This window comes from Gluconacetobacter dulcium (assembly GCF_014174165.1).
Lineage (GTDB): Bacteria > Pseudomonadota > Alphaproteobacteria > Acetobacterales > Acetobacteraceae > Gluconacetobacter > Gluconacetobacter dulcium.
On sequence record NZ_JABEQN010000019.1, the window covers coordinates 1 to 96614 of the forward strand.

Here is a 96614-nt window from a genome sequence, read left to right on the forward strand (position 1 = left end):
CCCATGCCCCGGTCGTTTCGCGTCGTTCTTCAGCTCGGTCGTCATCGTAACACCTCCGCACGTGTCTCACGTGCTTATCGGGTGTCTCAAAAAAACGGGAGGCGGGAGAGTTTCAACTCCTAGAGTCATATCCGTTCACACTGGTTCACGGATATGGCTCTAGATTATTGATTTTTCGAGCATCTTTATCCAACCAGATGGGTCCATCTGGTCGGATGATGCTCTAGAGCATTTCCACCGAAAACCGGTTCGGTGGAAATGTTCTAGTTTATTGTTTTTACGAGCATCTTCACCTGTTTGAATGCACGCATTCAAACAGGATCTGCTCTAGAGGGGTCGTATCGCTTCGAAATGTTTCCGCATCGGGAAAGGACTGGACTATTCAGTTTGATCCTATTTTGAGTAATGGCGTAAGAAAAATGAAGTTTGATTTTAATGGAGCATTTCTGTGATAAATTACAAAACTAACTTCGACGATTTTATGCTTAGTATAAATACTGAAAATGGACTTGGTATATGGTGGGCATTGGGTCTTCGCAATGAAAAAACAATGACAACACGGGAGAAATTTTTAAAATTGAAAGAATTTTTTGAGTATGCGATTGTTCATAATCGGATTATCGAATATGATTTGGAAAAAAAGAGACCTATATTTTCCGGCGATGATCCAGATGTTGTTTTCGATCGGATTTTCGCAGATTTTCCGCTGGATCAATTGCCGGAATATGATGGTGATAACGATAATAGATTCTTTGCTTACATGGCGGTGAAATTTAATGGCTGGGCTGTTCTCAATGAGGGAACAACGCTTTGTCTTCCTGATTGACTTGCGGGTGTCGAGTATAAAGAACCGAGCATTGCACGAGCCTGCGAGACGATCAGGAATGACATGCCTGGTCAGCTTTGGGCAGTTGCGAATGGTTGTTGGACGACATTTTCGTCGGTCGGAAAAATTCTTGATAGGTTGATGTCCAGGACAAAGAATCAATGGCCCAGCCTTCCGGCGACGGTGGCTGTGATGGTGACGCCCACCGGGCGAAGCCATTGCCGCCGCTTCTCTATTTATAAGATAAAAACAGACTTGAGGGATTTTACTCTCAGAAACATAATCAAATCCGCATGAGACTGGACGATTGATTTGTCAAAAAATCATCAAACAGTATAAATAAATTATAGTTTTCATTTTATAGGGATAATTTATAGATATGTTAAAAGAATTTTCAGATGAATTGGAGTGTGTTGCTGGTTTGTCCGTGTATTCCATATGGAAAAACATAAACAAAAACGATAATGAGGATTTGATTACGGAAGAGGGCATAACGAACCTTATTGATTTTTTTGAATTTGCAATATCAAAGAACGTGATAGTCGAATATGATGAAAAAAAAGAATTGCCAATTTTCTCGGAAGATTCTCCAAGAGTGGTCGCTGAAAGAATATTTTGTGATATATGGAAAAAGAATCCTGGTATTCCACAGGTGAATCCAACAGATAGTGATGATTTTATTGCTTACCTTGTCTATAAAACGGGTTGGGCAACTTTGGTTCATGGAACAGCTATTGTTCCTCCCCAGATATAAAATACGTTCAGAGCTTGAATCAGAAAGCGGTTTGATTGATTTTCGGCAGAACTCTGCGGATATGAGCGATCATCAGCCGTGCGTGGGCCGAGGAAATTATTGCCTCGACATCTCTCGTGAGGCGGCAACAGCGTCCGAGCCATGCGAAGCTGTGCTCCACGATCCAGCGTTTTGGCAGGACGACAAAGCCTTCTGCCCGATCGCTGCGCTTGATGATCTCGATCGTCCACCTGGAGGGATCGAAGAACCGTTGATTGATGTGTCCGGCTTATGATTTCAGGTTTTTGTCGTTCTGATTGACGGTTTACGGGGTGACTTTCGATCTGTGTTTTGCGCAGATCGGGCGCTGTGCCATTGGGAATGGCTACGCGCTCGCGTTCAACCTCTCGAGGAAGCGGAAGCGGCGCATGGTGTTGACGATATTGGCCAGCCCGATCTTCATGGTGGCCCGGGTGATACCCACGGTCCGGACGAACAAACCCATCTGCGATAGTCGGGGAAAACGCTTCGAGCTGATCGCCCAGCCCGCTTGACCGGGCACGGCGCTCGTCAACATCAAAGAAACCCGCCTGCTTCATGAGCCATTCCCCCAATCATCACAAAAGGGATGGAATCACAGCCAACAGTTCAGAACCAGGGTTTTTCGAACCCTCCCGCTGAGCTGTCAGTTAATTTATTGCACGCTTGGCAATTCCATTTCTCCCTGGAAAGTCTGGCGCCAGATTGCGCGGAACCGCCAGTTTGAGCCACAGGCGTAATAGTTTGCGACGATGCTCCACATTTTTATCATCGATAAACCCCGTCCGGGAATGAAGGACAGCGTAGTTGTTTGCAAACTGCATGTCCCCCGGTTCCAAAATCATCTCGAGCCGCAGGTCAGGCTCATCCAGAATTGCATCGAAAATATCACAGGCTCGGCGTTCGACGCGTGAGAGGGGGAGGCCACGCAGGTCATGCCCCAGTTCAATATACTGGCGCATGTAACGGCAGCTCAGCTTGCCGTCATGAAAAGAAAAAATGGGGGACAGGCTGGGTTGCGCCTCGCCCAGATGAGCAAAATAAAGCGGGCGATAAAACAGGGCCAGGAACTCCGGATAGTCTTCCATGATCCGGTTATAGATCGTGGCAACGCTGATCAGACTGCTGGCCCCGCCTTCGTGTGCCTTGCGCAGGCTCAGGAGGCCGACCACATCAGACAGGTCGGAATGATAGGGCAGATGGGCATTAGTCTGGTAAACCCGGGTTTTGGGGTCGTTCAGGTCTCCTGTATTGATGACTTCCGCCAGTAATTCGCCCTTTTCGTTCTGGCTGACCGGTGTACCCATATGCAGGCCCAATCCGTAATACAGGAGCGCCATATCCTGTTCCGTATAACGTGTTACCGGCAGGCCACGTAGAACCAGAAAGCCTCTTCCATTCTGGAGTTCGGCAATAAAATCCTCAATTTCGGACTGCACCGTCTTCAAGGAAAAATTTTCCGTTGTCAGGTCCAGAATACCCAGACCCGCGGACTTGGCCGATGCAAGGGCTGTGTCCAGCGCTTCAAGCATGGCGGGAGAGAGGGGCCGCAACCATTGATTGCCAGCCTGCAAGGCAGCCCCTTTCCATGCTTCCGGTCCGGTAATCCTGTCTTTGAGAACGAAAGTCATCATTAGCCCCTATTCAAACAGCCTGCTCTATGGCGAAAAATGTGACATAATTCGAAAACCTATTTCCAATCGCCATTTTTATGATTCCATAATAAGGATATCTTATAATGAGCACCGATCTGAACCTCCTGCATGTGTTCGACATGCTCATGATCGAACGGCATGTAGGGCGAGCAGCGCGGCGCCTTAATCGCTCGCAGCCGGCTGTCAGCCAGGCTCTGGCCAGGTTGCGCGACTGTTTCGGGGACCCGCTGTTCGTGCGTGGCGCGGGAGTGCTTGTTCCAACCCCGCGGGCGCAACAGATCTGGGCCGATTGTCATGAGCCATTGCGATATTTGCAGGAGGTGTTCGCGCCACCGCCCTTCGAACCGTCCCGCACACGTCTGCGCATGACTTTCGGGGCGGCCGAGGACGTGGAACAACTCCTGCTGCCCGGTATTGTCGATGTTATAAGCTCTCAGGTCGCAGAGGCGCACTTCGAAATCCAGCCCACGGACTGGCAATCGGTGAACGACGATCTGCTGCGCGGAAAATTCGATATGGCCTTCACGATTTCTGGCGACAGCCCGCCAGAGATCCAGCGTGAAATCCTGATGAAAACAGGCTTTTCCTGTATGTATGATCCATCCATGATGACACCGCCATCAGTCATCTTGCCTTGGTATCTGGATATTGAGCATGTGATTGTTGCATTTTCAGATAATCGACCGTCTTTCATTAGCGATTATTTCAAAATGATCAATCGTGTGCGGCGCTGCCTTGTGTCAACCCGGTCTATTCTATCCACTGCCGATTATGTACGGGGGACAAGGGCCGTCGCGACATTGCCCTCACCTATTGCCAGTCTTCTTGCGCGCCGTCATGGGCTTGCAACATTCCCGCTGCCATTTGATGCGATCAGTATCGATTATTCCATGCTATGGTCTCGTAAACGCGGCCATGACCCTGTGATGTTCTGGCTTGCGGCACAAATTCGTGGCTGGGCAAAGGCCCAAACCGGGTCTGATATTTCACCCGTTTAAAAGCAGGTTGTTTTTATAGGGTGTTATTGGCCTGGCATGATAATCCGCTTCTTATGAGACCGACTGCGCTCGGTGCTTCAGAGCCAGCCAGGCAATCGGTAAGATCGGGGCGGTAGAGGGCCAGTCCATGAGCGGTGTCCCGTGCCTGTGCCCGTGTCGTCGGGGTTTGACCGTTATTGCTGATATGCGGTTTTCGATCCGGAACGATCCTGCTATGCAATTATTGCCTTTTGATCAATCTTTGGGGCTGTTTCCATTGTCTTTAAGCAACATAATCCGGTCTGAAAACGGCGACGAGTTCATCGGGCGGAAGACCAGTAAGTGTCTGTTCGCCGGTGCTGCCCTCGTGTTCAGTATGGCGGGCCATGCGTGGGCGGCCTCCGCAGGCGACCGCCAGGCGGTGGAGGCGTCGCTGGCTCTGGCGGAAAAGGCGATTGCGTTGCGCTCGGTCGTCGGGCCGGGGAACCAGACGCCGCAGGTGGCGCAATTGTTTCGGGATGCGCTGGTCGCGGGTGGGTTTTCCGCTTCCGATATTGCGATCACGCCTTACAGGGACACCGCTTATCTGATCGCGCGGTGGCCGGGGCGTGATCCGTCGCTGAAGCCGCTGGTGATTTCGGGGCATATGGATGTCGTCGAGGCCAAGGCCGAGGATTGGACGCATGATCCCTTTACGCCGAAAATGGAGAAGGGCTTTCTGCTGGGGCGCGGCGCCACGGACATGAAGCTGGATGATGCGATTGCGATCGAGACGCTGGTCGGGTTGAAGTGCGCGGGATACCGGCCCCGGCGCGACATCATCATCGCGTTTTCCGGCGACGAGGAAACCGCGATGGCGACGGGGGCCATCATCGCGGAGAAGCTGGCCGGCGCCGAACTGGTGCTGAATGTGGATGGGGCGAACGGCGTCATCGACGAGAAAACGGGCACGCCCGATTATTTCGCCTGGGAGGGCGGGGAGAAGACCTATGCCGATTATCGGCTGGTCGTGACCAATCCGGGTGGCCATTCTTCCGAACCGCGTCCTTTGAATGCGATTGCCGAGATGGCGGAAGATATCTTGCGCATTCAGCATTATCGCTTCCGGCCGGAAATCAATGATTTGAGCCGGGGGTATTTTCTGGGTGCGGCGCAATGGGAGGCCGCGCCGATCGCGGCGGCGATGCGGGCCTTCGCGGCCGAGCCGACGGACGAGGCCGCGATCGAAACCCTGTCGGCCGATCCGTCTTTCGTCGGGCGGATCGGCACCACCTGCGTGGTGACCGAAATCAATGGCGGCCACGCCCTCAACGCGCTGCCGCAGCGGGTGACGGCCAATGTGAATTGCCGGATCTTTCCCGGACATTCGCGCGCGGAGATTCTGGGCGAACTGAAGCAGGCGGCGGCCGATCCCGCCATGACCATCACGGATGTGACGGAAGGGTCGGTCGAGACGCCGGCTTCGCCCATGCGGGCCGATGTCGTGGGTGCCATCGAGCATGCCGTGCATGGTGTCTATCCGCGCGTGGCCGTTTTTCCTTCGTTGGGCTCTGGGGCCAGCGACAGCATGTGGTTCCGGTCCCATGGGGTACCGAGTTACGCCGTGAGCCCGCTGTTCATCCGCAATTCGGATTCGTTCATGCATGGGCTGAACGAGCGGACGCCGGTGGCGAGCGTGGGGCCGGCACTCGATATCCTGACGGCGATGGTGACGGAGCTTTCGCATTAGAGCGTCATCCGACCGGATGGACTCGTCTGGACGGATAAAGATGCGTTAAAAATCAATAGTCTAGAGCCGTATCCGTGAACCGGTGTGAACGGATATGGCTCCAGGTGCGGCCAGACGGGTGGGAGCGTGGCAGGATGAAAAGGCTTTTTCTGACTGCCGCCTGTCTTGTGCTGACGGCCGCGGCCCCGCCGCCGATGCAGGGGGAGCGTCTGGAGGCAGGTGCGACGTATTTTGTGCTGAAGATGGACGGTCAGGAAAACGGCCGTCTCTGGCGGGTTCTTCGGAAGACGGAACTGAACGGTCGGCGGGTCTGGGATATCGTATTGCATCTGAAACTGGTCGGCCGCGAGGTGCGCGAGCATTATGTGGTGGATCGCGCCAGTCTGCTGCCGATCATGATGGATGGTACGCGCGGACGCGACAGGAGCGACAGGAACTGGGAGAGTATCCGGCTGCGCTACGATGCCCGGCGGATATGGGGGACAAGGGAAAGTTCCTCCGGTAGCAAGAGGATTTCCGTCGCGCTGAACGGGCCGACCTGGGATGGGCATCTTTTGGGGGTGATGCTCGCGGCGTTGCCGCTGGCCGAAGGTGGCCGCTACACGTTGCCGACATGGCAGTACGATGGAGGAAAGAAACAAATCACCGCAGAGGTGGTCGGGGATATCGTGGCCTCGTACGATGGCAAGCCGGCCTGGCTGGTGGAGGCTGGCGATGATCCATCGGACAGGGTTCGTTATGAAATCGCCAGATCGCCGCGCGCTGAAAGAGGATACAAAGAGGATCTGCACGCGCCGGGATGTGTGACGATATGGGAAACGAGCGAGGCGGTTCTGCATGTCTCCCGGTTGGAGACGGGGCGCTGATGCGGGGAACGGGTCTGTGCAATCGTGGGCACATGCTGGGTTTCGGGGTGGCTGTACTGGGGTCCGTCCTGCTTGCGCATGCGTTCGATTTCTTTGCGCATGAATATGCGCATTCCTTTGTGGCGTGGGGATTGGGGTGGAAAGGCGATCCGTTGGCCTTGCATTACGGGACGGCCGCCATCGACAATATTCTCCTTCAGCAGCAGATCGACGAAAATGTCGATTATGCGCCGATCTTCGCGAGCGGGAGGGGCTGGCAGGCCGCGCTGATCGCTGCGGCGGGGCCTCTGCTGGCCAATGGCGGCACGGCCCTGATCTGTCATCGTCTGATTGGGCGTGTGGCGGCGCCGATCGTCTTGTGGGGGCTGGTGTGGGTCGATGCGTTTTCGACCTTCAATGTCTGGAGCTATGCCCCGCTTCGGGTTCTGACCAGTCATGGTGATATGGCGCTGCTGGCCAGGGGGTTGGGGATTTCGGTCTGGGGTCTGTTTCCGTTTGTCAGCGCGTTCGCGGTCTGGCTTGTCTGGCGCTTTGCCTGCCGCGCGTTGCCGGTGGCGCAGGCGCGGCTTTTTCCCGTGGATCGGCAGAAGATTTTCAGCATGACGGTTCTGGCCGTCAGCCTCGGGTTCTTTTCCATTCCCGGCTTTCTGGGCGGTTATGGGCCTTTCTGTGCCGTATTGGGTATGGTCAGCGTCTTTATGGTGTTGCCGGTGCTGCTGGCGGCCCAGCAGGAGCCTGCTGGCGGTTGAATGGGCGGTTTCCGCGATAAATTGTGATTGAAGGCGGGATTATTCGAAACCGACGGGGCGGCTGAGCAGGCGGTCGCGGGCTTCGGGCAGGTCGATGTCGCCGGCCAGGAGCAGCGAGACGGTTTCGATGACCGGGACCGTGATGCCGTGGGCCCGGGCCAGGGTGAGGATGGCCGGGGCGGTGGCGACGCCTTCGGCGACGGTGGTGCGGCTGCCCAGGATTTCGGCCAGTGATTCGCCGCGTCCGAGGGCCAGGCCGAGGCTGAAATTGCGTGATGACGGGCCGGTGCACGTCAGGATCAGGTCGCCGACGCCGGCCAGGCCCGACAGGGTGGCGGCGCGGCCGCCCAGCCCCAGTGCCAGACGGCCCAGTTCGGCGAGGCCGCGCGTCATCAGCGAAGCGCGGGCGTTTTCGCCCAGGCCCGCGCCGATGGTGGCGCCGGCGGCGATGGCGATGACGTTCTTGGCGGCGCCGCCGACCTGCACGCCGATGGCGTCGTCGCTGGCATAGAGGCGGAAGGTCGCGGTGGTCAGGTGATCGGCCAGGGTGCGGGCCAGCGACAGGTCGGCGCAGGCCAGCACGGCGGCGGTGGGCAGGCCCTGGGCCACTTCATGTGCGAAATTGGGGCCGGAAAGGACGGCGCGCGGTAGGTCTGGGTGACGGTCGGCGATGATCTGCAATGGCAGGGCCAGCGTGTCGCGCTCCACGCCCTTGCAACAGGCGATCATCGGGCCGGCGGCGGGCATCTGCGCCAGTACGGCGCGGAGATGCTGCATCGGGACGGCCAGCAGCACGGCGTCGGCCCGGGTGGGCATCGCGCGGGTGACGGTGATCGTCTCGGGCAGCGTGATCTGTGGCAGGCGGGGCAGGGTGCGGGCGTCGGTCAGGGTTTCGGGGTTCCGCGCCCACAGATGGACCCGTGCCCCAGCGCGCGCGGCCTGGGTGGCCAGGGCGATGCCCCAGGCGCCGGCGCCGATGACGGCGATGTGTGCGGCCATGCGCCTATTCCTCCACGATGCGCGTGACGGTGGCTTCTCCCGTGCCGTCGGGAGAGAGATGGGTCAGCGCGCGCAGGGCGGGAAGGGCGGCTTCGACGAAGCCGAAGGGGGGGTTGATCACTACCAGTCCGCAGCCGTTGAGGCGCGTGGGGTCGAGCGGCGGGCGCAGGGTGAGTTCCAGCGCCACGATGTCGCGCATTCCCGAATCGCGCAGCGAATCGAGGAAGGCGCGCACGGGGGCGCGGTGCTTGATCGGATACCAGCCGGCCAGGATGCCGGTGGCGAAGCGCCGGTGCGCCGCCTTCAGCCCTTCGGCCAGGCGGGTGAATTCGTCGGGCTGCTCGAAGGGCGGGTCGATCAGGATCAGGCCGCGCCTGGCCTCGCGCGGGGGGAGAAGGGCGGGCAGGGCGGCGTAGCCGTCGCGGGCGTGGACCGAGACCTGGCTGTTGCCGGCGAACAGGGCGCGCAGGGCTTGGCTGTCTTCGGGGTGCAGTTCGCAGCAGACCAGCCGGTCCTGCGGGCGCAGCATCATCGCCGCGATCAGGGGGGAGCCCGGATAGATGTCCGGCGCGCCGGCCCGGCGGACCAGATCGAGATAGGCGGGGGGCAGGTCGGCCGGCGGGGCGTGCAGCAGGCGGCCGATCCCGCCTTGCCATTCCAGGGTGCGGGTGGCCTGCGTGCCGCCCAGATCGTAGCGTCCGATGCCGGCGTGGGTGTCCAGCACCGAAAAGGCCGCCGGTTTGCGGGCCAATGCCTGGAGCAGCAGCACCAGCAATGCGTGCTTCATGCAGTCGGCGAAATTGCCGGCGTGGAAGGCGTGGCGGTAATTCATGCGGCGGTGGCGTCCAGGCGTGCCGCCATCTGATCCAGTGGCCAGCGGGGGCGGGGGAGGAGGTCCAGCTCGTCCAATGGCGGCAGGCCGAGGGCGTGGCGGGCGCGCAGGGTCTCGATGGCGGCCCAGCCGACCATGACGGCGTTGTCGGTGCACAGGCGCAGCGGCGGCGCGGCGAAGGGCAGGCCGCGTGTCTGGGCCAGCGTGTCGAGGCGGGCGCGCAGGGCGCCGTTGGCCGCGACGCCGCCGGCTGCGACCAGCAGCGTGGCGTCCGGCATCATGTCCAGTGCGTGGGCCACGCGGTCGCCCACGATATCGGCCACCGCGTTCTGGAAGCTGGCGGCGATGCCGGCGGCGACCGGGCGGGGCAGGGCGTCCATCGCGTAGGGCGCCAGTTTCTGCGCCACGGCGGTCTTCAGGCCGGAGAACGAGAAATCGCAGCCCGGCCGGCCGTGGAGGGGGCGGGGCAGCGGCCAGGGCGTGGGATCGCCCTCGCGCGCCAGGGCTTCGACCGCCGGGCCGCCGGGCCAGCCGAGGCCGAGCATCTTGGCGACCTTGTCGAAAGCCTCGCCGGCCGCGTCGTCGATCGTGCCGCCGAGTTTGCGGTAGCGGCCCACGCCCTCGACGGCGATGCACTGGCAATGGCCGCCGGAGACCAGCAGCAGCAGGTAGGGAAAGCGGGCGCCGCCGGGCACCAGGCCGGGCAGGCGCGCGGTAAGGGCGTGGGCCTCGATATGGTTGACCGCGATGAAGGGGCGGCCCAGCGCCACCGCGAGCCCCTTGCCGACGCCCGCGCCCACGATCAGCCCGCCGATCAGGCCGGGGCCGGTGCTGGCGGCGACGGCGCCCAGGGCCTCGGCCGGCAGGGCCGCCGCGTCGAGCGTCTGGCGCACCAGGCCGGGCAGGGCCGCCAGATGCGCGCGGGCCGCGATTTCCGGCACCACGCCGCCGAAGGGGATGTGACCGGACTGCGACAGCACGATTTCGGCCAGGATGGTGCCGTCGGGGGCCAGGATGGCGCAGGCGGTGTCGTCGCACGACGATTCGATCGCCAGAATAGGCGCTTGGACCGCAGATTCGGCCGGCGCCGGGGCGCCGAGGGAAGGTGAAGACATGATCATTGCATAAAAGACAGTTCCGTCGGGCGTTATGTCATCTTTTCTTTGGGGCGTCGCGGGAATAGAGACAGCAAATGGTTTTCGTTCCGCCCTCCGTCTCCGACCGGCCGACCGCCCAGGCATCGGCATTGCAAAAGATCGCGGCCGAGGCCGCCGCGCGCCAGAAGCAGGGTGTATTGCGCCCCGCCCTGCCGCATCGTCGGCAATTGCCGCTGCGTGTCGGCACGCGGGCGTCGCCGCTGGCGCTGGTGCAGACGCGGGCCTTTCTGACGATGCTGACGCGCTTCTGCCCCGTGCTGCGCGACATGGGGGCGTTTCAGGAGCATCAGATCAACACTACCGGCGATCAGGTCCAGAACCGCCGGCTGGCGGAGATTGGCGGCAAGGGGCTGTTCGCCAAGGAAATCCATGATGCGCTGTCGGACGGGCGGATCGATTTCGCGGTCCATAGCCTGAAGGACCTGGAAACCACGCTGCCGCCCGGCCTGGTGCTGGCCTGCACCCTGCGGCGCGAGGATGCGCGCGATGTGCTGATCCTGCGGCCGGGGGCCGTGCAGCCGGATCAGGTCGATCCGGCGGCGCCTTTCGACAGTCTGCCGCGGGGCGCGCTGGTCGGCTGCGCGTCGGTGCGGCGGCAGGCGCAGATGCTGCATGACCGGCCCGACCTGCGCTTCGGCCTGCTGCGCGGCAATGTGCAGACGCGGCTGGACAAGCTGGCGGCGGGGCAGTGCGAGGCCACCCTGCTGGCGCTGGCGGGGCTGCGGCGGCTGGGCATGGGGGATCGGGCGGATATCATTCTCGACCCCGAGATCATGGTGCCGGCGGCGGGCCAGGGGATCGTGGGCGTGACGGTGCGCGAGAGCGATATCGAATTGCGCGAACTGCTGTCGGCGATCGAGGATTACGAGGCGCGGGCCGTGTCCACCGCCGAGCGCGCGTTGCTGGCGGAACTGGATGGATCGTGCCGTACGCCGATCGGCGGGTATGCCCGGCTGATCGATGATGCGCAGGGCGGCGGGCCGATGTTGCGCCTGACCGGGCTGGTGGCGCGGGAGGATGGGTCGTTCCTGCTGCGGCGCGTCGTGACCGGTGCGCCGGCCGATGCCGAGCGGATGGGGCGCGAACTGGGCCACAGCCTGCGGGCCGACAGCCCCGCGGATATTTTTGCGCCCTGATCGGGTGGGCGCTTCGCCCTCGGGCGGGGCGCGACCGGCGGTGCTGGTGACCCGGCCGGAGCCGGGGTTGAGTGAGACCATGGCGGCCGTGACGGCGCTGGGCTGGCACGCGGTGGCCCTGCCGGCGCTGCGGGCCGAGCCGATTGTGCATGGGCCGTTGCCGGTGCGCGGCGTGCAGGCGATTCTCGTGACGAGTGGGCAGGCGGTGACCGCGCTGGCGGGGCAGGTGCCGGCGGACATGCCGATTCTGGCGGTGGGTGCGGCGACGGCGCGGCGTGCGCGGGCGGCTGGATTCGTGCGGGTGACGGCGGCGGATGGGACGGCCGATGCGCTGGCCGATCTGGTGCGGGCGGAGTGGCCGCCTGCCGGTGGCGTGCTGCTGCTGGCGACGGCGCCGGGATATGGGCTGGATCTGGCGGACGCCTTGCGGCGTGGCGGTTTCAGGGTCGCGCGGCGGTGCGTCTATCGCATTCGCTCCGGGATGCCGTCCCCGGAGGGGCTGCGGGCGCTGATCGGCGGCGGTGGGGTGGCGGCGGCGTTGTTCTTCTCGGCCGAGACGGCGCGCCAGTTCCTGCGGCATCTGCCGCGCGATGTGCGGGAGAAGTTGCGCGAGGCGCGGGCCATCGCGATTTCCGACAGGGCGGCCGAAGTGCTTGCCTCGGCGCCCTGGGGGGAGATCGTCCGGGCGGCGACGCCCGATCAGGCGGCGATGCTTGCCCTGCTGGGGGTGGCCGCCCGCTAGCGCATCATCCGACCGGATGGACTCGTCCGGTCGGATAAAGATGCGCGCAAAAACAATGCTCCAGGTGGGCCAGGCCGCCTGTCGGGCGGCCTGGCCTCGGCGTCAATGGAAGGCGGCGACGCCTGCGCTTAGATCCTCGCCCCGAGCGCGGGCCTGGCGCATGTAGGCGCGCGCGTGGTCCGGGATCGAGAGGGACAGCGTCAGCAGGCCGGCGAAGACATAGAGGCCGGAGAAGATCCAGATGATCCCCTCGATGCCGTGCCAGCCCTGGAACCAGGTGACGATGGCCGGCCCGACCCAGGTGCTGGCCCCGGCGCCAAGGCCCAGGGCCGACAGGGCGGCGGCCTTCTCTTTCGGGCAGATCTGCGGGACCAGGCCCGAGAGCGGGACGAACGCCGCGATGGTCGCGCCGTAGAAGATGCCGACCAGAGCCGCGATGAGGAAATTGCCGTGGAAGGCCAGCGGCACATAATAGAAGGCCGGGACCGAGACCGCCGCGCCGAGGCAGCCGGCGACAGACACCACCGTGCGATGGCCCAGCCTGTCGGCCAGCATGCCCGACATCAGGTTGAACAGGATGTTGCTCATGAACACGATCGAGAGCAGCACCAGCCACTGTGACAGGGAGAAGCCGACCACCTTGGTGAAGAAGGCGGGCATGATCACCAGGAACGCATATTCCGACGAGGTGTTGATGGTGCGGACGATCAGCGCCATGAACGTGCGGGGTTCGCGCCACAGGATGGAGATCGAACCGAAGAAGATGCCGCCCACCGAGACATTGGCGGGGGCCAGGCGGCTGGCGCCACGCGGTTCGCGCGTCATCAGCAGGGCGACGCAGCCGCCTGCGACCACCAGCACCAGTGACAGCCAGAAGGTCGTGATTTCGCCGACCAGCGGGATCGTGACGCTGGCGAACAGCGAGCCCAGCGTGGGCAGGCCGCCGGAGAAGGCGAACCAGAACCAGCCGGCGGCCGAGCCCAGTTGGCGCGGCGGGGTGGCGGCGGCGATCCAGACCAGGAAGCCATAGGCGAACAGCGGATAGCCCAGGCCGCGCAGCGTGTAGGCGGCGAGCATGACCGTGTAATTGCCGGTCATGATGCCGGCCATCAGGAAGACGACTTCGAAAGCGGCCCAGATGGCCAGGCCGATCCACATGACGCGCTTCGGCCCCCACAGATCCGACAGCGGACCCGACAGCCAGGACGAGATGGACACGGCGACGCCGTAGACGGTGAACAGGAAGGCCACGTCACGCGACGTGACGCCGTGATTTTCGAGATAGGGGGCCAGGTAGCCGGCCTCGACCCCATCGCCGACCATGAACAGAAGCAGCCCGATGAAGCCCCAGAGCAGGGAGCGCGGGATGCCCATTCGTTCGACGAGGGAAGGGCTGGGCAGCAGAGTATCTGTCTGCGTCAAGGGGAGGGTCTCCTCTTTAACAGGCAGCCAACATAACGGTGAGGGGCTTCGCCTCATTACGAAGCATCGATGCAAGCTGCGTTCGGAATCGCGATGCGGCGTGCGCAAAGGATCGATTCCGAAATCATCATGTAGGGATGCGCGTCCAGGACGCGGAAATCACCATTTCCATGGCGAAATCTCGGTGTGCGATAATATATCGCGTGGGACGGTTTTTATTATAAAAATATTCTGAATAGTTCAGAATAGAGTAAAACCGGTATTGATTCCATATTCGCGCATGGGGTGCGCAAATGATACTTTCTGTTCTCCTGTCATCAAGCGTGTGTGTGCATGGTATAAGAAATATACGCGGATTTGAAGGAGGAATATCGTAAAATATGGAGAAATTTTGGCAAATATATATCTGTGTTTCTTTGTGTTATTCGTCAAATAAATATGTTGTATGAGAAATTATTTTCAAAAAATTGAGATTTTTTATATAAATACTAGATACTTTTTTATTATACTGTTTGATATCTCTTTAGATAAAAAAAATATATGTTCTTGGATTGCTCGGGGTGGGGCGCCGTGCTCCCCAACAGAAAAAGGCCCGCACGGGGCGGGCCTTTCCATTCGATAACAGGGACTTGGAGTGGATCAGGCGTTGCCGGCCGTCTGGGGGAAGTTGGCGCGCTTGGCCTGCCACAGGGCGACGAAATCGATCGGCTGGAGGACGACCGGCGGGAAGCCGCCGTCGCGCGTGATGTCGCTGATGATGTTGCGCACATACGGGAAGATCAGGCGCGGCACTTCCACCAGCAGGATCGGCTCGACCAGGTCGTCGGGCGCGTTGCCCAGGGTCACCACCGCGGCGTAGGCCAGTTCGGCGACGAACACCGTGCGGCCGGGGGCGGCGCCTTCCTTTTCCGGGGCTTCCACGGCTTCGGTCTTGATCGACACCACGACCTCGAACACCGGCTGCTCGGGCGGCAGGCGGTTGGCCTGCACGTCGATGTTCACCGAAATCTGGGGATTCGAGCGCAGCGTGGCGAAAATCTCGGCGCCCGAGGGGACTTCGAACGACAGATCCTTGATATACTGGACGTTGATGGCCAACGGCAGCGCCGGCGGGGCATTCTGGCTTCCGTCGGCGGGGAGCTGGGTCGAATCTGACATGAACGAGGATTTCCTTGCGGGCAATGAAGGCGGATAACGGGTATCGCCGGTAGCATGCCCCGCGACGTTCGCCAACCTCGGGGAGCGGCGGGATGGAAATTCATCGTGCCCTGCATCGTCCTGCCGCATTGTGTCGGCAGGATGCGTTGCCTATGTGTTAGGGCAATGGAGAGAGATTGCGCTGCCGGCTGGTCCGGCGCGCCTTTCGGTTAGGCGTGGTGATGGATTTTTCGTTGAGTCATTTTCCGTTCGACCTGGTGCTGTTCGGGCTGATCGCGGCGTTCCTCGCGCTGCGTCTGCGCAGCATCCTGGGCACGCGGGTGGGGGTCGAGCCCGCATCGCCCGCCGCCCCGGTGCCACGGCCCGGCCCGGTGATCGAAGGCCGCGCCGAGCCGCCGGCCCCGTTGACCGACTATGACGTGCCGGCACCCGAGACCAGGGTGGGGCAAGTGCTGGCGGCCATTGCCGCACAGGAGCGCGATTTCGTGCCGGCGCAGTTTCTGCGCGGGGTCGAGGTCTCGTTTCGCCAGGTGGTCCAAGCCTTTGCCGCCGGCGACCGGGCCATGCTGCGCGAACGGCTGACCGCCGAGGCTTTCAACGCCTTCGATGCCGCGATCCAGTCGCGCGAGCAGGCGGGGGAGACCCAGAAGAGCGAGGTGCGCGCCATGACCAGCCTCGCGATCGTCGATGCCGCCATCGACCAGTTCGCCGGCGCGCCGCGCGCGCGGATCGACGTGCGCATCGTCTCGGACCAGATCAGTCTGACGCTGGACAAGGATGGGCACCCCGTGGCGGGTACCGATGCCGTGACCGAGTTTTCGGACCTGTGGACGTTCGAGCGTCTGCTGGGGGCGTCGATCGGTGGCGCGGCGTGGCGTCTGGCGGCCAGCCGTAGCGCCTGATCGCGCGGCTGAGCGGTCCTGTCCGGTGGCGGTTGTCCGCCCGTCTTTTGTATAGATAGAGCAAGTCTGGCTGTTTCCTTGAGCTATTTCCGTCTGCCTGCCGTCATGCGGGGCGTTTGCGCCGCCGCGATCCTTCTGCTGTCCGCCTGCGCCGAAACGGGGCAGGAAGGCGAGCGCCAGCCGGTCGCATTCACCGCCCTGTCGGGCTGGGGGCCGGACGAGGCGGCGCGTGCGTTGCCGGCTTTCCTGGCGGAATGCCGCTATCTGGGTCGCCTGCCGGCCGAGGCCACGCTGGGGCCTGACAGCGGGCCGGGCGCGCATGTCGGCGACTGGCTGCCGGCCTGTCAGGCGGCGACGGCGGTGCCTGCCGGAGACGGTGTGGCGGCGCAGCACTTTTATGAAACATGGTTCGCACCGGTGCTGGTGTCGTCCTCGGCGCTCTTTACCGGCTATTACGAGCCCGAGATTCGGGGCGCGCTGTCGCGGGGGGGCATTTACCAGACGCCGGTCTATCGGGTGCCGGAGGATCTGGCGCGGGCGCGGGCGACCGACGGGCGTATGGTGTCCGGCCGCTGGCAGGGGGGGCGGTTCGTACCTTACTGGTCGCGGGCGCAGATCGATGCGGGGGCGCTGGCCGGGCGGAACCTGGAATTGCTCTGGGTGGCCGATCCGGCGGACCTGTTCTTCCTTCAGATCCAGGGGTCGGGCCGTGTGCGCCTGCCCAGCGGGCAGATCGTGCGGCTGGGCTTCGGCGGCAAGAACGGACAGCCTTATGTGCCGCTGGGGCGCGTGCTGGTACAGAAGGGCGAGATGAGCGAGGATGTGGTGAGCATGCAGTCGATCCGCGCCTGGCTGACGGCTCATCCCGCCCAGGCCCGGGCGGTGATGGAGGAGAATCCGAACTACGTGTTCTTCAATGCCCTGGACGATGTGCCGGCAACCCAGGGCGCGCCGGGTGCGATGGGCGTGCCGCTGGAACCGGGGCGCTCGGCGGCCGTGGATCGGCGTGTGATTCCGCTGGGTACGCCCGTCTGGGTCGAGACGACGTTGCCTGCGCCGGCGAACCAGACCTGGCGTCGGCTGGTCTATGCGCAGGATATCGGGACCGACATCAAGGGTGCGGGACGGGCCGACCTGTTCCTGGGCTGGGGCGACGAGGCCGAGCAGACCGCCGGCGCGATGCGCCAGCACGGCCGGATGATCGCCCTGACGCCGCGCCCCGTCGTTACCCGACCCTGATGGCGCCGCGAAGCGGGCCGGGAGGCGGCACCCGTGCCCCCCGTGCCGTGCGCCAGGCGATGGGGCCGCATCTTCTGGTGCGGAACGACTGCCTGCGCGAACTGCGCCGGATGGAGGCGGATTCGGTCGATGTCGTCGTGACCTCGCCGCCCTATAATATCGGCCTGGGGTATCGGACCTATCGCGACCGCATGTCGGAAGACCAGTATCTGGACTGGATGATGGCGGTGGCGCGCGAACTGCATCGGGTGATGCGGCCTGACGGGTCGTTTTTCCTGAATATCGCGGGATCGTCGGCGCAGCCCTGGCTGCCGTTCGAACTGGCGGTGCGGCTGCGCGAGATCTTCCATTTGCAGAACCATATCAGTTGGATCAAGTCGATCTCGGTCCACGACGATACGTATGGTCATTTCAAGCCGGTCAACAGCGCGCGCTATCTGCACCGCAATCACGAGCATCTGTTCCATCTGACGCGCTCCGGCACCGTGGAACTGCGCCGGCTGGATATCGGGGTGCCGTACAAGGACAAATCGAACATCGCGCGGCGCGGGCATGAACAGGACAGGCGCTGCCGGGGGGATACCTGGTTCATCCCCTATGAGACGGTGCGCGACAAGGCGCAGAAATTCAATCATCCGGGGACCTTCCCGGTGCAGTTGCCGCGTCAGTGCATTCGTCTGCATGGCCGGCCGGATGCGGTGGTGCTGGACCCGTTCATGGGAACAGGGACCACGCTGGTGGCCGCCCAGATGGAAAGCGCGCGCGGTGTCGGGATCGAATTGGACGCTGCCTATGTAAAAGTGGCGCGGGAGCGGCTGAAACTGGCCATGGAGCAGGATGAAATCTCCGCCTGATCGACCGGATCAATCGTTTTTATTAAAAATATGACTTTGACAGATGTTTTCTATATCCGGCACACCCTCCCTTGAGACGAAAATGGAGGAGTGGACGTGTCGGTGCGTAAAGCAATAGTTTCGGTCGCGGTTCTGGGGATTGTCGCCTATGGCGGCGTTGTGGGGTATCTGACCCATTTCGACCATGAAACGGCACCGACGCTGGATACCCATTCGCCGACGCTGGCGGACCCGGTGACTTCGGCCGCGTTCGCGGCGATTCGTGAGGCACGATGCGATTATTGCCATGCGCGCAATGTCGAACTGCCTTTCTACTTCCATGTGCCGGTCGCCAACCAGTTGATGCAGCGCGATGTCGACCGGGGCTTGCGCCATTTCCGCATCGAGCCGGTGATCGAAGCGTTCCAGACCGGGGCTGTTCCGTCCGAGGAGCAACTGGCGCGGATCGAGGAAGTGATTCGCCAGAACCGGATGCCGCCGACGCTGTATCTGCTGATGCACTGGCATGCCCATCTGTCGCAGGCGCAGCGTGATGCGCTGCTGAACTGGGTCGCCGCCGAGCGCCGTGCGCATTATGCGACGCCGGGTGTTGCCGCGCGCTTTGCCGGGGAGCCGGTCCAGCCCGTGCCCGAGAGCGTGCCCGTGGATGCGGCCAAGGTGGCCCTGGGCCAGCGGCTGTTCTTCGACAAGCAATTGTCGGGTGACGGCACGCTGAATTGCGCCAGTTGCCACGCGCTGGATCATGGGGGTGTGGACGGGCGCGTCACGGCGCTGGGGATTGGTGGCCAGCATGGGCCGATCAACGTGCCGACCGTTTATGATTCGGTCTTCAACAAGAGCCAGTTCTGGAACGGACGCGCCGCGACGCTGGCCGAGCAGGCGGCCGGGCCGGTGATGAACCCGCTGGAAATGGGCTCGCACGACTGGGCGATCGTGGCGGACAAGGTGAAGCAAGACCCGACCTATGTCTCGGCCTTCCATGATGCGTTCGGGTCCGACGATATCGACAAGGGGCGGATCACCGATGCCATCGCGGAATATGAAAAGACGCTGATCACGCCCGACAGCCGTTTCGACCGCTATCTGAAGGGTGACGAGCAGGCGCTGAATGCCCAGGAAAAGAACGGGTATGCGCTGTTCAAGAGCATTGGCTGCTCGGGGTGCCATACCGGCGTTTCGCTGGGCGGGCAGGCTTTCGAGGTGATGGGGCTGGAGGGCGATTACTTCGCCGCGCGCGGCGGGGCCGTGACCGATGCCGACAAGGGGCGCTTTACCGTGACCCAGTCGCCTGACGACATGGAACGCTTCAAGGTGCCGAACCTGCGCAATATCGCGCTGACCGCGCCCTATTTCCACGATGGCAGCGTCAAGACCCTGGAAGAGGCGGTGCGGCTGATGGCGCGCTACCAGACGCCCGATCACACGCTGTCCGATCATGATATCGCTGATATCGTGGCCTTTCTGCGCACTTTGACCGGCACCTATCAGGGGCAGCCCCTGGCCGGCACGCAGGCGCCCTGACGCGCCTCACTCGATGCAGCGCGCGTCCGGGCTTCGATCCGGGCGCGAACTGCTTTAAGATCAGGCGGATCGGGGCGATGGGCGGCATGGGGTCGCCCGCCGGCGGGCGGGGAGAACAGGGGTGCGCCGTCGACGGGTCCTCGGGAAAGACGAACAGGCGCTGTGGTCGGCCTTCGTGCGCGATATCCAGCCGCTGGCCCGCAGGGCTGCCCGGCCGGCGCCTCTGGACGCCGCGCCGCCGGCCGCGCCCGCCGCCGGTCCGGGGGCGGAGCGACGGGAGCGTGTTGCCCCGTCCGTGCCCGCCGCGCCGCCATCCGAGGTGCCCCGCCTGGCGCGGCCGGGTTTTACGCTGGTGCGGTCGCGGGCGGAAATCGCCATCGGCCATCGCGGGCCGGGTCTGGACGATACGAGCTGGCGGACGCTGGTCAGCGGCAAGCTGCGTCCGTCGCGGACGCTCGACCTGCACGGCCAGAACGCCCATGCGGCCTTCCAGCGCCTGCATGGGTTTCTGATCCAGGCCCGGTCCGACAATCTGCGTTGTGTGGAAGTCATTACCGGCCTGGGGTCGGGCCGCGATGGCGGGGTTCTGCGCCGCGAACTGCCCTTCTGGCTGGGGCGCCCGGACCTGCGGCCGCTGATCCTGGCGGTGGTGCATCCCCATGCCGCCAATCAGGGATCGGTGCGCATCCTGCTGCGCCGGGCGCGCGTCTGACGCTGGTGTCGGGCGGGGTGCCTCTTATCCCAGGCGCCATTCCGCCGTGTGGACGGCCAGCCAGCGGCGGAGCATCAGCACGGCGGTGATTTCGCCCGTCATGTCGTGCAGGTAGCGGCCGCAATCGGGGCCGCTGACCAGGGTGCGGCCGGCATCGTTCCTGAGCGTGTCGAGCGCGCCCTGGCTGCTGGCGAGGCCGACCGCGTGGCGCCAGCCGGCGACCTGTTCCGGCGGGGTGAGCATCGGCAGCATCAGCCCGATATCGAGCGATGCGGCGGCGGCGACGATCTTCCAGGCGTCGTAGAGGAGGCCGGCGGGGGGGCGGCCGCGTTCCTGATTGAAACGCTCGGCGAAGCTGGGCACCGGCGTGCCATGGACGGTCACGCGGACATTGTCGGTCAGCGTGAAGAGTGGCGTGGCGCCGGTCTGTTCCAGCGGGGCCAGCAGGGCGTCCAGCGTCTGGGGGGGCATGGGGTCGGAGATCTGCACCACGTCCACCTTGCCGTCACGCAATGCGGTCAGGGCTTCCTGCGGCGTGGCGAAGCCTGTGACCGGGATTGGGCGGAAGCCGAAGATGGCCATGGCCATGACGGTGGCCAGTTCGATGCTGTGATCGCTGGACACCGCGACCCGGATCGGGCGGTCGCGCACCAGGTCGCGCAGGGTGCGGTGCAGGTCCGCCCGGCCGACCACGATGGGCGAGACCAGGCTGAACAGCAGCGGGACCCAGCGGCCGAAATCGTAATGGGCGCGAGGATCGCCGGCCAGCGAGGCCACCAGCGCCGCGCCGGGGACCAGCAGGGCGGTGGCGCCGTCCGGCACCGTCTGGGTATCGAACTGGTTGGCGCCGGTCACGCCGTCCAGCCCGCTGGTGAGGTGCGTGGCCAGCGGAGCGGGCGAGCCCAGCCCCTGTGCCAGGGCCGGGGCCAGCACGGTGCTCCAGCGGCCCGCGGCGCTCTCGGCGCTGCCGGCGACCAGCAGGGTGGGGTCGATGACGGTGCCGCCGGCAGGGGCGATGGCGGCGATGTGCGTCAGGCCACCCGCGCGGGCGGCGGCGGGAATACCGGCGAGTGCGGCGAAACCCGCCATGGCAAGAAACTGGCGGCGGTGCATGCGCATCTAGGCCCGACCGGGCCGTTGGTCAGAAGAGGGAACAGGTCGGGTCGCGGGCAAAGGCGGCATCTCCACGGCAGGGGACATTCCAGCGCCTGTTTCGCGCTGGAATGCGGCGAGTCTATGGCAGGTGCCGGGGCGGCCCTCGGCGGCGAAGGCGGGAGTTTACGGCCAGTGGACCTCGGGGGGAAGACTCATCAGGATCGCCTCGGTATTGCCGCCGGTCTTGAGGCCGAACAGGGTGCCGCGATCGTGGATCAGGTTGAATTCCACATAGCGGCCACGCCGGACCAGTTGCGCGCGGCGTTCGTCCTCGGTCCAGCGTTCGGTCATGCGGTGGCGGACGATGGCGGGGTAGGTTTCGAGGAAGGCCAGGCCGACATCGCGGGTGAAGGCGAAATCGGCCGCCAGGTCGCCGGTATTCAGCCGGTCGTAGAAGATGCCGCCCAGGCCGCGCGGCTCGTTGCGGTGGGGCAGGAAGAAATAGCGGTCGCACCATTCCTTGAAGCGCGGGTAGTAGGCCGGGTCGTGCGCGTCGCAGGCCGCGCGGAAGCCGGCGTGGAAGCGCACGGCGTCTTCCTGCGCCTCGGGGCTGTCGGGGAACATCGGCGTCAGGTCGCCGCCGCCGCCGAACCAGCCCTGGGTGGTGATGATCATCCGCGTGTTGAAATGGGCGGCGGGGACGCGGGGATTGCACATATGCGCCACCAGGCTGATGCCGGTGGCGAAGAAGCGCGGGTCTTCCTCCGCGCCGGGGATGGTGGCGCGGAATTCGGGGCTGAACGTGCCTTCGACCGTCGAGACGTTGACGCCGACCTTCTCGAACACCCGGCCGCGCATCAGGCTGATGACCCCGCCGCCGCCCGGCGTGCCGTCTTCGTTCACGCGGTCCCACGGGGTGCGGACGAATGTGCCGGCGGTGTCGCGGCCGGGCAGGGTCTGCACGTCGGCGGCGTCCTGCTCGATCTGCTCGAAGGCGGCGCAGATGCGGTCGCGCAGGGTTTCGAACCAGGCGCGGGCCTCCGGCCTCAGATGGTCATGGGGGATGGGCGCGCGGGTTTCTGTCATGGTCGGGTCATCTTCTGCGTCGGACGGGTCGGCGGAGCGGGGGGTTTGAAACGCTGCCCATAGAGTCCGATCATGGGGGCAATTGCAAGAAGGGGCGGGGGGCCGTTATGGAAGGCGGGCGCCGTTGGGGCGGAGGATTGAGGACCGAATGACGGACGCAGGTTCCCGCGATACGCAGGATCGACAGGAGAAGACGGGCATTCTGCCCTGGCTGGACGCGCGACTGCCGGTCGTCTCGGCCTTTCGCCGGGAATATGTCGATTATCGGACGCCCCGCAACCTGAACGGGTTGTGGAATTTCGGTGCGATCCTGACGGTCGTGCTGCTGGTGATGCTGGCGACGGGCATTTTCCTCGCGATCAATTACACGCCCACCGCCGCCGGGGCGTTTGCGTCGATCGAGGCGATCGAGCGCCAGGTGCCGAGCGGGTGGCTGCTGCGGTCGATCCATGTGACCGGCGCCAGCATGTTTCTGGCCGCGCTGTATATCCATCTGTTTCGCGGCCTGTATTACGGGTCTTACAAGGCGCCGCGCGAAATGCTGTGGCTGACCGGACTGGTGCTGCTGGCGATGGTGATGTTCACCGCCTTTGCCGGATACGTCCTGCCCTGGGGGCAGATGTCGTACTGGGGCGCGGATGTCGCGGGCAAGGCGGTCGATGCGGTGCCGGTCGTGGGGCCGTGGCTGGAGCATTTTCTCCAGGGGGGCGATGCGCCGGGGGATGTGTCGCTGCATCGCTTCTTCATCCTGCACATGGTGCTGGCCTTCGCGGTGCTGGGCGTGGTGGGGGTGCATGTCGCGGCGCTGCATGTGACGGGCTCGAACAACCCGCTGGGGATCGAGCCCACAGGGCCGCGCGATACGGTGCCGTTTCACCCTTATTATACCAGCAAGGACGCGCTGGGGCTGATCCTGTTCGCGCTGCTGTTCGCGGTGGTGGTGTTTTTTCTGCCCAACGTGGTGTTCGAGGCCGAGAATTTCCGCCCGGCCAACCCGCTGCATACGCCGGCCGATATCGAGCCCGAATGGTATTTCCTGCCGTTCTACGGGATTCTTCAGTCGGTGCCGTCGAAATTCGGCGGGTTGCTGGCCTCGGTGGGGGCGATCCTGGTGTTGTTCCTGGTGCCGTGGCTCGACCGCTCGCCGATCCGTTCGGCGCGGTTTCGGCCGCTTTATCGGGTCGGCATGGGGGTGCTGGTCGTCTGCTTCATCCTGCTGGGCTTCGTCGGTCGGCATCATGCGCAGGGGGGGTGGATGATCGCGGGGCGGATCGCGGTGGTTTATTATTTCGCGCATTTTCTGGTTCTGCTGCCACTCTCGGCGCGATGGGAGCGGGGGGTCGTGCTGCCGGAGAGCATTGCCGGGGGGCGCGGGGCATGAGGGGCGGGGTGATCCTGCGGTGGGTGTCGGTGCTGGCTTTTGCCGCGCCGCTGGCCGATCTGTCGCCGGCGCTTGCGCAGGCTGGGCCGCATGACCGGGCGCCGCATCGGGCCTGGAGCTTCGAGGGGCCGCTGGGGCGATTCGATCTTTCCGCCGTCCAGCGCGGGTATGCCGTCTATGCCCAGGTCTGTTCGGCCTGTCATGGCATGAAGGCCATGACCTATGGCGACCTGACGCGCATGGGGCTGACCATGGAGCAGGTCGGCCGGATCGCGGCCACGCAGCAGGTGCCGGGCGGGGTGGACGCGCAGGGCGACCCGGTGACGCGCGCGGCCACGCCGGCCGATCATTTCCGTGACCCGTTCGTCAATCCCGAGGCCGCCGCGGCGGCCAATCACGGTGTGGCGCCCCCCGACCAGTCGCGGCTGGCGCTGGTCTATCCCGGCGGGCCGGACCGGATCTATGCGTTGCTGACCGGATATCGGCCGCCGCCACCGGGGTACCGGCCCAGCCATGCCGGCGCCGTCTACAACCCCTATGCCAGCGACCGCGAAATCGCGATGCCGCCGCCGTTGCGCGACGGGCAGGTTGTCTATACCGACGGCACGCCCGCCACCACGGCGCAGGAGGCGCGGGATGTCACCACCTTTCTGGCGTGGGTGGCGCAGCCTCATCTGGAGGCGCGCCACCGGCTGGGCGCGCAGGTGGTGCTGTATCTGCTTTTCCTTGCCGTTCTGGCGTTCCTTCTGAAACGGAGAGTCTGGTCCGATGTCCACTGAAACCGCCCCCCTTGCGTCTGCTCAGGACGCCGTCGAACCCGTGATCGGCCTGATCGGCGGATCGGGCCTGTATGATATCGACGGGCTGGAAGACAAGGCGTGGCGCACGGTCGAAACCCCGTGGGGCCAGCCCTCCGACCAGTTGCTGTTCGGCCGGCTGGACGGCGTGCGCTGCGTGTTCCTGCCGCGCCACGGGCGGGGGCATCCGATCCCGCCGTCGCGCCTGAACTATCGGGCCAACATCGCGGCGCTGAAGATGTCGGGCGTGACCGACATCGTGTCGCTTTCGGCCGTGGGGTCGCTGAAGGAGGAGCTGCCGCCGGGGCATTTCGTCATCATCGACCAATTCATCGACCGGTCCTTCGCGCGGGAGAAGAGCTTCTTCGATACCGGCTGCGTGGCCCATGTGTCGGTGGCCGACCCGCTGTGCCCGCGCATCGGCGACGTGCTGGAAGAGGCGGCGCGGGAACTGAAGCTGGATGTGACGCGCGGCGGCACCTATCTGGTGATGGAAGGGCCGCAATTCTCGACCAAGGCGGAGAGCAATCTTTACCGGTCCTGGGGCTGCTCGGTGGTCGGCATGACCAACATGCCGGAGGCCAAGCTGGCCCGTGAGGCGGAGATTTGTTACGCGACCGTGGCCATGGTGACGGATTACGATTGCTGGCACCCCGACCATGACAGCGTGACGGTCGATGCCGTCGTGAAGGTCATGCTATCGAACGCCGACCGGGCCAGGGCGCTGGTGAAGTCGGTGATCCCGACCCTGGGCCGTCCGCGCGGGCTGTGCCCGGCCGGGTGTGACCGGGCGCTGGAACATGCGCTGATCACCGCGCCGGAGAAGCGCGACCCGGCCCTGCTGGCCAGGCTGGAGACCATCGCCGGGCGCGTGCTCTCGCGCGGCTGACGCGGGAGCAGGCGGCGTCGGCCTTGCCGGCGCCGCGCGTTCGGCGGACTTTGCGTGGCAGGCATGGATGGATCATGCGCGCCAGGCGGCGCGTTCTACGCGCGGAGGCGGCCCGGTATCGGCCGGGCGGTCGGCGCGGCGGGCGTCGTTTTTTTCCAGACGATCATGTCGTCCCGCATTTCCACGGGGGCATCATCATCGCCGGATATATCGTCGAGCATGACGGCGAAGGTGCCGGTTTTCGCCCAGTCCTGATAGCGTCTGTAAATCGAGTTCCAGTTGCCGAAGGTGGCTGGTAACGCGCGCCAGGGCCGGCCGGTCCTGACGATCCATAAGACCGCTTCCACGAAAAGACGGCAGTTTTCGCCTTTCCTGCCTGTGGTGGCGGATGGCTTCCAGCGCTCCAGCCGTGACCGCATCCGCTCCCATTGCGCATCGCCAAGAACGAACAGGCGATCGGGGGAGGTGTCCGCCGGATCGTCGATTCCGATCGATCCCCGGTTGATCGGGGTTTCGACCTCAACGGGCCGTTGAGGTTGTTGAGGTTCGGGCGTCCCTGGCGCGGCGGGAACCCTGCGTGATCGCGGTGCCGGCGCGCCCTGAAGCAGGTCCAGAGGGCTCGCATCCAGGGCCTTGGCGATCTCGTACAGGCTGATGATGCTGGGATTGCGCATCCCACGCTCAAGATCGCTCAGATATTGCTGGCTGAACCCGGAGCGTTCCTCGACCTGCTGCTGGGTCAATCCGCGTTCTCGCCGGAGCCGGGCAAAATTTCTGCCGACAAGCTGGCGCATATCCATACGCCCACAATCCAGCTTTACCCGTTTCCGCGTTATCAACTATAATATGTAAAACGCGTCATTCGGGTTGGGATGCAAATCGTCGCTGCTGACGATGCGGGGTACCTGGCGCCAGAAGGGGAAGATCAGTCCGTGCGTCCATTACCATCATCCGGGGCAACGGCGCGGGAGGGTCGGGTCTCGATCCTCTACATCAATCTTGAGCGCAGTTCTGACCGTCGGATGGCCATGAACGACCAGTTCAGAGCATTGAGCCTGTCGGCGGCGCGCATCGAAGCGATCGACGGACGTGAACTTTCCCCCGACCAGGTGGCGCGTTGCGATCAGGACGCGAGGCGGCGGCGACGCGATACCGCCCTGACATCCAACGAAATCGGCTGTTTCCTGAGCCATCGGCGCGCCTGGGAAACGATTGCGCGCTCCGGGAAATCCACTCTCGTTCTGGAAGACGACGTTGCCTTGTCGGACGATCTGCCCGATCTGTTGCGGCGCCTGTCGGCCGATCCGCCTGCGCCGCATTTCATCCGCATGGGCGGAAATCGACGACGGCGGTCGCTGTTCGCTGGAGAGCTGTCGGAACGTTACGAAATCCGCCTTCTTCTCAGCGGATGCAGCGGTAGCCATGCCTATTGGCTCACCCCTGCCGGCGCGCGCGCCCTGCTGGCGGCATCCGGCAGGTTTGTAGAGGCGGTGGACGTTTTTCTGGATCATTACTGGAATTCGCGCGGCATCATGTATGCCGTCCAGCCATGGCCGGTCGAATTGCGTGACGATGCCAGTTCCTCGACCATCGGCGACGAGCGGTTTCGCCTGGAATGCTCCTTGAGACGCAGCGAGACCATGGTTGCCGGCCTGATGCGTTGGTGCCTACGGCAGCGACGCTCGCTGATCAGGCGGTGGTGGAGTGCGAAAACCTGCGTCGCCTGGAGTGCGAAACATGGCGGACGATCTTTAAAGCCGATGGGCGGACTTTGGCTCCGGCCGCTTTCGACCCGTCGATGGACGCGTGTCGGGTAGCGGCCGGCATCCGAACGAATGTCACATGACGGACGATATCCTGCGATTTTCGTGCATTAAAGCGTCCGATCGAAGAAGGCCAGGCTGCGGGTGCGGGCGAGGTGGGCCGCCGGGGCGTTGAAGCTGGCGCGTTCCGGGCAGCCGAAGCCGTGCCCGGCATCCGGGTAGGTGTAGACCGGCAGGTCGGGGTGGGCGGCGCGGATGGCGGCGATGTCGGAGAGCGGGATCGCGGCGTCGGTCTCGCCGAAATGCAGTTCTACCGGGCAATGAGGCGCAAGGGTTCGCTCGGCGGCGATGCCGCCGCCATACCAGCCGACGGCCGCGCCGAAAGCGTCGGTGCGGCAGGCGGCCTGCCAGGCGATGGTGCCGCCCCAGCAATAGCCGATGATGCCGGTATGGGCCGGTGGCAGGCCCAGTGCGCGCGCGGCGGCGGCGATGTCGCGCAGCGTGTCTTCGGGCGGGATCGCGGCGCGCAGGTCCAGGCCCTTGCGCACGCCGTCCTGGTCGTAGGGCAGTTCCACGCCGCGCTCCGCGCGGTCGAACAGGGCGGGGGCGATGACGCGGTAGCCTTCGGCGGCGAAGGAGTCGGCGACGGTGCGAATGTGGTGGTTCACGCCGAAAATCTCCTGCACCACGACCAGCGCGCGGGCGGCATCGGCCGAGCCGGCCGTGTAAGCGGAGAGCGTGTGGCCGTCGGTGGCGGTCAGGGTGATGGTCTGGCCCATGCGGCAGGTCCTTTTCTGTCCCGATCAGGGCCGGTAGAGTGACGGTATGACCGAGATCGTCAACCTGCGACAGGCGCGCAAGCGCAAGGTCCGCGCGGAGCAGGCCGCCATTGCGGCGCGCAATCGCGCGCTGCACGGCAGGACGCCGGCCGAACGCGACCGCGAGCGGCAGGAGGCCGAGCGCGCCCGGCGGGTGCTGGACGGCGCGCAGCTTTCCGCCGAGCCCGAGGGAGATGGGCAGGGGTGATGAACGCCTGGGGGCCGTCAGGGGCGTGCGGTCACTGTCGTGCGGTTCAATGTAACGTGAGGCATGCCGTGGCGTGGCGCAGCGCCGGCGGGGAGATCGGCCCCTGCTGGGCGACCCTGACCGAGTGCAGTTGCCCTTCCAGCGAACGGGTCCAGAAATCGAGGAACCGGCGGAGTTGCGGATAGGACGGCGCCAGGTCGAGCTCCTGCCAGATATAGGTCTGGAGCAGGGTCGGGTGATCGGGCAGGCGATAGAGGATTTCGGCGGTCGTCAGGCGGTAGTCGTTGAGCTGGAGCCGCAGAGACATGGACACCTCGCTGGATCGACGGTTGGGCGTGCAAGGCCAGCCTGCTTGAGCCCGCAGGAGGATTTCAAGAAAAATTCTTTGTTCCCAGAAACTTGGCAGTCGTCGAAAGAAAGTGCTGCCAAGGCGTTGACAGGGAGGGGGTGGGCTCCTACCTGTTGCGTGGCACTCTCGCAAGGAGAGTGCTAAAGCGACGCGGCTCTGGCGCGCGTGCCAACCCGGTGGCGTTGCTTATTCAAGGGCGTTACCTTTTTTAGACGTGGAGCGATCCATAATGACGAATTTTCGGCCCCTGCATGACCGTGTGGTCGTCCGTCGCCTGACCGGCGAAGAGAAGACGGCTGGCGGCATCATCATCCCCGACACCGCCAAGGAAAAGCCGATGGAAGGCGAAGTCATCTCCGTCGGTCCCGGCGCGCGGAACGAGCAGGGACAGATCGTCGCCCTCGACGTGAAGGCGGGCGACAAGGTGCTGTTCGGCAAATGGTCGGGCACCGAGGTCAAGATCAATGGCGAGGAGCTGCTGATCATGAAGGAAAGCGACATCATGGGCGTGATCGCCTGAGGTCCTTCTACTTTCCTTTCTGATGAACGAGTTTCCTACAGGAGAATTCTGAAATGGCAGCCAAGGACGTAAAGTTCGGCGGTGAAGCACGCCAGCGCATGCTGCGGGGCGTGGACATTCTGGCCGACGCGGTGAAGGTGACCCTGGGTCCGAAGGGCCGGAACGTCGTGCTCGACAAGAGCTTCGGCGCGCCGCGCATCACGAAGGACGGTGTGTCGGTCGCCAAGGAAATCGAGCTGGCCGACAAGTTCGAGAACATGGGCGCCCAGATGGTGCGCGAAGTGGCCTCGAAGACCAACGACGTGGCCGGTGACGGCACGACGACGGCGACCGTGCTGGCGCAGGCCATCATCCGCGAGGGTGCCAAGGCCGTGGCCGCCGGCATGAACCCGATGGACCTGAAGCGCGGCATCGACAAGGCCGTCGTGGCCGTCGTCGAAGAGCTGAAGAAGAACACCAAGAAGATCACGACCCCGGCCGAGACGGCGCAGGTCGGCACGATCTCCGCCAACGGCGAGCATGAGATCGGCGAGATGATCTCGCAGGCCATGCAGAAGGTCGGCAGCGAGGGCGTCATCACGGTGGAAGAGGCCAAGGGCCTGCACACCGAGCTGGACGTCGTCGAGGGCATGCAGTTCGATCGCGGTTACATCTCCCCGTATTTCATCACGAATGCGGAAAAGATGATCGCCGATCTGGATAACCCCTACATCCTGATCCACGAGAAGAAGCTCTCGTCGCTTCAGCCGATGCTGCCGCTGCTCGAGAGCGTCGTGCAGTCCGGCCGTCCGCTGCTGATCCTGGCGGAAGACGTCGATGGCGAGGCGCTGGCGACCCTGGTCGTCAACAAGCTGCGTGGCGGCCTGAAGATCGCCGCCGTCAAGGCTCCGGGCTTCGGCGATCGTCGCAAGGCGATGCTGGAAGACATCGCGATCCTGACCGGTGGCCAGGTGATCAGCGAAGATCTGGGCATCAAGCTGGAAACCGTGACCCTGGCGATGCTGGGCCGCGCGAAGAAGGTCCGGATCGAGAAGGAAAACACCACGATCGTCGAGGGTGCCGGCGCATCCGACGACATCAAGGGTCGTTGCGCCCAGATCCGCGCGCAGATCGAGGAGACCTCCTCGGACTACGATCGCGAGAAGCTGCAGGAGCGTCTGGCGAAGCTGGCTGGTGGCGTTGCCGTCATCCGCGTCGGCGGCTCGACCGAGGTCGAGGTGAAGGAGCGCAAGGACCGCGTTGACGACGCGCTGCATGCGACCCGCGCCGCCGTCGAGGAAGGCATCGTTCCGGGTGGTGGCACCGCGCTGGCGCGTGCGTCGACCGCGCTGAGCCATCTGCACTTCCACAACGAGGACCAGCGCGTCGGTGCGGAGATCATCCGCAAGGCCCTGCAGGCTCCGCTGCGCCAGATCGCCCACAATGCGGGCGAAGACGGTGCGGTGATCGCCGGCAAGGTGCTGGAAGTCAGCGACTACAATTTCGGCTTCGACGCCCAGATCGGCGATTACAAGGATCTGGTCGCGGCCGGTATCATCGACCCGACCAAGGTTGTCCGTACCGCGCTGCAGGATGCGGCGTCGGTTGCCGGCCTGCTGATCACCACCGAAGCGATGGTGGCCGAGAAGCCGGAAAAGAAGGCCCCGCCGGCCCCCGGTGGCGGCATGGGTGGCATGGGCGACATGGATTTCTGATCCATCAGCCTGTCGGTCCGGGCCTTGTGCCCGGACCGGAAGCCGCTTTTTCCGGCAGGAAAAGAGCCGTCCGTTCGCGGGCGGCTTTTTTTTGTTCTATTGGCCGGGGGCGATGCCCGCGTGGGCGGTGATGAAGGCCAGCAGGGCTTCCGCCGCGCGGCTGCGATAGCGCTCCTTGTGGCGGAGCCCGAAGAAGGGCCTTGGGCCGAACGGGACGGGCACCGCATGCAGGACCCCCGCGCGGATGCCGGGGGCGACGACCAGGGAGGACAGGGCGGCAATGCCGGCGCCGGCCTCGACGGCGGTCCGCACGCTTTCGTTGGATGGCAGCACCAGGGCGATATCCAGCGTATCGGGGTCGATGCCGAGCCGGCGCAGATGCTGGTTGAGCGTCGAGCGCGTGCCCGAGCCTTCCTCACGCATGATCCAGCGCGCCTGCTGCATCCATGCGGCGGTGAGGGGGGTATCCGGGAAGGGCTCGGCCCGCACCAGCAAGAGCCTGTCCTCGCCGATCGGCCAGTGTGCCAGGGCCGGGTCGTCGATTGCGCCTTCGACGATCCCGATATCGGCTTCGCCGTCATGGACCTGTGCCGCTGCCTGTTCGGTGTTGCGGATTGCCAGGTCGACCGACAGGGCCGGATACTGGCGACGGAACGCCGCGAGCAGGGCGGGCAGCCAGTAGGCGGCGATGGTCTGGCTGGCGACAAGGCGCAGCGTGCCGCGCCGGAGCGCGCCCAGATCGTCCAGCACATGTTCGGCGGCGGTGGCGCGGGCCAGCACGGCGCGGGCCTCGGTGAGGAACAGCCGGCCGGCCTCGGTAAGGGTGATGCCTCGGCCGACCCGGTGGAACAGCCTGACCTCGTGGCGGTCCTCCAGCGCCGCGATCGCCGCCGATGCGGCCGATTGGGTGACGTTCAGCGCCCGTGCGCCGGCCGTCATGTGCTCGCGTTCGGCAACGGCGATGAAGAGGCGAAGCTGTTCCAGGGTCATGGCGCGGGGGTCATGGAGCCGGAGTCATGGAGATGATGCGTCCTGATTGATCGGTTTTTCTGATTGGAACCACAGAAACGATGCGTTGGATAGAATGATTGGTCCGGGAGTAGCACGGGTGGCGAAAGGAAGCTGCCATGACGATTCCAGTCCTTCACCCGATGGTGATATCCGCCGGCGCCACGCGGGAACGGCTTGCGCCGGGCATTCTGCTCAGTCTGCTGGTTACGGTTCTGGCCTATGGGCTGGCGGAGGCGGAGCGCGTGTTGACCGGCAGGGCTTGGCTGGAGGCGCTGGTGCTGGCGATCCTGTGCGGGACGGCTCTGCGCAGCCGGTGGGTGCCCGCCCGGAAATGGCGGGCCGGCATTGCCTTCTGCGCGAAATACCCGCTTGAAATCGCGATCGTGCTGCTGGGCGCGTCGGTCAGCGATACGGTGATCCGCGCGGCCGACCCGGCGTTGCTGGCCGGTATTGCCGGCGTGGTGGCTGTGGCGATCGTGCTGGGGTTCGGGATCGGCCGGCTGTGCGGTGTGCCGGCGCGCATGGCGTTGCTGGTTGCCTGCGGCAATGCGATCTGCGGCAATTCGGCCATCGCCGCGATCGCCCCGGTGATCGCGGCCGACGATGACGAGATCGCGGCGTCGATCGCCTTTACCGCGCTGTTCGGTGTGGCGGTCGTGCTGGGTCTTCCGCTGCTTGGCATCCTTCTGGGCATGAGCGGCGTGGCCTATGGTGCCCTGGCGGGATTGACCGTCTATGCCGTGCCGCAGGTCATTGCCGCCGCCGCGCCGCTGGGGGCGGTGGCGGTGCAGATGGGCATGCTGGTCAAACTGGCGCGGGTGTTGATGCTGGGGCCGGTCTGTCTGGTGCTGTCGCTGGTGACTCCCTCGGCCGGCGGAGAGGGGGCGGCAGGGGCGGTGACGGGGGCGCGGCGGCCGCGCCTTGTGCCGTGGTTTCTTGTCGGTTTCCTGCTGCTTGCGGCCTGCCGGCTGCTGGGGCTGGTGCCCGTTGGCGTGGCCGCGCCGCTTGGCGATGGCGCGGCGTTCCTGACCGTCATATCCATGGCGGCGCTGGGGCTGGGGGCCGACCTGCGCATGGTGGCCAGGGCGGGGGGACGGGTGATGGCGACGGTGGCGCTGTCGCTCCTTGGCCTGACGGGACTTGGGCTGGGCCTGATCCGGATGCTGCATCTGGCCTGATGTCCTGCCGCGGCAGGCGGCCCGGCGCGGCCAGGATGTCATGATTTTTAAAAAAACGGGCACCCGGATGGTTTGACAAACCGGCAGGGTTCGTGCGCCCATAACCGCATCTGGATCGATGCTGGTCGTCGGCGGTGGCCCGCCGGGTATCGCGTGTCGGGCAGACATCGGTCGAGCGGCATCATGCCGGCAACAAGGGACGAAGTGACTATGGCGACGGGTACCGTGAAGTGGTTCAACGCAACCAAGGGTTTTGGCTTCATCATGCCCGAGGACGGGGGCAAGGATGTGTTCGTGCACATCACGGCCGTTCAGGCGGCGGGTCTGCGGGGCCTGAACGAGAACCAGCGCGTCAGCTATGACGTCGTGACCGAGCGCGGCAAGGCGGCGGCATCGAACCTCAAGCCGCTCTGAAGGCAGGATTACGGGGCGGGGGGCATCGTATGTTCCCCGTCCGCCGAGGCGCGCAGGAAGGCTTGCAGGTCCCGCGCGGTTTCGGCCAGCCCGGCCCGGTGGACGGCAACGCCATCGGGGAAGGCCGACATCAGCCGTGAGGGTGCCCGGCGGTCGAGCAGTACGAACGCCCCCCGGTCTCCCGTGCTGCGGATCAGCCGGCCGAATGCCTGGCGCAGGCGCAGGCGCGCGATCCGGTCGTCATACTCGCCCGGCGCCCCGTGCGACAGGTGCGTGCGGCGTTCGCGATGCAGGATGTCGGGACGGGGCCACGGCACGCGCTCGAACACCACCAGACGCAGCGCGTTGCCGGGGACATCGACCCCGTCGCGCATCGCATCCGTGCCCAGCAGGCAGGAATTTTCTTCCGAACGGAAGATATCGACCAGCGTGGCATTATCCATGCCGTCGACATGCTGGGCGTAAAGCGGGATGCCCGCTTCCTCCAGCGGTTGCGACAGCCGCCGATGCACGGCGCGCAGGCGGGAAATCGCGGTGAACAGGCCCAGGCCGCCGCCGCCGGCGGCCAGGAACAGCGTGCGATAGGCGGCGGCCAGCGCGCCGATATCGTCATGGGCCACGTCGGTGACGACGAAGGCGCGGCTCTGGTGGCGATAATCGAACGGGCTGGCCAGCGCGGCGCGCAGTGCCGGCGAGGGCAGGTGGCTGGCGCCGGTCCGGGCCTCGGCGGCCTCCCACGCGCGTTCGGCTTCCTCCGGGTCGCCCTTGGCGTTTTCGTCGCGCAGGGTGGCCGAGGTGATCAGGACGCCATGGGCCGGGGCCGCCAGCACGGTGGCGAAGGGGATGGTCGGGTCCAGCCAGTGGCGGTGCAGCCCGACATCCTGCTCGCCGGGGCGCTGGCCCTCGCGGCGGTCCATGCGGATGAAATCGACATATTGCGGGGCGCCGAGGCTGGTGCCGTCGCGGACCTCGCCGATTGCGCGCAGCATCGCGCTCCATCCGTCCACCCGGCTGAGGGCGCGGCGGCGCATCGTGCGGACCGCGGCCTCGATCCGCTCGCGGGTCGCGGGGTCGAGGTCGCCCGATTCGTCGTCCAGACGTTCCAGCAGGCGGTCGACTAGAGTGCGCAGGGCGACCGACAGACGGTCCAGTGCCCGCGCCAGCGTGTTTGCGGCCGGCGACACGTCCTCGGCCAGCGGATGCAGGTCGCATTCGATGGCGCCCGGCATGGTGTGCGGCTGGGCCGGGTCGCCGGCGCGGCTGCGGGCGAGGACCTGGCAGGCCAGCAGGTGCAGGAACTGTTCGCAGGGATTGGGCAGCGTGTCGCGCGCGGGGGGCGGTGTGTCCCTGGCCGTGTGGTCCTCGCCGGGCGGGGCGGGCATGGCGGCGCGCAGCATGCCGGCCAGGCGGCCGGACCAGCCGGGCGCGGGCAGGGCGTGGGCGGCCTGCAACACGGCATCCAGCGGAGATTCCAGTCTGGCGTCGCCCACCACCAGATCGTCCAGCCGGCGCTTGAGGCCACGGGCGCGGGAGCGCGCGCCTTCGGCGCCCAGCAGCCAGCGGCGGAGTTCGGCCGCTTCCAGCCCCGACAGTTCGACCGAGAAGGCGCTGTCGGCGGCGTCCATCACATGATGGCCTTCGTCGAACACGTAGCGGGTGGGGATATTGTCTTCGTCGGAGGCCGTCTCGTCGCCCATCGCGTGCCATGCGGCCTGCGTCATCACCAGCGCGTGGTTGGCGATGACCAGATCGGCCTGGCGGGCGCGCCGGATCGAATGTTCGACGAAGCAGCGTTGATAATGCGGGCAGGCGCCGTGGATACATTCGCCCCGCCGGTCCGCCACGCCCGCCAGCGTGCCGCGCCCGAACAGGTCGCCGAACCAGCCGGGCAGGTCGCCGCCCATCAGGTCGCCATCGGCGGTGACGCCGGCCCAGCGGGCCAGTAGCGACAGCGCGATGATGCTGCCTGAGAGGCTGCCAGTGGGGCTGCCAGTGGGACCGCCCCGGTTGCCGGCGACGTTCACGGCTTCTTCCATGTTCAGCAGGCACAGGTAGTTTTCCCGGCCTTTGCGCAGGACGACATGTTGCCGCCGGATGGCCGGGTCGGGGTGGAGGCGTGTGAGTTCGCCCTCGATCTGGCGTTGCAGGTGCCGTGTGTAGGTGCTGATCCAGACGGAGCCGCCATTGCGTTCGGCCCACAGGCTGGCGGGCGCGACGTAGCCCAGCGTCTTGCCGGTGCCGGTGCCCGCTTCGGCCAGGACCATGTGCGGGTCGCCCCGCGTCAGGCGCGGGGCGAAGGCGGCGCTGGCCGCGCCCGCGAAATCGGCCTGGCCGGCGCGGCTTTCGGCCTGCGCGCCCAGCATCTCGGCCAGCCGGCGGCGGGCGTCCGCCACCGGGACCGGCTGGCTGGACGGGGGCGGGCGGGGAGCCGTTTCCTCCCATTTGGGCAGGCGGCGCCAGACGCGGATGGCGTCGCCCGGTTGCAGGGATTCGGCCGGCAGGGGGTGGGCGGCGCCCAGGGTGGCCAGCACGCTGGGACCCCAGGCCCAGCCGGCGCGGTCCATCCTGACCGCCAGCGCCGCCATTTCCTCGCCCGCCGGGGTGGGGCGCAGGGAAGCGATATGGTCGAGCAGGAGATCCGCGAGGTCGGGCAGCAGGTCGGCTTCGGCCTTGCCGATCCGCGCCGCATCCAGGCCCAGGGCCATGGCCAGCCCCCGCGCGGTCGGCGGGATCGTGCGGCCGGGCATGGCGAAGAGGAACAGGTCCAGCAGGTCCAGCCACGCTGTCGGCTGGGGCTGGGGGGGCAGGCCCAGCCGGCGTGCGGTCAGCGGCGCGTGGACGACCAGGGGCGGCGGCATGTCCCGCAGCAGCCGTGCCGCTTCCTCGCCCGGCACGGCCAGGAGTTCGCCGTCGGACGTCAGCAGCGAGCAGGTGCCGTGACGCGCCACCAGGGCGGGCGGCAGGTCGGCAGAGGGGGGCGGTGTGGCCATCAAGGGAACATATAGGGGACAAATCGCCGTCTGTCGCCCACCCGATGGAGGCCCGATGGAGGGATGATGTATGGTATGGATTGACCGGTCAGGTTTCAGTTCATAGCTTCCTGCGCATCATGTCCGATCAGAACCGTCTCGATCCCGCTTCCCTGCCCAAGGCCTGGCCGTTCGAAGAGGCGGCCAAGCTGGCCGCCCATGTCGAACGCAAAGCCCTGCCGGCCGACGCGCCCGCCCTGCTGGAAACCGGCTATGGGCCGTCCGGCCTGCCGCATATCGGCACCTTCGGCGAGGTGGCGCGGACCAGTTGGGTCCGCCAGGCCTATACGCGCCTGACGGGGCGGCCGACGCGGCTGCTCGCCTTTTCCGACGACATGGACGCGCTGCGCAAGGTGCCGGACAATGTGCCCAATGGTGACATGCTGCGCCAGCATCTGGGCAAGCCGCTGTCGCGCATTCCCGACCCGTTCGGCACCCACGAATCCTTTGCCGCCCACAACAATGCGCGGCTGCGGTCGTTTCTGGACGGATTCGGCTTTGAATATGAATTCGCGTCCTCCACCGAATATTATGCCAGTGGCCGCTTCGACGCGGCGTTGCGCCGGGTGCTGGAGGTGCATGACGAGATCGTCGCCGTCATCGCGCCGACGCTTGGCCCGGATCGCCGCGCGACCTATTCCCCCGTTCTGCCGATTCATCCGCGCACCGGGCTGGTGATGCAGGTGCGCATGGATGGCATCGACCCCGTGGCGGGGACGGTGCGCTGGACCGACGAGGACGGCGAGACGTTCGAGACCCCGGTGACCGGCGGCCATGCGAAGATGCAGTGGAAGGCGGACTGGGCCATGCGCTGGTTCGCGCTGGGCGTCGATTACGAGATGTCGGGCAAGGACCTGATCGACAGCGTGAAGCTGTCGGGCAAGATCTGCCGCATTCTGGGTGGCGAGGCGCCGGCCGGCCTGACCTACGAGCTGTTTCTGGACGAGAACGGCCAGAAGATCTCCAAATCCAAGGGCAACGGCATCTCGGTCGAGGAATGGCTGCGCTATGCGCCCGCCGAGAGCCTGGGCCAGTATATGTTCAACGCGCCCCAGCGGGCGAAGCGCCTGTTCTTCGACGTTATTCCCAAGGCGGCGGACGAGTATCTGGCCAATGTCGCGCGTGCCCGCGCGCAGGAGGCCGATGAGTCGGCGCTGCTGGCCAATCCGGCCTGGTTCATCCATGCCGGGCGGATCGACGACCGCGCGGGCAGCCCGCTGACCTTCGCCATGCTGCTCAACCTGGCCAGCGCCGCGAACGCGGATACGCCCGATGTGCTGTGGCGGTTCATTCACCGCTATGATGCGGCGGCCTCGCCCGAGACCTGCCCGATGCTGGCGCGGCTGGTGGATCACGCGATCGTCTATTACGCGGATTTCGTGCGGCCTTCGAAGACTTACCGGGAGCCCGATGCGCGGGAGCGCGCGGCCCTGGCCGATCTGGCGGAGACGCTGCGCGGGCTGGAGGGGGACGCGACCGACCCCGACATGTTGCAGAATCTGGTCTTCGAGATCGGCAAGCGGCATGGGTTCGAGCCGCTGCGGAGCTGGTTCGGCTGCCTGTACGAGGTCCTGTTGGGCCAGAAGGAGGGGCCGCGATTCGGTATTTTCATCGGTCTCTACGGGGTGGCGGAAACCGTGGCGCTGATCGAGGCGGCGCTGCTTCGAGCGGTGGCCGGGACCGCGTCTGTCGCCGCCGGTTGACGCAGGGGTGGTGACCTCTGCCATGGCCGGGTTCGCTCTCTGATGGTTCTGAACTGCTCCCTTCCGCCGGATGGCCCCCCGCCGCCGGCGCCGGGTTGGCGGCGGCTGCTGCGGCATCTGCCGCATGTGGTGGGCCTGTGCCTGATGGTCGCCGCGATCGTCGTGGTCCAGCATGAGGTGCGGGACCTGCATTGGGATGATATCCGCGCGGCGCTGAGGACCATACCGGCCACGACCATGATGCTGGGGATCGGCTGTACGGTCCTGTCCTATTTCATCCTGTCCTTCTACGATTGCCTGGCGGTGGTGCAGGTCGGGCATCGGCTGTCGTTCCGCAAGGCGGCCTTTGCCTCGTTCTGTTCGTATGTGCTGTCGCACAACCTTGGTTTCGCCGCGATTTCCGGGGCGGCCGTGCGCTTTCGGCTGTATGGCAACTGGGGGGTGGGGGCGTTCGATATCGCCCAGATCATCGCGTTCTGTTCCGCGACCTATCTGCTAGGGGCGGGGGCGCTGATCGGGGCCGTGCTGCTGCTGGAGCCCGGTGCGATACCGGTCATCGGCGCGCATCTGCCGCATCTGGTACTGGCGGGGATCGGGCTGCTGCTTTGGGCGGTGGTGGGAGGCTATATCCTGCTCGGGCTGTGGCTGACGCAGGTGCGGATCTGCCGCTGGACCATCGTGCTGCCCCGGCCGCCCATGGCGTTTGCCCAGATGGTGGTCGCGGCCGCCGAGGTCGCCGCCACGGCGGGGATTGCCTATATCTTCCTGCCGTCGGGGGTCGGGCTGGGATATGGGGTGTTCCTGGCCATCTATATCGCCTCCTACACCGCCGGTCTGGTGGCCAGCGTGCCGGGGGGGCTGGGGGTGTTCGACGGGGCGATGATGCTGGCGCTGGGGGCGTATCTGCCGCCGTCGCAGATCGTCAGCACCATTCTGGTCTTCCGGTTGTTCTATTACATCATCCCGCTCTTTCTCGCCGGGCTGATGTTCGCGGGGCACGAACTGTTCCTGCGCGGGGATGCCGCCCTGGCGCGCAAGGGCGCGCCCCGTATCCCCCGGCGCGGGCCGCGCGACATCCGGCCCAGCCATGTGATTCGCGAGAGCGAGGCCGATTTCTCGGTCGTGGTGGCGACGGGGGCGGTTTCGATCTGCGGGGCGCTGCTGATCGCGCTGACGATCCTGGACCCCGCGTCGTGGAGCAATGCCGGCGGGCTGCATCATCTGGTGGGCGTGGCGGGCGATTACCTGCTGTCGCTGATCGGCGTGGCGCTGATCGGGCTGGCCGTGGGCCTGTCGCAGCGCGTGACGCTGGCCTGGAAACTGACGCTGGGCCTGCTGGTGGGGGCGGTCGCGCTGACCCTGCTGCGGGGGGCGTCGCTGGCCGTGCCGGGCATTCTGGGACTGGTGGCGGTTCTGATCGCGCCGTTCCGCAGTTCCTACTACCGGCACGCGCGCATCCTGAGCGAACCGCTGTCGTTCCGCACCGGGCTGTCGCTGGTGCTGCTGATCGGCTGCGTGCTGGTGCTGGTCTGCTCCGGGCCGCAGGACGAGGTGGGCGGGAGTTGGTGGGAGGTCATGCTGTTCACCTCCTCCCACGGCATTGCGCAATGGGTCATGGGGCTGGCCGTTTTGCTCGGTCTGGTCATGATCGGCCGGCTGGTGCGTCCTGGACGGATTGCCGTGCGGCCCTGGGACACCGCTGGCGACGCCGAATACCAGGCGCTGGATCATGCGCTGGACGATCTGGGGCCGATCCCGCCCACCGGGCTGATCCCCGGCGAAGCCGGCCTTGCCCTGCTGCCGTTCGTGCGGACGCAGACCTTTCTCATCGGGCTGGGCGATCCTGCCGGGAAGTCGGCCGATTGTGCCTCCGCCATCTGGTGGCTGCGGGATCTGGCGGTGCAGGAGGGCAGGCAGCCGGCATTCTGGCAGGTCGGAGCCTCGATGCTCGATGTCTATAACGATCTGGGCCTGACATCCTGGCCGCTGGTGGAGGAAACCGGCGACGACCGGTATCTGTGCTGCCTGCCGCAGAGCGTGCAGCCTGTCATTGCTGTGATGCAGACGGGTGGGGGCGTGCCCGCCATGCGTCCGGACGGGGCTTGACGGCCGCGTCAGTCTGGGAAAAACGATAGCCGGCTTTCGACTGGTGGCGACTGGTCGGGCATTGCCGCCAGATCGCTCCTTGGAATGCGTTCCGATGTCCCCAGGCCTTCATGGCATTGCTTCCCTCGGTTGGAAGGATGCGCTCTCCGTCTTCAGCAATACGTTTCTGCTGGCGTTTCCTGCCCTGTTCTCGATCGTCAATCCGCTTGGGGCGTCGCTGATCTTCTCGCAGGTGACCGCCGGGCGCGAGCGGAGCGAAACGCTGGCACTGGCCCGGACGGTCGCGCTCTATTCGGCGGCGCTTCTGATCGCTTCGATCTGGGCCGGCAGTGCGATTCTCGCATTCTTCGGCATTACGGTGGATTCGCTGCGGATCGCCGGTGGGCTGGTGGTGGCCGTGCGGGCCTGGGCGCTGCTTCAGGCGCCGGAGGAAGCCGCCGCGCGCAAGGAAAAGCAGGCCATGCAGGGCGGGCGGACCGTCACGCTGCCGAGTTGGACGGAAATGGCCTTCTTTCCGATGACCATGCCGTTCACGGTCGGGCCGGGTTCGATCGCGGTCGCGATCGCGCTGAGTGCCTCGCGGCCGGCATCGCCCGCGTGGCTGCCCTTCTATCTCGCGGTTTCGGCGGCCGCGATCGTCGTGGCGGGAACGGTGTGGCTGGCTTATTCCTATGCCGAGCGGCTGGTCGTTCTGCTGGGGGTGACGGGCGCGCGGATCGTCTCGCGCCTTGCCGCGCTGATCCTGCTGTGTATCGGCGTGCAGATCCTCTCGGCGGGGATCGAGGGGCTGGTGGTGACGATCATGCACGCTGTGGCGGCGTCGTGACCTGTCGGGACGGTGCCAGCAGGGGGGCAATGGCGGCGCGCAGCGCCGGGAGGACCTCTGCCGTAAACCAGGGATTGCGGCGCTCCCACGCCCCGGTGCGCCAGGACGGATGCGGCAGGGGAAAATAGCGGGGCAGATAAGCGCGGAAATCGCGCACGCGGTCTTCCACGCGGCCCGGCCCCAGGACTGCCGCCTGGGCGTAGGACCCGACCAGGAGGGTCAGGGTGATGTCGGGCATGCAGGCCAGCAGCTTCTCCCGCCAGAGCGGGGCGCATTCCGGGCGCGGCGGGCGGTCGCCACCCTTGGGCATGCGGCCCGGATAGCACAGGCCCATCGGCAGGATGGCGATGCGGCTGGAGTCGTAGAAGGTCTCGCGATCCATGCCGAGCCAGCCCCGTAGCCGGTCGCCGGAAGCATCGTTGAACGAAATTCCCGTTTCATGAACCCGTGTGCCGGGGGCCTGGCTTGCGATCAACAGGCGGGCGGTCGGTGAGACATGCAGCACCGGGCGTGGTCCCAGCGGCAGGCTGTCGGCACAGACACGGCATGCGCGCACCTGTGCGACGAGGGCGGTGAGATCGTCCGCCGCCCTGGTGCGGTCTGTCATGCGCCCAGGAGTTCTATGACCCATTGGGGGACCATGCGGGTTGCGGGGCCTATCAGCGTGCGGTCGAACAGGGTGGGGACCTGGGGTGGGTCGAGGTTGATGTCCACCGTTTCGGCATGGTCGCGGACCTGAGCCACGAAGCCGGCGGCTGGATAGACCGTGCCGGAGGTGCCGATCGTCACGAAGCGGTCGCAGCCGGCCAGGGCGGTTTCGATGCGGTCCATATGAAGCGGCACCTCACCGAACCAGACCACATCGGGGCGCAGGGTGGGACGGTGGCAGGCCGGACAGGGGGTGTCGGGCAGGCAGTCGCCCAGCCATTCGGGGGTGGCGCCGCAGGACGTGCAGCGGACCCGCCGCAATTCACCGTGCATATGCAGCACGTTGTGGCTGCCCGCGCGTTCGTGCAAATCGTCGATATTCTGGGTGACGATCAGGAGTTCGCCGTTCCAGCGCCCGTCATGCGCGGCTCGCTCCAGTTCCGCCAGGGCCAGATGGGCGGCGTTGGGCTGGACGCCCGCCAGTTCCGCCCGGCGCCCGTTATAGAAACGGTCGACCAGCATCGGGTCCCGGCGGAAGCCTTCCGGTGTGCAGACATCCGCGATGTTATGTCGGCTCCACAGGCCGTCGGCGTCACGGAACGTCTCCAGGCCGGATTCCCGGCTGATTCCGGCACCTGTCAGGACAACGATGCGGTCCGCTGGATGATGCTGGGTCATGTTTTATCTATGCCCGATCGCCGGACATAAGAAAACCGCCGCGGGGAGGCCCCGCGGCGGCTGAAAAGAGACCTGGCTGGTCGGACGCTGTTTACTGCGCCTCGTCCACCCCGGCATGGGTCTGCGGTGCGAAGGTCCAGCCTGCGCCATAGGGCTGCGGGTGCAGGAGCAGCCAGCTGCTGCTCGGTGCGCCGAAGCCGCTTCCGCCGATCGCGGCACCGACGTCACGCAGCTTCGCCACATCGGCCGCCGTGACGTTCGCCGGCGCATGGTTGCCCCATCCGGTCCGGATGAAGTTGACCACATCCGCGATCTGCTGGGCCGACAGCGTCTTGCCGTAGCCCGGCATGGCCACCGCCGACGGCGCCCAGTTGGTCGGCGGCAGCACGCCGCCATGGACGACCACGTTGACCAGCGAGGTCGGGTTTTCCGTCGCCACCACGGGGTTGCCCGCCAGCGGCGGGAACATGCGGGCCACGCCGCCGCCGTCATTGCGATGGCAGATGGCGCATTCGCGCAGGTAGACGTCGGCGCCCGGCGAAGAGGAGGTCTTGCCCGCGTTCAGCATGTCGGTGGTCGAGGCGTCATACGTGTAATTGCCCTGGGCCGGGGGAACCGGCGGCAGGCTCTTCAGGTATTTGGCCATCGCGCGCAGATCGTCGTCGGTGAAATACTGGGTGCTCCAGCCCACGACGTCGGCCATACCGCCGAAGACGGCGGAATGATCGATACGACCGGTCTTGAGGAAGTAGTACAGGTCGTCCTCGGACCAGCGCCCGATGCCCACCACCGGGTCGTTGCGCAGGCTCGGCGCCACCCAGTTGTCGATCGGCGCGCCGCCGGCCAGGAAGACCGGGCCGCCGCTGGCATCCAGCGCTTTTTCCTGCATGGCGAAGCCGCGCGGGGTGTGGCAGGCGCCGCAATGGCCGGGGCCGGTGACCAGATATTCACCGCGCGCCACGTCCGGATCGGTGCCGGCCGCGGGCTTGAAGTCGGCCGGAGCCGGCGCGAACAGCGTGCGCCAGATCGCCAGCGGCCAGCGCATGGACATCGGCCACGAAATCCCGTTGGCCCGGTTGGGCTGGGCCACCGGCTTCACGCCATGCATGAAATACGCATAGAGCGCGCGCATGTCGTCCTGCGTCATGCGCGAGAAGGCCGGGTAGGGCATGGCCGGATACAGCGTCGAACCGTCCTTGCGGATGCCGTGGCGGACCGCCTGGTCGAATTCCTCGAAGCTGTAGCCGCCGATACCGTCGGCGCTGGGCGTGATGTTGGTCGAATAGATCGTGCCGATCGGGCTCTTGATCTCCAGACCACCCGCATAGGCTTGTCCGTGGAGGGCGGTGTGGCAGGCCACGCAGTCACCCAGGCGGGCGACATAGGCGCCCTTGTCGATCAGCGCCTGATCGGGCGCCTGAGCCATTGCAGCGGTGGCAAGGAGGCTGAACGCCGCCGTGCCGATCGCAACTTTAAGCCTGTTGAGCATTCTGTTCACCATGCGTCGCGTTGATGCGGAAAAAACGGAAGATCGAGCGGAAGTGTCTCATTGTGCGGGAATGCCTTCCGCGTTCTTCCGGGCATCAACCTCCCTCTGGTAGGTTTCGTTGGCGCGCTTCAGCAGGAACTGCCGGATATCCTCGATCTGCGTGGGCGACATCGAGGAATCGAAGCGATCCATGCCGTAGGCCGTCAGCGCGCCGCGACCGACGACGTTATAGAACGCGTCCTGGTGGCGGATCGCGCCGGACCAGCGCAGATCGGGCAGAACACCGCCGGCTTCGCCATTGTCGCCATGGCAGGCCGCGCAATAGGTCTGGAACTGGAAGTAGCCGTTATCCGTCCGCTTCTCGTCGAATTCGGCGGGCGGCTTGACCGGCAGATAGCCCTTGTCGTTCTGCGGGGGCAGCTTGGCCTTGCCGTCGAGCGAGAAGGCGATGACGCGGGAATGGTTGACGGTCCATCCGCTGGTGCGCGCGATGCCGCCCAGGAAGAACGGATAGATGCCGCCCCAGCCCACTTCGACGGCGACATACTGCTTGCCGTTCGCCAGATAGGTGACCGGCGGTGCGATGATGCCGCTCTGTGCCGCGAAGGTGAACAGGTCGTTGCCGTTCGTGGCGTCGTAGGCGTGGAATTCGCCGTTCGCCAGGCCCTGGAACAGAAGGTCGCCGCCGGTGGCCACGATGCCGCCGTTCCACGGTCCCTTGTGATCGACGCGGAAGGCTTCCTGCTGCTTGATCGGATCCCAGGCCACGATCCAGCCCTTCAGATCCTTGATGAAGGCGTCCTTGACGTCCTGCTTGTCGGGCAGGCCGACCTTGTTCATGTCCAGGCCGAGATTCCAGCTGTCCGGATGGGCCTTGAAGCCGCCGACCTGGTTGGAATACACGAACGGAACCTGCTGCGCCGGGATGTAGACCAGGCCGGTGCGCGGGCTGAAGGCCATCGCCGCGAAGTTATGACCGCCCAGGTCACCAGGGATGCCGTACCAGTCCTTGCCGGTGAGGGTCCACAGGGCTTCCGGATTATAGATCGGCCGGCCGGTCTTCGGGTCCAGGCCGCTGGCCCAGTTCACGTAGACATAGTTCTTGCCCGACAGGAACTCGCCGGTCTTGGCGTCTATGACGTAGAAGAAGCCGTTCTTGGGCGCATGCACGATGACGTGGCGCATTTCGCCATTGATCGGCAGGTCGAGGGTCATGATCTGCTGGACCGAGGTGTAATCCCACTGGTCCATCGGCGTTTCCTGGAAGTGCCAGACATACTCGCCGGTATCGGGCTTGATCGCCACGATGCTGCCCAGGAAGAAATTGTCGCCCTTGCCGTCGGAGCGGAACTTGTAGTTCCACGGCGAGCCGTTGCCGACGCCCAGGTAGACCAGGTCGGTCACCGGGTCGTAGACGATCGAGTCCCACACGGTGCCGCCGCCGCCCTGCTTGGTCCAGGCGCCGGTGGGGCTCCAGGTCTGGTAAGCCTTGTTCATCAGCACGCTGTCGGACGCGGCGTGATCGGGCTTGTTCTCGGGATTCGGAACGGTGAAGAAGCGCCAGTCGAGCTTGCCGGTCTCGGCGTCGAAGGCCGAGACGAAGCCGCGGGCGCCGAACTCCGCGCCGCCATTGCCGATGATGACACGGCCGCGGGCGATGCGCGGCGCACCGTCAACCGTATAGGAGCGCTGATGGCCCAGTGCGGCGTCGGTGGGGATGGTGTTGACGCTCCAGACCAGCTTGCCGGTCTTGGCATCCAGCGCGATCAGGCGGCCGTCGAACGTGCCGAAATAGACCTTGCCGTTCCAGTAGGCCGCGCCGCGATTGACGGTATCGCAGCAGCCCTTGTCGGCGATGTTGCCGGGCACCCGCGGATCGTACGCCCACAGCAGCTTGCCCGTGGCTGCATCGAGGGCCTTCATCTTGCTCCAGTTCGTCGTCGCGTACATGACGCCGTTGACGACGAGCGGTGTGCCTTCCTGGCCACGATTGGTGTCCAGATCGTAATACCAGGCCAGCTTCAGATTGCCGACATTGGAGCGGTTGATCTGGTCGAGCGGGCTATAGCGCTGCTCGGAATAGGTCCGGCCGTATGTCATCCAATCGCCAGGATGGTCATCGGCATGGATGATCGCCTCTCCTGTATCGTTTGCAACAGGGTCAGCCGCAATGGCGGCATAGCCGCACAGTGTGACGGCGCATATCGTTCCGGCGGCAAGCGTTCCTCGCAGAGAACGTCCTTTCCGGAAAGCAGCTCGCATCATGTCCGATGTCCTCGTGACAATAGAAAATATAACCCGACAGCCCCGGTCCTTGACCGGAAGGAAGCAGGCCCACGGCGACCATACTGGGGCTGTAAATTCAGTCTTCTGACGATTTTGTGTGCTCCGGGAGGCGTGCCCTGACACATCGGGATGTGATGGGGGGGCACGGAACCCGTGACGCAAGAGCATGTTGTCGCTCATCAGACTGATTTTATGCCTTTTTTTTGCAGTCGGTCGGGGATGTATAATATATTTCCGGTCTCTGGGCGCAACATTAATATGCATTAATGTAATTAAATATATTCATAATCCGGATGAAATTGGGTGTCGGGTTTTTGGCCGAACCGGAATTGAGGGCGGATGAGAATCCTGTCACCGGGCCAGATCGTACTCGGCCAGACTTTCATAAACGGGCTCGTCCGGGCCGCGCAGCGATCGGAAAAGGGTCAGGCGCGGGACTTCGACGGGCGGAAGGGGCAGGGGGGACCAGCGGGCCAGCCAGGAAGCGAGCAGGTCGGGTGCCGGTGAGGTGATTGTGCCGATGGTGATGTGCGGCATGAAGCGCCTGCGTTCGATTTCCATGCCTGCCGAGCGGCGCAGAGCGGTATCGACCTTGCGGTGCAAATGGAGCAGGGGGTCGCTGCGTTCGATTCCGATCCAGAGGGTTTGCCGGCCGTCATCCCGCTGGAAGACGCCCGGCGCTTCCGGCTGCAGGATGATGCTCGGAGCGCGGATGGCCGAGAGGGCCATGTCGATCTCATCGAGCCGGTCACGGCCGGAGACTTCGCCGAGAAAGCGAAGCGTGACGTGACAGGTGGCGGGATCGACCCATCGGACACCGGCCAGGCTGCCGCGCATGGCCGCGATGGCGTCACTGAGGGGGGAACCGACACCGAGGGCGATGAAAAGTCTCACGGTCGTGCTTCCTGGCGTGGGGAAGGCTTTGGTGCTTCCTTCCGTTGCCTTATGATATGGGCCGTCTGATGTCGGGTGAGCCTATCTTGCGGAAAAGTCATCCGGAAACGAGACGATTTTCCTTGAAATGTCGTCGGCTTCTCCCACATCACAGCTACAGTTGTGTCCGGAATTGCCCGGACGAAGGAAGGATGTCATGGCTTTCAGCCCGGATTTTCGAACAATGTCCCGACCCGCAGGCACCGGGGTCGGCGCTGGAGTCATCGACCAGGGGCTGCGTGCCTATATGCTCCGGGTCTATAACTGGATGGCGTCAGGGCTGGTGCTGACCGGGCTTGTGGCCTACCTGGTCGCCAACACGAGTCTGCGGGGCGCGTTCTTTGCCGAAATGCTGATGCCCAACGGTGGCGTGGCCGTGCGGCCGACCGGGCTGGGCATGCTGGCGATGTTCGCGCCGCTGGGCTTTGTCCTGGTCATGTCGCTGGGGGTGAACCGGCTGTCGCGGCAGGCGGTGCAGATGCTGTTCTGGCTGTTCTGCGGCGTCATGGGCGCCAGCCTGTCCAGCATTCTCCTGACCTTCACCGGCGTTTCGGTGGTGCGCGTGTTCTTCGTCACGGCCGGCACGTTCTCGGCCATGTCGATCTGGGGGTATGTGACCCGTACCGACCTGACGCGCTTCGGCTCGTTCCTGATCATGGGCCTGTTCGGGCTGGTGATCGCGGGGGTGGTCAATCTGTTCCTGCACAGCCCGATGGTCTATATGCTCTACAGTGTCGTCGGCGTGTTCATCTTTATCGGCCTGACCGCGTTCGACACGCAGCGGATCAAGATGACGTATCAGCAGTTCGCCTATTATGACGGGCCGGACGGTGCGGCCAAGCGGGCGGTCTACGATGCCTTGTCGCTGTATCTGAACTTCATCAACCTCTTTCAATTCCTCTTGCAGTTCATGGGTGTGCGTAACAACCAGAACAATTGAGGTCACGCGAATCGTTTCCGGCTCGCGCATGACAATCAGGGCCCCGCCGAAAGGCGGGGCTTTTTTTTATCCCTCGCCGATCGACGCCGAAAAATCAGGCGGGTGGTGATATGGAGTATAAAATTTCGTCCAAAATAAGACTTATTCTTCTCGGGAAAGAGTGAGATGACGCGGATGTGATGTTGGGCATCTTATTCTATCCAATTGAAATAAAACAAATTATTGCTGTCGTCTCGGCTTGTTCGAAATAATCTGAAACATTCTGTGAAGGCTTGCTTGTGGGGTCCTTCCGGTCGGATAAGGCGGTAAGAGAACTATGGACGAAAGGATAGCTGCGCAGACAGGACGCTCGAGGCACGCGGCGGCACATGAGGCCCGGTCTGGTTCGGTGGGATGGAAAATACGTATGACCATTCCGATCCTTGATCAGGATCAAGGCCAGGAAGCCGACGAAAACTCATGACGGGATCGATCCGGCGAAGGCCTCCTATTCCAAGAGGGAGGTAGACGGCGGTTGGATATCAACGGATGTAACAGACGGCGAGAGACCCACATCGGGATTCGCGGCAGACGTGAAGCATGGCCGTTGTTGCTTTGGGGGCCCGTGAACGAAGCGAGCATATGAGCAAGGGTGATGTCGAAACCAACGAGGCGTGAGATGAAGAAAAAAATCTTGCCAAGATTATCGAGTTTATTGTGTTTGTCCTCAGCGTTCCTCTTGGCGGGATGTGACTGGGCACTGTTCGATCCGAAGGGTACTGTCGGTGCCCAGGAGAAGAGCCTGATCCTGACCTCGACCTATGCGATGCTGCTTGTGGTCGTGCCGGTCATCGTTCTGACGCTGCTGTTCGCATGGCAGTATCGTCACTCGAACACGAGTGCCGAATACCTGCCGAAATGGTCGCATTCGAACAAGATCGAAGTGGTGATCTGGGTCGTTCCGTCCCTGATCATTCTCTTCCTGGCAGTGCTGACCTACCAGACCTGTCATTCTCTGGACCCCTACCGTCCGCTTGAAGAAGAAGCCAACGTGAAGCCGATTCACGTCGAGGTTGTCGCGCTGGACTGGAAGTGGCTGTTCATCTACCCCGACGAGGGGATCGCGACCGTCAACCAGATGGCCTTCCCGGTGAATACGCCGGTTGACTTCCGGATCACGTCCGACGCGGTGATGAACTCGTTCTTCATTCCGCAGCTTGGCTCGCAGATCTACGCGATGGCCGGCATGCAGACCCAGTTGCACCTGGTGGCCAATACGGCCGGCAACTACCTGGGCGAGTCCGCGAATTTCAGCGGCCGGGGCTTCTCGGACATGCGCTTCCGCGCGCTGGCGATGAGCAACGACGATTACGCAGCCTGGGTCCAGAAGGTGAAGGCGGCGTCCGAGCAACTCGACAACTCGAACTATTCCAAGCTGGCCGCGCCCAGCGAGGCGAATCCGGTCGAGTATTTCTCGCATGCCGAACCTGGCCTGTTCGACCAGATCGTGGCCAAGTACAACAATGGCATGGTCATGGATAAGAGCACGGGCAAGATGTTGCATGTGCAGTCCGCGATGTCCGACATGAATATGAAGGAATAGGACCGATGTTAGGAAAATTAAGCTGGTCGGATATTCCGATCGATGTGCCTATCCTTGTCGGCACCTTTGCCGGTGCGGCGATCGCCGGTCTGGCGGTGCTTGGGCTCATCACCTATTACGGCAAGTGGGGCTATCTCTGGAAAGAGTGGTTCACTTCGGTAGACCACAAGCGTCTGGGCGTGATGTATATCGTCCTGGCCCTGGTCGCCCTGTTCCGTGGCTTCGCGGACGCCATCATGATGCGCTCGCAGCTCGCGCTGGCTTATGCCGGCAACCCGGGCTACCTGCCGCCGCATCACTACGACCAGATCTTCTCGGCCCACGGCACCATCATGATCTTCTTCATGGCGATGGCGTTCATGACCGGGCTGATGAACGTGATCGTGCCGCTGCAGATCGGCGCGCGCGACGTGGCCTTCCCCTTCCTGAACTCGCTCAGCTTCTGGATGACGACCATCAGCTTCGTGCTGATCAACGTGTCGCTGTTCATCGGTGAGTTCTCGCAGTGCGGCTGGCTGGCGTATCCGCCTCTGTCCGAGCAGCAGTTCAGCCCTGGGGTCGGTGTCGACTACTATATCTGGGCGGTTCAGCTTTCGGGTGTCGGCACCCTGCTGACCGGTGTGAACTTCTTCACCACCATCGTGAAGATGCGCGCTCCGGGCATGACCTTCATGAAGATGCCGGTGTTCACCTGGACCATCTTCTGCACCAGCGTGCTGATCATGCTTTCCTTCCCGATCCTGACCGTGGCCCTGGGCCTGCTGGGTCTGGACCGTTACCTGGGCATGCACTTCTTCACCAACGATGGTGGCGGCAACCAGATGCTCTATCTGAGCGTGATCTGGGGCTGGGGACATCCGGAAGTTTACATCCTGGTTCTGCCCGCGTTCGGTGCGTTCTCGGAAATCACGCAGACCTTCTCGCGCAAGCCGCTGTTCGGCTACAACACCATGGTCTATGCGACCTGCTCGATCATGGTCCTGTCGATGGTCGTGTGGCTGCATCACTTCTTCACCATGGGTGCCGGCGCCAACGTCAATACGTTCTTCGGCATCATGACGATGATCATCGCCATTCCGACGGGCGTGAAGATCTTCAACTGGCTGTTCACCATGTATAAGGGCCGCGTCGAGTTTCACGCGACCATGTACTGGGTGATCGGCTTCATGATCACCTTCACCATCGGTGGCATGACCGGCGTCATGCTGGCCATTCCGGCCGCCGACTTCGTGCTGCATAACTCGCTGTTCGTTATCGCCCACTTCCACAACGTCATCATCGGCGGTGTGTATTTCGGCTATGTCGCGGCGATGAACTTCTGGTTCCCGAAGGCTTTCGGCTTCAAGCTGAACGAAGCCTGGGGCAAGCGGGCGTTCTGGCTGTGGTTCGTTGGCTTCTACTTCGCGTTCATGCCGCTCTATGTCCTGGGCTTCGAAGGCATGACCCGTCGTATGAACCACTACGACAACCCCGAGTGGTATCCGTGGCTGCTGGTTGCCGAAGCCGGCGCCGTGATGATCGCCCTGGGCATCGTCTGCCAGCTGACGCAGCTCTATGTCTCGATCCGTGACCGCAACCTGGCCGAAAACCGCGATCTGACGGGTGATCCGTGGAACGCGCGCACGCTGGAATGGTCGACCTCCTCGCCCCCGCCGTTCTACAACTTCGCGGTTGTTCCTGCGGTGCATGACCTGGATGCGTTCGCCCATGACAAGGAAGCCGGCATCGACACCCGTGCCGCCGGTTCGAACTACCAGCCGATCCATATGCCGAAGAATACGGCTGCCGGCTTCTTCGTCGGCATGTTCAGCCTGATCCTCGGCTTTGCCGCGGTCTGGTGGATCTGGTGGCTGGCGGCGGTCGGCCTGATCGGTGTCATCGCGACCGTGATCGCGCGGAGCAGCAACAACGATGTCGACTACTATGTGCCGGCGTCCGAGGTTGCCCGTATCGAGAACGAGCATACCCGTAACCTTCTGGCAGCACAGGCGGCGGAATAATGGCGCACGATATGACTGCTGATGCGGCCCACGCCCACGACGAGCACCACGAATCTCCCGTGGTGTTCGGGTTCTGGCTGTATCTGATGACCGACTGCATCATCTTCGGAACGCTGTTCGCGGTGTTCTCGGTGCTGCGGACCCAGTTTGCCGGTGGTCCCACCGGCAAGGACGTCTTCGAACTGGGCGGGGTCGGGATCGAGACGGCGATCCTGCTGCTCAGCTCGATCACCTACGGCTTCGGCATGATCTGCGCGCACCAGAACAAGGTGGGCGCACTGCGGGGCTGGCTCGGGATTACCTTCCTCCTGGGCCTGGGCTTCCTGTTCATGGAAATCCGTGAGTTCTCGCACATGGTTGCGGAAGGCAACGGACCGGATCGCAGTGCGTTCCTGTCGGCCTTCTTCACCCTGGTCGGGACCCACGGGCTGCACGTGACCTGCGGCCTGCTGTGGATGGCGGTTCTGATTGTTCAGACGGGCGGCCAGACCGTTCTGTCCGAGCGGATGACGAACAAGCTGACCTGCCTCAGCCTGTTCTGGCACTTTCTGGACATCGTCTGGATCTGTGTCTTCACCTTTGTCTATCTGATGAGTGTGATCTGATGGCTGACGCGCACGCGCATACGGACCATTCGGGAGCGAGCCACGGGAGCGTAGGGTCTTACCTTACCGGGTTCGTTATCTCTGTCCTGCTGACGGTCGCGGCTTTCGGCATCGTGATGGCTCACAGCTTCTCGCCCTCCGGGACGATTGCTGCCATTGCGATCCTGGCTGCCGTGCAAGTTGTGGTTCATCTGGTGTTCTTCCTCCATATGAACACGTCGTCGGAACAGCGTTGGAACGTGATGGCGTTTGCCTTCACGGTTCTGACGGTCTTCGTTCTGGTTGTCGGCACGCTGTTCATCATGCATGACACCTCGATCAACATGATGTCGCGCTGATATCCGCCTGTCCGGGTGCCGCGAGGCACCCGGATTGGATGGATGCCAGACATGAAAAAGGCCGGTGAGGGAAACCTCACCGGCCTTTTTCATGTCTGGGTCGAAAGCGGCGGGTTGCCGCTCCGATCTTGTGGCGTCAGTCCTTGTGCGGTTCCGGCGACAGGAGATCTTTCTTGCCGGGCTCGTCCTTCCATTCCTCGGCATCGGCGGGCGCGGTGCCTTTGCGGGTGATGTTGGGCCATTTGGTGGAATAGCTGGCATTGATCTCGGCCCAGGCGGCGGCGCGGTCGTCGCTGTCGGGGACGATGGCTTCGGCCGGGCATTCCGGCTCGCACACGCCGCAATCGATGCATTCGTCGGGGTTGATGACCAGGAAGTTTTCACCGGCATAGAAGCAATCGACCGGGCACACCTCGACACAGTCCATGAACTTGCAGCGGATGCAGTTTTCGGTGACCACGTAGGTCATCGTTCATCTCCGATTATCTATAGCTGCGATAACGTCGTGACGACGACATCATCAGCCTTGGGCCTGCGAGGCGCCGCCAACGGGCTCCCCACCTATGATGCGGGCTGGTATGAAAGTCTTTTGAAGCCATGGCAAGTCAAAGACGCCATGCCGCCATGTCGGGATGCTGGCGCTTACTCCGCGGGCGACAGGGCGCGTTCGGGCACGACCTCGTAGAGCAGGCGTGCGACGGGGGCCGATCCGCGCCGCTGGGCCAGTGCCACGATGCGCAGCACCATCACGCCGTCACCGGTCGGCGGCGGCAGGGTCAGGACATCTCCGGGGCGTACCAGCGCATGGGCCTTTTCGGTGCGCTGCCGGTTGATGCGCACCAGGCCGGCCTGGGCGATGCGGGCGCAGTCGGCCCGGCTGCGGGCGAAGCGCGCGCACCATAGCCAGCTATCGAGCCGCTGGGTCGCGGCGTCTTCGGGCGCGGAGCGTTCGCGGCTCATAGCCGTGGGTATTTCAGGGCGGCGAGTGCCGCGAACGGGCCGTCGGGGATGGGGCGGGGTGCCCGGACCGGCGGGACGGGACGAACGGCGCCGGGTGCCTGGCCCTTTGGCTTTGATGGCCGGGGTGGTGCTTCGGTCGGCGGGTTGGGTGTCCGGTGTCGCTGCCGGCGTCGCGCGTCTTGAGTTACCGCCAGCATTGCCGGCGCGGCCGGGCCGTATTCGCCGGCGCCGAGGGGGCGGGCGGCGCGGACGGGAATCTCCAGTGCCTTCAGGATCGCCGCCACCATTTCCGGACGGACGCCCAGCCGCGAGGGCAGGCCGTCTGGCAGGGGGACCGGGCCGTTGCGCGCGCGCCAGCGTAGCTCGCCGGACAGTTTCTCGGCGATATCCAGCCTGAGACGCACCGGGCCGGCGGCGATCCAGCCCAGTTGCGCCAGGATGGCGTCATGCGGGCCGTCGGCCGGGACCGAGACCGCGCCGGCGGGTGGCAGGTCGGGCAGTTTCCGCCCGGCCCGCGCCGCCAGCAGGATGGCGCGCAGGTGCATGGCGTGGGGGCGGAGCAGCGACGGCATCAGCACCGCATGACGCCCGATGCGCACGCCGAGCGCCTTGAGACGAGCCCGTTGGGCCGGGGGCACGGATAGGCTGTCGGCGACCACGCCGCCCTGTTCTTCCAGCCGGTGCAGGATGCCGCGCAGGGTCGGGTCCGCTTCCACGGCGGCGCGGGCGGCGAACAGGGGGGCCATCGCGCCGCGCACCTGCCGGTCCAGCCACTGGGCGAGATGCGCCCGGATACGTTCCTTCTGCGCGCCGTCGAGGAAGGAATTGTCCATGACCTCGATGCGGGGCCGCAGCAGGTGGTCGCCGCCGCGCAGGCGGGCGACGGTGCCGCCGTCCCATTCCACGAAGCGCCCGTCGGCGGAGAACGCGAAGGCGTCGTCGGGGGCCTGGGTGAGCGCCTGGACGCGGCGGGGGATTTCGGTGCGCAGGGCGCGGCGGGCGGCGCGCAGCAGGAGGCGCTGGTCGGGCAGCGCCCCGGCGGTGTCCGCCACCAGGTCCAGGCCGACCACCCGGCCCACCGGATGGCCCTCCACCACCACGTCGCCCTGGGCGGTGACGGCGGACAGCAGGTCTTCCTCGGCGGCTTCGTCCAGGCGGCGGATCAGGGAGGCGGCGCGGCGGTCGACGAAGCGGGCGGTCAGCCGTTCGTGCAGCGCATCGGACAACTGGTCCTCGACCGCGCGGGTGCGCTCCTGCCACTGGGTAGCGTGCCGTACCCAGTCGCGGCGGGCGGCGATATAGGCGCAGACGCGAATGCCCGAGAGGCGGTGCATCAGGGAGTCGATATCGCCTTCGGTCTTGCTGAAGCCCGCGATCTGGGACTCCATCCACGCCTCTGGCACATGCTCGTCGCGCATGACGTGGGTGAAGATCCGCGCGCAGAGCCGGGTGTGGCTCTCGTCGCCCAGTTTGCGGAAATCGGGGATCTGGCAGGCTTCCCAAAGCAGACGGGTGGCGCGGGGGGAGCGGACGAGGGTGCGGATGTCCGGCACCGCCGCCAGGCTGCCGAGGGTGAGGACATCCGTCGCCTCGTTGCCGGCGGTGAGGCCGATCGTCGGCGGGGGGCGGTTCAGGCTGGCCAGAAGGGCCTCGGGGTTGGCGAAATCCAGATCGCTGTTGCGCCAGAACAGGCGCTCGATCGGGTCGAAACGGTGGGTTTCGACGGCCTCGACCACCTCCTCGGGCAGGGGCGGGCAGGTGCCGGCGGTGCCGAAGGTGCCGTCGCGCATGCCGCGTCCGGCGCGGCCGGCGATCTGGGCGATTTCGGCGGGATGGAGGCGGCGCGCCCGCAGGCCGTCGAATTTCGACAGGCCGGCGAAGGCGACATGGTTGACGTCCATGTTCAGGCCCATGCCGATGGCGTCGGTCGCCACCAGGTAATCGACCTCGCGCTCCTGATAGAGCGCCACCTGTGCGTTGCGCGTGCGTGGGGAGAGCTGGCCCATGACGACGGCGCAGCCGCCGCGCCGCCGCCGGATCAGTTCGGCGATCGCGTAGACTTCGGTGGCCGAGAAGGCGACGATGGCGGAGCGGGGGGGCAGGCGCGTCAGCTTGCTGGCACCCAGATGGGTCAGGCTGGAGAGGCGGGGCCGGGTGTCGATCTCGATGCCCGGTACCAGGCGGCGCAGCAGCGGGCGAATGGTCTCCGCGCCCAGGAACATGGTTTCCACCATGCCGCGCGCATGGAGCAGCCGGTCGGTGAAGATATGGCCCCGGTCGGGGTCGGCGCAGAGCTGGATTTCGTCGACCGCGACGAATTCGGCGCGCTGGTCGAGCGGCATGGCCTCGACGGTGCAGGAGAACCAGCGGGCGTTCGGCGGGACGATCTTTTCCTCGCCGGTGATCAGCGCGACGGCGCCGACACCTTTGGCGGCGACCATGCGCTCGTAATTCTCGCGGGCCAGCAGGCGCAGGGGAAAGCCGATGATGCCGCTGGAATGGGCGAGCAGCCGCTCGATGGCGAGATGGGTCTTGCCCGTGTTGGTCGGCCCGAGGACGGCCCTGATTCGCCTGGCATGTGCAGGGTGGAAGGCGTGTCGCGCGGCACTGGGGGAGCCGGCCCCCGGGGATGCACCCATCATGGGGCCATGCTCAGATGACGCCGGATGGATTGCAAGCAAAACCCGCGCCCGGATTGTAGAATACGTGCGCGACCGGTTGCGTTGCCCGACCGCAGGACGCACGCTGATGGTGTTCGGGTTGCGGAGGTCGCTGATGTCCATTGAAGAATTCCCCTGCCTGCTGCCGTCCACGCGAGGGCGACGCAGCGGCGTGCGCGTGATTCACGCGATCACGCCTGCCGAGTTCGGCACCCTGGCCGAACGAGTCGGTGAATCCGGCGCCGCGTTCCTGCGCGAGTCGGGTTTTCGGGGGCTGGTCGGGGAACTGGGGCTGGTGCCGGGCAAGGACGGGGTGGCGGCGGCGGTGCTGGTCGTGCAGGCGGGGGCGGACCCGTTTCAGTTCGGCAGGCTGGCGAAGGATCTGCCGCCGGGCGCGTGGAAGATCGCGCTGCCTGCGGGCATTGCCCCGGATATCGCGGTTCTGGGCTTCTGCCTCGGGGCGTATCAGATGCCCGCCTTTGGCCGGGCCGCGCGGCCGGAGCGGGATATCGCGCGTCTGGTCGTGCCGGCCGGCGGGGCCGCCGGAGCGGAGGTCGCGCAGGCGATCCGGCTGGGGCGGGACCTGATCAACGCGCCGCCCAACCTGATGGGGCCGGCCGAACTGGCCGAGGCGGCCCGTACCCTGCTGGAACCGCTGGGAGCGCGGGTGGAGATCGTGAAGGGGCGGAAGCTGGCGCGGGCCTATCCCACCGTCGCGCATGTCGGCGCGGGATCGGAGCGGGCGCCCAAGGTGGTGATCGCGCGCTGGGAGGGCAGCCGGGCCGGAGCGAAAGCCCCGCTGCTGTCGCTGGTGGGCAAGGGGGTGTGTTTCGATACCGGCGGTTACGACATCAAGCCGGCGGCGGGCATGCTGCGCATGAAGAAGGACATGGGCGGGGCCGCCATCATGCTGGCCCTGGCGCATCTGGTGATGACGCGCGACCTGCCCGTTCGGCTGGAACTGCGCCTGGGATGCGTGGAGAACAGTATCTCGGGCACGGCCATGCGGCCATCGGACGTGGTGGTCACGCGGTCGGGCCTGACGGTGGAGATCGGCAATACGGATGCCGAGGGGCGGCTGGTGCTGTGCGACCTGCTGACCGAGGCCAGCGAGACGGACCCGGACCTGCTGATCGACGCCGCCACCCTGACCGGTGCCGCCCGTGTGGCGCTGGGCCCGGACCTGCCGGCGCTGTTCAGCAATGACGACGCGGTCGCGCAGGCGATTCTCGACGCCGGCACGTCGTGCGGCGACCCGCTGTGGCGGCTGCCCCTGTGGGACGATTATGCCGCGTGGCTGCGGAGTCCGGTGGCCGATTTGAACAATGTGGCGGCAAAACCTATGGCGGGCGCGCTCACGGCGGCGCTGTTTTTAAAAAAATTCATCAAAACAGGCGTGCGCTGGGCACATATCGATGTGTATGCGTGGAACGATCATTACCGTTCCGGACGGCCGGAAGGAGGGGAAATACCGGTTTTGCGGGCCGTGTACGCATCTTTGTTGCGAACGCTGCCGACAAGGGAAAATACGTAATCGTGAAATAATGAACATGAACGAACTATTCTCATTTCACGGGCTTATATCTGTCGCATTCTGAAACTATATACGGTTCTGGAATGACCGTCGGACCCTGAGCGGGAACGCTGACGGCAAAAATTTTGGGGGGCGTTGCCGACCTCCCCGGGAAAGGCTTTTTCACTATGGCTCAGAACTCATCGACCACCGATCAGCTGGTCAACACGCTGCGCGATACCATCGTTGCCATGGTGCGCCGTGACGGGCCGGATCTGTCGGCCCGCCAGCTTGGCGTCTTCCTCACCTGCTACCTTGAGGAAGGGGCGCATACCGTCCGTGGCCTCGCCGCCGCGCTGAACGTATCCAAGCCGGCCATCACCCGTGCGCTCGACCGGCTCGGGGAACTGGATCTGGCCCGCCGCAAGGTGGACCCGATGGACCGCCGCTCGGTTCTGGTGCAGCGCACGCTGAAGGGCTCGGCCTATCTGCGCGAACTGCGTTCGATCATGGGCGAGGCCGCCGGTGTGCCCACGGCCGCCCGCACTGCCAAGATCGTGCGCGAAGAGCGCGCGCCGCGTCGCGCCGCCGGCTGACGCGGTGGGGTGGTGGCCCGTCCGGGCCACCACCCGTTCCATTCTGGAAGACGACAGACCGATCGGATGAATTGGCCGGTGGCCGTGCGTGACCGATGGTCCGCACGCGCGTTTCCGCGCCCGCCGATTCCCCCTGATGGCGTGTATTTTCGGGCGTTAATTCAGCCGATCAGAACAGACGATTAGGAGAAAGATCATGCGTATGGCATCGCGTATCGCTGCCGTGGCCGCTCTCGCCGTTCCGTTTCTGATGACGTCCCTTCCTGGCCCGGTCACCGCCCGTGCCGCCGACGACCTGGGGACGCCCGTCGGGCATATCCGGCTGGTTGCGAAATCGGCCGATGTCGGCGTCGGCTGGACGTGGGGCTCCGGCAAGCTGACCTTCGGGCACCATACCTACAACTTCACCGTCAAGGGCGGGTCGATCGCCGCCGTCGGCTATTCGAAGATCGAAGGTACGGGCACCGTCTATAACCTGAAGAACCTGCACGATTTCGACGGCACCTATGTGGCCGGCAACGGTGAAGCCACGGTTGGCAATGGTGTGGGTGGCAGCCTGCTGCACAACGGCAATGGCGTGACGATCAAGATCGAAACCATCTCGAAGGGTGCGCGGCTGGCCGCCGCTGCCCAGGGGCTGGAACTGACGCTGACCCACTGACGGGTCTTTCGGCGCCGGCCCGGTTCGTCGCTCAGACGGGCCGGGTCGGTTGCCGCATGCGCCGCTCGACGACGGCGCTCCAGGCCAGTTGCGGCAGCAGGACCATGAGCAGACCCGCTGCCGTGCCCGACAGGCCATGCAGGCCCGACAGGCCATGTAGAACGGTCCAGGCCGTCACGCTTCCCCACAGGACGAACCCCCAATGTATGAGGGTGACGGTGACCGGCGAGAGGCCGGACTGTGTTGCGCGCTGGTAGAGATGCTCGCGGTGGCCCTCCATCAGGCGGGCGCCGTTTCGCCAGCGGCGGGCCAGCGTATAGAGGACATCGTAGATCAGGCCGGCCAGCAGCATCGGCACCACGTACCATGCGGTCAGGCCCGGCTGGGTGGCGCAGGCGAGGCCGAATGCGCCGGCCAGCAGGCCGCAGGGCTGGCTGCCGACATCGCCCATGAAGATGCGGGCCTTTGGAAAATTGAACGGCAGGAAGCCGGCCAGCGCCGCCGCCAGCACCAGAGCCATGCCGCCGAGAGTCGTCCCCGCCGCCAGGAGGCCGAGGGCGAGGGCGGCCAGCATGACCGAACCCGATACCAGCCCGTTCAGCCCATCCATGAAATTGACCGCGTTGGTCATGAACACCAGACAGCAGACCGACAGGACGAACCACGCGGGCGCGGCCAGCGATGCGGCCCAGGGAAGGGGCAGCGTGGCGGGCAGGCCGGCGGGGACCGGGAGCGTGAGAGCCACCAGGACCGATGCCGCGACCTGTGCCCCCAGCTTCAGCAGAGGGGACCATTGATAGACATCGTCCAGCCAGGAGACCGCGCCCAGCAGGGCCGTCGCGGCCAGCAGGCCGGCGAGGGGCAGGTCCAGCGGCGGCAGGCCGTGCAGCATGCGCCCGGCCGGGACCGCCAGCACGAACGCCGCCACGATGCCGATGCCGCCGCCCTTGGGCGTGGGAAGCGTGTGCGAACTGCGATGCCCCGGATGGTCCATGACGCCCAGGCGGATCGTCGCCGCCACGGTCAGGGCGGCGGCGATCCAGGTGGCGAACAGCAGGAACGGGAAGGCCAGGGGCGGGGGGGAGGCGATCACGACCGCCTGCCGTGCTGTTTTGTCGTCATGGCTTCTTCTAGCATGGAATGGGCTGGGCTATATGATCGGCACAATGGCTTCGCAACGCCCTGACCCCGGTGACGACCCCGGCGAGCCCGACGCCGGGCGGCGCCCGGTCAACCGAATCGCCGTCAACGTGATGCTGGATGGGGGGCTTGCCGCGCTCTCGGCCCCGCTTGCCCGCTGGCTGGCCGACCCCGGCGGCGGGCTGCTGCATCCTTTGTGGTTTATCGCGGGCGGGGCGATCACGCTGGTGATCAGCAGTCTGCCGTTTCGCGTCCAGCAGCAATATTGGCGCTTTTCCGGGGTGGATGACCTGCTGGGAATCGCCGGGGCCTCGGCGGCGAGCGCCATGCTGTTCTCGCTGGGTCTGTATGTTACCGGCTTTCCGATCCCGACGCCGGCTTTTCCCTTTATCCATGCGCTGGTGCTGCTGGTGCTGCTGGGGGGCGTGCGGGTGGTCTATCGCCTGTCCTGCCGGCATTCCACGCGGCGTTATCCGTCCGCGCAGGTGGTGCTGATCGGGTCCGATCAGTCCGCCGACCTGTTCATCCGCGCCATCGAGCGCGCGGCGCATCCGGCGTTCCGGGTCGCGGGCATCATGACCGGGGGGCGGCGGCAGACGGGGCGCCGAATCCACGGTGTGCCGATTCTGGGCCATGTGCGGACGATGGACGAGATCCTGGACCGGGCGCGCGGCGGGAGCGGGTGGCCGGACCTGCTGATCGTGACCGATGCCGACTTCCGGGGCGAGGAACTGGCGCGGGTGCTGACATCGGCCGAGCAGCGCGGCCTGTCCGTCCAGCGGGCGCCGGACCTGACCGACCTGACCCCCGCCGCCCGGCTGGAACTGCGGCCGATCGCGATCGAGGAACTGCTGAACCGGCCGCTGGTCGATCTGGACCGGGAGGGGATGGCGGCGCTGCTGGGCGGCCGCACGGTTCTGGTGACCGGGGCGGGGGGCTCGATCGGCTCGGAACTGGCGCGGCAGATCGCGGGATATGCGCCGGGGCGCCTGCTGCTGCTGGACCATGGGGAGTTCGCGCTGTGGCAGATCGACCTTGAATTGTCCGAGCGCGCGCCGGATATCCGGCGCGAGGCGATATTGGCCGATGTGCGCGATCGCGACCGGATGGAAGAGGTCTGTGCCCTCTATCGCCCCGAACTGGTCTTTCATGCCGCCGCCCTGAAGCATGTGCCGATGGTCGAGGCCAATCCGTGCGAGGGGGTGTTGACCAACGTGATCGGCACCCGCGTGGTGGCCGATGCGGCGGCGCGCAACGGGGCGCTGGCGCTGGTGATGGTTTCGACCGACAAGGCGGTGAATCCGTCCAGTCTGATGGGGGCTTCCAAGCGCGCGGCCGAAATGTACTGCCAGGCGCTGGATGTCGCGGCCCGCAGCCGCGGCGGCGAGGCCATGCGCTGCGTGACCGTGCGGTTTGGCAATGTGCTGGGATCGACCGGATCGGTCGTGCCGCTGTTTCGCCGCCAGTTGGAGCGGGGCGGGCCGCTGACCGTGACCCACCCCGACATGCAGCGTTATTTCATGACGGTCTCGGAAGCGGTGGGGCTGGTCCTGCAGGCCAGCGTGCGCGGGACGATCCGCGACCAGGCGGGAAGCGGGACGGATACGCTGCTGCGCAATGGCGGGATTTTCGTGCTGGACATGGGCAAGCCGGTGAAGATCGTCGATCTGGCGCGGCAGATGATCCGGCTGGCGGGGCTGCGCCCGCAGGTGGACGTGCCGATCCGCTTCACCGGCCTTCGGCCGGGCGAAAAGCTGTTCGAGGAACTGTTCCACGGGCGCGAGGCGCCGGTGGCGACCGACCACCCCGGCCTGCGCATGGCGACGCCGCGTATCGTGGACAGCCGCGCGGTGGGGCTGGTGATCGACCGGCTGGCCGTGGCCTGCCATAGAGGGGACGCGCCGGCCGTCCTTGCGCTGATCAGGGGTCTCGTTCCCGAATTCGCCCATAACCCGACCGGCGATCCGCACGATACGATGGCGGAACCGACCGACGCCGAAAGGACGATGCATTCATGACTGCTCCGCTGCCCGACAGCCTTCCGCCCATCGCGTTTCTCGACCTGCCGGCGCAGCAGGCGCGGCTGGGCGATGCGATCCGACGGCGGGTCGATACCGTGATGGCGCATTGCCGGTTCGTGATGGGCCCCGAGGTGGCGGAACTGGAGCAGGCGCTGGCGGCCTATGCCGGGGCGGACCAGTGTGTCGGCGTGTCCTCGGGCACCGATGCGATCCAGATCGTGATGATGGCCGAGGGAATCGGGGCGGGGGACGCCGTTTTCCTGCCGGCCTTTACCTACACGGCGACGGCCGAAGTGCCGCTGCTGCTGAAGGCGACGCCGGTTTTCGTCGATGTCGACCCCCGGACCTTCCAGATCGACCCGGCCAGCCTGGAACGGCGGATTGCCCAGGTGCGGGCCGACGGGCGACTGCGCCCGCGTGCGATCGTGGGGGTCGATCTGTTCGGCCAGCCGGCGCCGTGGCCGGAACTGCGCGCGATCGCGGAGCGGGAAGGGCTGTTCCTGATGGATGATTGCGCCCAGTCGTTCGGCGGCGCGCTGGCGGGCCGCAAGCTGGGATGCGAGGCGACAGCCACCACCCTGTCCTTCTTCCCGTCCAAGCCGCTGGGCGGTTATGGCGATGGCGGCGCGATCCTGACCGACGACCCGGAGCGGGCGGAGCTGTATCGCTCGCTGCGCACCCATGGCGAAGGCACGACGCGGTACGAGGTGCTGCGTATCGGCATGAACGGGCGGCTCGATACGCTTCAGGCGGCGGTGCTGCTGGCGAAGCTGGAAGGGTTCGATGCCGAACTCGCGCGGCGAGACGCCATTGCGGATGCCTATGACGCCGGGCTGGAAGGGCATGTCGTGACGCCGGCGCGGGTGCCGCATGCGCAGAGCGCGTGGGCGGTTTATGCCGTATTGACCGAAAATGAAGCCGCGCGCGCGGCGTTGCAGGACCGGCTGAAGGCGCGGGGCGTGCCCTCGGCGATCTATTATCCGCGGCCGCTCCATCTTCAGCCCGCATATCAGGGCTCGCATGACGGAACGCCGTTGCCTGTTGCCGAAGAACTGGCTTGCCGTATTCTTGCGCTGCCCATCCACCCCGAACTGACGGATGCGGAGGTCGCGCGGGTTATCGCGGCCGTTCGCGGTTAAACGAGAAAGACAACAGGTATGAGACGGGAAACAGCACTGCTTCTGGGCTTCCTGACGGTCACGGTCGGGACTTCGGCCGTGCTGTGGTCCTTCGCGATGCCGAATTTCAAGCCCCTGACCATTCCCGAGATGACGAGTGGCGTGATCAGTGTGGGGCCGATGCGCCAGCAGCGCGCGCTGTCGGCGGCGGAGATCCATACGCTCAACGACTGGTTGCAGCATCATCGCGCCGTCTGGGGGCCGCTGGGGCAGACGCCGCCCTCGTCGGGTGATGCCACCATTACTTTGACGGCGAACCGGCCGGTCGGGGCAGACGGCAAGCCCGTGCCCTATAGCATGACGCTGTGGACCGGCATCAGCGCCGCCGACTGGAACAATACCGTGTTCCTTGAGGATCGGCCGGGGGCGGTGATCCGCGTGCATCAGTTTTCCGAAGCCGATTTCGCGGCGCTGCGCCAGCTTGTGGACCAGCATCCGTACGAGCGGACCGCTTTTCCGTGATCGCCGTTCCGGCGCGGACGGCGGCGCTGATCTTCGATTGCGATGGCACGCTGGTCGATACGCTGCCGCTCTATCTGCGCGGGTGGCTGGCGGCGTTGCAGGCGGAGGCCGCGCATGAGGTGGCGCCGGAATGGTTCCACGGCCGGGGCGGCCTGTCGGAACAGATGGTGCTGGACCTGATGGAAACGGAACTGGGGCGGCCGCTCGATCGCCCGGCCATTCTGCGGGCCGCCCGGCGGAACGTGCTGGCGGCCATGACCGATCTGCGGGAAATCGCGGTGGTGGCGGACCTTGCCCGCCGGTATCGCGGCACGTTGCCGATGGCCGTGGCCTCCAGCGGGTCGCGGGAGATCGTTCTGGCGTCTCTGACCCATACCGGGCTGCTGGACCTGTTCGATACTGTGGTGACGATCGACGATGTGGCGCGGGCGAAGCCGGCGCCGGACCTGTTTCTGGAGGCCGCGCGCCGGCTGGGCGCCGCGCCGGAATGTTGCCTGGTGCTGGAGGACAGCGCCGAAGGGCTGGCGGCGGCGGGCCATGCTGGCATGCGGGGCGTGGATATCCGCCCCTATGTCCGCCCCCCTGACTCTGCCCCGTAAACGGCCAGCCGTGACGGGCCGGTGAGCCGGACCACACGCTCCGTCGGGCTTTCAGACCCGGTCGGAGTCCTTGAGTGGCGGGCTGGCGCGGTCCATCACCGCCAGCAGGGCGGCGGTGAGCGGTGAGGCCAGGATCAGGCCGGGGAGCCCCAGGATGGTGCCGAACACGGTCTGCGACAGGATGGTGACGCCCGGCGGCATCTGCACCGCGTGGCGCTGGATCAGCGGCGCCATGACGTTGCCCTCGAAGAACTGGATGGCGGTATAGAGCGTCAGCACCATCAGCCCCTCGCGCGTGCCGACCGACAGGCCGAGCAGGATGGCGGGGATCGCGCCGATGAAGGCGCCGATATAGGGGATGAAGTTCGCCAGGCCGGCGACGACGCCCAGTGCCAGGGCCAGCGGCACGCCGATGAACCACAGGCCGAGTGCGGACAGCACGCCGACGACGAACATGTCCAGCGCCTGCCCGGCGGTCCAGGCCCACAGGGTGCGGCCCGCCACCAGCAGGAGTTCGCGGGCGGTGGGACGGTGGGCGATGGGGAACAGGCGCAGCAGGCCGTTGACGTAGAGGGTGGGCGACAGCGCGAAATAGAGCCCGGCGATGAGGATGACGGCCAGCGTGCCGACCGCGCCGAAGGCCGAGGACAGGACGCCGGTCATGGACCCGGCGATGCGCGAGCCCATGCCGTCGGTGCCCCCGCCGGTCTGGTTGCCGCCCAGCGCCTGCGGCAGATGGTCCAGCAGCGTGCGCCCGAACTCGCTGGTGCCCAGTTGAGTCCGCACGGCATAAGCCTGCGTGGTCAGCGCCACGCGCAGGCGTGTGGCCTGCTCGGCGATGGTGGGGCCGCTGCTCCAGATCAAGCCGCCGAATGCGGTCAGCAGGATGACGACGACCAGGGACAGGGCCAGCCAGTAGGGGAGCTTGATCCGGCGTTGGGCCAGCGTTGCCAGATTATGCAGGATGACCGCGAGCAGCGTTGCGGCGAAGACGACCATCAGCACGGGGCCGAGCAGCCAGATCGACAGGATCACGGCGGTCAGCAGGATCGTTCTCTGGAGCAGGGTATGGATTTTGGCCAACTGCACGGCGCGGGGATCGGTGGAGGATGTGTCGTGCTGGGATTCCCGCTTTTCCTCGGAAGTAGCGGGTTGGGACTCGGTCACGGCGATGGGGGGCATGGCGTTTCCGCTTTGTGGTCGGCTGGTGGCCTGGGACAGGCCACGCATCATTGATTCAGACAGCTCTGGCGACAGACCCGGCACCCGAGGGATTTCAGGGGCTGGCACCCGTGAAGGGTTCGCATATCCGCCTGCCTGCGTCGATGTCGTCGAGGCGGGGCGAGGCGGAATGCTATCCTGACAACGCCCTGATGAACGAAAGGATACCGGATGGCGGGTCGGGCCGGTGAGCGGGGCTGCCCTGTGGTGCGGTCATTCCTGGGCCGAGGCTTCCTCGATCGCCGCTTCGGCCAGCAGCCATTCTTCCTCGGCCGCTGCCTCTTCGCGGCCGATCGCGGCGAGGCGGGTGTTGATGGCCGTGACATCTTCCGCGCTGCCGGTGGCGTAGAGGGCCGGGTCGGCCAGGCGGGTTTCCAGCCGGGCGCGTTCCGCCGTCAGTTTGCCGATGCGGGCTTCGGCGTCGCGTGCCTTCTTGCGCAGGGGGGCCACGGCCTTGCGGGCTTCGGCGCGGTCGCGCCGGTCCTCGCGCCTGGGGGCGGCCGCGGGTGTTGCCGGGCGGCTGGCGGCGCGGGCGCGCTCGGACAGCCAGACGCGATAGTCGGCCATGTCGCCGTCGAAGGGGCGCACCGTGCCGTCGCCGACCAGCCACAGCCGGTCGGCGACCAGTTCGACCAGATGCGGGTCATGGCTGATCAGCAGCACCGCGCCTTCGAACGCGGCCAGGGCGCGGATCAGCGCCTCGCGCGCGTCGAGGTCCAGATGGTTGGTCGGTTCGTCCAGGATCAGCAGGTGCGGGGCGTCGCGGGTGGCCAGCGCCAGCAGCAGGCGCGCTTTCTCGCCGCCCGAGAGGTCGCGCGTGACCGTGTCGGCGCGGTCGGCATCCAGCCCGAAGCGGGCGAGCTGGGCGCGCACGGCCGTGGGGGGCGCCTTGGGCATGGCGCGGGCCATGTGGGCGACCGGCGTTTCATCGGGCACCAGTTCCTCGGCCTGATGCTGGGCGAAATAGCCGACCCGCAGGCGCGGATTGTGGTTGGCCGTGCCCGAGAGCGGGGCCAGGCGGCCGGCGATCAGCTTGGCGAAGGTCGATTTGCCGTTGCCGTTCGCGCCCAGAAGCGCGACCCGGTCTTCCATGTCCAGCCGCAGGGACAGGTTGGAGAGGATCGGCCGGCCGTCATAGCCGACCGATACGCGGTCCAGCGTCAGCATCGGCGGGGGCAGGGGCGTGGGTTCGGGGAAGGCGAAACGGGTGGGGGTGTCCTCGATCACCGCTTCGATCACCGGCAGTTTTTCCAGTGCCTTGACGCGGGCCTGGGCCTGCCGGGCCTTGGTGGCCTTGGCGCGGAAGCGATCGACGAAGGATTGCATATGCGCGCGCTGGGCGGCGATGCGCTCGGCGGCGCGGGCCTGCTGGAGGGCCTGCTCGGTGCGGATGCGGACGAATTCGTCATAACCGCCGGGGGTCAGCGACAGGCGGCGCTGGTCGAGATGGGCGATGGCGTCCACCGAGCGGTCCAGCAGGCCGCGATCGTGGCTGACGATCAATGCGGCGCCGGAGAAGCGGGCCAGCCAGCTTTCCAGCCAGATCGTGGCTTCCAGGTCGAGATGGTTGGTCGGTTCGTCGAGCAGCAGCAGGTCCGGGTTGAGGAACAGCGCGGTGGCCAGCGCCACGCGCATCCGCCAGCCGCCCGAGAAATCCGAGACCGGGCGGGCCTGGGCGGCGGCGTCGAAACCCAGCCCCGAGAGGATGGTGGCGGCGCGGGAGGGGGCGCTGTCGGCGCCGATGGCCCGCAGGCGCTCGTGAATGTCGGCCAGGCGCGCAGGATCGGCCGTGTGTTCGGACTCGGCCAGGAGGGCCGTGCGTTCGAGATCACCGGCGAGCACGGTATCGAGCAGGTTGGCGTCGCCGGATGGGGCCTCCTGCCGGATGCGGGCCATGCGGGCGCGGGAGGAGAGGGTGATGGTGCCGCCATCGGGCGCGATGTCGCCGGCGATGGCGGCCAGCAGGGTGGATTTGCCCGCGCCGTTGCGCCCGACCAGGCCGATCTTGCGCCCCGGATCGACGCTGAGAGACGCTCCGTCCAGCAGGGTGCGCCCCGCGATGCGGAGGGTCAGGTCGGAGATGACGAGCAGACTCACGGGGGCGGGCTCCGGAAATGTGGCGGCGTGCCCGGCTGGTCGGGCAGGATTCGTGACGCTGTACCTACCAGTCCTGCCCAATATGCTCTAGATGGCGCGCGTAAGGGGCGCCGGTCCGGATGGGCAGGAGGTCCCGGTCATGCAACGCGACCATAAAAAAGGAGCCATATCATGGCGACCGAACGTACCCTCTCGATCATCAAGCCGGACGCGACCCGGCGCAACCTGACCGGCAAGATCAATGCCGTGTTCGAAGATGCCGGCCTGCGGATCGTGGCGCAGAAGCGCGTGCAGCTGACCGAAGCGGTCGCCGGCGCGTTCTATGCCGTCCACAAGGAGCGTCCGTTCTACAACGACCTGGTGTCGTTCATGATCTCCGGCCCGGTCGTGGTGCAGGTTCTGGAAGGCGAGAACGCCGTCCTGAAGCATCGTGACGTCATGGGCGCCACCGACCCGAAGAAGGCCGCCCCCGGCACCGTGCGCGCCGAATTCGCCGAGAGCATCGAAGCGAACTCGGTCCATGGTTCGGACAGCCTGGAAAACGCGAACAACGAGATCGCGTTCTTCTTCGCGCAGACCGAAATCCTGCCCTGATCGGCATGTGACGGTGCCGGCTGCCCCTGCTTCCGGATTTCGGGAGCAGGGGAGGCGGTTCCTGTTCGGGAACGGACCGGTCTTTTTCCGGTTGATGAAACTGGGAAGATGTTTCGGGACCGTTTGCGTGTTTTGTCCCTATTCGTTTGAAGAGTCTGTATTATTTTGTGATTTTTATTGGGATTTTTTTGTCGGTAAGTTGGCGGATCGTTCGAAGTGTTCAGGATGGGCGCTGAGAATCTCGAATGGAAAGGTCTGTCAGGTTCGGACTTTTGCGATTTTGAATGCCGATTGAACGTCTCCTGCAACTGACCTGATGTTGTATTGACGACGGTTGGTGCCGAACCGGCGTTTTTTTTGTCATGATCTCCGATAGCGAATACCTACCGCCGCGCCGGTTCTGGATCGGCAGGCGTTTGTGGATCGGCGCCGCGTGTGCCGTGCTGCTGTTCACCACCGTGACCGGACTGCTTCTGGCACATGCCTTCTTCCAGACCTTTCTGAGTGCCCGGCACGATGCTGCGGGGGTGGAGAGGTTTCGGCAGGTGCTGGAGACGGCCAATGACATCAGTGCCGAGCGTGCGCCATCCAATATCGTGATGGGTGGGGAGACAGCCCTGTTGCGCAGCCGATTGCAGGCCGCGCGAGCGAGGACCGATCGGGCTCTGGCGCGGGAGGCGGGAATCGTGCCGGCCAAGCCGCTTCAGGAGACGGCAACGCTGCTGGGTCGGGCACGGGCATTGGTCGATCAGGCCGCCGCGCAGCCGGTGCCCCGGCGTGAGGCTATTCAACAGGCGATCGAGGCACAGTTCGCGGCCTATGATGGCTATCGCGCCGTGATCACGGCGGAAGCCGCATTGCTCATGCGGACCGATTCCGGGTTGGCTGCTCCCGTTCAGTTCGCGCTGATTCTCTGTACCTTGCGCGATGACGGCGGGCGGCTCGGCTCGGTCGTCGTGCCCGCGCTGATTACCCATGAGGCGGTCTCGGAGCGCGATATCTCTGCCCGCGACCGGTTGGCGGGCCGCATGGCCATACAATGGGAGTTGCTTGATCTGGGCGCCAATCTGACGGATCGCGGACCGGGCCTTTTTGCCCTGCGGGCCAACGCGGAGGCGGCATTCTTTGGCGACGGACAGCCCTTGGTGGCGCGCGTGATCGAGGAGGGAACGCACGCCGAGCGGTATACGGAGAGCATCGAGACGTTTAACGACCGGTATGTCCGGACGCTGGCGCCGCTGGAAATCTGGCGGAACAGCTTTCTGGACGGTCTGCTTTCCCATTACCGGCAACGGGAGCGACATGCATTCGAACTGCTCTGGGTTGTGAGCGCCGTGATGCTGGCGGTTGTCGGGCTGATTGCCGGCATGGTGCTGCTGGTCCACATGCGTGTGCTGCGTCCCCTGCTGCAAGCCAGCGAAGCCGTTGTGGGGCTGGTGCATGATCGGCCTGTCACCCTGCCGTTCCGCCACCACGGCGGCAGGGAGTTGCAGCCGCTGTTCGAGGCGCTCGCGATTCTGCGCGACAAGTTGCAGGAACGGGCCGTACAGACCCGGCACCTGAAGCATCTGGCCGAAACCGACGAACTGACCCAACTGCTCAACCGGCGGGCTCTTGAGACGCTTGCAGAATCGGTGATGGAAGCGGAAACGCCCGAAAAACAGGTCTTTCTCATTCTATTGGATATCGATCATTTCAAAGCCATCAACGATCGATACGGCCATGGCGAGGGGGACCGGGTTCTGGTGGCGGTGGCCGGGGCATTGCGTGCGCAGATCCGGCCCGGCGACCTGGTGGCGCGGGTGGGAGGGGAGGAGTTCGCCGTTCTCGTCCGGACCCGCCATCTGATCGACGCCCTGTCTCTGGCGCATCGCCTGCATCAGGCGGTCGGGGATCTGGACGTGAGGAATGCAGATGCGGGACGGATTGCCGTTACCGCGAGTTTCGGCCTTGCCGCGGGGAAAGGTCTGACCTGGCGCCAGTTCATGGCGAAGGCGGACGTTGCCCTCTATGCCGCCAAGAGGGCCGGCCGGAATACCGTTCGCGTGGCCGGCGCGGACGGCGCCGGGCCGGAGCATGCCGCCTGACGCGATTTCCGGGCGGCTGATCCGCTGCTGGTCAGACGACCAGCAGCGCGGCCTCGCGATGTCCGGATGATGCCGTTTCCGGCCGCAGGAGGTTGAGGAGGGCGGCTGGATACAGGCGATGCTCCTGTTTCAGCACGCGCGCGGCGAGGGCGTCGGGCGTGTCGCCCGGATGGACCGGCACCGCCGCCTGGCCCAGGATCGGGCCGTCATCCATCACCTCCGTGACCAGATGGACCGTGCAGCCATGCAGCTTTACGCCCGCTTGCAGCGCGCGTTCGTGCGTGTGCAGGCCGGGGAAGGCGGGGAGCAGGCTGGGGTGGATGTTGAGCATCCGTCCGGCCCAGGCTTCGGTCAGGAACGGCGTGAGCAGGCGCATGTAGCCGGCGAGGCACACCAGTTGCACCCCGGCCTCGCGCAGCAGGGCGTCTACCGCGCGCTCATGCGCCGCGCGGTCCTTGCCGAAAGGGCGGTGGTCGATGGCTTCGGCGCGCAGGCCCGCCGCGCGGGCGACATCCAGGCCCGGCGCGTCTGGCCGGTTGCTGAGGACCATGACGATGCGGGCCGGGAAATCCGGCGCGGCACAGGCGTCGATCAGCGCGCGCATGTTGCTGCCGCGCCCGCTGATCAGGATGGCGATCGGGCAGCGATCGTCCGGCGGAAAGGCGCTCACGGGCAGATCAGCCCGTGAAGTCGGGGCGGGTGGTGAAGCGCAGGCCGGCGGGGGCGTCGGGGGCCGAAGCTTCGAGCGTTCCGATCACGACCGGGGATTCGCCCGCCGCGCGCAGGGCGGCCAGGGCGGCCTCGGCGTCGCGGGCGACCAGCACCATGCCGATGCCGCAATTGAACACTTTGAGCATCTCGTCGGCATCGACCTGACCGGTCCGGGCCAGCCAGCGGAAGACCGGGGGGATCTGCCAGGATGCGCCGTCGATCACCGCCGTCAGGCCGGCGGGCAGCACGCGCGGCAGGTTGCCGGGCAGGCCGCCGCCGGTGATGTGCGCGGCACCCTGGATCAGGCCCTGCCGGTGCAGGTCCAGCACCGGCTTCACGTAGAGGCGCGTGGGCGCCATCAGCGCCTGGGCCAGGGTCTGGCCCTCGGCGAAGGGACAGGGAGCGTCCCATGTCAGGCCGCTGCGGGTGACGATGGCGCGGACCAGCGAGAAGCCGTTGGAATGCACGCCGCTGGCCGAAAGCCCGATCAGCGTGTCGCCGGCGGCGATGGCGTTGGGCAGCAGCGCCGCGCGTTCGGCGGCGCCGACGGAGAAGCCGGCGAGGTCATAATGACCGGGCGCGTACATGCCCGGCATCTCGGCGGTCTCGCCGCCGACCAGCGCGCAGCCCGACTCGGCGCAGCCCTGGGCGATGCCGCGCACCACCTTGGCCGCGTCTTCGACCGCCAGGCGGCCGGTGGCGAAATAATCCAGGAAAAACAGCGGCTCCGCGCCCTGCACCACCAGATCGTTCACGCACATCGCCACCAGGTCGATGCCGACGGTTTCGTGCAGGCCGCTTTCGATGGCAATCATCAGCTTGGTGCCGACGCCGTCGGTGCAGGACACGAGGACCGGATCGGTGAAACCGGCTGCCTTGAGGTCGAACAGCGCCCCGAATCCGCCCAGGCCGCCCATGGTGCCGGGACGGTCCGTCGCCTTCGCCGCCGGCTTGATGGCATCGACCAGCGCGTCGCCGGCTTCGATGTCCACGCCTGCGTCGCGGTAGGTGGCGCCGGCGGGCGGGGTCGAAGAGGAGGGGGGAGCGGAGGTCATGGGCGGGGCCTTCGTAAACGGCGGGGGTCGAAGAATGGGGCGAGGTAGGGTAAACGCTCTGGGTTCCTTTACGGCAGGCGAAGGCGGCACGCAAAGCAGTGGTTGAACAGGCGGTGCAGAATCCGGGCGAACGGGTGCCGGCGGGCGGCGTGGACCAGCTTGCCTTGCCCTTTGGGCATCGCAGCCGCTTTGCCCGCGCCGATTTCGTCGCCGCAGGGTCGAACAACGCCGCGCGGGCCTGGCTGCTGGGTGTGAATCCGTGGCCCGAGCACAGGCTGGCGCTGTGGGGCGCGGCCGGTGCCGGCAAGACGCACCTGCTTGAGATCTGGGCGCGGGAGCAGGGGGCCGTGTTACTGCGCGGCCCCGATGTGACGCGCGCGATGCTGGGGGAACTGCTCGACGGGCCGGCGGAGACCTTTCGGGCCGTGGCGGTGGATGATGCGGACCATGCGGCGGACCAGCAGGCGATCCTGCATCTGCTGAACGCGGCGCGCGAACAGCGGATTGCGCTGGTGATGGCGGCGCGGCTGGCGCCCGCGCGCTGGCCGGTTGACCTGCCGGACCTGGCCAGCAGGCTGCGTGCGACGATGGCGATCGAACTGCGCCAGCCCGAGGACGCGCTGCTGCGGATTCTGCTGCTGCGCCATCTGGCGGACCGGCAGATCGTGGTCAGCCAGCCGGTGACCGAGTGGCTGTTGCGCCGCCTGCCGCGCACCGCCTCGGCCATTCGCGATGCCGCGATCCGGCTGGATCAGGCCGGGCTGGCGGCGGGGCGGCGTGTGACCCGCGCGCTGGCGGTGTCGGCGCTGCATGACCTGCTGGACCAAGGCGAGATCCCGGCCGAGCGGCTGGTGGATCTGCCTGTCCGCTAGGAAAACTTCATATACTACCGCGTTGGCAGGACAGGTGGTTCCGCCTAGTTTGACGGACGAAGGCGGATTTGTGGCAGGAGAGTGGATTGACCAGACCGACGGGGAAAACGCCCGCGCGCCGGACATCCGGACGGACGACCGGCAAGCGCGTGGCCGCGCCGGCGACGCGGCGGCGGTTGGCGCCACCCGTGCAGACACCGCCGCCACCGCCGATCGACCTGCATTCCCCGGCCCGGTTCATCAATCGCGAATTGTCGTGGCTCGATTTCAACCAGCGGGTGGTCGACGAGGCGGATAATCCGCGCAATCCGCTGCTGGAGCGGCTGCGTTTCCTGTCGATCAGCGCGGGGAACCTGGACGAATTCTATTCGGTGCGCGTGGCCGGCCTGGTGGGGCAGGTGCGCGAAGGGCTGCTGAGCATGTCGCCCGACGGGCTGACCCCGGCGCAGCAGCTTGCGGCCGTGCGCACCCGCACCGCGCGCCTGCTGCGCGAGCAGCAGCGGATCTGGAAGGATCTGCGCGGCCTGCTGGCCGACGCCGGAGTCGTTGTCTGCGGCCTGGACCATATTACCGACGCCGACCGCGAATGGCTGGATAGCTGCTTCATGGACCGGGTCTTTCCCGTTCTGACGCCGCTGGCGATCGACCCCGCGCATCCTCTGCCGTTCATTCCGCATATGGGGCTGGCCCTCTCGCTGCGGCTGATGAGCAAGGAGAGCGGGCGCTTCGTCATGAGCGCGATGATCCTGCTGCCGGCCCAGATCGACCGCTTCATCCGCCTGCCGGCCAGCCTGTCGCCGCCGGGCGTCGCCCGGTTCATCATGCTGGAAAACATGATCGCGCTGTGCATCGACCGGCTGTTCCCCGGCATGGTGGCGGGCGACTGGGGCGTGCTGCGGGTGATCCGCGATACCGACGTGGAATTCGAGGACGAGGCCGAGGATCTGGTCCGCTCCTACGAAAGCGCGCTGAAGCGCCGGCGCCGGGGGGTGGTGATCCATCTGGATATCGATTCCCGCATGCCGCCCGATCTGGGGCAGGCGGTGGCCACCGACCTGGACGTGCCGCCCGACGAGATCGAGATCCAGCCGGGGCTGATCGGGGTGGTGGACCTGAAACAACTGATCGTGGACGATCGGCCCGAACTGCTGTTTCCGCCCTATACGCCGCGCTTTCCCGAGCGGGTGATCGATTTCGGGGGCGACTGCTTTGCCGCCATCCGCGCGAAGGACATGATCGTCCATCATCCGTTCGAGAGTTTCGACGTGGTGGTGCAGTTCCTGCGGCAGGCGGCCCAGGACCCGGCGGTGGTCGCGATCAAGCAGACGCTGTATCGGACCTCGCGCGACAGCCCGATCGTCAAGGCGCTGATCGAGGCGGCCGAGGCCGGGAAATCGGTCACCGCGATGGTGGAGCTGCGCGCCCGTTTCGACGAGGAAGCCAATATCCGCCTTGCCCGCGCGCTGGAGGCGGCCGGGGCGCAGGTGGTGTTCGGCTTCGCGGACCTGAAGACCCATGCCAAGCTCAGTCTGGTCGTGCGGCGCGAGGGCGGGACGCTGCGGTCCTATGCCCATTTCGGCACCGGGAACTATCATCCGATCACGGCGCGGATTTATACCGACCTCTCGTTCTTTACCTGTGACCCGGAACTGGCGCGGGATTCGGCGCGGCTGTTCAACTACATGACCGGCTATGCCATGCCCGCGCGGATGGAGGCCATCGCCTTCTCGCCGGTGACGATCCGCCGCACGCTGGAAGAGCTGATCCAGGCCGAGATCGAGCATGTGCGCGCCGGGCGGCCGGGGCAGATCTGGCTGAAGATGAATTCGCTGGTCGATCCGGACCTGATCGACCGCCTGTATCGTGCCTCCTGCGCCGGGGTGCGGATCATGGCCGTTGTGCGCGGCATCTGCTGCCTGCGGCCGGGGGTGGCGGGGCTTTCGGAGAATATCCGCGTCAAGTCGATCGTGGGGCGCTTTCTGGAACATTCCCGGATCTTCGCCTTCGGCGACGGGCATCGGCTGCCGTCGCGTTATGCGAAGGTCTATATTTCCTCCGCCGACTGGATGGTGCGGAACATGGACTGGCGGGTGGAAAGCATGGTACCGATGCGCGACCCGACGGTGCATGCACAGGTCCTGGACCAGATCATGGTCACGGACCTGAAAGACAATCTGCAATCCTGGGTGTTGCAGCAGAATGGCGTGTGGCGGCGGCTCGAACCCGGTGCCCGGCCGTTTTCGGCCCATGATTATTTCATGACCAATCCTTCGCTGTCCGGGCGGGGGACTGCCGCGCAGGACAGTGCCGTCCGGGTCAGCACGCCGTTGCCGCGGCATCAGGACCGGATACTCGATGATTGAGGGTTTCAGTGAAGGTTCCAGTGAAGGTTTCAGCATGACGCAGCTTCCGTCGGTCGCCGTTCGCATGTGCCTGGCCCGATGATCCGGGTTCCGCATCGCCGTTCGGCCGTTGTCGATCTGGGGTCCAATTCCGTCCGGCTGGTCGTCTTTGACGGTATTTCGCGGAATCCGATTCCCATCTTCAACGAAAAGGCGGTGCTGCGTCTGGGGCGGGGGCTGAATGCCACCGGGCGGCTGAACGAGGAGGGCGTGGGCCTGGCGATGCAGGTCATGGACCGGTTCCATGCCATCGCGCGCGGCATGGATGCCGATCCGTTCGAGATCCTGGCCACCGCCGCCGTGCGCGATGCGACCAATGGCCCGGAATTCGTCGCCGCCCTGCGCGCGCGGATGCCCGGCGTGCCGATCCGCGTGCTTTCGGGTGAGGAAGAGGCCGATTATTCGGCGACCGGCGTGCTGTGCGGGCTGCCGGAGGCCGATGGGCTGGTGGCCGATATCGGCGGCGGATCGCTGGAACTGATCCGCCTTTCCGCCGGGCGGAAGCTGGATGCCTGCACCCTGCGGCTGGGGGTGATCCGGCTGAACGACCGCGCCGAGGGGGATTTGCAGAAGGCGCGGACTATTGCCGATGCCGACATCGCGCAGGTCGGCTGGCTGGACGATGTGGTGGGGCGGCCGCTCTATCTGGTGGGGGGCGCTTTCCGCGCGCTGGCGCGGTTGCAGATCGCCCGGACCAATTATCCGCTGAATATCGTGCATCTCTTCACCCTGTCGGGCGAGGGGGCGCGGGACATGACCGAGTGGGTCGTCAACACGCCGCGCCGGACGTTGGAGCGGGTGCCCGGCGCGCCGCGCAAGCGGCTGGAGGATGTGCCCTTCGCCGCCATCGTGCTGCGCCGTCTGCTGCGCCGGTTGCAGCCATCGAGCGTGGTCTTCTGCGTCGATGGCCTGCGCGAGGGGTGGTACATGCGTCGGGTCGCGGCGTCGGTCGCGGCGCTGGACCCGCAGGAAGCCGTGGCGCGCGAGATGTGCCGCCGTCTGGGGCGCAGCGAGACCCTGCCGGACCAGTTGATGAACTGGACGGCTCCGCTCTTTGGCGATGAGAGCACGCCGCAGCGCCGGCTGCGCCGGGCGGCGTGCCTGCTGTCGGATATCGGGTCGTACGATCATCCTGAATACCGGGCCGAGCAGACCTATCTGCGGGTGCTGCGGATGCAGGGCGTCGGGTTCGATCATCAGGCCCGCGCCTTCGTCGCCCTGACGCTGGCGGTGCGCTACGAGGCCGAACTGGGCCATGATTTCCTGCAACCGTCGCGCCTGCTGCTGACGGCCGAGGATTTCCAGCGGGCGCTCGTCCTGGGGCTGGTGCTGCGGCTGGCCTATACGGTGTGCGGCGGGACCGAGGAACTGCTCGACGGGACATGGATCAAGCGTTCGGCCGGCGAAGTGACGCTGCATCTGGCGCAGGGGCGTGGCGTGGTGCGCGGTGAAAGCGTGCGGCGCCGGCTGGACCGGCTGGCCGAAGCATTCGCGCTGCCCGCGCGGATCGAGGAGGCCGGCACGGCATGAAGCCTCGGGTACTGGGGTGGTGTCTTCCCGCGCTGATGGCGGCGGGGGTGTTGCTGGCGACCGCGCGGGCCAATGGTCCGCCCAAACCCGACCACGATCCGGATGTGCTGTGGAAGATCGTGCATGGGCGGTGCGTGCCCGACGAGCTGGGCGAGAATACACCCGCGCCGTGTGCCGCCGTCGACCTCGTCCATGGCTATGCGGTTTTGAAGGACCGTGACGGTGCGACGCAGTATCTGCTGATTCCGACCGATCGGGTCACCGGAATGGAAGACCCCGCGATCCTGAGCCCGAACGCGCCGGATTATTTCGGTGCGGCGTGGCATCAGGTCGGCCGCGTGCTGGCGGGGCTGGGCCATACCATGCCGCGCGAGGCGGTGGCGCTCGCGATCAATTCGCAGCGTGGCCGTTCGCAGAACCAGTTGCATATCCACGTCGATTGCCTGGCGCCCGAGATCCGCGTGGCGCTGCATTGGGCGCGGCCGCAGATCGGCGCCGGCTGGACGCCGCTGACGCTGGCGGGGCATCGCTATCGCGCCACGCGGATCGACGGGCAGGAGCTGGATGGCACCTATCCGTTCCGGCGGCTGGCGGCCTCGCTGGCCGATCCGGCGCGCGAGATGGGCGGGCATACGCTGGTGGTGGTGGGGACGGTGTGGCCCGGTGGGCGGCCCGGTTTCATCCTGCTGGACGATATGGTCAAGCCGGTGTCGGGCGACCGCGCGTCGGGCGAGGAATTGCAGGACCATACGTGCAGGATCGCGCATTTCGAGCCTGGGCGCGTGCTGCGGGATTCCGCCTATCCGCAGTGAGGGTCGTTCGGCCCGTTAAGCGGAATCAGGCGCCCGACGGCGATATGCTCTGGTTCACCGGCTCGGGAAGGTGGCGCGGGGAGAGGGCGAGATAGATCCCGGCGCCGGCCGCGACGCCGACGAACCATGAGAGGGCGCTGACCCCGGACAGGGCCGGCAGGAACTGGCCGGCGGAGGCCAGTGCGCCGCCGCCCGCGAAGGCCACCAGTGCCGGGGGATTCCAGCCGTTGCGTCCGTCATAGTGGTCACCTCGGCGATAAAGGGCCGGTATGTCCAGCATCTGGCGGCGCACCAGGTAGAAATCGGCCAGCATGATCCCGGTGACCGGCCCCAGCAGGCCGCCGACCACGTTCAGCACCTGATAGATGCTCGCCGCGTCGTCGAACCACATCCAGGGCACGAAGAAGACGCCCAGCACCAGCACCAGGGAGGACGCACGGTCGAAATTCAGCCGGCGTGGCATCAGGTTCATCAGGTCGTAGGCGGCGGGCATGATGTTGGCCACGACATTGACCGACAGGGTGGCCAGCACCAGCGTCGCCCCGCCCAGCACCGTGATCACGGGGTGATTCAATGTCAGCAGCAGTTCGACCGGGTTCCAGATCGGCCGGCCGAACAGGATCATGGTGGCCGAGGTGGTGATGATGCCCATCGGGGTGAAGACCAGGGCCGTGACCGGCAGGCCGATGGCCTGGCCGATCACCTGGTCGCGCTCGGAGCGGACGAAGCGCGAGAGGTCGGGAATGTTGACGGCGAAGGTCGCCCAGATGCCGATCATGCCGGTGACGCCCAGCGCGAAGGCGGACCAGAACGCGCCGCCATGCAGGCGCGACGGCTGCGCGAACAACGGCCCCGGCCCGTGGCCGACCCTGAGCGCCCAGATGGTGGCCAGCAGACCGATGGCGATGACCAGCGGGCCGGCGACCAGCTCGAAATTGCGGATGCGATGCACGCCGTGGCCGGCGATCCAGGCATGCAGGGCCCAGATCAGCGCCATGGCCAGCCACATATGCGCCTGCATGCCCAGGAACGACGGATGGAGCGCGCGCCAGCCGCCGATCAGGGTCGAGAGGATGGCATCGACGGCCTGGGCGGCGGCATAGGATTGCACCGAGAACCAGAAGATGGCGCAGAAGCCGCGCAGCAGGACCGGAACCTGCGCGCCGGACGGGCCGAAGGCGGAACGGATCAGCACGCAGAACGGAATGCCGTACCGTGTGCCCGCGCGCGCGTTGAACCACATCGCCAGGAACAGGACGACATAGGCGACCGCGACGACCTGGAGGCATTCCCATGCCGAGAAACCCAGGGCCATCAGCCCCGCCGCGGCCTCGTAGACCACGATATTGTGGACCATGCCCATCCAGACCGTGGCCATGTTCAGCCATGTCCAGTCCCGCCGCGCGGGCGGGACCGGTGCCAGGTCGGCGTTGTACAGGCCCGGATCGTAGCCGGCCGGCGTGGTGTCTGCCATGCGTGCCCTTTATCTTCTACTCGACCGTGCGGAGAATGTCGGCCAGCGTGCCGAACAGTTGGTCGATCTCGGATTTCTGGATGATCAGCGGCGGGGAGATGGCGATGACATCGCCGGTGTAGCGGACCAGCACGCCCTTGTGGAACGCGCGGTCGAAAATCTCGTACGCCCGTGCGCCCGGCGCGCCGGGGCGGGGGCTGAGTTCGATCCCCGCGACCAGGCCGACATTGCGGATGTCGATGACGTGCGGCAGGCCGCGCAGGGCGTGGGCGGCTTCCTCGAAATAGGGGGCGATGTCGCCCGCGCGTTCGAACAGGTTTTCCTCGGCGTAGGTGTCGAGGGTTGCGAGCGAGGCGGCGCAGGCGACCGGATGGCCGGAATAGGTGTAGCCGTGCGGCAGTTCGATCCCGGTTTCGGGGCCGTTCATGAACGCTTCGTACACATGGTCGCGCGCGATCGCGGCGCCCATCGGGATGGTGCCGTTGGTGATGCCCTTCGCGCAGGTGAGGATGTCGGGCAGCACGCCGAATTTCTCGGACGCGAAGGGCGTGCCGCCCATGCGGCCGAAACCGGTGATGACCTCGTCGAAGATCAGCAGGATGCCGTATTTGTCGCAGATCTCGCGCAGGCGCTTCAGGTAGCCGACGGGGGGCGGCAGCACGCCGGTCGATCCGGCCATGGGTTCCACCATGACGGCGGCGATGGTCGAGGGGTCGTGCAGGGTGACGATGCGTTCCAGATTGTCGGCCAGTTCCGCGCCGTAGGCCGGGAGGCCCTTGGTGAAGGCGTTGCGCTCCAGGTCCAGCGTGTGGGGCAGGTGATCGACGCCGGTCAGCAGCGCGCCGTACAGCTTGCGGTTGCCGGAGATGCCGCCGACGGAAATGCCGCCGAACCCCACGCCGTGATAGCCGCGTTCGCGCCCGATCAGGCGGGTGCGGGCGCCGTCGCCGCGCACGCGGTGATAGGCGATGGCGATTTTCAGCGCGGTATCGGCGGCCTCGGACCCCGAATTGCAGAAGAAGACGTGATTCAGGTCGCCCGGCGCCAGGGCGGCGATCCGGTCGGCCGCCTGGAAGGCCAGCGGGTGGCCCATCTGGAAGGTCGGCGCGAAATCCAGCGTGGCGATGGTCTTCTGGACCGCCTCGGTGATGCGGGGGCGGTTATGGCCCGCATTCACGCACCATAGGCCGGCGCATCCGTCGAGAACCTTCCGCCCGTCCTCGGACGTGTAATACATGCCGTCGGCCGCAACCAGCATGCGCGGCGTCCGGCGGAATTGCCGGTTGGCCGTGAACGGCATCCAGAACGCATCGTGATTGGTCGGCGGCATCGCGGAAGGCTCCTGAGATCGAACATGCGAGTCCGTCCGGCCTGGAGATAACCGTCACGGCCCCGCAACCATCGCAGGATGGAACACGCGGCGTCGCCGGGCTAGATGATTTTTTGCCCGGTTGCCGCTCACTATATGGTTAGGGATGGTTAGGGATTCAGTCTTGCATCGGCGTCCAGCACCGCGCGCAGCAGCACGTTGGCGCCGGCCGCGACATCGCCCGGCTCGGCGCTTTCCGCCTCGTTGTGGCTGAGGCCGCCCGCGCAGGGGACGAAGATCATGGTCGTGGGGGCGACGCGGGCCATGTAGGCGGCGTCATGCCCGGCGCCCGAGACGATGTCGCGTGCCGGATAGCCGAAGGATTCGGTGGCGGTGCGGACCGAGGCGATGCAGGCAGGATCGAAATGCACGGCCGGCGAGTCCCACACCCGCTCCATCGCCAGGGCGATTCCGGCGTCGGTGACGATCTGCTCGATCCGTCCGCGCAGGTCGGTTTCCATCGCCATCACCACCGCGTCGTCGGGGTGGCGCAGGTCGATGGTGAAGAAGACTTCGCCGGGGACGACGTTGCGGCTGTTGGGGCGGTTTTCCAGCAATCCGACCGTGCCGACCGCATCCGGCCCATGGGCCAGGGCGACCGTGCTGACGGCCTCGATGATCCGGGCCGCCGCCAGCAGGGCGTCGGCGCGCATGGGCATGGGCGTGGTGCCGGCGTGTGAATCGCGCCCGGTCAGCGTGACTTCGTACCAGCGCATGCCCTGCACGCCGGTGACGATGCCGATGGTTTTCTCCTCGGCTTCCAGGATCGGGCCTTGTTCGATATGCAGTTCGAAATAGGCGGCGACCGGATGCTGGCCGCAGGGTGGCGCGCCGCGATAGCCGATGGCCGCCAGTGCGTCGCCGAAGCGGATGCCGTCGCGGTCGGTCTTGTCCAGGGCTTCCTGCTCGGTGAACACGCCGGCGAAGACGCCGGAGGCGAGCATGGCGGGGGCGAAGCGCGAGCCTTCCTCGTTCGTCCAGTTGATCAGTTCGATCGGGTGGCGGGTTTCGTGGCCCGATGCGTGCAGGGCGCGCAGCACGGCCAGGCCGCCCAGCACGCCCACGATGCCGTCGAACTTGCCGCCGGTCGGCTGGGTGTCGAGATGGCTGCCCATCGTGATCGGCGGCAGGCCGGCGTCGCGGCCGGGGCGGCGGGCGAACTGGTTGCCCATCGAATCGTGGGTGACGGTGCAGCCCAGGGACGTGCAGGCGGCGGCGAACCATGCGCGCACCTGGCGGTCTTCCTCCGTCAGGGTCAGGCGCCGGATGCCGCCCTTGGGGGTGCCGCCGATCCGCGCGGTTTCCAGGATGTCGGCCCACAGTGCCGTGCCGTCCACCGTGATGTTGCCGCCGGCCTGAAGGATGCCCGAACTGATCATGTCTGCTCTCCTGCAATGCGATCCGCGCCGTTTTGCCGGCGGGCCTGGCCTTGCCCGCGCCGACTGATGCGACGGTGTGGGGCGGATCGTGTCGTCAGATAAATGGATGACCGGTGCGATACCGTGAATGCGGGTGCGAGAACGGATGGAGGGGGAGCACCGGATGCAAGCGTAGGACGGATATCAGGTCATTTCTATCCCGTTTAGAATCAGCGTGATGATCGTGTTGGCGGCGTCGTTGTAATCCTGCTCGGCGAGAGCGGGCTTGCGCAGCACCGTGCAGACCTGGGCGCTCATGTCGGCATAGGTCTGGGTCATTGCCCAGATGCAGAACAGGAAATGCGCGCCGTTTATGGGGCGCATCTGTCCTGTTCGCTGCCAGATGCTGAAGACATCCTCCAGCGTCTGGGCGTAGTCGCGCAGAGACGTGTTGAAGTAATTCTGGATGTTCGGCGCGCCTTGCAGGACTTCGTGCGCGAAGATGCGCGAGGCGTCGGGCCGGTCGCGCGAGAAGGCGATTTTCGAGCGGATATAGCCTTCCAGCGCCGCGCGGGGTGTGGCGTCGGCGTGAATCCAGACCGTTGCGTCGCCCAGCCAGTTGTCCAGAATGTTTTCCAGCACCGCGCGGTACAGGTCCTCCTTGGTGCCGAAATAATAATGGATGTTGGCCTTGGGCAGGCCGGCCGCGGCGGCGATGCCGGCCATGCTGGCCCCCTTGTAGCCGTCGCGGCCGAATTCCCGTTCGGCGGCCCGCAGGATCTGCCCGGTGCTGGCGCGGCGGGGCGCCCCGACCGGCCGCTCCTGGGCGGTGGCGAGGGTCAGGGACGGGGCGAGGGGGCTGGGGCGGGACATGGCACAAGATTTTAGGCTTTGCGCGCGTCGCGCAAGCGGGAAAACGGTATTTCGGTTGTTACAGGGTTGCACCATTCCCGATCCGGCCGCCGGATGGCATGCTGCCAGGGTGCGATAGCGGTGGGGGGAAAGGCAGCAATGCTTCTGGTGCAGGGCGGAACGGTGGTGACTGCCGAGGACACGCGGCGGGCCGATGTGCTGTGTGACGATTCGGGGCGGATTGCCGCCGTGGGGCCGGCGCTGGAGGTGCCGACGGGGTGCATGGTCGTGGATGCGGGCGGGTTGCTGGTGATGCCCGGCGGCATCGACCCGCATACGCATATGGAAATGCCCTTCATGGGCTCGGTGGCCAGCGACGATTTCCAGACCGGGACCGAAGCCGGTGTGGCCGGCGGGACGACCACGATCATCGATTTCGTCATTCCCGAACGCGGTGGTTCGCTGCTGGGGGCCTGGAAGGACTGGCGAGCCAAGGCGGAAAAGGCGGTGGCCGATTATTCGTTCCACGTCGCGGTGACCCATTGGGATGAGCAGGTCCATGCCGACATGGGCACGCTGGTGCGGGAATGCGGCGTTAATTCCTTCAAGCATTTCATGGCCTACAAGGGCGCGCTGATGGTCGATGACGGCGTGCTGCTGCGCTCGATCGGCCGGGCGCTGGAACTGGGTGCCCTGTGCAACGTGCATGCCGAGAATGGCGATGCCGTGGCCTTTCTTCAGCAGGATCTGCTGCGGCGCGGGCTGACCGGCCCGGCCGGGCATCCGCTTTCGCGGCCGCCTTCGGTCGAGGGGGAAGCGGCGCAGCGGGTGATTGCCATTGCCGGGCTGCTGGGGGCGCCGGTCTATATCGTGCATGTCTCGACCGAGGAGGCGACGGCGGCCATCGCCGCTGCCCGCGCGCGCGGGCAGCGCGTGTATGGCGAGGTGCTGGCGCAGCATCTGGTGATCGACGACAGCGTTTATGCCGATCCGGACTGGCTGGGGGCGGCGCGGCATGTCATGAGCCCGCCTTTTCGGCCGAAGCACCACCAGAAGGCGCTGTGGGCGGGTCTGGCGTCGGGCCAGTTGCAGACGACGGCGACCGATCATTGCTGTTTCTGTGCCGGACAGAAGGAGCAGGGGCGCGACGATTTTACGAAAATCCCCAACGGCACGCCGGGAATCGAGGACCGGATGAGCGTGCTGTGGCACCATGGCGTGCGGACCGGGCGCCTGACGCCGCAGGAATTCGTGGCCGTGACCTCGGCCAACACGGCGAAAATCTTCAACATCCATCCGCGCAAGGGCGCGATCGTGCCGGGGGCGGATGCCGACCTGGTGCTGTGGGATGCCGAGGCCAGCCGCACCGTTTCGGCCGCCACCCATCACCAGAACGTGGATTACAACCTCTATGAGGGGATGAGCCTGACCGGGCTGGCGCGGCATACGATCAGTGCCGGGCGCGTGGTGTGGTCGGACGGCGATCTGCGCACCGTGCGGGGGGCGGGACGGTATGTGGAACGGCCGTGCTTCGGACCCGAGATGGCCGCCCAGATCCGGCGCAACGAGACGGTGGGCACCGGGGCGGTGAACGGGCTTGCGTCGTGAGGCCGACCGTTTCCTTCCCCGACTGTAGGCCATAGACTGGTCGGGACCGGATGGCCTCGGGGGAGGTGATTCGGACCCGCGTTCCGGTTGTCTGTCCTGCGGGGGGTGGGCAGCCAGGACATTCGCCCTTCGGGGCATGTCACTTGCTCGACGGAACCGAACGATGCGCGACCATATCCGCTTCTATCTGGGCGATACGCTGTGTGAACTGGCATCCGTGCCGCCGACCCTGACGGTTCTGGACTGGCTGCGGGAGCATCGGGGGCGGACCGGCACCAAGGAGGGATGCAACGAAGGCGATTGCGGCGCCTGCACCGTGCTGGTCGTTCGGCTGGAGGGGGGCTCGCTGGTCTGGCGGGCGGTGAATGCGTGCATCCAGTTCGTGGCGATGCTGGACGGCGCGCAGTTGTTCACGGTCGAGGATCTGCGGGCGGCGGACGGCGCGCTGCATCCGGTCCAGCAGGCGATGGTGGATTTGCATGGCTCGCAATGCGGCTTCTGCACGCCGGGATTCGTGATGTCGATGGTCGCCTATCGCAAGGCGCCGGGGGCGGTGGCCGAGGACGGGCCGATCGACGACGCGCTGGCGGGCAATCTGTGCCGCTGTACCGGGTATGCGCCGATCGTGCGGGCGATGAAGCAGGCCATGACGGCCGGACCCGACCGGTTCGACGCCGAGGCGGATGCGATCGTGGCCCGTCTGGTGGCGCTGCGCGATGGGCGGACGGTTTGCATGACCGCGCCGGAAGGGCGGCTGACGATTCCGGCCGATGCCGATGCGCTGGCGGCGGCTTTGATCGAGGACCCGGAGGCCACGATCGTGGCGGGGGGGACCGATGTGGGGCTGTGGGTCACCAAGGGGCTGCGGGTGCTGCCGCATGTCGTCCTGATCGGTGGGATCGCCGACCTGAAGGGGCTGGACCGGACGGCGGAGGGGCTGCGGATCGGTGCGGCCGTGACTTATGGCGAGGCGCGTGCCGCGCTGGCGGAGTTGCTGCCGGATGCGGGCGAGATCGTGCGGCGCCTCGGATCGACGCAGGTGCGCAATGCCGGCACGGTCTGCGGCAATATCGCCAATGGCTCGCCGATCGGCGATGGGCCGCCGGTGCTGATCGCCGCCGGGGCCACGTTGCATCTGCGGCGGGGTGCTGTGCGGCGGGTGGTGAAGCTGGAAGATTATTTTCTGGCGTATGGGCGGCAGGACCGTCAGCCGGGTGAATTTGTCGAGGCCGTGACCGTGCCGGTGCCGGCGGCCGGGATGCTGTTTCGCGCCTACAAGATTTCCAAACGCTTCGATCAGGATATCTCGGCGCTGCTGGGGGCTTTTGCGCTGGTGCTGGATGGGGAGGGGCGGATCGGCGAGGCGCGGATTGCCTTTGGCGGCATGGCCGCGACCCCGTGTCGTGCCCGCGCGACCGAGGATGCGTTGCGGGGGCGGATATGGAACGAGGCCGCCCTGGAGGCGGCGCGGGCGGCGATTGCAACCGATTTCGCGCCGATTTCCGACATGCGGGCCAGCGACTGGTATCGTCGCACGGTGGCCGCCAACCTGCTGACACGGTTGTTCGCCGAGACGGCGCCGGGGGTTGCGCGCGCTGAAACGCGGCTGGCCGGGCGGGGGCGGGAGGTGGCCCATGTCTGATCTGGTGATCGGTCTTGCGGCTGATGCGTGTGCGGCGGTGGTGGCCGGTGGCGCGTCGCAGAGCCTGCGGCATGAGAGTGCCGCGATGCATGTCTCGGGTTCCGCCGCCTATATCGACGACATGCCGGAGCCCAAGGGGCTGGTGCATGTGGTGCCGGGCCTGAGTACACGGGCGCATGCGCGAATTGTTTCGATGAATCTGGATGACGTGCGCGCCGCGCCGGGTGTGGTGCGGGTGCTGACGGCGGCGGATATTCCCGGCCACAACCAGATCAGCCCGGTGGGGAAGAATGACGAGCCGCTGCTGGCGTCGGACATCGTGTCGTTCCATGGGCAGCCGATCTTTGCCGTTGTCGCCGAGACGCGCGGCCAGGGGCGGCGGGCGGCGCGTCTGGCACGGATCGTTTATGAAGACCTGCCGGCCGTGCTGGATATCGACCAGGCACGGGCCGCCGGTGGTGCGCTGGTGTGGCGTGCGCTGACCATGCGGCGTGGCGATGTGGAAAAGGGGCTGGCGGAATCGCCCCGCCGCCTGTCGGGCCGGATCGTGATGGGGGGGCAGGAGCATTTCTACCTCGAAGGGCAGGCGGCGCTGGCGCAGCCGGGCGAGGAGGGGGAGATGCGGGTCTGGTCCTCCACCCAGCATCCGACCGAGACCCAGCATATGGTGGCGCATGTGCTCGATCGGCCGAGCAATCTGGTGACGACCGAGATCCGCCGCATGGGTGGTGGGTTTGGTGGCAAGGAGACGCAGGCCAACGGGCCGGCCTGTCTGGCGGCGCTGGCGGCCGAACTGACCGGGCGCGCGGCCAAGATGCGGCTGGATCGCGACGACGACATGATGATGACGGGCAAGCGTCATGATTTCGCGGTCGATTACACGGTGGGATTCGATGATGACGGGCGCATCCGCGCCGTGGACATGGTGCTGGCGGCGCGGTGCGGGTGGTCGGCCGACCTGTCGGGGCCGGTGACGGATCGGGCGCTGTTTCATGCCGACAATGCCTATTATTATCCCGATGTGCGGCTGCGCTCGGAACCGCTGAAGACCAATACGCAGTCCAACACCGCCTATCGCGGTTTCGGTGGGCCGCAGGGGATCGTGGCGGCGGAACGGGTGATCGAGGAGATTGCCTTCGCCACCGGGCTGGACCCGCTGGATGTACGGCTGCGCAATGTCTATGGCACCGGCACGCGCGACCTGACGCCGTATCATATGACGGTCGAGGATTCGATCGCGGCGGAGATCATGGTGGAACTGGCCGAGGGGTGCGCTTATCGCGCGCGCCGTGCCGCGATCCGGGCCGCCAATGAGGACAGCCCGCATATTCGGCGCGGGATTGCGCTGACGCCGGTGAAGTTCGGCATTTCCTTTACCGCCACCCACTACAATCAGGCGGGTGCGCTGGTGCATGTCTATACCGATGGTTCGGTGCAGGTGAACCATGGCGGCACCGAGATGGGGCAGGGGCTGCACACCAAGATGGTGCAGATTGCGATGCGGGAATTCGGCCTGCCGGCCGACCGGGTCCGGATTACCGCCACCACCACCGGCAAGGTGCCCAATACCTCGGCCACCGCGGCCTCCAGTGGTGCGGACCTGAACGGCATGGCGGTGCTGGATGCCGTGCGCCGGATCAGGGGGCGGCTGGTTGCGTTTGCCGCCGGGCATTGGGGCGTGCCGGAGGATGCGGTGCGCTTTCTGCCGGACGGGGTGCATGTCGGCGAGACGGTGGTGCCGTTCCCGGACCTGACGAAGGCTGCCTATTTCGCGCGTGTGTCGATGTCGTCGAACGGTTTTTACAAGACGCCGAAAATCTCCTGGAACCCGGATACGGGGCGGGGGCGGCCGTTCTTCTATTTTGCCTATGGCGCCGCGTGCGCGGAGGTTGCCATCGACCTGCTGACCGGGGAGATGCGGATCGAGCGGGTCGATATCCTGCATGATGCCGGGCAATCGCTGAATCCGGCGATTGATATCGGGCAGGTCGAAGGGGCCTTCGTGCAGGGGGCCGGTTGGCTGACCACCGAGGAACTGGTCTGGGACGACAGCGGACGGCTGCGCACCCATGCGCCCAGCACCTACAAGATTCCGGCCTGTTCCGACCGGCCGGGCATCTTCAACGTCGCCCTGCTGGAGCGGGCGCCCAATCGGGAGGAGACGATCTTTCGCTCCAAGGCGGTCGGGGAGCCGCCCTTTGTGCATGGGGTGGCGGTGCTGCATGCGATTTCGGATGCGCTGGCCAGTCTGGATGGGTATCGCTCCTGCCCCGGTCTGGATGCGCCGGCGACGCCCGAGGCGATCTTGCGCGCGGCCGAGCGGATGCGTGCCCGCGCCGCCGCGCGGGTGGATGCCGGAGCCGGAGACTGACGGCCGTTCGGGCCATGGACGACATGATCGCGGCGCTGGCTGGCTGGCGGCGGGACGGGTGGCCCGTTGCGCGCGTCAGTATCCGCGCGGCCGTGGGATCGACCCCGCGCGAGGCCGGGTCTTTCATGCTGGTGGTGCCGGGCGCGTTGGTCGGCACGATCGGCGGGGGGCGGCTGGAGTGGGAGTGCGTGGCGCGGGCGCGGGCCTTGCTGGCCGGTACCGGTACGGCGGGGGAACTGGAGATTCCGCTCGGGCCGGAACTGGGGCAGTGCTGCGGCGGCCGGGTGCGCGTGCGCATCGAGCGCGCGGATGACGTGATGCTGGATGCGATCGTGCGCGATGCCGAAACCGCGCGGGCGGCGCTGCCGCATCTGCTGCTGTTCGGGGCAGGGCATGTGGGGCGGGCCCTGGCCCGCGCGCTGGCGCCGCTGCCTTTGCGTCTGGTCTGGGTCGATCCGCGTGAGGAAGAGTTCGGGCTGGTGCCCGACGGGGTTGTGGTGCGGATGACCGAAAGCTGGGAAGAGGTGCTGGCGGCCGCGCCGGCCGGGGCCGGCGTTCTGGTGCTGACGCCCAGCCATCGGCTGGATGCGCTGATCGTCGGCGCGGCACTGGAACGGGATGATCTCCGCTATGTCGGGTTGATCGGGTCCAGGACGAAACGGCGGGGGTTCGAGGCCGGGTTTCGCGCCGTGGGTCTGGGGCCGGAGCGGATCGCGCGGCTGGTGTGCCCGATCGGGGACCGGGGCATCCGCGACAAGCGGCCGGAAATTATCGCGGCGCTGGTGGCGGCGGAAATTGTCGAACGCCTGCTGCATGGCGATGATGCGGGAGCGGAGCAGTAGGCATGGGGAACAGGACATGAGGCGGTCGGCTCGAAGCCAGCACATGATGCGGCTGCATGCGCGGTGCATCCTGTATTTCAACGCGGTGCGCGACCATGGCTCGATCCGCGAGGCGGCGCGGCAGTTGAACGTGACGCCCTCTGCCCTGACGCGGCAGATCGCCCAGATGGAGGACGAGATCGGCGCGCCGCTGTTCGACCGTCTGCCGGGCGGGATGGTGCTTACGGCGGTGGGGGAAATCGTGGCCCGGCACATCGTCACCGTCATGCAGGATGCCGTGCGGACCGACGAGCAGATCGCAGCCCTGGCGGGGATGCGGGGGGGGCGCATCGGCGTGATGATGGTGGAAGGCATTGCTGGCGACCTGATGGCGCGGCTGTTGGCGCGCATGACCCGAGTCTGGCCGGATATCGACCTGCACGCGGAGACGGGGTCGCCCGCGCAGATCGTGGCGGCGTTGAGCGGCGGCACGACGGACCTGGGCATCGCGTTCTCGCTGAACGAACCGGACGATCTGCGCCGCGTGGCGGTGGCGTGCTTTCCGGTGGGGGTGGTGATGCCGGCCGACCATCCGCTGGCCGGCCGGCGTAGCGTGCGGATGGAGGATTGTCTGGATTATCGGCTGATCCTGCCGAGCGAATCGCTGTCGCTTCATCAGGTGATGGAGCCGATGCTCCACCCCTGGCGCGACAGGCTGGATGTGGTGCTGGAAACCGGGTCGATCGAACTGACCAACCGGATGGTGGCGGCCGGGGCGGGCCTGGCCTTTCAGTCCCGGCTGGCGCTGGCGTTCGATATCGGGCGCGGCGCGCTGGCCCATGTGCCGCTGGACGACCCGAGGGCCATGACCGATCTGGGTGTGTATGTCCGCGAGGCGCGGTGGCTGCCCCCGGCGCTGGAGCGGCTGATCGTGGAGGTGCGCGAGGCCCTGCGGGAACAGGAAGAGGCCGCACGCATTCTGGGGACCGAGGACCTTGTTGCGGAATAGATAATTTTTAAAAACAATATATTATGATTCTTTTTGGTGATTTTACGTTATCTGGAATTGTTGCCGAACGGGCAACGTAATGGTCAATTTATTCTACTGGACGGAACGCCCCCCTGTCCGGTTAGTTTCGGTGCCGTGATGGTGCGGGTTGGGGAACCCAGGGTCCGTGTCGGGGGACACGGACCCGCGCCGTCGGTCCATGGACCTGTCCGACCAGGGAAGAGCAAGGAGGCGTGGATGGCTGCCGATCACGATAATCGTTCAACGGGAGAAACGCCGGAAGAACGCCTTGCGGCGCTCGATGCCCAGGTCAGGCGGGATCTGGCCGTTATCGACTATCCGCGCCATGACTGGACGCCGCGCCTGACGCGCGATGGCGAGCCGGTGCTGGATGTCGCCATCGTCGGCGCGGGCCAGGGTGGGCTGGCCACGGCTTTTGCGCTGAAGCGCGGCAATATCAGCAATGTCCGGATTTTCGACCGGGCATCGCGCGGCGGCGAGGGGCCGTGGATCACCTTCGCCCGCATGATCACGTTGCGGACGCCGAAATATGTCACCGGCCCGGATCTGGGGATTCCGGACCTGACGCCGCGCGCCTGGTATGAAGCGCGGTATGGCGCCGAGGCGTGGGAGAATCTGGACAAGATCCCGCGTGGGGACTGGCAGTCCTATCTGGACTGGTATCGCGCCGTGCTGGACCTGCCGGTGGAGAACGACCGCACGTTTACGCATGTGGCGTGGGAAGACGGGCTGCTGCGCCTGACCTTTGTGGACGCTGAGGGACGGGAGTTTCGGCATCTGGCGCGCAAGCTGGTGCTGGCGACCGGGATCGACGGTGGCGGGCGGTGGCATGTGCCGGATTTTATCCGCGAGGCCCTGCCGCGCGAACGCTATGCGCATACGTCCGAGCCCATTGATTTCGCCGCCCTGCGCGGCAAGCGGATCGGCGTGCTGGGGGCGGGGGCGTCGGCCTTCGACAATGCCGCGACGGCGCTGGAGGAAGGGGCCGCCTCGGTCGCGCTGTGTCTGCGCCGGCGGGTCATTCCCTCGGTGAATCCTTATCGCTGGATGGAGAATGCCGGGTTCCTGGCCCATTTCTCCGCGCTGTCCGATACGCTGCGCTGGCGGTTCATGCGGCATATCTACGAACTGAACCAGCCGCCGCCGCAGGATACGTTCTGGCGCTGCCGTCGGCACCCGACTTTCAGCTACCATACCGGCTGTGGCTGGACCGGGGCGCGGATGGAGGGCGATGACATCGTCGTGCGGACGCCCGATGGCGAGATGCGATTCGATTTCGTGATCATCGGCACCGGCTTTGCCGTCGATATGGCATTGCGGCCGGAGACCGCGTCCTTCGCCGGGTCGGTGGCGCTGTGGCGCGATCGCTTTACCCCGCCGGAGGGCGAGGACAGTGCCGTGCTGGCGGCGCACCCTTATCTGGGCGAGTCCTACCAGTTTCTGCCGCGCGACGCGGCCGATCCGCTGGCACCGATGCTGGCGAACATCCATAATTTCACCTTCAGCGCGACGCCCAGCATGGGGCTGTCGGGGGCGTCGATCAGCGGCATGCGCTTTGGCGTGGAGCGGCTGGCGCGGGGGCTGGGGCGGGATCTGTTCGTGGCCGATGGGGCCTGGCACCTTGAGCAGTTGCTGAATTATGTCACGCCGGAACTGGTCAGCCTCGACCCTCCGGATGCATGATCCCGCGTGATTCTGCCGGCGTGGCGGCGCGGCAGGCAACGGGAGGGGACAAGCCCATGAGCGAACAGGATGGTGACAGCTTCGTGCCGGAGGAGGCGATCGTCATCGCCACCGCGCGCGATATCGGCCTGAGCATCGACGGATCATGCCTGCCGGGCGTGGTGGCCAACCGGGCGCTGCTGCGGCGCTATGCCGATCTGGTCCATGGGTTTGCCCTGCCGGATACGTGTGAACCGGCATACGAATACCGTCCATGAGCACGCCCGCCATGAGTGATCCGTTCGACGTGCTGGCCATTGCCGCCGATATCCGCCAGGGGCGCCGCAGCGCCGTTTCCGTGATGACGGAAACGATCGCCGCGATTCAGGTCCGTGACACATCCATCAACAGCGTGACCCGTATTTTCGGGCCGCGCGCGGTGGGCGAGGCCGAGCGGATCGACCGCCGCCTTGCCGCCGGCGACGATCCGGGGCCGCTGGCGGGCGTGCCGTTCGGGGTGAAGGATCTGTTCGACGTGGCCGGGGAGGTGACGACGGCGGGGTCGGTGGTGTTGCGGGAATCGCCGCCGGCGGCGCATGACGCCACCGTGGTCGCGCGCCTGCGCGCGGCGGGCGCGATTCCGGTCGCCAGCCTGAACATGGACGAATTCGCCTACGGATTCGCCACCGACAATGCCCATTACGGCATCACCCGCAATCCGCATGACACGGCGCGGCTGGCCGGTGGGTCGTCGGGTGGTTCGGCGGCCGCCGTGGCGGCGGGGCTGCTGCCGCTGACGCTGGGGTCGGACACCAACGGTTCGATTCGCGTGCCGGCGTCGCTGTGCGGCGTGTGGGGGCTGAAACCCACGCTTGGCAGCGTGCCGCGCGAGGGGGCCTATCCCTTTTCCGCCAGTCTGGACGTGGTGGGGCCGTTTGCCGGGACGCTGGATGGGCTGCGTGTGGCGTACGAAGTCATGGCCGGCGGACCGATGCCCGAACTGCCGGCGGCATCGGACCTGCGGGTTGCGAAGCTGGGCGGGTGGTTCGGCACCAATCTGTCGGACGCGCTGGTCGGTGCGATCGACGCGGTGGCGGCGCATCTGGGCGGGCTGGAGACGGTGGAACTGCCCGAGGTGGCGCGGGCGCGCGCCGCGTCGTTCCTGATTACGGCGGCCGAGGGCGGGACGCTGCATCTGCCGCGCCTGCGCAGGCATGCGCTGCGCTATGACCCCGCGACCCGTGACCGGCTGATTGCCGGGGCGCTGCTGCCCTCGGCCACGCTGGTGCAGGCGCATCGGTTCCGTGGCTGGTTCCGCGAGCAGGTCCATGCGCTGTTCCGTTCGGCGGATGTGCTGATTGCCCCGGCGACGGTGGGCGAGGCGCCGTCGGTCGATCAGCCGACCATCGTGGTGGATGGGCAGGTCGTCTCGGCGCGGGCCAATCTGGGCCTCTATACGCAGCCGCTGAGTCTGGCGGGCGTGCCGATTCTCAGCGCGCCGCTGCTGGGCACCGGTGGCCTGCCGCTGGGGATGCAATTGATTGCGGCGCCGGGGCGGGAAGCCGCATTGTTTGCCCTGGCCGGCGCGCTGGCGCGGGCGGGGCTGGTCGGCAGGGTGCCGCTTCCGGCAGTGAAGGGACGTTAGGCCATGCTGAATACTCCCCGTTCCCTGCGTGGGATGGTGACATCCCCTCATCATCTGGCCAGCCAGGCCGGCCTGGACGTGCTGCGCGACGGCGGCACGGCGATCGAGGCGGTGGTGGCGACGGCGGCGGCGCTGGCCGTTGTCTATCCGCACATGACCGGCATCGGCGGCGATGCCTTCTGGCTGGTGATGTGGCCCGATGGCCGGACCGAGACGATCGATGCCTGCGGGGCCGCCGCGCGGCGTGCCGATCTGGCATTCTATCGGGCTGCCGGGTGCGATACGATTCCGTGGCGCGGGCCGCTGGCGGCCAATACGGTGGCCGGCACGGTGTCCGGATGGGATCTCGCGCTGGAGTGGAGCCATGCGATGCAGCCTGGGCTGGGCCTGCATCGGCTGCTGCGGGATGCGATCTATTATGCCGAGCAGGGCGTGCCGATTACCGAGGGGGGCGCCGCGCTGACCGCCGCCAAGATGGGCGAACTGGCGGCCATTCCCGGTTTCCGGCAGTTTTTCCTGCCGGGCGGACATGCGCCCCAGGCGGGCGATATCCTGCATAACCAGGCCCTGGCGCACACATTGCGCCGGTTGGCGGGGGACGGGCTGGACTCCTTTTATCGCGGTGCGTTGGCGCGGGATCTGGCCGAGGATCTGCGCCAGTTGGGCAGCCCGCTGGATCTGGCGGACCTGAACACGCACCATGCGCAGGCGCGGCCGCCGCTGCATGTCGATATCGCGGGGGCGCGGCTGTTCAACATGGCGCCGCCGACCCAGGGTGTTGCGTCGTTGCTGATCCTGGCGCTGTTCGACCGGCTGCGGGCCGAAGAGGTCGACGGGTTCGATTATTTCCACGGGCTGGTCGAAGCGACGAAACAGGCCTTTCGGTATCGCGATACGCATGTGGGCGATCCGGCCTTCATGTCTGTGGCGGCGCAGGAGGTGCTGGACGACGCCATGGCGCTGGATCGCATGGCGTTGGATATCGATCCTGAAATTGCGGCGCCGTGGCCGCATCCGCCGCAGATGGGCGATACGGTGTGGATGGGCGCGGTGGATGCCGATGGTGTTGCCGTCAGCATGATCCAGAGCGTGTATTTCGAATATGGCTCGGGCGTGGTTCTGCCGCGCAGCGGGATCGTCTGGCAGAATCGCGGGGCCAGTTTCCAGTTGGCCGAGACGGGGTGGAATGCGCTGCGTCCGGGGCGCAAGCCGTTCCATACGCTCAATCCGGCCGGTGCGCGCTTCGCCGATGGGCGCACCATGGTCTATGGCACCATGGGCGGCGAGGGGCAGCCCCAGACGCAGGCGGCGGTCTTTACCCGCTATGCCCGCTATGGCGTGCCTTTGCAGCAGGCGGTGACGGCGCCGCGCTGGCTGCTGGGGCGGACCTGGGGCGAGACCAGCACCAGCCTGAAATATGAGGACCGGTTCGCACCCGAGGTGATCGCGCGGATGGCGGCGGCGGGGCATATATTGGAGCCCATGCCGGCCTTTACCGCGACGATGGGACATGCCGGGGCGCTGGTGCTGCATCCGTCGGGCCTGATCGAAGGGGCGACCGATCCGCGCAGCGACGGGATGGTGGCGGCATGGTGAAGATGCCTGCGCGCGAGACGGCGTCTGGCCTGCGCGCGGTCGCGCGGTGTGACGATCTGGGCGTCGCGCCTTATTCGGATTCCGACGATCATCTGTTCCGCCCCTATCTGGGGGCGGGGCATGCGGCGACGCTGGACCGGATCGCGGCCTGGATGACCGAAGCGGGGATGACCGCGCGGGTCGATGCCGCCGGCAATATCGTCGGCCGCTATGAAGGCCGGCACCCCGATGCGCCGGCGCTGGTGATCGGCTCGCATGTCGACAGCGTGCGTGACGGCGGGCGCTATGACGGCATGCTGGGCGTGATGCTGGGGATCGAGACGGTGGCGTGGTTTGCCGAGCGCGGACGCCGCTTTGCCTTTGCGATCGAGGTGATCGGCTTCGGAGACGAGGAGGGGTCGCGCTTTCCGGTCTCGATGTTGACCACGCGCGCCGTGGCCGGGGTGCTGGGGGATCAGGATCTGGCGCTGGTCGATGCGGCGGGCGTGGGGCTGGCCGAGGCGCTGGATGGTTTCGGCCTCGACGTGACGCGCTTTGTCGATGCGGCGCGGGAACGCGAGGACGTTCTGGCCTATGTCGAGGCGCATATCGAACAGGGGCCGGTGCTGGAGGCCGAAGGCCATGCGCTGGGCGTCGTCAGCGCCATTGCCGCCCAATATCGCTTTCGCGCCGTGGTGACGGGGGTCGCGGGGCATGCCGGCACCATGGCGATGCGCCTGCGCCATGACGCGCTGGCCGCCGCCGCCGAGATGGTGCTGGCGGTGGAGCGGATCGGCGGTGCCGGGCCTGAAGACCTGGTGGCGACGGTCGGGCGGATGGAGGTCGGGCCGGGTGTGCCGAACGTGGTGCCGGGTGCCGTCACTTTCAGCATCGATATTCGGGCTGGCGTGGACGGGGTACGCGACCGTGCGGCCGAGGCCATTCAGGCGGTGCTGCCGGAGATTGCCGCGCGGCGCGGCGTGGGGCTGGAGCTGACGCTTCAGCAGGATCTGCCGGCGACGCCGTGCGACAGCGGACTGAGCGCCCTGATGGCCGATGCGGTCAGTGCGGTCACGGGGGCCGCGCCGCGCGTGCTGGTGAGCGGTGCCGGGCATGATGCGATGGTGATGGCGCGGCTGGCGCCGGTTTCGATGGTGTTTCTGCGCTGTCGCGGTGGGATCAGCCACAACCCCGCCGAGGCGGTCGAGGTTGAGGACGTGCAGGTGGCGCTTGAGGCGATGACGGCCTTCGTCAGCCGGTTCGAACAGACGGGAGCGGGCGCCGGAGCGGCGCTGACGCAGGAGGAAAGATAGGGTGTTCGGACAGATTGACCCGCCGCATCGGCTGCTGATGGGGCCTGGCCCGGTGAATGTGCATCCGCGCGTATTGCGTGCGATGTCGGCGGACATGCTGGGGCAGTTC

83 protein-coding genes and 2 pseudogenes are annotated in these 96614 nt (G+C 66.1%); 53 read left to right on the forward strand and 32 right to left on the reverse strand.

Annotated features, from left to right (window positions below):
* Positions 1-448: 448 nt before the first annotated feature.
* Positions 449-826: a hypothetical protein gene (locus HLH25_RS14420; protein ID WP_182974735.1), complete on the forward strand. Its 378-nt coding sequence runs from the start codon at positions 449-451 to the stop codon at positions 824-826.
* A 379-nt stretch (positions 827-1205) separates the two neighbouring features.
* Entirely contained in the window at positions 1206-1580 is a 375-nt protein-coding gene (locus HLH25_RS14425; protein WP_182974736.1) for a hypothetical protein, read from the forward strand.
* Positions 1581-1599: 19 nt separating this feature from the next.
* Here HLH25_RS14425 and HLH25_RS14430 read toward each other — a convergent pair.
* The 3 genes and pseudogenes from HLH25_RS14430 to HLH25_RS14440 form a co-directional block, all read right to left on the reverse strand.
* A pseudogene (locus HLH25_RS14430) lies at positions 1600-1812 on the reverse strand (transposase); the annotation flags it as partial.
* A 132-nt stretch (positions 1813-1944) separates the two neighbouring features.
* A pseudogene (locus HLH25_RS14435) lies at positions 1945-2070 on the reverse strand (IS5/IS1182 family transposase); the annotation flags it as partial.
* A 178-nt stretch (positions 2071-2248) separates the two neighbouring features.
* A complete protein-coding gene (locus tag HLH25_RS14440; protein ID WP_220791829.1) occupies positions 2249-3232 on the reverse strand; it encodes a TauD/TfdA family dioxygenase in 984 nt (327 codons plus the stop codon).
* Between the two features lie 104 nt (positions 3233-3336).
* Here HLH25_RS14440 and HLH25_RS14445 point away from each other — a divergent pair, with 104 nt between their 5' ends.
* The 4 genes from HLH25_RS14445 (at position 3337) to HLH25_RS14460 (ending at position 7574) form a co-directional block, all read left to right on the forward strand.
* Entirely contained in the window at positions 3337-4251 is a 915-nt protein-coding gene (locus HLH25_RS14445) for a LysR family transcriptional regulator (RefSeq protein ID WP_182974737.1), read from the forward strand.
* A 325-nt stretch (positions 4252-4576) separates the two neighbouring features.
* Complete coding sequence (locus tag HLH25_RS14450) at positions 4577-5959, forward strand: M20/M25/M40 family metallo-hydrolase (protein ID WP_375288984.1); 1383 nt, start codon at positions 4577-4579, stop codon at positions 5957-5959.
* 134 nt (positions 5960-6093) lie between these two features.
* The gene (locus HLH25_RS14455) at positions 6094-6825 is read left to right on the forward strand and encodes a DUF3108 domain-containing protein (protein ID WP_182974739.1); all 732 of its coding nucleotides are present in this window, start codon (positions 6094-6096) and stop codon (positions 6823-6825) included.
* Positions 6825-7574, forward strand: a complete 750-nt coding sequence (locus HLH25_RS14460; protein WP_182974740.1) for a hypothetical protein — start codon at positions 6825-6827, stop codon at positions 7572-7574. Before HLH25_RS14455 ends, HLH25_RS14460 begins: the two co-directional genes overlap by 1 nt.
* A 39-nt stretch (positions 7575-7613) precedes the next feature.
* On the opposite strand, the gene HLH25_RS14465 is transcribed toward HLH25_RS14460, so the two are convergent.
* Genes HLH25_RS14465 through tsaD form a run of 3 tightly spaced genes read right to left on the reverse strand, consistent with a single transcriptional unit; the run spans position 7614 to position 10520 of the window.
* On the reverse strand, positions 7614-8573 hold the full coding sequence (locus tag HLH25_RS14465; protein WP_182974741.1) for an NAD(P)H-dependent glycerol-3-phosphate dehydrogenase: 960 nt from the start codon (positions 8571-8573) through the stop codon (positions 7614-7616).
* 4 nt (positions 8574-8577) lie between these two features.
* The gene (locus HLH25_RS14470; RefSeq protein ID WP_182974742.1) at positions 8578-9405 is read right to left on the reverse strand and encodes a 23S rRNA (adenine(2030)-N(6))-methyltransferase RlmJ; all 828 of its coding nucleotides are present in this window, start codon (positions 9403-9405) and stop codon (positions 8578-8580) included.
* Positions 9402-10520: a tRNA (adenosine(37)-N6)-threonylcarbamoyltransferase complex transferase subunit TsaD gene (gene tsaD, locus HLH25_RS14475; RefSeq protein WP_182974743.1), complete on the reverse strand. Its 1119-nt coding sequence runs from the start codon at positions 10518-10520 to the stop codon at positions 9402-9404. Before tsaD ends, HLH25_RS14470 begins: the two co-directional genes overlap by 4 nt.
* A gap of 77 nt (positions 10521-10597) precedes the next feature.
* Here tsaD and hemC point away from each other — a divergent pair, with 77 nt between their 5' ends.
* Together hemC and HLH25_RS14485 are read left to right on the forward strand one after the other, a co-directional pair.
* Positions 10598-11698 carry a hydroxymethylbilane synthase gene (gene hemC / locus HLH25_RS14480; protein ID WP_182974744.1) on the forward strand — a complete coding sequence of 367 codons (1101 nt, stop codon included), beginning with the start codon at positions 10598-10600 and terminating at the stop codon, positions 11696-11698.
* Complete coding sequence (locus HLH25_RS14485) at positions 11688-12440, forward strand: uroporphyrinogen-III synthase (protein ID WP_246402480.1); 753 nt, start codon at positions 11688-11690, stop codon at positions 12438-12440. The genes hemC and HLH25_RS14485 overlap by 11 nt, the downstream gene beginning before the upstream one ends.
* A 102-nt stretch (positions 12441-12542) precedes the next feature.
* On the opposite strand, the gene HLH25_RS14490 is transcribed toward HLH25_RS14485, so the two are convergent.
* On the reverse strand, positions 12543-13862 hold the full coding sequence (locus HLH25_RS14490; RefSeq protein ID WP_220791830.1) for an MFS transporter: 1320 nt from the start codon (positions 13860-13862) through the stop codon (positions 12543-12545).
* A 639-nt stretch (positions 13863-14501) separates the two neighbouring features.
* Positions 14502-15020, reverse strand: coding sequence for a protein-export chaperone SecB (secB, locus tag HLH25_RS14495; protein WP_182974746.1), 519 nt, complete (start codon positions 15018-15020; stop codon positions 14502-14504).
* A gap of 221 nt (positions 15021-15241) precedes the next feature.
* Here secB and HLH25_RS14500 point away from each other — a divergent pair, with 221 nt between their 5' ends.
* The 5 genes from HLH25_RS14500 to HLH25_RS14520 all read left to right on the forward strand — a co-directional run bounded on the left by HLH25_RS14500 (position 15242) and on the right by HLH25_RS14520 (position 20248).
* Entirely contained in the window at positions 15242-15922 is a 681-nt protein-coding gene (locus tag HLH25_RS14500) for a Tim44/TimA family putative adaptor protein (protein ID WP_182974747.1), read from the forward strand.
* Between the two features lie 105 nt (positions 15923-16027).
* A complete protein-coding gene (mltA, locus tag HLH25_RS14505) occupies positions 16028-17161 on the forward strand; it encodes a murein transglycosylase A (RefSeq protein ID WP_182974807.1) in 1134 nt (377 codons plus the stop codon).
* Positions 17161-18015: a DNA-methyltransferase gene (locus HLH25_RS14510; protein ID WP_182974748.1), complete on the forward strand. Its 855-nt coding sequence runs from the start codon at positions 17161-17163 to the stop codon at positions 18013-18015. Before mltA ends, HLH25_RS14510 begins: the two co-directional genes overlap by 1 nt.
* A gap of 102 nt (positions 18016-18117) precedes the next feature.
* Positions 18118-19536, forward strand: coding sequence for a cytochrome-c peroxidase (locus tag HLH25_RS14515; RefSeq protein ID WP_310889118.1), 1419 nt, complete (start codon positions 18118-18120; stop codon positions 19534-19536).
* A gap of 121 nt (positions 19537-19657) precedes the next feature.
* Positions 19658-20248 (forward strand): Smr/MutS family protein, encoded by a 591-nt coding sequence (locus HLH25_RS14520; RefSeq protein WP_182974750.1) that lies wholly within the window; start codon positions 19658-19660, stop codon positions 20246-20248.
* Positions 20249-20272: 24 nt separating this feature from the next.
* Here the strand turns inward: HLH25_RS14520 and HLH25_RS14525 are convergent, their stop codons facing one another.
* Together HLH25_RS14525 and hemF are read right to left on the reverse strand one after the other, a co-directional pair.
* On the reverse strand, positions 20273-21367 hold the full coding sequence (locus HLH25_RS14525) for a type 2 periplasmic-binding domain-containing protein (RefSeq protein WP_182974751.1): 1095 nt from the start codon (positions 21365-21367) through the stop codon (positions 20273-20275).
* A 159-nt stretch (positions 21368-21526) separates the two neighbouring features.
* Positions 21527-22429: an oxygen-dependent coproporphyrinogen oxidase gene (hemF, locus tag HLH25_RS14530; protein WP_182974752.1), complete on the reverse strand. Its 903-nt coding sequence runs from the start codon at positions 22427-22429 to the stop codon at positions 21527-21529.
* A gap of 148 nt (positions 22430-22577) precedes the next feature.
* Here hemF and HLH25_RS14535 point away from each other — a divergent pair, with 148 nt between their 5' ends.
* The 3 genes from HLH25_RS14535 to HLH25_RS14545 are packed head-to-tail and all read left to right on the forward strand — an operon-like array spanning position 22578 to position 25496.
* Entirely contained in the window at positions 22578-23810 is a 1233-nt protein-coding gene (locus tag HLH25_RS14535; protein ID WP_182974753.1) for a cytochrome b, read from the forward strand.
* Entirely contained in the window at positions 23807-24589 is a 783-nt protein-coding gene (locus HLH25_RS14540) for a cytochrome c1 (protein WP_182974754.1), read from the forward strand. Before HLH25_RS14535 ends, HLH25_RS14540 begins: the two co-directional genes overlap by 4 nt.
* Positions 24579-25496: an S-methyl-5'-thioadenosine phosphorylase gene (locus tag HLH25_RS14545; protein WP_182974755.1), complete on the forward strand. Its 918-nt coding sequence runs from the start codon at positions 24579-24581 to the stop codon at positions 25494-25496. The genes HLH25_RS14540 and HLH25_RS14545 overlap by 11 nt, the downstream gene beginning before the upstream one ends.
* Positions 25497-25591: 95 nt before the next feature.
* On the opposite strand, the gene HLH25_RS14550 is transcribed toward HLH25_RS14545, so the two are convergent.
* Positions 25592-26296 (reverse strand): transposase, encoded by a 705-nt coding sequence (locus HLH25_RS14550; protein WP_182974756.1) that lies wholly within the window; start codon positions 26294-26296, stop codon positions 25592-25594.
* A 132-nt stretch (positions 26297-26428) separates the two neighbouring features.
* On the opposite strand from HLH25_RS14550, the gene HLH25_RS14555 reads away from it, so the two are divergent.
* Positions 26429-27313, forward strand: a complete 885-nt coding sequence (locus HLH25_RS14555; RefSeq protein WP_182974757.1) for a glycosyltransferase family 25 protein — start codon at positions 26429-26431, stop codon at positions 27311-27313.
* A gap of 56 nt (positions 27314-27369) precedes the next feature.
* Here HLH25_RS14555 and HLH25_RS14560 read toward each other — a convergent pair whose 3' ends face one another.
* Entirely contained in the window at positions 27370-28038 is a 669-nt protein-coding gene (locus HLH25_RS14560; RefSeq protein WP_182974758.1) for a dienelactone hydrolase family protein, read from the reverse strand.
* Between the two features lie 46 nt (positions 28039-28084).
* On the opposite strand from HLH25_RS14560, the gene HLH25_RS14565 reads away from it, so the two are divergent.
* A complete protein-coding gene (locus tag HLH25_RS14565; RefSeq protein ID WP_182974759.1) occupies positions 28085-28285 on the forward strand; it encodes a DUF4169 family protein in 201 nt (66 codons plus the stop codon).
* Positions 28286-28331: 46 nt separating this feature from the next.
* Here the strand turns inward: HLH25_RS14565 and HLH25_RS14570 are convergent, their stop codons facing one another.
* Positions 28332-28592: an usg protein gene (locus tag HLH25_RS14570; protein WP_182974760.1), complete on the reverse strand. Its 261-nt coding sequence runs from the start codon at positions 28590-28592 to the stop codon at positions 28332-28334.
* A 271-nt stretch (positions 28593-28863) separates the two neighbouring features.
* On the opposite strand from HLH25_RS14570, the gene HLH25_RS14575 reads away from it, so the two are divergent.
* Both HLH25_RS14575 and groL read left to right on the forward strand, forming a co-directional pair.
* Positions 28864-29154 (forward strand): co-chaperone GroES, encoded by a 291-nt coding sequence (locus HLH25_RS14575; RefSeq protein ID WP_114726807.1) that lies wholly within the window; start codon positions 28864-28866, stop codon positions 29152-29154.
* 53 nt (positions 29155-29207) lie between these two features.
* Entirely contained in the window at positions 29208-30848 is a 1641-nt protein-coding gene (gene groL / locus HLH25_RS14580; protein ID WP_182974761.1) for a chaperonin GroEL, read from the forward strand.
* Positions 30849-30944: 96 nt separating this feature from the next.
* Here the strand turns inward: groL and HLH25_RS14585 are convergent, their stop codons facing one another.
* The gene (locus HLH25_RS14585; RefSeq protein ID WP_182974762.1) at positions 30945-31838 is read right to left on the reverse strand and encodes a LysR substrate-binding domain-containing protein; all 894 of its coding nucleotides are present in this window, start codon (positions 31836-31838) and stop codon (positions 30945-30947) included.
* Positions 31839-31975: 137 nt separating this feature from the next.
* Here HLH25_RS14585 and HLH25_RS14590 point away from each other — a divergent pair, with 137 nt between their 5' ends.
* The gene (locus HLH25_RS14590; RefSeq protein ID WP_246402488.1) at positions 31976-33037 is read left to right on the forward strand and encodes a YeiH family protein; all 1062 of its coding nucleotides are present in this window, start codon (positions 31976-31978) and stop codon (positions 33035-33037) included.
* Positions 33038-33247: 210 nt separating this feature from the next.
* Positions 33248-33451 (forward strand): cold-shock protein, encoded by a 204-nt coding sequence (locus HLH25_RS14595; protein ID WP_012225746.1) that lies wholly within the window; start codon positions 33248-33250, stop codon positions 33449-33451.
* An 8-nt stretch (positions 33452-33459) separates the two neighbouring features.
* On the opposite strand, the gene HLH25_RS14600 is transcribed toward HLH25_RS14595, so the two are convergent.
* Positions 33460-36441 (reverse strand): ATP-dependent DNA helicase, encoded by a 2982-nt coding sequence (locus HLH25_RS14600; RefSeq protein WP_182974763.1) that lies wholly within the window; start codon positions 36439-36441, stop codon positions 33460-33462.
* A 119-nt stretch (positions 36442-36560) separates the two neighbouring features.
* Between HLH25_RS14600 and HLH25_RS14605 the strand changes: the two genes are divergently transcribed.
* The 3 genes from HLH25_RS14605 to HLH25_RS14615 all read left to right on the forward strand — a co-directional run bounded on the left by HLH25_RS14605 (position 36561) and on the right by HLH25_RS14615 (position 41115).
* Positions 36561-38183, forward strand: coding sequence for a lysine--tRNA ligase (locus HLH25_RS14605; protein WP_182974764.1), 1623 nt, complete (start codon positions 36561-36563; stop codon positions 38181-38183).
* Between the two features lie 42 nt (positions 38184-38225).
* The gene (locus tag HLH25_RS14610) at positions 38226-40289 is read left to right on the forward strand and encodes a lysylphosphatidylglycerol synthase domain-containing protein (protein WP_182974765.1); all 2064 of its coding nucleotides are present in this window, start codon (positions 38226-38228) and stop codon (positions 40287-40289) included.
* A 94-nt stretch (positions 40290-40383) separates the two neighbouring features.
* Positions 40384-41115 (forward strand): MarC family protein, encoded by a 732-nt coding sequence (locus HLH25_RS14615; RefSeq protein ID WP_182974766.1) that lies wholly within the window; start codon positions 40384-40386, stop codon positions 41113-41115.
* On the opposite strand, the gene HLH25_RS14620 is transcribed toward HLH25_RS14615, so the two are convergent.
* The 5 genes from HLH25_RS14620 to thpR all read right to left on the reverse strand — a co-directional run bounded on the left by HLH25_RS14620 (position 41090) and on the right by thpR (position 47110).
* Positions 41090-41722 carry a uracil-DNA glycosylase family protein gene (locus HLH25_RS14620; RefSeq protein WP_182974767.1) on the reverse strand — a complete coding sequence of 211 codons (633 nt, stop codon included), beginning with the start codon at positions 41720-41722 and terminating at the stop codon, positions 41090-41092. The genes HLH25_RS14615 and HLH25_RS14620 overlap by 26 nt on opposite strands.
* Entirely contained in the window at positions 41719-42441 is a 723-nt protein-coding gene (locus HLH25_RS14625) for an NAD-dependent deacylase (RefSeq protein WP_182974768.1), read from the reverse strand. The genes HLH25_RS14620 and HLH25_RS14625 overlap by 4 nt, the downstream gene beginning before the upstream one ends.
* A 91-nt stretch (positions 42442-42532) precedes the next feature.
* Positions 42533-43930: a c-type cytochrome gene (locus HLH25_RS14630; protein WP_182974769.1), complete on the reverse strand. Its 1398-nt coding sequence runs from the start codon at positions 43928-43930 to the stop codon at positions 42533-42535.
* Positions 43931-43987: 57 nt separating this feature from the next.
* Entirely contained in the window at positions 43988-46195 is a 2208-nt protein-coding gene (locus HLH25_RS14635; protein WP_182974770.1) for a PQQ-dependent dehydrogenase, methanol/ethanol family, read from the reverse strand.
* Between the two features lie 372 nt (positions 46196-46567).
* Complete coding sequence (thpR, locus tag HLH25_RS14640; RefSeq protein WP_182974771.1) at positions 46568-47110, reverse strand: RNA 2',3'-cyclic phosphodiesterase; 543 nt, start codon at positions 47108-47110, stop codon at positions 46568-46570.
* Positions 47111-47306: 196 nt separating this feature from the next.
* Here thpR and HLH25_RS14645 point away from each other — a divergent pair, with 196 nt between their 5' ends.
* The 5 genes from HLH25_RS14645 to cyoD all read left to right on the forward strand — a co-directional run bounded on the left by HLH25_RS14645 (position 47307) and on the right by cyoD (position 52614).
* Positions 47307-48089 (forward strand): Bax inhibitor-1/YccA family protein, encoded by a 783-nt coding sequence (locus HLH25_RS14645; RefSeq protein ID WP_182974772.1) that lies wholly within the window; start codon positions 47307-47309, stop codon positions 48087-48089.
* Positions 48090-48747: 658 nt separating this feature from the next.
* Positions 48748-49671, forward strand: a complete 924-nt coding sequence (gene cyoA, locus HLH25_RS14650; protein ID WP_182974773.1) for a ubiquinol oxidase subunit II — start codon at positions 48748-48750, stop codon at positions 49669-49671.
* 5 nt (positions 49672-49676) lie between these two features.
* Entirely contained in the window at positions 49677-51671 is a 1995-nt protein-coding gene (gene cyoB, locus HLH25_RS14655) for a cytochrome o ubiquinol oxidase subunit I (protein ID WP_182974774.1), read from the forward strand.
* On the forward strand, positions 51671-52276 hold the full coding sequence (gene cyoC / locus HLH25_RS14660; protein ID WP_182974775.1) for a cytochrome o ubiquinol oxidase subunit III: 606 nt from the start codon (positions 51671-51673) through the stop codon (positions 52274-52276). The genes cyoB and cyoC overlap by 1 nt, the downstream gene beginning before the upstream one ends.
* On the forward strand, positions 52276-52614 hold the full coding sequence (cyoD, locus tag HLH25_RS14665) for a cytochrome o ubiquinol oxidase subunit IV (RefSeq protein ID WP_114726823.1): 339 nt from the start codon (positions 52276-52278) through the stop codon (positions 52612-52614). The genes cyoC and cyoD overlap by 1 nt, the downstream gene beginning before the upstream one ends.
* 136 nt (positions 52615-52750) lie before the next feature.
* On the opposite strand, the gene fdxA is transcribed toward cyoD, so the two are convergent.
* From fdxA to HLH25_RS14680, 3 genes are all read right to left on the reverse strand, one after another.
* Complete coding sequence (gene fdxA, locus HLH25_RS14670) at positions 52751-53083, reverse strand: ferredoxin FdxA (protein WP_182974776.1); 333 nt, start codon at positions 53081-53083, stop codon at positions 52751-52753.
* 173 nt (positions 53084-53256) lie between these two features.
* Positions 53257-53574, reverse strand: a complete 318-nt coding sequence (locus tag HLH25_RS14675; RefSeq protein ID WP_182974777.1) for an RNA-binding S4 domain-containing protein — start codon at positions 53572-53574, stop codon at positions 53257-53259.
* A complete protein-coding gene (locus HLH25_RS14680; protein ID WP_182974778.1) occupies positions 53571-56216 on the reverse strand; it encodes a helicase-related protein in 2646 nt (881 codons plus the stop codon). Before HLH25_RS14680 ends, HLH25_RS14675 begins: the two co-directional genes overlap by 4 nt.
* Positions 56217-56349: 133 nt before the next feature.
* On the opposite strand from HLH25_RS14680, the gene HLH25_RS14685 reads away from it, so the two are divergent.
* From HLH25_RS14685 to HLH25_RS14695, 3 genes are all read left to right on the forward strand, one after another.
* A complete protein-coding gene (locus HLH25_RS14685; protein WP_182974779.1) occupies positions 56350-57768 on the forward strand; it encodes a leucyl aminopeptidase family protein in 1419 nt (472 codons plus the stop codon).
* Between the two features lie 167 nt (positions 57769-57935).
* The gene (locus HLH25_RS14690) at positions 57936-58343 is read left to right on the forward strand and encodes a MarR family transcriptional regulator (RefSeq protein ID WP_182974780.1); all 408 of its coding nucleotides are present in this window, start codon (positions 57936-57938) and stop codon (positions 58341-58343) included.
* Positions 58344-58539: 196 nt separating this feature from the next.
* Complete coding sequence (locus HLH25_RS14695; RefSeq protein WP_246402490.1) at positions 58540-59004, forward strand: hypothetical protein; 465 nt, start codon at positions 58540-58542, stop codon at positions 59002-59004.
* A gap of 31 nt (positions 59005-59035) precedes the next feature.
* Here the strand turns inward: HLH25_RS14695 and HLH25_RS14700 are convergent, their stop codons facing one another.
* Positions 59036-60097 (reverse strand): MraY family glycosyltransferase, encoded by a 1062-nt coding sequence (locus HLH25_RS14700; RefSeq protein ID WP_310888969.1) that lies wholly within the window; start codon positions 60095-60097, stop codon positions 59036-59038.
* 73 nt (positions 60098-60170) lie between these two features.
* Here HLH25_RS14700 and HLH25_RS14705 point away from each other — a divergent pair, with 73 nt between their 5' ends.
* The 4 genes from HLH25_RS14705 to HLH25_RS14720 are packed head-to-tail and all read left to right on the forward strand — an operon-like array spanning position 60171 to position 64404.
* A complete protein-coding gene (locus HLH25_RS14705) occupies positions 60171-62162 on the forward strand; it encodes a polysaccharide biosynthesis protein (protein WP_246402492.1) in 1992 nt (663 codons plus the stop codon).
* A complete protein-coding gene (locus HLH25_RS14710; RefSeq protein WP_182974782.1) occupies positions 62159-63304 on the forward strand; it encodes a DegT/DnrJ/EryC1/StrS family aminotransferase in 1146 nt (381 codons plus the stop codon). Before HLH25_RS14705 ends, HLH25_RS14710 begins: the two co-directional genes overlap by 4 nt.
* Positions 63305-63322: 18 nt before the next feature.
* Positions 63323-63805, forward strand: a complete 483-nt coding sequence (locus tag HLH25_RS14715; RefSeq protein WP_182974783.1) for a hypothetical protein — start codon at positions 63323-63325, stop codon at positions 63803-63805.
* Positions 63802-64404 (forward strand): HAD family hydrolase, encoded by a 603-nt coding sequence (locus tag HLH25_RS14720; protein ID WP_182974784.1) that lies wholly within the window; start codon positions 63802-63804, stop codon positions 64402-64404. Before HLH25_RS14715 ends, HLH25_RS14720 begins: the two co-directional genes overlap by 4 nt.
* A 51-nt stretch (positions 64405-64455) precedes the next feature.
* Here HLH25_RS14720 and HLH25_RS14725 read toward each other — a convergent pair whose 3' ends face one another.
* Both HLH25_RS14725 and HLH25_RS14730 read right to left on the reverse strand, forming a co-directional pair.
* On the reverse strand, positions 64456-65586 hold the full coding sequence (locus tag HLH25_RS14725) for an AI-2E family transporter (RefSeq protein WP_182974785.1): 1131 nt from the start codon (positions 65584-65586) through the stop codon (positions 64456-64458).
* A 252-nt stretch (positions 65587-65838) separates the two neighbouring features.
* Positions 65839-67722: an ABC-F family ATP-binding cassette domain-containing protein gene (locus tag HLH25_RS14730; protein ID WP_182974786.1), complete on the reverse strand. Its 1884-nt coding sequence runs from the start codon at positions 67720-67722 to the stop codon at positions 65839-65841.
* Between the two features lie 171 nt (positions 67723-67893).
* Here HLH25_RS14730 and ndk point away from each other — a divergent pair, with 171 nt between their 5' ends.
* Together ndk and HLH25_RS14740 are read left to right on the forward strand one after the other, a co-directional pair.
* Positions 67894-68316 carry a nucleoside-diphosphate kinase gene (gene ndk, locus HLH25_RS14735; protein ID WP_182974787.1) on the forward strand — a complete coding sequence of 141 codons (423 nt, stop codon included), beginning with the start codon at positions 67894-67896 and terminating at the stop codon, positions 68314-68316.
* Positions 68317-68678: 362 nt separating this feature from the next.
* Positions 68679-70403, forward strand: a complete 1725-nt coding sequence (locus HLH25_RS14740) for a GGDEF domain-containing protein (RefSeq protein WP_220791831.1) — start codon at positions 68679-68681, stop codon at positions 70401-70403.
* Positions 70404-70434: 31 nt separating this feature from the next.
* On the opposite strand, the gene purN is transcribed toward HLH25_RS14740, so the two are convergent.
* Together purN and purM are read right to left on the reverse strand one after the other, a co-directional pair.
* Positions 70435-71073 carry a phosphoribosylglycinamide formyltransferase gene (gene purN, locus HLH25_RS14745; RefSeq protein WP_310889117.1) on the reverse strand — a complete coding sequence of 213 codons (639 nt, stop codon included), beginning with the start codon at positions 71071-71073 and terminating at the stop codon, positions 70435-70437.
* A 7-nt stretch (positions 71074-71080) separates the two neighbouring features.
* The gene (purM, locus tag HLH25_RS14750; RefSeq protein WP_182974788.1) at positions 71081-72169 is read right to left on the reverse strand and encodes a phosphoribosylformylglycinamidine cyclo-ligase; all 1089 of its coding nucleotides are present in this window, start codon (positions 72167-72169) and stop codon (positions 71081-71083) included.
* Between the two features lie 98 nt (positions 72170-72267).
* Between purM and HLH25_RS14755 the strand changes: the two genes are divergently transcribed.
* From HLH25_RS14755 to HLH25_RS14770, 4 genes are all read left to right on the forward strand, one after another.
* Positions 72268-73041 (forward strand): P-loop NTPase family protein, encoded by a 774-nt coding sequence (locus HLH25_RS14755; RefSeq protein ID WP_182974789.1) that lies wholly within the window; start codon positions 72268-72270, stop codon positions 73039-73041.
* Between the two features lie 188 nt (positions 73042-73229).
* Entirely contained in the window at positions 73230-75404 is a 2175-nt protein-coding gene (locus tag HLH25_RS14760) for an RNA degradosome polyphosphate kinase (RefSeq protein WP_310889120.1), read from the forward strand.
* 78 nt (positions 75405-75482) lie between these two features.
* Positions 75483-76973 carry a Ppx/GppA family phosphatase gene (locus HLH25_RS14765; RefSeq protein WP_182974791.1) on the forward strand — a complete coding sequence of 497 codons (1491 nt, stop codon included), beginning with the start codon at positions 75483-75485 and terminating at the stop codon, positions 76971-76973.
* Positions 76970-77785, forward strand: coding sequence for a CDP-diacylglycerol diphosphatase (locus tag HLH25_RS14770; protein WP_182974792.1), 816 nt, complete (start codon positions 76970-76972; stop codon positions 77783-77785). Before HLH25_RS14765 ends, HLH25_RS14770 begins: the two co-directional genes overlap by 4 nt.
* Positions 77786-77810: 25 nt before the next feature.
* Here HLH25_RS14770 and HLH25_RS14775 read toward each other — a convergent pair whose 3' ends face one another.
* From HLH25_RS14775 to HLH25_RS14790, 4 genes are all read right to left on the reverse strand, one after another.
* Positions 77811-79259 carry an NCS1 family nucleobase:cation symporter-1 gene (locus HLH25_RS14775; protein WP_182974793.1) on the reverse strand — a complete coding sequence of 483 codons (1449 nt, stop codon included), beginning with the start codon at positions 79257-79259 and terminating at the stop codon, positions 77811-77813.
* 16 nt (positions 79260-79275) lie between these two features.
* The gene (locus tag HLH25_RS14780; RefSeq protein ID WP_182974794.1) at positions 79276-80589 is read right to left on the reverse strand and encodes an aspartate aminotransferase family protein; all 1314 of its coding nucleotides are present in this window, start codon (positions 80587-80589) and stop codon (positions 79276-79278) included.
* A 149-nt stretch (positions 80590-80738) separates the two neighbouring features.
* Positions 80739-82007, reverse strand: coding sequence for a M20 family metallo-hydrolase (locus tag HLH25_RS14785; RefSeq protein ID WP_182974795.1), 1269 nt, complete (start codon positions 82005-82007; stop codon positions 80739-80741).
* 183 nt (positions 82008-82190) lie between these two features.
* A complete protein-coding gene (locus HLH25_RS14790; RefSeq protein ID WP_182974796.1) occupies positions 82191-82859 on the reverse strand; it encodes a TetR family transcriptional regulator C-terminal domain-containing protein in 669 nt (222 codons plus the stop codon).
* A gap of 138 nt (positions 82860-82997) precedes the next feature.
* On the opposite strand from HLH25_RS14790, the gene hydA reads away from it, so the two are divergent.
* The 10 genes from hydA (at position 82998) to HLH25_RS14840 (ending at position 96505) form a co-directional block, all read left to right on the forward strand.
* Complete coding sequence (gene hydA, locus HLH25_RS14795; protein WP_182974797.1) at positions 82998-84446, forward strand: dihydropyrimidinase; 1449 nt, start codon at positions 82998-83000, stop codon at positions 84444-84446.
* Positions 84447-84609: 163 nt separating this feature from the next.
* Entirely contained in the window at positions 84610-86088 is a 1479-nt protein-coding gene (gene xdhA / locus HLH25_RS14800; protein ID WP_182974798.1) for a xanthine dehydrogenase small subunit, read from the forward strand.
* Positions 86081-88459 carry a xanthine dehydrogenase molybdopterin binding subunit gene (gene xdhB / locus HLH25_RS14805; RefSeq protein ID WP_182974799.1) on the forward strand — a complete coding sequence of 793 codons (2379 nt, stop codon included), beginning with the start codon at positions 86081-86083 and terminating at the stop codon, positions 88457-88459. Before xdhA ends, xdhB begins: the two co-directional genes overlap by 8 nt.
* 14 nt (positions 88460-88473) lie before the next feature.
* Positions 88474-89301: a xanthine dehydrogenase accessory protein XdhC gene (xdhC, locus tag HLH25_RS14810; RefSeq protein WP_246402496.1), complete on the forward strand. Its 828-nt coding sequence runs from the start codon at positions 88474-88476 to the stop codon at positions 89299-89301.
* A gap of 16 nt (positions 89302-89317) precedes the next feature.
* Entirely contained in the window at positions 89318-90289 is a 972-nt protein-coding gene (locus HLH25_RS14815; protein WP_182974800.1) for a LysR family transcriptional regulator, read from the forward strand.
* Between the two features lie 237 nt (positions 90290-90526).
* Entirely contained in the window at positions 90527-91993 is a 1467-nt protein-coding gene (locus tag HLH25_RS14820; protein WP_182974801.1) for a SidA/IucD/PvdA family monooxygenase, read from the forward strand.
* Between the two features lie 56 nt (positions 91994-92049).
* Positions 92050-92250 (forward strand): DUF4089 domain-containing protein, encoded by a 201-nt coding sequence (locus HLH25_RS14825; RefSeq protein WP_182974814.1) that lies wholly within the window; start codon positions 92050-92052, stop codon positions 92248-92250.
* Positions 92247-93617, forward strand: a complete 1371-nt coding sequence (locus tag HLH25_RS14830) for an AtzE family amidohydrolase (protein ID WP_182974802.1) — start codon at positions 92247-92249, stop codon at positions 93615-93617. Before HLH25_RS14825 ends, HLH25_RS14830 begins: the two co-directional genes overlap by 4 nt.
* 3 nt (positions 93618-93620) lie before the next feature.
* Positions 93621-95213, forward strand: a complete 1593-nt coding sequence (locus tag HLH25_RS14835; RefSeq protein WP_182974803.1) for a gamma-glutamyltransferase family protein — start codon at positions 93621-93623, stop codon at positions 95211-95213.
* Positions 95207-96505 (forward strand): allantoate amidohydrolase, encoded by a 1299-nt coding sequence (locus HLH25_RS14840; RefSeq protein WP_182974804.1) that lies wholly within the window; start codon positions 95207-95209, stop codon positions 96503-96505. Before HLH25_RS14835 ends, HLH25_RS14840 begins: the two co-directional genes overlap by 7 nt.
* Positions 96506-96614 lie beyond the last annotated feature (109 nt).

Excerpts from the sequence above, each read along its gene's own strand:
- HLH25_RS14425 (WP_182974736.1), top strand. The coding sequence starts at position 1,206 with ATGTTAAAAGAATTTTCAGATGAATTGGAGTGTGTTGCTGGTTTGTCC.
- HLH25_RS14440 (WP_220791829.1), bottom strand. The coding sequence starts at position 3,232 with ATGATGACTTTCGTTCTCAAAGACAGGATTACCGGACCGGAAGCATGG.
- HLH25_RS14445 (WP_182974737.1), top strand. The coding sequence starts at position 3,337 with ATGAGCACCGATCTGAACCTCCTGCATGTGTTCGACATGCTCATGATC.
- HLH25_RS14455 (WP_182974739.1), top strand. The coding sequence starts at position 6,094 with ATGAAAAGGCTTTTTCTGACTGCCGCCTGTCTTGTGCTGACGGCCGCG.
- HLH25_RS14460 (WP_182974740.1), top strand. The coding sequence starts at position 6,825 with ATGCGGGGAACGGGTCTGTGCAATCGTGGGCACATGCTGGGTTTCGGG.
- HLH25_RS14465 (WP_182974741.1), bottom strand. The coding sequence starts at position 8,573 with ATGGCCGCACACATCGCCGTCATCGGCGCCGGCGCCTGGGGCATCGCC.
- HLH25_RS14470 (WP_182974742.1), bottom strand. The coding sequence starts at position 9,405 with ATGAATTACCGCCACGCCTTCCACGCCGGCAATTTCGCCGACTGCATG.
- tsaD (WP_182974743.1), bottom strand. The coding sequence starts at position 10,520 with ATGTCTTCACCTTCCCTCGGCGCCCCGGCGCCGGCCGAATCTGCGGTC.
- hemC (WP_182974744.1), top strand. The coding sequence starts at position 10,598 with ATGGTTTTCGTTCCGCCCTCCGTCTCCGACCGGCCGACCGCCCAGGCA.
- secB (WP_182974746.1), bottom strand. The coding sequence starts at position 15,020 with ATGTCAGATTCGACCCAGCTCCCCGCCGACGGAAGCCAGAATGCCCCG.
- HLH25_RS14500 (WP_182974747.1), top strand. The coding sequence starts at position 15,242 with ATGGATTTTTCGTTGAGTCATTTTCCGTTCGACCTGGTGCTGTTCGGG.
- mltA (WP_182974807.1), top strand. The coding sequence starts at position 16,028 with ATGCGGGGCGTTTGCGCCGCCGCGATCCTTCTGCTGTCCGCCTGCGCC.
- HLH25_RS14510 (WP_182974748.1), top strand. The coding sequence starts at position 17,161 with ATGGCGCCGCGAAGCGGGCCGGGAGGCGGCACCCGTGCCCCCCGTGCC.
- HLH25_RS14525 (WP_182974751.1), bottom strand. The coding sequence starts at position 21,367 with ATGCGCATGCACCGCCGCCAGTTTCTTGCCATGGCGGGTTTCGCCGCA.
- hemF (WP_182974752.1), bottom strand. The coding sequence starts at position 22,429 with ATGACAGAAACCCGCGCGCCCATCCCCCATGACCATCTGAGGCCGGAG.
- HLH25_RS14535 (WP_182974753.1), top strand. The coding sequence starts at position 22,578 with ATGACGGACGCAGGTTCCCGCGATACGCAGGATCGACAGGAGAAGACG.
- HLH25_RS14540 (WP_182974754.1), top strand. The coding sequence starts at position 23,807 with ATGAGGGGCGGGGTGATCCTGCGGTGGGTGTCGGTGCTGGCTTTTGCC.
- HLH25_RS14545 (WP_182974755.1), top strand. The coding sequence starts at position 24,579 with ATGTCCACTGAAACCGCCCCCCTTGCGTCTGCTCAGGACGCCGTCGAA.
- HLH25_RS14550 (WP_182974756.1), bottom strand. The coding sequence starts at position 26,296 with ATGGATATGCGCCAGCTTGTCGGCAGAAATTTTGCCCGGCTCCGGCGA.
- HLH25_RS14560 (WP_182974758.1), bottom strand. The coding sequence starts at position 28,038 with ATGGGCCAGACCATCACCCTGACCGCCACCGACGGCCACACGCTCTCC.
- HLH25_RS14565 (WP_182974759.1), top strand. The coding sequence starts at position 28,085 with ATGACCGAGATCGTCAACCTGCGACAGGCGCGCAAGCGCAAGGTCCGC.
- HLH25_RS14570 (WP_182974760.1), bottom strand. The coding sequence starts at position 28,592 with ATGTCTCTGCGGCTCCAGCTCAACGACTACCGCCTGACGACCGCCGAA.
- HLH25_RS14575 (WP_114726807.1), top strand. The coding sequence starts at position 28,864 with ATGACGAATTTTCGGCCCCTGCATGACCGTGTGGTCGTCCGTCGCCTG.
- groL (WP_182974761.1), top strand. The coding sequence starts at position 29,208 with ATGGCAGCCAAGGACGTAAAGTTCGGCGGTGAAGCACGCCAGCGCATG.
- HLH25_RS14585 (WP_182974762.1), bottom strand. The coding sequence starts at position 31,838 with ATGACCCTGGAACAGCTTCGCCTCTTCATCGCCGTTGCCGAACGCGAG.
- HLH25_RS14590 (WP_246402488.1), top strand. The coding sequence starts at position 31,976 with ATGACGATTCCAGTCCTTCACCCGATGGTGATATCCGCCGGCGCCACG.
- HLH25_RS14595 (WP_012225746.1), top strand. The coding sequence starts at position 33,248 with ATGGCGACGGGTACCGTGAAGTGGTTCAACGCAACCAAGGGTTTTGGC.
- HLH25_RS14600 (WP_182974763.1), bottom strand. The coding sequence starts at position 36,441 with ATGGCCACACCGCCCCCCTCTGCCGACCTGCCGCCCGCCCTGGTGGCG.
- HLH25_RS14605 (WP_182974764.1), top strand. The coding sequence starts at position 36,561 with ATGTCCGATCAGAACCGTCTCGATCCCGCTTCCCTGCCCAAGGCCTGG.
- HLH25_RS14610 (WP_182974765.1), top strand. The coding sequence starts at position 38,226 with ATGGTTCTGAACTGCTCCCTTCCGCCGGATGGCCCCCCGCCGCCGGCG.
- HLH25_RS14615 (WP_182974766.1), top strand. The coding sequence starts at position 40,384 with ATGTCCCCAGGCCTTCATGGCATTGCTTCCCTCGGTTGGAAGGATGCG.
- HLH25_RS14620 (WP_182974767.1), bottom strand. The coding sequence starts at position 41,722 with ATGACAGACCGCACCAGGGCGGCGGACGATCTCACCGCCCTCGTCGCA.
- HLH25_RS14625 (WP_182974768.1), bottom strand. The coding sequence starts at position 42,441 with ATGACCCAGCATCATCCAGCGGACCGCATCGTTGTCCTGACAGGTGCC.
- HLH25_RS14630 (WP_182974769.1), bottom strand. The coding sequence starts at position 43,930 with ATGCTCAACAGGCTTAAAGTTGCGATCGGCACGGCGGCGTTCAGCCTC.
- HLH25_RS14635 (WP_182974770.1), bottom strand. The coding sequence starts at position 46,195 with ATGATGCGAGCTGCTTTCCGGAAAGGACGTTCTCTGCGAGGAACGCTT.
- HLH25_RS14645 (WP_182974772.1), top strand. The coding sequence starts at position 47,307 with ATGGCTTTCAGCCCGGATTTTCGAACAATGTCCCGACCCGCAGGCACC.
- cyoA (WP_182974773.1), top strand. The coding sequence starts at position 48,748 with ATGAAGAAAAAAATCTTGCCAAGATTATCGAGTTTATTGTGTTTGTCC.
- cyoB (WP_182974774.1), top strand. The coding sequence starts at position 49,677 with ATGTTAGGAAAATTAAGCTGGTCGGATATTCCGATCGATGTGCCTATC.
- cyoC (WP_182974775.1), top strand. The coding sequence starts at position 51,671 with ATGGCGCACGATATGACTGCTGATGCGGCCCACGCCCACGACGAGCAC.
- cyoD (WP_114726823.1), top strand. The coding sequence starts at position 52,276 with ATGGCTGACGCGCACGCGCATACGGACCATTCGGGAGCGAGCCACGGG.
- fdxA (WP_182974776.1), bottom strand. The coding sequence starts at position 53,083 with ATGACCTACGTGGTCACCGAAAACTGCATCCGCTGCAAGTTCATGGAC.
- HLH25_RS14675 (WP_182974777.1), bottom strand. The coding sequence starts at position 53,574 with ATGAGCCGCGAACGCTCCGCGCCCGAAGACGCCGCGACCCAGCGGCTC.
- HLH25_RS14680 (WP_182974778.1), bottom strand. The coding sequence starts at position 56,216 with ATGATGGGTGCATCCCCGGGGGCCGGCTCCCCCAGTGCCGCGCGACAC.
- HLH25_RS14685 (WP_182974779.1), top strand. The coding sequence starts at position 56,350 with ATGTCCATTGAAGAATTCCCCTGCCTGCTGCCGTCCACGCGAGGGCGA.
- HLH25_RS14690 (WP_182974780.1), top strand. The coding sequence starts at position 57,936 with ATGGCTCAGAACTCATCGACCACCGATCAGCTGGTCAACACGCTGCGC.
- HLH25_RS14695 (WP_246402490.1), top strand. The coding sequence starts at position 58,540 with ATGCGTATGGCATCGCGTATCGCTGCCGTGGCCGCTCTCGCCGTTCCG.
- HLH25_RS14705 (WP_246402492.1), top strand. The coding sequence starts at position 60,171 with ATGGCTTCGCAACGCCCTGACCCCGGTGACGACCCCGGCGAGCCCGAC.
- HLH25_RS14710 (WP_182974782.1), top strand. The coding sequence starts at position 62,159 with ATGACTGCTCCGCTGCCCGACAGCCTTCCGCCCATCGCGTTTCTCGAC.
- HLH25_RS14715 (WP_182974783.1), top strand. The coding sequence starts at position 63,323 with ATGAGACGGGAAACAGCACTGCTTCTGGGCTTCCTGACGGTCACGGTC.
- HLH25_RS14725 (WP_182974785.1), bottom strand. The coding sequence starts at position 65,586 with ATGCCCCCCATCGCCGTGACCGAGTCCCAACCCGCTACTTCCGAGGAA.
- ndk (WP_182974787.1), top strand. The coding sequence starts at position 67,894 with ATGGCGACCGAACGTACCCTCTCGATCATCAAGCCGGACGCGACCCGG.
- HLH25_RS14740 (WP_220791831.1), top strand. The coding sequence starts at position 68,679 with ATGATCTCCGATAGCGAATACCTACCGCCGCGCCGGTTCTGGATCGGC.
- purM (WP_182974788.1), bottom strand. The coding sequence starts at position 72,169 with ATGACCTCCGCTCCCCCCTCCTCTTCGACCCCGCCCGCCGGCGCCACC.
- HLH25_RS14765 (WP_182974791.1), top strand. The coding sequence starts at position 75,483 with ATGATCCGGGTTCCGCATCGCCGTTCGGCCGTTGTCGATCTGGGGTCC.
- HLH25_RS14770 (WP_182974792.1), top strand. The coding sequence starts at position 76,970 with ATGAAGCCTCGGGTACTGGGGTGGTGTCTTCCCGCGCTGATGGCGGCG.
- HLH25_RS14775 (WP_182974793.1), bottom strand. The coding sequence starts at position 79,259 with ATGGCAGACACCACGCCGGCCGGCTACGATCCGGGCCTGTACAACGCC.
- HLH25_RS14780 (WP_182974794.1), bottom strand. The coding sequence starts at position 80,589 with ATGCCGCCGACCAATCACGATGCGTTCTGGATGCCGTTCACGGCCAAC.
- HLH25_RS14785 (WP_182974795.1), bottom strand. The coding sequence starts at position 82,007 with ATGATCAGTTCGGGCATCCTTCAGGCCGGCGGCAACATCACGGTGGAC.
- HLH25_RS14790 (WP_182974796.1), bottom strand. The coding sequence starts at position 82,859 with ATGTCCCGCCCCAGCCCCCTCGCCCCGTCCCTGACCCTCGCCACCGCC.
- hydA (WP_182974797.1), top strand. The coding sequence starts at position 82,998 with ATGCTTCTGGTGCAGGGCGGAACGGTGGTGACTGCCGAGGACACGCGG.
- xdhA (WP_182974798.1), top strand. The coding sequence starts at position 84,610 with ATGCGCGACCATATCCGCTTCTATCTGGGCGATACGCTGTGTGAACTG.
- xdhB (WP_182974799.1), top strand. The coding sequence starts at position 86,081 with ATGTCTGATCTGGTGATCGGTCTTGCGGCTGATGCGTGTGCGGCGGTG.
- xdhC (WP_246402496.1), top strand. The coding sequence starts at position 88,474 with ATGGACGACATGATCGCGGCGCTGGCTGGCTGGCGGCGGGACGGGTGG.
- HLH25_RS14815 (WP_182974800.1), top strand. The coding sequence starts at position 89,318 with ATGAGGCGGTCGGCTCGAAGCCAGCACATGATGCGGCTGCATGCGCGG.
- HLH25_RS14820 (WP_182974801.1), top strand. The coding sequence starts at position 90,527 with ATGGCTGCCGATCACGATAATCGTTCAACGGGAGAAACGCCGGAAGAA.
- HLH25_RS14825 (WP_182974814.1), top strand. The coding sequence starts at position 92,050 with ATGAGCGAACAGGATGGTGACAGCTTCGTGCCGGAGGAGGCGATCGTC.
- HLH25_RS14830 (WP_182974802.1), top strand. The coding sequence starts at position 92,247 with ATGAGCACGCCCGCCATGAGTGATCCGTTCGACGTGCTGGCCATTGCC.
- HLH25_RS14835 (WP_182974803.1), top strand. The coding sequence starts at position 93,621 with ATGCTGAATACTCCCCGTTCCCTGCGTGGGATGGTGACATCCCCTCAT.
- HLH25_RS14840 (WP_182974804.1), top strand. The coding sequence starts at position 95,207 with ATGGTGAAGATGCCTGCGCGCGAGACGGCGTCTGGCCTGCGCGCGGTC.